Below are 113,479 nucleotides of genomic sequence, written 5' to 3'. Positions count from 1 at the left end.
GTCGAGCGGTTCCTGGCCGCTGCCGACCCGGATCAGTTCGATGTGGTGCAGGACTTCTCCGGGCCGTTCCCGGTGGAGGTCATCACCCGGATGGTCGGGGTCCCCGACGAGTTCCGGCAACAGGTGCGGCACTGGATGAACATCTCGCTGCACCACGAGCCCGGGCAGATCGAAATCAGCGAAGTAAGTATGCAGGCCAACATAGACACCGCCATGTACTACTACGGCTTGGTACAGGAGCGTCGCACCAACCCGCAGGACGACATGCTCAGCAGGCTGATCGCTGCCGAGATCCCCGGCGACGACGGTCAGACGCGCCGCCTCGACGATATTGAAATCACGGGTTTCGCGGCACTATTGGGCGGCGCCGGCGCCGAGACCGTCACCAAGCTCGTCGGCAACGCCGCGGTGCTGTTCGCCCGATACCCGGATCAGTGGCAGAAACTTCTCGACGACCGCAGCAAGATTCCGGCTGCCGTGGAGGAGCTGCTGCGCTACGCGGGGCCGGTGCAGTACAACGTCCGCTACACCCTCAAAGAGGCGCACGTCAGCGGCGGGACCATTCCGGCGGGCAAGCCGGTGTTCTTGCTGAACGCCGCGGCGAACCGGGACTCGGACGCCTTCACCGACGCCGACACCTTCGACATCGACCGGGATCAGGCCGAGGCACAGCATCTCGGCCTCGGCTACGGGATCCACAGCTGCCTCGGAGCGGCGCTGGCCCGGATGGAGAGCACCATCGCGCTGGAGAAATTGTTGGACTTCATGCCTCGCTACGAGGTGAATTGGGATGGCCTGCAACGGGTTCACATGCAGAACGTCGCCGGCTGGCAGAACGTTCCGGTCCGGGTCTTGCGATAGGGGCATCGATGGCCAAACGACGGCAAGTGGTAGTCGATTACGGACTCTGCGAAGCGAACGCGATCTGCATGGGGATCAACCCGGACGTCTTTCACCTTGATGACGACGACACCCTGCACATCCTCAAGCCCGACATCACGCCGGAGACCGAACGTGATGTCCTCGAAGCGATCCGCAGGTGCCCGCGGCAGGCGCTGTCGATCGTCGAGGAAGACGACGACTAGGCGATGCGCTTTAGCGCGCCGGGAACCCCGAGAGGATGACCGCGTTGCAGTCGGCTGCGGCCTGCCGCAGTTTCGCGGCCTGCTGGTAACCCTCGGACTGATACCAGGCCCGAGCGGCTTCCACCGATTCGAACTCCAGGACCACGGTCTGGTTACCGTGCCAGTCGCCCTCCAGCACCTCGGCCTGGGTCTCCACGGCCAAGATCTTCGCGCCACCGGCGGCCATGGTCGGTTGGGCGGCCTTCCCGTAGGCCATCATGCCCTCCGGGTCGTTGATGGCCTCGGTCAGAATCACGTATCCCTTGGGCCCGTTGGCCATTAGTTCTCCTCTGAATTGTCGGTGACATCGTCGATGGCACGTTCGGGGCATTGCTTGATGGCGTCGCGAACCGCGTTCTCGAACTGGGGCGGCACCTCGTCGACGGTGACCTCCGAATAGCCGTCGTCGTTGATGGTGAACACCTCGGGGCAGATCGTGGTGCAGATGCCATGTCCGGCACAGCGGTCCGGGTCGACCCACGCCTTCATCGCGCTGCCTCCCCGGCCGGGGTGAACTCCAGATTGAGGTCGATCAGACCACGCAGGATATAGGTCGGAATGTAGGCGAACCGCCGTTCGCCGGGCGGACCGTGCAACTCTTCGGAAATCCTGATCTCGGCCGTGCGATCCAGCAGGCGCTCGATCGCGATCCGGGTTTCGGCCCGCGCCAGCGGCGAGCCGGGACAGCTGTGGATACCGCGCCCGAACGTAATGTGCTGGCGTGCGTTGGTGCGAGCGAGATCGAAGGTGTCCGGATCGGTGAAACGGCGCGGATCCCGATTCGCGGCGGCGCTGAGCACCATCAGCGTTGTGCCGGCAGGGATCTCGACCCCGCCGACCTCGGTGTCGACCCGGGAGAGCCGGAAGTCGCCCTTGACCGGACTCTCGAAACGCAGCACCTCTTCGATGAAGTTCGGGATCAGGCTGCGGTCGTCACGAAGACGCTGCTGAACGTCGGGCTGGTCTCCGATGATCTTCAGCGCGGAGCCGAGCAAGCGCACCGTGGTTTCCTGGCCGGCCGAATACACGTTCGCGGCCACCCGGGCCACGTCCATCGGATCCGGGATGGAGCCATCCGGGAACGTCGCCTCGGCCATGCCGGTGAGTACGTCGTCGCGTGGTGCGCTGCGGCGATCGGCGACGTAGTCGGCGAAGGTGCCGTAGAGAAACTCCAGTGGACTGTGTGCCAGCGCCTTGGCCTTGGTGCTTCCGATTCCGCCGCCCACGTTGTGGTACATCTTTTTGACGAACTCGTCGCGATCCTCGTCCGGGACACCCAGCAGGTCGGCGATGACCAGCAGGGTGAACGGCGCCGCGAAGCCGTTGATGAATTCGCCGGAGCCGGGCGCGAGGAATCCGTCGATCACCTGATCGGCGAGGTCCCACATCGCGTCCTCGTTCTCTTTGAGGCGCTTTGGGGTGAGCAGCCGCATCAGCAGCGCCCGGTGGTTGGTGTGGGTCGGCGGGTCGAGTGTCGGCAGCTGGTCGCTGAACGGCAGTTCGTCGCGGTGCTGGTCGATCAGACCGGCCACGGTCTCCCCGCCCAGGTCGCCGTCGAGTGGCACCGGGAAACCCGGGAACGGCCCGGTCACCGCGATGCACGAGGAGAACACCTCGGCATTGCCGGCCACTGCTGTCGCCTCATCCCAACCGGTCACCATCATCACGTTGTGGTGCGGCTCCCGGGTGATCGGCGAACGCTCCCACAGGGCGCGCAGATACGGGTATGGGTCGGCCACCACTGTGGAGTCCTGAAAGAAGTCAATCGTGTCTGGATCCATCACGAGCCGGCTCACTCCTCCAAAGAACAAAGAACCCTGACGCAACAATCTCACATCCGAGAATGTCATTCTCGTTAGAGATCAACAGACTTTCACACCGGTGGGTGCCCGTCAACGTCGTTGAGGCCGCCCACACCCGACTCAGCTGTTGGACCGCGCGGCGTCCATCAATGCATTCGCCTGGCGATCACCGTGCTTGTGCTGGCTGAGCGCGCGAATCTCAACGTCGTGACCCTCGGCTGCCTTCCGCAGCGCCCCCACGGTGGCCTGGTCGCGAGCGATGTGGGCGAACGGATCGAACGAGTACCAGCGCATGGCGTTCTCGTGCGTCATCTTGTTGATCTCGACATCGGAAGCGTGATTGGCGGACAACACCTCCCACAGTTCCTCGGGCGCCCCCGGCCACATCGAGTCGCTGTGCGGGTAGTCGGCCTCCCAGGCGATGTTGTCGATACCGATCTCCTGGCGGAGCTTGACCCCGACCGGGTCGGAGATGAAGCAGGTCAGGAAGTGCTCCCGGAACACTTCGGACGGGACCTTGCCGCCGAAGTCCTGGCCGGTCCAGGTCGAGTGCATCTCGTAGGTGCGGTCCACCCTCTCCAGGAAGTACGGGATCCACCCGGTGCCGCCCTCGCTCAACGCGATCTTCAGGTCCGGGTACTCCTTGACCGGCTTGGACCACAGCAGATCCGCTGCCGCCTGGACGATGTTCATCGGCTGCAGGGTGATCATCACGTCCATCGGCGCGTCGGGCGCGGTGATGGCCAGCTTTCCCGACGACCCGATGTGCACGTTCATCACGGTATTGGTGTCGCACAACGCTTTCCACAACGGATTCCAGTAGGGGTCATGGAAACTCGGGTACCCCATCGCCGCCGGGTTCTCGCTGAACGTCAGGGCGTGTACGCCCTTCTTCGACACCCGCCGCACCTCCTCGGCGCACTTCTCGGCGTCCCAGATCACCGGAAGCGCCATCGGGATGAAGCGCGCGGGATACGCCCCGCACCATTCGTCGATGTGCCAGTCGTTGTAGGCCTGGACCAGCGCCACCGAGAAGTCCGGGTCGTCGGTGGCGAACAGTCGGCCGGCGAAGCCGGGGAACGACGGGAAGCAGATCGAGCCGAGAACGCCGCCGGCGTTCATGTCCTTGACCCGCTCATCGACGTTGTAGCAACCGGGCCGGATCTCGTCCAGGCCCTGGGGTTCCAGGCCGTATTCCTCCTTGGGACGCCCGGCGACCGCATTGAGTGCGACATTGGGGATCACCACGTCGCGGAACTGCCAGGTGTCGGAGCCGTCGGGATTGTGTACCAGTCGTGGCGCGTCGTCGAGGTACTTGCGCGGCAGGTGGTTGGCGAACATATCCGGCGGCTCAACAATGTGGTCATCGACGCTGACCAGAATCATGTCGTCTTTGTTCACGGTCATCCTCCGATCCGGGTTCGGCCCAGCGGGCCGACCCAACGACGTGTTCAATGAAAACTAGCTTCCCTTTTTCGGAGAATCAACCTTCTGCGGATCCGACCGCCCGGAACGGGCGGGCACCTCCCGCCGCACCGGCGGAAGTTTCGACCCGGCCGTCCTACCTGCGTAGACGTCCCGGTATTGACCAATCGCGGGAAACATGGAAATCTGTTGGTCAAATATGAGAATGTGATTCTCGTAAACGAGGAGGAGCAGATGCAGCTGACCGCGCTGTCGGAGTCCCAGTGGGACGATGAGGCGGTCCAGCGTGCTCTCGCCCAGGTGCTTACCGCAGACCGGCGCAACTCTCGCGACGCCGGCAGCGCCATGACCATGCTCGTTCACCACCCGAAGCTGGCCCGGATGTTTCTCAAATTCAACGTCGAGCTGCTGTACCGCTCGAGCCTGCCGGGACCGCTGCGCGAGCTCGCGATCCTGCGAAGCGCCTACCGCCGCGGCTGCGAATACGAGTGGGTGCACCACATCACGATCGGCAAGGAAGCCGGCCTCACCGACTCCGACATCGAAGACCTCCAGCACGGCGCGGGCCGCAACGAGCTGTACCAGGCGGTGCTCAACGCGGCCGACGAACTCGATGAGACCTCCCGGCTGTCCCCCGCCACCGAGGCGGTCCTGTCCAAACATCTGGACGAGCACCAACTGATGGAACTCGTCTTCACGGTCGGCTGTTATTGCATGTTGGCCATGGCCTTCAACACTTTTGGCGTTGAACTCGATGAAGAACCCGCATCAGGAAGGTAACACCGTGCCACATTTCCCTAAGCCGGCAGCAGGAAGCTGGACGCACAGCTATCCCGAGCTCGGCACCGAACCGGTCGATTACAGCGACTCGACCGACCCGGAGCACTACGCCGACGAGCAGGAGGCGATCTTCAAGCGCACCTGGCTCAACGTCGGGCGCGTCGAGCGGCTCCCCAAGGTCGGCAGCTACTTCACCCGGGAACTGCCGTCGGTGTGCGTGGGCACCTCGCTGATCATCGTCAAAGGCAAGGACCAGGTGGTCCGGGCGTTCCACAACATCTGCCGGCACCGCGGAAACAAGCTGGTGTGGAACGACTTTCCGAATGAGGAAACCGAAGGCACCTGCCGTCAGTTCACCTGCAAGTACCACGCCTGGCGCTACAGCCTCGACGGCGACCTCACCTTCATCCAGCAGGAGGGCGAGTTCTTCGACGTCGACAAGAGCCAGTACGGCTTGGTTCCGGTGCGCTGCGAGGTGTGGGAAGGCTTCATCTTCGTCAACTTCGACGACAACGCCGGACCCCTTAACGAGTACCTCGGATCGCTGGGCAAGGGCATCGAGGGCTACCCGTTCGGTGCGATGACCGAGGTCTACTCCTACAAGGCTGAGATCGGCAGCAACTGGAAGTTGTTCATCGACGCATTCGCCGAGTTTTACCACGCGCCGATCCTGCACCAGGGGCAGTACACCAAGGAGGAAGCCGCCAAAATTCAGGAGCACGGCTTCGAGGCGCTGCACTACGAGCTCGCCGGGCCGCACTCGGTGATCTCCACCTGGGGTGGGCAGTCCCCGCCGGCCGACCTGAACATGGTGAAGCCGATCGACCGAGCGTTGCGCAGTGGGTTGTTCGGCCCGTGGGACAAGCCCGACATCGAAGGCCTGGATTCGCTTCCGCCCGGGGTGAACCCGTCGCGGGCCCCGAAATGGGGGATCGACTCCTTCGTGTTCTTCCCGAACTTCATGATTTTGCTCTGGGAGCCGGGCTGGTATCTGACCTACCAGTACTGGCCGACTGCGGTGAACAAGCACATCTTCGAAGCCAGTCTCTACTTCGTGCCGCCGCGCAATGCACGGGAAAGGCTGGCCCAGGAACTGGCCGCGGTGACCTTCAAGGAGTACGCGTTGCAGGACGCCAACACACTGGAGGCCACCCAGACGATGATCGGCACAAGGGTCGTCGACGACTTCTTGCTGTGCGACCAGGAAATCCTGCTGCGCCACCTGCACAAGTCCGCCCGCGACTACGTGGACGAATACCGGAAGACCAAGACTGCGAACAAGACCGAGACCAAGACCAAGACCAAGGAGCACGCCAATGGCGCTACCTGCTGACTTCGCCGACCTGCAGCCTTTCGCCGGCTGGGCCCTGGCCACCGAACCGGAGCGCTATGCCAAACGGCTGGCCTCCACCATGCCCGAGATGCAGGAGTTCTACGACGCCGCAATCCCCCGCCTCGACGACGCGATCACCCACCTCGACAAGTTCGACCTGCAAGACCTGCCCGAGGAGGCCCGCTCGCTGATGCACATCATGCAGTCGCTGGTGATGGTCTCCTTCCCGATCGAGGCATGGAAGCAACCGCGGGTGCCCGACAGCGGTGCGGCCTGGATCGACTGCATCAAGGAACCGGTCGTCTAAGAGTGTTGACGCTCAAGGCCGCCGGGCTGCTCGACGTCGACTCCGGGGAGATCATCCGGCCCGGTGTCATCCGGGTCGACGGCGAGAAGATCGTCGGCGTCGGCGGCCCGGTCGCGGCCGACGACGAGGTGCTGGATCTCGGCGACCTGATCCTGCTGCCCGGGCTGATGGACATGGAGGTCAACCTGCTGATGGGCGGCCGGGGTGAGAACCCCGGCCTCTCGCAGGTTCAGGATGACCCGCCCACCCGGGTGCTGCGTGCGGTGGGCAACGCGCGGCGCACACTGCGGGCCGGCTTCACCACCGTGCGAAACCTCGGGCTGTTCGTGAAAACCGGCGGCTATCTGCTCGACGTCGCACTGGGCAAGGCGATCGACGCCGGCTGGATCGAGGGCCCGCGGGTGGTGCCGGCCGGGCATGCGATCACACCCACCGGCGGGCACCTGGATCCGACCATGTTCGCGGGATTCATGCCGGGCGTGCTGGAACTGACGCTCGAGGAGGGCATCGCCAACGGGGTCGACGAGATCCGCAAAGCGGTCCGCTACCAGATCAAGCACGGCGCACAGCTGATCAAGGTGTGCTGTTCGGGCGGCGTCATGTCGTTGACCGGGGAAGCGGGCGCCCAACACTATTCGGATGAAGAGCTACGCGTCATCGTCGACGAGGCACACCGGCGCGGGCTGCGCGTGGCCGCGCACACCCACGGCGCCGAGGCCGTCAAACACGCGGTGGCGTGCGGGATCGACTGCATAGAGCACGGGTTCCTGATGGACGACGAGGCGATCGCGATGCTCGTCGAGCACGACCGTTTCCTGGTCACCACCCGGCGACTGGCCGAGGCGATGGACGTGTCCAAGGCCCCGCCCGAACTACAGGCCAAGGCCGCCGAGATGTTCCCCAAGGCCCGCACCTCGCTCAAAGCCGCCTACGAGGCGGGAGTGAAGATCGCCGTCGGCACCGACGCACCCGCGATCCCGCACGGCCGCAACGCCGACGAGCTGGTCACCCTGGTCGACTGGGGCATGCCGCCTGCCGCCGTGCTCAAGGCGGCAACGGTGACCGCAGCCGAGCTGATCAACGCGGCCGATCGGGGCCGGCTGGCCGAGGGCCTACTCGCAGACATCATCGGGGTGCCGGGGGATCCGTTGTCCGACATCACCGTTACCCGCAACGTACAGTTCGTCATGAAAGGCGGTCAGGTGTATGTCAACAAGAACTGACGACCTCGTCGAGATCCAGCAGACGCTGGCCCGCTACGCGGTGACGATCACCCAGGGCGACATCGACGGGTTGGTGGCGGTGTTCACCCCGGACGGCACCTACAGTGCGTTCGGCGAAACCTATTCGCTGGACCGGTTTCCGGTGTTGGTGGACGCCGCCCCGAAGGGCTTGTTCATGACCGGCACCCCGGCGATCGAGCTGGACGGTGACACCGCGACCGGCACCCAGCCGTTGTGCTTCATCGACCACGCCAGCCACGACATGCGGATCGGTTACTACAACGACACCTATGTGCGCACCGCGGACGGCTGGCGGCTGCGGACTCGGGCGATGACGTTCATCCGGCGCAGCGGCGTACATGATTCGGGCCGTCCGCACGCCGTGGGGCGCCCGTCGGCCTGATGAATGTCGCGGAATTCCAGGCGGATCTGCGCGCCTGGCTCGACACCCACGACCTGACCCCCGGCCCGGATCACTCCCTGGAAGGTCACGTCAAGCAGTTCGCGCGGGTTTCCGCCGCGCTGTATGAGGCCGACTGGATGCGTTACGGCTGGCCGGTCGAGGCCGGCGGACTGGGTGGTCCGGCAATGCTGCGCGCGGTCGTCGGGGAAGAGGTCGTCGGCCGCGGGCTGGCCGAACCCGGCCCGTACTCGATGCTGGAAGTGCTGGCGCCGACCATGATCGACTACGCGCCGCCCGAACTCGCCGCGGAAATGGTGCCGCGGTTGCTGTCCGGGCGCGAACAGTGGTGCCAGGGCTTCTCCGAGCCGGGCTCCGGTAGTGACCTTGCGTCGTTGTCCACGCGTGCCACGCCCGATGGCGACACCTGGATCGTCAACGGCCAGAAGGTCTGGACCAGCTTCGCCCAGTATTCGACGCGCTGCGTCCTGCTGACCCGTACTGCCCCGGGACATGACGGCATCACCGCGTTCTTCGTCGATATGGACGCCCCCGGCATCACCGTGCGCCCACTGCGGACGATGCACGGAGTGGACGAGTTCTGCGAGGTCTACTTCGACGACGTGGTGGTCCCCGCCGACCGGATGCTCGGCCAGCCCGGAGACGGCTGGCGGCTGGCCATGGACCTGCTGCCGTTCGAGCGCTCCACCTGCTTCTGGCAGCGCATCGCGTACCTGTACTCACGTCTGGACCGACTCATCGCCGAGACGACCGAGGTCGATGACGCCGAGCTGGGCGAGGCCTATCTCGCCCTGCACACGCTGCGCTGCCGGTCCCGCGCCACCCAGCACCGGTTGGCCGGCGGCACCCGGCTGGGTCCGGACACCTCGATCGACAAGGTGCTGCTGGCCACTGCCGAGCAGAAGCTCTTCGATACGGTGCGCGACCTGCTGCCGGGAACCATAGAGCTCGACGAGTCACCCTGGCGCACCGAGTTTCTCTACTCCCGCGCGGCGACCATCTACGGCGGCACCTCCGAGATCCAGCGCAACATCATCGCGCGCAGACTTTTGGACCTGGGTAAGGAATGAGCATGGGCGTCACCATGGACACCGAGTCCCTACAACTGCTCCAGAATGCCCTGCGGACCTCGATGGCGGCGGCATCGGGCAGCCAGCTCGACGCTACGCTGTCTGAGTTGGGCTGGCTGGACATGCTCGACGAAATGCCGGAGACGGCAATCCGTTTGGTGTTCGGCTCGCTCGGCGAGACCGGGTCGCACGCGTCGGTGCTCAACGATGTGGTGCTATGGGAGTCGGGGCGGCCCGGCGCCGACGCGGTGCCACTGCCCTTCGCGGGCGGTTCCTGGGTCCTCTGGCAGCGTGCCGACCAGCCGAGCGCGGTGATCGATGACGATCTGCCGATCCAGCGCGTCGCCTCCGGGGAACCGGTTCCACTGGCGGCCGGACGGCGGGCGCTGGGCTGGTGGCTTACCGGCGCCGGCCGGGCGATGCTGGCGCTGGCCCGCCAACACGCACGGGACCGGGTGCAGTTCGGTAAGCCCATCGCCTCGTTCCAGGCGATCCGCCACAAGCTGGCCGAGACCCTGGTCGCGGTCGAAGGTGCGGAGGCGACCCTGGTGGCCGCCGCCGAGAACCCCGATGATCTCGGCTCGCTGCTGGCCAAGGCTGCCGCCGGCCGCGCCGCTCTGACCGCCGCACGGCACTGCCAGCAGGTGCTCGGCGGCATCGGTTTCACCGCCGAACACGATCTGCACCGACACGTCAAGCGGGCGCTGCTGCTGGACGGAATGCTCGGCAGCGCACGCGAACTCACCCGGGAGGCCGGAGCTGCGGCGCGGGAGAAGGGTTTCGCCCCGCGGCTGCTCGACCTTTAGCCGTCGCCGAGTGGGAACTACCCGAGAAGGACACGCGTTGCGGCGCCCCCTCGCGTGCGGTAGCGCCGTCTAGCGCGGCAGCCCCAGCACCCGTTGCGCGATGATGTTGCGCTGGATCTCCGACGTGCCGCCGGCGATGGTCCCCGCAAAGCTGCGCAGGTAGCGATCGAACCAGCTCGCAGACGCGTAGTCCCCGTTCATCGGCATATAGGTCCCCGAGCTGCCCGGGTGGATAAGGCCGGCCGCGCCCGCGCTATCCAGGGCGTGCTCGGTCGCGGTCTGCACCGCTTCGGAGCCGAGCAGCTTGAGCACCGAGAGCGCGGGGACGTCCTGTTCGCCGCGGGCCGCTTGGGCCAGCGCCACCGACCCGAGCAGTTGCAGCGCCTGGTTGTCCATCAACAAGGTGGCGAAGCGGTCGCGGTTCAGCGCTCCGACCGGCCGGAAGTCGTGGATCAGATCGCGCAGTCGGTCGGCGAAGCTCATCCACAGCAGGGTGCGTTCATGACCGAGCGAGCCGTTTGCCACCCCCCAGCCGCCGTTGAGCGGACCCACCAGGTTCTCGGCGGGAACCACCACGTCGGTGAAGAACACCTCGTTGAAATCGACATCGTCGTGACCGCATGCCGACGCGAAGGGCCGCCGCACCACTCCGGCCGTGTCGGTCGGGATCAGCAACACGCTGATGCCCTTGTGCTTACGCGCATCCGGGTCGGTCCGCACGAAGGTCAACAGCACGTCCGCATCGTGGGCGCCCGAGGTCCACACCTTCTGTCCGTTGACCACGAAGTGGTCGCCGGTCAGCACCGCGCGGGTCTGCAATCCGGCCAGATCCGAACCGGCTCCGGGCTCACTCATGCCCAACGAGGCGGTGATCTCCGCGCGCAGGATCGGGACGGCCCACCGACGTTTCTGCTCGTCGGTGCCGAACGACAGCAGCGACGCCGCGATGATGCCGACCCCTTGCGGGTTGAAGCTGGGGTAGATCCGCCGGCGGGACAGCTCCTCGGAGTGCACGTACTGCTGCAGGATTGTGGCGTTGCGGCCGCCGAATTCAGGAGGATTCCCGGGCAGCAGCCAGCCGTTGTCGAACAGCAGGCGCTGCCAGCTCCGCGCCCAGTCCGGGATGTGGGAACACGACCGTGACCGCTCCAGCGCCTCGGCCTCGGTGGGAAGATGCTCGTCGAGGAACGCCGAGAACTCGGCCCGGAAACTCTCGACGTCGGAATCAAAGGCGAGTTGCACCGACACTCCTGGGCTCAGGCGTCCCGGGGTCTCCCGATCCGGACCGGCTCGGATCTTGCGAGTCCGCTTCCATAGACGCAACGATGAGAATATCATTCTCGAATGGAGAAGTTGCGATCTCTGAATGGTCGTCCCGTTGCCGGTGTCGCGCGGTCCCGAGACGTTACCGTCCAGTACAGTTGCGCTGTGCCTCGCCTACCGCACACCTGCCCGGAGTGCCGGTGACCAGCCCGAGCGAAGAACCCGCCTGGAAGCAGCGCGCGGTCGAACGCTCCATCAAAACCGCGAAAATACGTGCGGCGCAACGCGTTCAGCGCTTTCTGGATGCCGCACAATCGATCATCATCGAAAAGGGCAGCACCGACTTCACCGTCCAGGAGGTCGTCGACCGCTCTCGCCAGTCGCTGCGCAGCTTCTACCTGCAGTTCGACGGCAAGCACGAGCTGCTGCTGGCCCTGTTCGAGGATGCCCTGAGTCGCGCGGCGGAACAGATCCGCGCCGCGACGGCCAACTACCCCGACCCGTTGGAACGCCTCAAGATCGCGGTGGAGTTGCTGTTCGAGTCCTCGCGCCCAGACCCGACCGCCAAACGGCCGCTGTTCACCGATTTCGCTCCCAGCCTGCTGCTGACCCATCCCGCCGAGGTCAAGGTCGCCCACACCCCGCTGTTGACGCTGCTCTCCGAGCTGACCGAACAGGCGGCCGAGGCCGGTCGGTTGCGCGTCGGCCCAAACCCCAGGCGGGTGGCGGCGATGATCATGCAGACGGTCATGTTCAACGCTCAATCCAGCCCGGCCTCAACCGATCCGGCGGTCAACCCGCTGACCGCCGACGAGGTGTGGGACTTCTGCGCCCACGGCTTCGCGCGCACCTGACCGGCCGCGCGTCGAGCGCCCACCAGCTCCGCATCTGATGGCCGTCCGGCGACCCGGACGCGATCTTCCGCCGTCGCCGATCCTCGCCACCGCCATGGGAACGATCCGGGCGACGGGCGACAGTGGCGCTCGGCCCGCGTTCGCCGATGCGCTGATAGCTCCAGTGCCGACCGAACCGTGCATCTGCGGCCGGCCTCGAACCCTGGACTTCCCACCGCGAAACGCATAACCTCATGCTGCGAATGTAGTTATCGAAATGCGAGAAGGGGATTATCCATGTCGGTGCAGACGGTGTTGGACGACATTCGGAAGGTCCCCGGCACCGGTGATGTGATTCCTGTCATCGACCCTGCCACCGAAGAGCAGCTCACCGAGTTCACCGACTGCGGGCCCGAAGCCGTCAACGACGCCGTAGCCCGGGCGAAGGCGACCGCCGAGTCCGGTGTGTGGTCGCAGATGGCCGACTACGACCGGGCCCGGGTGCTGTGGCGGATCGCCGACCTGATCGACGAGAACGCCGGGATCCTGGCCGAACTCGAGTCGGTCAATGCCGGCATCCCCGCCTCCCAGGCCGCGATCATCACCAAGGTCGGCTCGGAGTGGTTCCGCTACTACGCCGGCTGGTGCACCAAGATCGACGGCATCGCGCGCGACGTCAACACCGGCGGCCTGACCGGAATCGAATCGCACCAGCACGTCTACACGCTGCGCGAGCCCTATGGCGTGGTGGGCCTGATCTTCCCGTGGAACGGTCCGGTCTTCAACTTCTGCGCCAAGCTGGCGCCGTCGCTGGCCGCCGGCTGCAGCAGTGTCGTCAAGCCCGCCGAGGAGACGCCGCTCTCGGCGCTGGTCCTGGATCGCCTCCTGTCCGAAGCCGGGGTGCCCGACGGTGTGGTGAACATGGTGCTCGGCTACGGCCACACCGCCGGCGCGGCGATCACCGCGCACCCCGACGTCGAGAAGGTCGCGTTCACCGGATCGACCGACGTCGGCCGGGAGATCGTGCGCGCCTCGGCGGCAAGCAATCTCAACAAGGTGACCCTGGAGCTCGGCGGCAAGTCGCCGGTGCTGATCTACGACGACGCCGACCTCGACATGGCCATCACCATGGCAGCGTTCGGCACCTTCGTGCACTCCGGGCAGGCGTGCGTCTGCGGATCGCGGATCTTCGCCCAGCGCGGCGTCTACGAGCGGGTCGTGGAGGGCGTCGCCAACATGGCCAACAGCATGCAGCTGGGCGGCCCCAACGACGACGGCGTCATGGTCGGTCCGCTGATCAGCCAGAAGCAGCTCACCCGGGTGCTCGGCTACCTGGAGCAGGGCCGCTCGGACGGCAACGAGCTCGTCACCGGCGGCCACCGACTGGACCGCAAGGGCTACTTCGTGCACCCGACCGTGGTCACCGGTGTCGACCCCGATTCCAGCCGGCTCTTCCAGGAGGAGATCTTCGGGCCGGTGGTCACGATCCTGCCGTTCGACGACGACGACGAGGCGATCGCGCTGGCCAACAACAGCAGCTACGGCCTGGCCGCCACCGCGTGGACTTCCAACCTGGGCCGGGCGCACCGGCTGGCCAAGCGACTCAAGGCCGGAACGGTGGGGCTGAACTGCCAGATGCAGTTCGACCACTCGATGCCGTTCGGCGGGTACAAGCAATCCGGTTGGGGCTACGAGTCCGGCAAGGCCGGGATCGAAGCCTATCTGCAGACGAAGGTCGTCTGGGCACAGATGTAACCGGCCCGACAAACACGAGGTGGTGCGCATGCCGACCGTCCCTTACCGGGTCGTCCAGTGGACGACGGGCAACGTCGGGAAGAGTTCCGTCCGGGCGATGACCGCCAATCCGGATTACGAACTCGTCGGACTCTTCGCATGGTCGGACGACAAGGTCGGCCGCGATGTCGGCGAGTTGGTCGGCATCGACCCGCTCGGCGTCTCTGCCACCAACGACAAGGCGGCGCTGCTGGCGCTGAAACCCGACTGCGTCGTCTACAACCCGATGTGGATCGATGTCGACGAACTCGTGGCGATATTGTCCGCCGGCGTCAACGTCGTGACCTCGGCGTCCTTCATCACCGGCGGTAACCTCGGCGACGATCGGGCCCGGCTCGACGAGGCTTGCCACAAAGGCGGATCCACCCTGTTCGGTTCCGGGGTCAGTCCGGGCTTCGCCGAGCTGCTGGCCATCGTGGCGGCGACCGCATGCGACCGCATCGACAAGATCACCATCACCGAGACGGCCGACACCACGCTCTACGACTCCCCCGACACCGAGCGGCCGGTGGGTTTCGGCGCCGCGATCGATGACCCGGGCCTGGCGCCGATGGCCGCCAAGGGCACCGCGGTGTTCGCCGAGGCGGTGCAATTGGTCGCCGACGCGATCGGCGTTGAGCTCGACGAGATCACCTGCGTGTCCGAATACGCCCAGACCACAGCGGATCTGGCGATGGCGTCGTGGACCATTCCGGCGGGCCACGTGGCGGGCGTGTTCGCCAGCTGGCAAGGAATCGTCAACGGCGAGACCGTGATCGACATCAACGTGCGGTGGCGCAAAGGACAGACGCTGGAGCCCGACTGGCAGCTGGACGGCGACGGCTGGAAGATCACCATCGACGGACGGCCGACGGTCAACATGCAGGTCGGCTTCACGCCGCCGCCGGACCTGATCGCCTCCGCGAAATCCATCGACGACTTCTTCGAGCTCGGCCACATCATGACCGCGATGCCGCCGATCAACGCCATCCCGGCCGTGGTGGCCGCCGAACCCGGCATCGCCACCTACAACAATCTGCCCCTGCACCTTCCCCGCTGGTCGGCCCAGAACAGGTCGGCTCAGAACAAGTCCTAGAACTTCACCTGTCCTCCGGCGACAACAGCTGCTCCGCCGCCGAATACGGGTCATCACTGCCGTCGACGACCAGCTCGGCGAGTCGGTTCAGCTCCGGGTGAGTTCGCAGCCGGGTCTGGGCCAGCGACAGGATCTGGGCCCGCGCCCGCGCCACCCGGCGCTCCCGACTGTCGGTGCGGTGGTGCGCCTCGATGGTCTCCACCAACTCGCCCAAGCCGTCGCCCCGCGCGGCGATCATGGTCAAAATCGGTGCGCCGGTGTGCTTCAGCTCGACCCGGAGGTCCCGCACGGTCTGGTCGGCGCCCTCACGGTCGGCTTTGTTGACCACCACCACGTCGGCCACTTCCAGCAATCCGGCCTTGGCGGCCTGGACTGCGTCGCCGGCACCGGGATTGAGCACGACGATCGTCGGGTCGGCGATCGCGGCGATCTCGATCTCGGATTGGCCGACCCCGACCGTCTCCAGGAGCAGCACGTCGTAGTCGAGGCCCGCGAGCAGTTGGATGGCCGCGGGTACAACTTCGGCCAGTCCCCCGAGGTGACCGCGGGCGGCCACCGACCGGATCAGCACCGCCGGGTCGTTGATGTGCGCGGCCATTCGGATGCGATCGCCGAGCAGGGCGCCGCCGCTGAACGGCGAGGACGGGTCGACGGCGAGCACCGCCACCCGCATGCCTCGCTCCCGGTATGCCCCGACCAGGGCCGCGATCGTGGTGGACTTGCCCGCACCCGGCGGCCCGGTCACCCCGATGACCCGGGTGGAGGCCGGCCCGACGGCCGCCAGTACCTCGACCCGCCGGCCGCTTTCGACCAGCGTCAGCAGCCGCCCGGTGGCGCGCACCGAGCCGGCCCGGGCCGCGGCGAGCAACTCCGCGATCTGCATTGCAGGGGTCAATTCTTGTTCGCGGTGAGCCGATCGATGATGGCGTTGAAGTCGTCGGTTCCAAACGACTGGTCCTCGGCCATGTTCGCGAAGTCCATCGTAGCCAGCACCGCCCGCTCCAGATGGATGTTGAGCAACCGTTTGGTGCTCTCCACCGCCTGGCGCGGCAGTTCGATGATGCGTTGGGCGCACGAGATCGCCTCGGCCAGCGGGTCTTCCACCACATGGTTGGCCAGGCCCAGCTCGACGGCGCGCGCCGCCGGAATCCGTGCTCCGGTCAGCGCGTATTCCTTTGCCTGCAGCAGGCTCATCTGCAATGGCCAGGTCAGCGGGCCACCGTCGGCGGCGACCAAGCCCACCTGCACGTGCGGATCGGCCAGATAGGCGGCTTCGGCCATGTAGACGATGTCGCTGAGCGCCACCAGGCTGCAGCCCAGGCCGACGGCGGGCCCGTTGACCGCGGCGATCACCGGGGTCCGGCAGCGCGCCATCCCCAGCACGATCTCCCGGCCGTGCGCAATCGTCTTGGCGCGCAGCCGTTCGTCGCGTCGAATCTCGTCGAGGTAGGCGAAGTCACCACCGGCGGAGAACGCCCGTCCGCTACCGGTCAGCACTGCGGCTCGCGCGTCGTAATCCTCGTCCAGCTGTGTCCAGAGCTTCGCCAGGCCGCTGTGTAGCGCGTCGTTGACGGCGTTCAGCGCGTCGGGGCGGTTGAGCGTGATGATCCGCAGCGGACCATCGGCGCGCACGTCGATCTCAGCAGGCATGTCGTACATGTCAGACTCCTTCAATGGTCGTGACCCGCTTCACCCGGGCTTCGCCCGCGTTCGCGATCACTCCTTACAATCCCAGGATTCGGCCGGCAATGATGTTCTTCTGAATCTGCGAGGTCCCGCCCATCACACTCTGGGCGCGACTGTAAAGGTAGGCGCTGAGCAGGTCTGGATCGTCGACACCGCCGACCGCCAGCGCGGCATGGCCGACGGACTGCTCCACCCAGGTCATCAGCAACTTGTCCAGCGAGCCCTCCGGACCGTGCGACAGCCCGTCGAGCTGTTCAGAGAGCCGCCGGCGTACGTGCAGCCGCAGCATCTCGGTTTCCACTGCCGCCCAGGCCAATTCCTCCGGTACATCGGCGCCGGCGCGGTCGACACGAGCTGCCATCTGGCGGACCAGCTTGCCGTAGCGGGCGGAGTAGCCCAGCGTCGATGGCTCGCGCTCATGACCGACGACCGTCATCGCCAGTTTCCACCCCTCGCCCGGCTCGCCCACCATCTGACTCGCCGGAACCGTAGCGCCGTCGAACAGCACCTGCCCGAATTCGGTGGTGACGCCGTTGATCATCTGCAGCGGGCGCTGCTCGATACCGGGCTGGTGCATGGAGATGATGAACGCCGAGATGCCGCGGTGCCGCGGCGCGTCCTTGTCGGTGCGGGCCAGCAGCAGACACCAGTCGGCGACGTCGGAGTAGCTGGTCCAGATCTTGTGGCCGTGGATGACGTAGTTGTCACCGTCGCGGGTCGCGGTGGTGGTCAGTGATGCCAGGTCGGAACCGGCCCCGGGTTCGGAGAAGCCTTGGCACCAGCGTTGCGTGCCGTCGATCATCCCGGGCAGGAATCGTTGCTGCAGTTCGGTACTGGCGTGGCGGCCCAGACCGACGACCAGATAGCCGAGGCTCGGGCGCGGCGGGGCACCGGCTGCTGCCAGCTCCTCGTCGACGATCACGTCATAGACGGGCGGCAGCTCCTGTCCCCCGTATTCGCGCGGCCAGGACACCCCGAAGAAGCCGGCGCCGTACAGGGCTTGGTGCCATTCGCCTTGCCGCGCCCAGTACTCGTCTCCGGCGGCGGGAAAGGTCCCGGCCTGCTCGGTCAGCCAAGCCCGAAGGCGGCTGCGGAAGTCGGCTTCGGCGGGCGAGTCACGAAAGTCCATCAGCGATCTCCCTCATCGTCACGGGCCACAGGCCGGTCGAGGCCAGTGCACGCCGCAGGTACACGTGTGCAAGGCATTCCCAGGTGTTGCCGATACCGCCGTGCACCTGGATTGCGGTCTCGCAGACCGTCCGGGCGGTGCGGGCGCAATAGATTTTCGCGATGCGGGCCGCGCGCACCGCGTCGGCCGCGTCCGTTTCGTCGACCGCCCAGGCGGCATGCCGCAGCACACTCACCGAGCCTTCGATCAGCGCCAGCCCTTCGGCGAGCAGGTGGGCGATGGCCTGATGGCTCCCGATGGGTTTTCCGTACTGCTCCCGGATCTTGGCGTAGTCGCACGCCAGCGCGTGCGCGCCACGCGCGGCGCCGACCAGATCGGCGCTGGTTGTCACCAGCGCCAGCGCCTGCCACGCCGCGGCGGCCTCGGCGCTCAGCTCGCCGACCCGCTGCAGCTCACCGGCCAGTTCGGCGCCCGGCCTGGTCAGGTCGGCTCCGGTTCGCACCGCACCGAGCGGGGCGGTCAGCACCGCGTGCTCGCGCACCGTCGCGGCCTGCGTGGCGCCGCCGGCGTCGATGGCGGTCTCTTTGAATGCGACCGTGGTCGGTCCCGCGCCCAGTGCAACGTGCCGGTCCAGATCATCGGCGAGCACCGGGCCGAGGAACGGCACGTCGACGAGCCCGCGACCGAACTCCTCGGCAACGATGGCCACCTCCACCCCCGACGCCCCGTCGGAGCGCAGCTCGCGCCAACCGGTCTGGGCGACAGCCTTTTCCAGGCGGGTCACCCGACCGGTGTCGTCGAGTTCGGCGACCGAGCCGGGACCCAGATCGTCGGCCAGTTTCGCTGCGGCATCCCGCAGTTGTCGTTGCTCAGCATTCAGCCGGACATCCATAGGCGCTCCTTCAGTAATCGACGCAACAGCTTTCCGGACGGCAGCCGGGGAATCTCGGGAACGACCACGATCCGGCTGAGGCGTTTGTAGGACGCGAGGCGGTCGGCCACCAGTGCCGCCAGCTCGGCGTCGCTCACCGGCTCGCGCAGTGCCACGGCCGCGACGACGGCCTCCCCGTCACACGCGTCGGGGACCCCGAACACTCCGCAGTCCGCGACGGCCGGATGCTCGTGCAGCACCGCCTCGATCTCGGCGGGGGCGACCTGGAAGCCGCGTACCTTGATCATCTCCTTGCAACGGTCGGTGATCCGCAGCCAGCCGTCGGCGTCGAGATAGCCGATGTCGCCGGTGTGAAACCACCCGTCGCGCAGCACTTCTGACGTCGCCGCGTCCGGAAGGTAGCCGGACATCACCGACTCGGACCGGACCCGGATTTCGCCGGGAACGCCGGACGGCAGCGGCTCGCCACTGTCGACATCCACCACCTGCAACTGCACCCCGGGCACCGGCCGCCCGACGGTGTCCAGAACCGAGTCGTTCAAAGCCGTGCCGCCCGGGCGGGCTTTGTCGATCGGGCTGCATGCGATCACCGGGAGCTCGCTGGTGCCGTAGGCCGGCACCCATGCAACCCCGGTGCGCCGAGTGACCACCTCGGCGACGGCGGCGGTGACCGGCGTGGCGCCCCACATGATGAAACGCAGCGATGACAGGTCGAACGACTCCAGGTCCGGATGCCCGGCGATGGCCAGCGCGATCGGCGCCACCGCCATCTCCACGGTGATCCGGTCTTCGCCGATCGATCGCAGCATCGTGTCGATGTCGAACCGGCGATGCAGCCGCACCCGCGCCCCGACGCTCAGCGCGGTCAGGATGTTGAGCAGGCCGAGGATGTGCGACGGCGGGGTCACGACCTGGATCCGGTCGTCGGCGGTCAGCCCCAGCGCATCCCGCCAGTGCCGCACCCCCGCGGCCAATGAGCCGTGGCTGTGCCGGACCGCTTTGGGCAGGCCGGTGGTGCCGGAGCTGAACACCAGCAGTGCGTCGGAGCCGGGGTCGACCGCGTGCGGGGAACCGACCGGCAGGCCGGCCGGTATCGGGGCGATCTCGTGGTCGAGGTGCCGCATCGGCATCAGCTCGGCCAGCACCGGGTGGTCTCCGAGCGCGTATCGGGGTTCGGCCAGCGCCAGCGCGTGCGCCACCTCATCGCGCTTCCAGGCGGGGCTGATCAGGGCGACGACGGCCCCGAGCCGCCAGATGGCGCGGATGGCGACGACGAACTCCGGCCGGTTCGACACCATCAGCGCCACCCGATCACCGGCGGTCACGCCGTCGGCGGCCAGGGCGGCTGCCAGCTCACCGGCCCGTGCGTCGAGCTCCGGCAGGGGCAACTGCCGGTCCTCGAACGCGAGCACCGCGGTGGGTGACCCAGACAACCCAGAAAGCATTTGAGAAGATCCTATCGGTTTGAGAGAATAGTATTCTCTGTAACGAAGAACGCAAACCGGAAGAGGTGGTCATGGCGGTCACTCATGTTTTCCAGCGGGCGACCGTGACCCGCATCGTCAAGGAGACCGCCGACGCGTACACGCTCGTCCTGGCGCCGCACGAGACTCCGTTCCCCTACCGCGCCGGTCAGTACTCGACGTTCCAGGTGAAGGTGGACGGCGAGGAGCTGTACCGGTCCTACTCCATGTCGAGCGCTCCGGAAACCGACACCGAGCTGACCACCACGATCAAGCGCGTTCCCGGCGGGAAGGTGTCGAATTGGTTGCTGGACAACGTCGCCGAAGGTGACGAGTTGATCATGACCCGCGCGGCGGGGACCTTCTGCCTGGATTCCTCGGACGCTCCGCTGCTGGGATTCTCCGGTGGCAGCGGGATCACGCCGATCCTGTCGCTGGCCAAGGCCGCACTGGCCACCACCGAGCGTCCGGTGCGGCTGCTGTGCGCAGACCGGGACTCCTCGTCGGCGATCTTCGAGGATGCGCTGGGCGAGCTCGCCGCGCGCTACCCGGGCCGGTTCTCGGTGCAGCGGCACCGGGACGCCGAGAACGGACTGTTGGATGCGGCCGCCGTCACCGCGTTCGTCGGCGCGGACACCGGCGCGGACTGCTACCTGTGCGGCCCGGAAGGATTCATGGCGGTCGTGCGCACGGCCTGGCCGGGCCCGGGCCGGCTTTTCGTCGAAGACTTCGACACCGGCGGCGCCGCCGAGATACCGACGTCGGCGCCGGCCGCTTCCGACACCGCGACCGAGGTGAGCGGGACCGTGACGATTCACCTCGGCCGCAAGAAGGCGTCGGTGCCCCGGGCCGCCGGCGAGACCCTGTTGGAAAGCGCCCGGCGGGCCGGGCTGACGCCGCCGTTCTCCTGCGAAGCCGGGAACTGCGGAACCTGCATCGCCCACGTCAGCGAGGGCAGCGCGAAGATGATCGTCAACAAGGCGCTCGAGGACGACGAGGTCGCCGACGGCTACATCCTGACCTGTCAGGCTGTGCCGGAAGGCGGCTCGATCACGGTGCACTACGAATAGTCGGGCGTAACTACCCCACCCTCAGCCGGCGGCCCCGTAACCCAACGCGCTCTTGGTCTCCAGATACTCGTGGAATCCGGCGTCACTCCACTCGCGACCGTTGCCGCTGCGCTTGTAACCGCCGAATGGCGCATTCATGTCGAAGGCGTGGTTGATCGCCACCCAGCCGGCCCGGATGCGGCGGGCGACTTTCCGCGCGACGTCGAGGTCGGCGCCCGAGACATAACCGGCCAGACCGTAATCGGTGTCGTTGGCGATCTCGACGGCCTCGTCGAGGTCGTCGTAGCCCAGGATGCACAGCACCGGGCCGAAGATCTCCTCCCTCGCGATCGTCATCTTGTTGTCGACATGGGCGAAGACCGTCGGTTTGACGTAGAAACCGGTGTCCAGCCCGTCCGGCCGGCCGGCGCCGCCGGCCGCGACCGTCGCACCTTCGGCGATACCCTGCTCGATCAGGCCCTGCACCTTGGTGAACTGCGCCCCCGACGCCACCGGGCCGATGGCTTTCGCATCGGCGGTGTCACCCACGTTGACCTGTTCGGCTACCGCATGCGCGATAGCAATGGCCTCGTCCATCCGCGAGTTCGGCACCAGCATCCGTGACGGCGCATTGCAGCTCTGCCCGGAGTTGACCATCATGGTCGCCACCCCGGCGGTGACGCTGCCGACGAAGGCGTCGTCGTCGAGCACGATGTTGGCGCTCTTGCCGCCCAGTTCCTGGGTCACCCGCTTCACGGTCGGGGCGGCGTTCTCGGCCACCGCGACGCCGGCGCGGGTGGAACCGGTGAACGACACCATGTCGACGTCGCGATGCTGGGACAGTGCCACCCCCACTCCGGGGCCGTCGCCGTTGACCATGTTGAACACGCCGGCCGGAACGCCTGCGGCGGCCATGATCTCGGTGAAGATGTAGGCCGAGAACGGCGCGACCTCGGACGGTTTCAAGACCATGGTGCAGCCGGTCGCCAACGCCGGGTAGACCTTCACCGCGATCTGGTTCAGCGGCCAGTTCCATGGTGTGATCAGGCCGCAGACCCCGATCGGCTCGCGCACCACCAGGGTGTCGCCGCGTTGTTCTTCGAACTGGAAGTTCTTCAGCGCCTCGATCGCCGTGAGCATGTGACCGATCCCGAGCTGCACCTGCGCGCCGGCAGCCAGCGCCGGCGGAGCTCCGATCTCCTCGCTGACCGCGTCAGCCAGATCACCACTGCGCCGCTGGTATTCGGCGAGGATCGCCTGCAATAGATCCAGCCGTTCGGCCCGGCTGCTCTGCGACCAGCCGGTGAATGCCCGCCGAGCCGCGGCCACGGCCTGATCGACGTCGGCCGCCGAGCCGAGCGCGATTTTCCCGGCGACCTGCTCGGTGGCCGGGTTCTCGACGTCGAGCACCCTGAGCTCAACGGGATCCACCCATTGGCCATCGATGTAGAACTGGGTGTATTCGCGCATCACAACACTCCTTGAACTAGGGGGACTACTGGGTTCTGTCTGCCTGGGCCATCCCGAAGCTGTACCGGATGTGATCGGCGTGGCCGTCGGGCACCACCGGGAAGATCACCGGCGCCCCGAGATCCCGGATCTCATCGATTCGTTCGCCGACTTCGTCGATGGTCCACGACGGCTGATACACACCCGGGCTTTCGGCCACCACCGCGCGCGCCACCCGGCCCGCCAGCGCGATCAGCACTTCGCCGGTGACCGAACAGGATTCGTGCGCAAGCCACCCCACCACGGGCGCGACCAGTTCCGGATCCATCGGCGGGTAGCCGGACGTGTCGATGCCCTCGGCCATCCGGGTCACCGCCGCCGGCACCACGACATTGCACCGCACACCGGCGGGTCCGCCCTCCAGCGCCGCGACATTGCTCAGCCCGATCACACCCGCCTTCGCGGCCGCATAGTTGGCCACACAGGAGTTGCCGTAGAGGCCACCGATCGACGAGGTCAGCACTATGCGACCGTAGCCCGCATCACACATGATGCCGAAGGCCGCCCGCACCACGTGGAACGCACCGCGCAGGTGTACGTCCAGGACGGCGTCGAAATCCGCCGGAGTCATGTCCCGCAGCGAGGCAGGCCGAACGTTTCCGGCGTTGTGGATCACGATGTCCACCCGGCCATAGCCGGCCAGCGCGCAGTCGATGATGTCTTGGCCGCCCTGCGGTGTCGCCACCGACGCGGTGCACGCGACCGCGTCGCCGCCGGCGTCCCGGATCTCCGCGGCCACCCGCTCAGACGGGTCGTCGCGCACACCGTCTCCGGTGAGATCGGCCCCCGTGTCGTTCACGACGACGCGGGCCCCCCGTGCCGCCAGCAGTTGCGCGTAGGCGCGCCCCAGTCCCCGCCCGGCGCCGGTCACGACGGCCACCCGGCCGTCGAACCTGAGCTCGTGCGGATCAGGTCTGCTCAAGCGAAGGGTTCCTCACCGGCGAGTTTGGTCCGTTGCAGCATCCGACCGGAGGCGGGATCGTACGGGCGCGCCCGGTGCATCGTCCCGGTGTTGTCCCACATGACCAGGTCACCGACCGACCACCGGTGCCGGTAGACGAACTGCGGCCGGGTGGCCCAGTCGCGCAGACGCACCAGGGTTTCGGTGCTGGCGGAGTAGTCCATACCGACGATGTGGCTGGCGGTGCAGCCCAGGATCAGCGATCTGCGCCCCGACCGGTGCGTCCAGACCACGGGCAGCTCGCACTCCCCGATCGCCATCATCTGGCGCAGTGTCGCGGCTTCCGGTTCGGGGTCGTAGTAGAGCAGTGAGTTCCATGCCGAGTGCATCGCCCGCAGCGAACCCAGCTGCTGCTTGTCCTCTTCGGGCAGGTCGTCATAGGCGGCATAGGTGTTGCAGAACTCAGTGTCACCACCGCCGTCGGCCGGCAGCACCTTGCTGGACAGCAGCGACGCGAGAATCGGCACCTGGTTCATGGTGCCGTCCAGGTGCCAATAGAAGGACCCTTTGAGGTAGTCGGCCTGCTTGTTGACGTTCGTGTCCAGCGTGACGTCGTAGACGGCCTCGCCGTCGCGCTCGGGCGCCAGCGTGCCCAGCGTCTCGGTGAAGGCGACCTGCTCCTCCTTGGTGAACCCGATCTGCGGGAACACCAGTACGCCGCGCCGCTCGAGCAGTTCCCTGACGGCGCCGGCGTGGGCACCGGACAGCAACGCGTCCTTGTCGGCAAGGACCTCGGTTCCGATGCGCTCGGTGAGGTCGCGTGTCGGCAACGTGATCGTGGTCTTCAATGTCACTGCAGATCCATACCTTTCAGTTCGCCCGCCTCGCGCCACTGCTTCAACAGATCATCGAAGGCGTAGAAGCCCGGCGAGTACACCTCGCCGAGGAACGAGCGGCTGGCATCGCCGAATCCACGGCCCTCGTTGTTGTAATAGCCGGGCGTGCACGTCAAGTCGAATGCCGAGTTGTCGAATGCCAACTCCCGGATGGTGTTCACCCAGTCCTCCTGACCCTCCTGACTGGGCTCGACGACCGTCGCTCCCCGGTTGAGAGCCTCAGCGATGACGTAGGCGATGTGCTCGGCCTGCTGCTCGAACATCGCGGTGGTGTTGGCCGACACGCCGCCTTGGATGAAACCGGTGTGGAACTGGTTGGGGAACCCGCGGCTGGTCATCCCGTGCAGGGTCTGGAAGCCATCGCGCCAGTGGTCGAACAGCGACACCCCGTCGCGGCCCTCGATGACGTCCACCGCGTACCGACGGCTGATCTCCGTGGAGATCTCGAAGCCACTGGCGAAGATGACGCAGTCGACCTCGTACTCGACGCCGCCGGCGACAATGCCCTTCTCCGTGAGCTTTTCGACACCCTTGGATTCGGCCACGTCGACCAGCGTGACATTGGGCCGATTGAACGCGGTCAGGTAGGTGTCGCTGGAGGTCGGACGCTTGCACATGAACCGGTAGTACGGCTTGAGCGCCTCAGCGGTCTGCGGATCCTCGACGATGTCGGCGATCCGGCGGCGCAGCCGCTCCATGATCTTGTAGTCCTCCTCCTCCCGCATCGCCATGATCTCCTCGACTCCCAGCGCCGTCGGGTCGGGACTGGCGCCGATGCGAGCGGTCAGGTTGCGACCCAACTCGGTCCAGAAGTCACACACCATGTCGGGGGCGTCGAACACCACGCCCTCGAACGGCGACCAGCGATGAAAGTTGCGTTTGCGTTCGGCCTGCCAACCCGGCTGCAGCGACGCGGCCCACTGCGGGTCGGTGGGCTCGTTGCCGCGGAAGTCCACCGACGACGGTGTGCGCTGAAAAACATAGAGCTGCTCGGCATCCCGGCCCAGGTGCGGGACCAGCTGCACACCAGTCGCGCCGGTGCCGACCAGAGCCACACGCTTGTCGGCCAGCTTGTCCAAGCCACCGTTCGCGTCACCGCCGGTGTAGTCGTAATCCCAGCGGGCCGAGTGGAAGACGTGGCCGCCCGCGTCCATGAAGTCCTTGATGCCCGCGATGCCGGGCAACTTGGGCCGGTTGTAGGAGCCCTGCGCCATCACCACGAAACGCGCCCGCAGGTCGTCGCCCCGATTCGTCGTCAGCCGCCAGCGCTTGATCCCCTCGTCCCATCGGGCGGTGCGTACCTGAGTCGAGAAGATCGCCCCGTCATAGAGGCCGAAGTGCTTCCCGATGTTCTGGCAATGCTGGAATATCTCGGCGCCGTCGGCGAACTTCTTGGACGGAATGAAGTCGAGCTCTTCGAGCATCGGGACATAGCAGTAGGCGTCGTTGTCGCACTGGATTCCGGGGAAGCGGTTCCAGTACCAGACGCCGCCGAAGTCGCCGGCCATCTCGATGACCCGCACGTCGCGCACGCCGGCCTTCTTGAGGTAGGCGCCGGACAGCAGTCCGGCGATGCCACCGCCGAGGACCACGACTTCGATGTCGGCGTCGATGGGTTCACGCGGAGTCACCGCGGTGTGCGGATCGACCTCGGCGAACTCCACGAAGTCATCCTTGAGTTCAAGGTACTGATTCGAGCCGTCGGAGCGAACGCGTCTGGCCCGCTCGGCGGCGTATTTGTCCCGGAGTGCGTCGAGATCGAAGTCGTCGGGCGTCTGGGTGGGTGCGCAGTCCGTCATTGATCGCTTCCAGTCGGGATTTCCCGGGGCGCGCCGGCAGCCATGTACTTCGACAGCTGGTGATGCAGGTTGACGATGGCGCGTTCCCGGTACGGGTTGGGCTTGGCACCTTGGTAGCCAAGGGATTTCATCCCCTGCTGAACCGCTGCCATGTTGGAGAAGTCCTGCGGCAGAACCGAGCGCCAATTCGGGTCACCGACCGGGGTGTACTCCCACCGGGTCTGCGGCTCTTCGCCTTTCGGAAAGAGCTCCAACACCGAGACCTCGAAGATGCATTTGTCCGGGTTGTAGCTGGGATGCGGCCGGGCGCTGTAACACAGCGCGCTGGTGAGGCCCTGGCCGATCTGGAAGTTCGGGAAGATCTGCCACGCGGTGCCGGCCTGCCCGAGCACGTCGGCCGGAATCGTCGGCCAGATGACCCCGCGGGCTTCGTCGTCGCGACGCGCCGAGGCCAGCCAGTGTTCGAGAACCTTGTCGGCCGGGGTGCCCTCGGGAAGCTCGTCGACCAGTCGCTTGGCGGCGTTGACCAGGGTCGGCGTGGTGGTGGCGTTGGTCTCCTCCATCGTGTAGATCTGCATCTGGGCGGTCGACACCCGCGGGTCGGCGCCGGTGCCCAGCCGGATCTTGGACTTGGTCGTCTCCAGATCGTCGGGTGCGTCGTAGCCGATGTTGCTGTGCTTGCCCTGCACCTTGGCCCAGCCCTTGAACTCGCCGAACTGGTTGAACTCCGGATGGGTCGTATAGACGTGGTAGGTCTCGTTGAAGGCCTCCATGGCGACCTTCCAGTTGCAGTCGAATTCCAGCCATTTGCGCCACTTGTAGCGCATGTTCTCCAGGCCGAAGGGTTCGAGGATCTTGGCTGCGGGGAACAGGTAGTCGGCCAGCGATTCGCAGTCCGGATCCATGTTGATCCAGACCCAGCCACCCCAGGTGTCCACCCGCACCGGTCGCAGGTGGGTGTTCTCCGGCGTCAAGGTGCCCTGCCAGTCGTCCTGCTCACGAATGTGGGTGCACGTCCCGTCCAGGGCGTAGGTCCAGCCGTGGAAGCCGCAGACGAACGACTTGCGGGTGCGCGCGCAGGCGTTCTTCTCCCCGGCGGGGGTGTCGATCAGCCGGCGGCCGCGGTGCATGCAGACGTTGTGGTGAGCGTGAAATGCGTCCGGCCCGGTGCGCACCACGATGATCGAATCGTCGAGGATGTCGTAGGTCAGGTAGCTGCCCACCTCCGGCAGGTCCTCGACCCGGCCGGCCTGCTGCCACACCTTGCGCCACAGCTTGTCCCGTTCGTCGCGGGCGTAGCGTCCGCAGGTGTAAGCCTCGACGCCGATCGTGACCGGACTTGCGAGTTCTTCATCCGAGCCCTGGACCGGATCGGTCATCACATCCTCCTTATCGCCGCGCGGAAGGTGTCGTCCTTGAGGAACAGCGAGGTGTTGTCGGCGGCCAGGTGGCTCCACTTGAGGTCGAGCCCGCCGTCGACCAACAGGGTTTGTCCGGTGATGTAGCTGGACAGATCCGACAGCAGGAACAAGATCGGCCCGGCCTGCTCCTCGGGGCGGCCGCGGCGTCCCATCGCGATCGCCTGCAGGTCGCGGTCGGGATCGTCATCGGTGTAGGTGGCAGAGGCGGCGGTGTTGGTGACGCCCGGGGCCACCGCGTTCACCCGAATCCCGGCTGCCGCCAATTCGACGGCCATGGTGCGGGTCATCGCGACGACGGCGGCCTTCGCGGTGCCGTAGGCGATGTGAAACGGCGCGGTGTTCATCCCGCTGATCGAGGAGATCGACACGATCGAACCCGGCCACTGCTGCGCCACCAGTTCGGCGGCGACCGCACGGCTCATGAAGAACGCGGTCTCCAGGTTGTGCGCGAAGATCTCCCGCCAATCGGAGCGGGCCACCCGGGTCGCGGGCATCCAGGTCGACGGCGCTGCGCCTCCGGCGACGTTGACCAGGCCGTAGAGCTGCCCGTCGGCGTTCCGGGCCGCGTCGAGAACCGCAGCCACCCCCTCGTCGGTGGAGGCGTCGGCAGCCACCGGTAACACCGACAGGCCTTGGGCGGCCAGCGGCGCGATGTGCTCGTCGAGGTTCTGCCGCGAGCGGCTCACCGCGATCACCGTGGCTCCGGCGCGTGCCGCCATCGCGGTGACCGTGGTACCGATGCCGCCCCCGCCGGCTCCCGACACCACGACGATCCGACCCGCAAGGCTGAGCTGACTCAGGAGGCTGGAGTGATCCGCCATGACCCGCTTTCTCCTGGCACAGGCAGCAGCTCCGCACTCCTCCCGGGGAAACCTGGGAAACCCTCAAGACCGGGCGTGCGGAATTGTCCGGACAACATACGTCATTCTTCGTTCTGAAGAACACTATTCCGCAGCACGATGGGGCAGTCAAGGGCAGGCCCGGGCAGCCTGGCGGTTTTATTGTCTGGACTAACGGGTTGCGGCGTAACCGCTCATGGGCGGCGCAGCGCTACCGCATGCCGGGTCGGCCGACGGCGCATATCGCCCAATCGCCGATATGCGGACCCGTCTCGGACATGTCTTGAGTCATGATGGATCCAGTCAAGCGCAGGCAACTTTGACTACGAGTGTTGTCAAGCGACCCTAGGAGATTGAAGTGCCGTCCGGTCAACGCCGGGGCCGCTGGTCCGGGGTCCCACTGGAAGATCGCCCGACGCTGCGCCGAGACGAATTCATCACGGCCGGCGTCCAACTGCTCGGCGACGAACACGGACCAACGCTGACCGTCCGGTCGGTCTGCCGGGCGGCCGCGCTGACCGAACGCTACTTCTACGAAAGCTTCACCGACCGTGACGAATTCGTGCGCGCCGTATACGACGACGTGTGTACGCGCGCAATGGCGGCACTGCTGTCGGCCCAGACGCCGCGAGAAGCCGTGGAAGCCTTCGTCGCCTTGATGGTCGACGACCCGGTGCGCGGCCGGGTGCTGCTGCTGGCCCCGGAGAGTGAACCGGTCCTGACCCACTCCGGAGCACAATGGATGCCCAACTTCATCGGGATGCTGCAGCGCAAACTCACCCGACTCGGCGATCCAGCGCTCCAGCACATGGTGGCAACCGGCTTGATCGGCGCCCTGACCGCGTTGTTCACCGCCTACCTGAACGGGCGGCTCGCGGCCAGCCGTACGCAGTTCATCGACTATTGCGTCGACTTGCTGCTCAATACGGGCAAGACCGAAGACGGATAGCACAACACGCCTACATAAAACTTGCTGATACCGACGTACACAGATATATTGCCTGCAACTAGCGGACACAGATATTCAGGAGCTGCCATGGAGCGGGAATGGACTGACCTGGAGTTGCTGCACGAACTCGAACCGGTCGTCGAGAACGCCATCAACCGGCACTTCTCGATGACCAAGGACTGGAATCCCCACGACTACGTCCCCTGGGCCGACGGCAAGAACTACTACGCCCTCGGCGGGCAGGACTGGGACATCGAGCAGTCGAAGCTGTCCGAGGTCGCCCGGACTGCGATGGTGCAGAACTTGCTGACCGAGGACAACCTGCCCTCGTACCACCGCGAGATCGCGATGAACTTCACCATGGACGCCCCGTGGGGCACCTGGGTGAACCGGTGGACCGCCGAGGAGAACCGGCACGGCATCGCGCTGCGCGACTACCTCGTCGTCACCCGCAACTGCGACCCGATCGAGCTGGAAACCCTGCGGATGGAGACCGTCAACCGCGGCTTCAGCCCCGGCCAGAACCAGCAGGTCTCCGGCGACCTGTTCGCCAAGAGCCTGTTCGACTCGGTCGTCTACGTGACCTTTCAGGAATTGGCCACCCGGATCTCGCACCGCAACACCGGCCGGGCCTGCAACGACCCCGTCGCCGACCAGTTGCTGGCCCGGATCTCGCACGACGAGAACCTGCACATGATCTTCTACCGCGACATCAGCGCGGCCGGTTTCGACATCGCACCGCAGCAGGCGATGTACTCGCTGCACCGGGTGCTGGCCAACTTCCAGATGCCCGGGTACGTGGTCCCGGAGTTCCGCCGCAAGGCGGTGATCATCGCGGTCGGCGGCGTCTACGACCCGCGTATCCACCTGGATGACGTGGTGATGCCGGTACTGAAGAAATGGCGCATCCTCGAGCGGGACTTCAGCGGCGAAGCGGCGCGCTACCAGGAGGAGATCGGCAAGATCGTCGCCGATCTGGAAGAGACGTGCGACAAGTTCGAGGTGGCCAAGCAGCGCCGGCTCGAGCGGGAGGCCAAAGTGGCCGAGAAGCGCGCTGCCAAGAAGGTGCTGGAGCCATCGGCACGGTAGCTCATGGCGGGGGCGTGGCGACCGCACAGCGACGCGGGCTACGGATCGGTTCGCTCGAACTCGCCAGCCCGGTGGTGCTCGCTCCGATGGCCGGTGTGACCAACGTCGCATTCCGCACGCTCTGCCGCGAACTGGAAGAGTCCCGGGCCGGAACGGTCAGCGGGCTGTACGTGTGCGAAATGGTGACCGCCCGCGCGCTCGTCGAGCGCCACCCGGCCACCCTGCACATGACGACGTTCGGCCCAGCCGAGTCGCCGCGCTCGCTGCAGCTCTACACCGTCGACCCGGACACCACCTACGCCGCGGCGAAGATGATCGCCGACGAAGGCCTGGCCGACCACATCGACATGAACTTCGGCTGCCCGGTGCCCAAGGTGACCCGGCACGGCGGCGGGTCGGCGCTGCCCTACAAGCGCCGACTGTTCGGCAACATCGTCGCTGCGGCGGTACGCGGCACAGCCGGCACCGATATCCCGGTGACCGTGAAATTCCGGATCGGCCTCGACGAGGCCACCCACACCCACCTGGACGCCGGGCGGATCGCTGAGGCCGAGGGCGCTGCGGCGGTGGCTCTGCATGCCCGAACCGCGGCACAGCGCTACTCCGGCACGGCCGACTGGGAACAGATCGCCCAGCTCAAGGCACATGTGCGCTCGATTCCGGTGCTCGGCAACGGCGATATCTTCGAGGCCGGTGACGCACTGGCCATGATGGCGGGCACTGGTTGCGACGGCGTCGTCATCGGGCGGGGCTGTCTGGGGCGCCCGTGGCTGTTCGGCGAGCTGTCCGCGGCCTTCGCCGGCCGGCCGGCCCCCACACCGCCGACTCTGGGCGAGGTCGCCGACATCATCCGCCGCCACGGCGAGCTGCTGGCGGCCCATTTCGGCGAGGACAAAGGTATGCGGGAGATCCGCAAGCACGTCGCCTGGTACCTGCACGGCTTCCCGGCCGGGTCGGAGTTGCGGCGCGGCCTGGCAATGGTCACGACGCTGAACGAACTCGACGCGCTGCTGAAGCAACTCGACGGGGCGATCCCGTTCCCGGCCGCCGCGACCGGCCCGCGCGGCCGACAGGGCTCACCGGCCAAGGTCGCCCTTCCCGAGGGCTGGCTGGCCGACCCGGACGATTGTGCGGTGCCGACCGGAGCCGACATTATGCACTCGGGTGGCTGAAATGAGACGTTCTCGACATCGCGTGTCTGGAAACTTCTCAGTAGAATAAGTAACTTGTTGTCCCAGGCGGGGGTGGTCCCTGCGGGGGCGAAAACAGGTACGGAGAATCAATGGCGATCATCCGTGCCAGGCTGACGCGGGATCGACGCCCGTCGGTCCCGACGACTCGGAGGCCCTTGAGGACATGAGTGACGGCGATAACGCCACTCCTGGCCGCAGGCCTGGACAGGGCCGGGACGACGGTGACCATCAGCTGATGACGATGACGCCGCCCGGCCCCGCACCATGGGAGCGCTGGCAGACTCCGGCTCCGCAGCCCGGCCCGGCCCCCCGCCGGCCGGCCCCGTCGCGGCGCCGCAACGGCGGCAACGGCTCGGTGAGCGTCGCCGACTTGATCGCCAAGGTCAACGGCGGTGTTCCCCCGTCCGGCGGTCGCAGCCAGCGCCGAGCCGCCACCGAGACGTCAGAGCCCTCAGAGCTCGTAGAACCCCTGGTAGAACCCGTAGACGCCGCAGAACCCGCATTCACCCCCGAGCCGGAACCCGAACCCCAGGCGACCTTCGAGATCGGGGATGCACCGGGCTTCACCGCCGACATCGCGGAGGTGGCCTACCCGTCGGAGTTGCCCGATCTCGACCGGATTCACGGCACCCAGCGCACCGACGCCGGAGAAACCGACTGGGTCGACTGGGACGGGTTCGAGCCCACCACCGAACTGCTGGGATCATTCGGCGGTCCCAGCTTCACCTCTCCTCCGTCGAGCCTCGCTGAACCGCCGGGATCATTCGGCGGTCCCAGCTTCACCTCTCCTCCGTCGAGCCTCGCTGAACCGCCGGACGTGGCGCGTGAGATACCGCCGGTGCGAATCGACCCACCGGGCCGCGCCGATCCCGAATCCGACGAGCCGCACCCGCACAAGGCCCACCACGGGGCGATGCTGGCCGGTCGGCTGGTGGCGGCCATCATGGCGGTTCTCGCCCTGGTACTGACCGGTTCGGCCTGGCAGTGGAGTACGTCGAAGAACCGAAGCCTCAACCACGTCAGCGCGCTGGACCCCGACTCGCACGACATCCTGGACGCGGCCGGACAGTACGGCGACGAGAACTTCCTGATCGTGGGCGCCGATACCCGGGCCGGCGCCAACAGCAACGTCGGCGCCGGCAGCACCGACGACGCCGAGGGCGCCCGATCGGACACGATCATGTTGGTCAACATCCCGGCGAACCGTAAACGCGTGGTGGTGGTGTCGTTCCCGCGTGACCTGGCCATCACGCCGATCCAGTGTGAGACCTGGAATGCCGCAACCGGCGCGTACGGCCCGATCTACGACGACGAGACCGGCAGCTACAGCGACGACACGGTCTACACCGGGACCAAGCTGAACTCGACCTATGCCTTCGGCGGACCGAAGTGTCTGGTCAAGGAGATCCAGAAGCTGTCCGGGCTGGCGGTCAACCGGTTCATGGCGGTCGACTTCGTCGGCTTCGGCAAGATGGTCGACGCCCTCGGTGGCGTCGAGGTGTGCACCACCAGCCCGCTCTACGACCTCGAGTTGGGCAGCGTTCTGGAGAACTCCGGACGGCAGCGGGTCAACGGTGCGACGGCGCTGGACTACGTGCGGGCCCGCAATGTCACCACCGAGGACAACGGCGACTACGGCCGCATCAAACGCCAGCAGCTGTTCCTGTCGTCATTGCTGCGCTCGCTGATCTCTACGAACACCTTCTTCTCGCCGACCAAGCTGAACAACGTGGTCAACATGTTCATCGGCGACAGCTACGTGGACAACATCAAGACCAAAGACCTGGTGAACCTCGGGCAGTCGCTGCAGAAGGTGGCCGCCGGCCACATCACCTTCGTGACCGTACCGACCAGCCAGACCGACGAGAACGGCGACGAGGTCCCGCGGATGGATGACATGCGGGCGCTGTTCGACGCCATCATCAGCGACGACCTGCTGCCCGGCGAGAACGATCACAACGCCACATCGGTCCCGACCACCGCGGCCAGCCCCACCACGCAGTCCAGCCAGACCAGTCAGGCGTCGGCGGCGCCGGCCGGCACCGCCAAACCGCAGAGCGAGCAGGTCCGGGCGGTCACCACCTCCCCCGGCGACGTCACCGTGCGGGTGTCGAACGCCACCGAGCAGTCCGGTCTGGCCGCCGCGACCGCCGACGGCCTCCAGCAGTGGGGCTTCGACGTCGACAGCGCCGACGACTACCCGGGCATCGTCAAGACCACCAAAGTGCTGTTCTCCCCCGGCAACGAGCAGGCCGCCGCCACGGTGTCCTCGGCGTTGACAGGCGCGCCGATCGAGCGGATCAGCGGGTTGGGCAGCATCGTGCGAGTGGTACTGGGCTCGGATTTCCATTCCGTCACCAAGCCGGCGGCGGGTGGCTCGCAGATCAGCGTGCAGCTCAACCGGGGCGCCAGCGTCCAACCGACCGAGCTGCCCGACGACCTGACGGTCACCAACGCGGCGGACACCACCTGCGAATAGCGGCCCGCCGCCTCGCGGCCTGCGACCGCCGTCCAGGCTAGTCTTGGGGGCATGCGTACCGCCTATCACGAGCAACTCTCGGACTTGGCCGAACAGCTCGGCACGATGTGCGGCCTGGCTGGAATCGCCATGGAACGTGCCACTCAGGCCCTGCTGCAGGCCGACCTGGTGGTCGCTGAGCAGGTGATCACCGGTCACGAGCAGATCGCCTCGATGAGTGCCCGCGCCGAGGAGAGCGCCTTTGTGCTGCTGGCGTTGCAGGCACCGGTCGCCGGGGATCTGCGGGCCATCGTCAGCTCCATCCAGATGGTCGCCGACATCGACCGGATGGGCGCACTGGCGCTCCACGTCGCCAAGATCGCCCGCCGTCGGCATCCACAACACGCACTACCCGAAGAGGTCAACGGCTATTTTGCCGAAATGGGCAGGGTAGCAGTTGATTTGGGTAACAGCGCGCAGGAGGTGCTGCTGTCGCGCGACCCGGAGAAGGCTGCTCGGATTCGCGAGGAGGACGACGCGATGGACGACCTGCACCGGCATCTTTTCTCGGTGATGATGGACAAGGAGTGGCGGCACGGAGTCGCGGCAGCCGTGGACGTGACACTGCTCGGCCGGTTCTACGAACGCTTCGCCGACCACGCCGTGGAGGTGGCCCGACGGGTGATCTTCCAGGCCACCGGAAAATTCCCGGACGAGAACACCCTGCCCTCGCCGGACTAGATCTCAGGGCCGAAGCACGATCTTGCCCCTGCTGTGTCGCCGTTCCAGGACACGGAACGCGTGCCGAACGTCGTCCAACGGAAATGTTTCCGCGATCGGAACCTCCAGGTCCCCGGCAGCGATGAGGTCGGCGAGTTCGGCCAGCACCCGCGCGTCGGCGGCATCCATACTGCCCGCGGATTTGACCCCGAATCGTTCCGCTGCGGCGAAATCGATGATGGTGTCGACGCGCTCCGGCGCCACACCCAGGTCCGCTACGGCCAGTTCCACGTAGCCGCCGCCGAAGAAGTCCAGAAACGCGTCGATCCGACCGGCCGGCGCCGCCGCTTTGAGTCGCTCGCCAAGGGTAGTGCCGTAGTTGACCGGGATGACGCCGTGCGCAGTCAGCCAGTCGTCGTTGGCGGGCCCGGCGACACCGATGACGGTGGCACCGGCCCGCCTGGCCAGTTGCACCGCGATGGTGCCCACTCCCCCGGCGGCGCCGGCCACCGCAACGGTGTCGGCGGGCGTCAAGGCGACCGAACGGACCGCGGCGTAGGCGGTGGTGCCGGCCACGAACAGCGACCCGGCGACATCCCACGACAGCGCCGCCGGTTTGGTGACGAGCTGATCGGCGGGCACCGTGACGAACTCGGCCTGGCTGGCCCGCGCGTCGGTGAAGCCCAGGACTTCGTCGCCGACGCTGAACGCATCGACGCCGGACCCGAGTTCGGCGACCACACCGGCCAGGTCGCTGCCCTGTCCGGACGGGAAGGTGGCCGGCCACCGGTCATGCAGCGCGCCCTGGCGGATCATCGCCTCGCCGGGGTTGATTCCCGCCGCCTTGACCTGTACCAACACCTCGCCGGCCGCCGGAGTAGGGCGGGGGACATCGCGCACCTCGAGTACGTCGACGTCGCCGTAACGATCGAACCTCACTGCTTGGGCCATGGAAGGTAGTACGGCGGCGGCCGGCACGTTATTCCCACCGGTGAAGGAATGCCATCCGGTTTATTACCCTCGCCCTGTTAGTCTTCTGACAGCCCCTGCCGCACTGGATTGTCGTCGTTCGCGGTCGGGTCGAACCGGTGGTACAGCTGGTTGTTCATCAACGCTGACTAGTCCGAAAGGCCCCTAGATGAAACTGAACGGTTACGGTGCGGCACTGGGAATTCTGGCCACCGGAACGCTCGCATTGTCCGGCTGCGGCAGCGACACCAACAACTCCTCCCACGGCTCCGCTTCGTCCGGGGGTGCGTCTGCCAGCAGCGACTGCGGCGGCGCCGAAACGTTGAAGGCAAGCGGATCGACGGCCCAGCAGAATGCGATGGCCCGATTCGTCAAGGCATTCATCGCAGAGTGCGCCAATCAGACGGTGAACTACACCGCCAACGGGTCCGGCGCTGGCATCCGGGAGTTCATCGGCGGCCAGACCGACTTCGCCGGCTCCGACGTGCCGCTCAGCGCCGATGAGGCCACACAGGCGCAGCAGCGTTGTGAGTCCCCGGCGTGGAACCTGCCGGTGGTATTCGGTCCGATCGCGATCACCTACAACGTCGCCGGTGTCGACAATCTGATACTCGACGGCCCGACGGCCGCGAAGATCTTCAACGGCGCCGTCACCAGCTGGGACGACCCTGCGGTCAAAGCCCTCAACCCAGACGCCGCGCTGCCCGCCGCGCCCATCCACGTGGTGTTCCGCAGCGATGAATCCGGTACGACCGACAATTTCCAGCAGTACCTGGACGGCGCGTCGGACGGCGCGTGGGGCAAGGGCGCCGGAAAGTCGTTCAACGGCGGCGTCGGCGAGGGCGCCAAGGGCAACGACGGCACCGCGGGCGCGATCAGCACCACCGATGGCGCGATCACCTACAACGAGTGGTCGTTCGCGCAGGCGAAGAATCTGCACACTGCGCAGATCGTCACTTCGGCCGGGCCGGATCCCGTGACGATCAGCACCGAATCGGTCGGCAAGACGATCGCCGGGGCCACCATCGCGGGCCAGGGCAACGATCTGGTGCTGGACACCGCTTCGTTCTACAAGCCGAGCCAGGCCGGCTCGTACCCGATCGTGCTCGCGACCTACGAGGTGGTCTGCTCGAAGTACCCCGATGCCGAGGTGGGCACCGCCGTGCGGTTGTTCCTGAAGTCCACCATCTCCTCCGGGCAATTCGGTTTGGATGAGAACGGCTACGTGCCGATCCCAGACGCTTTCAAGCCGCGCTTGTCGACCGCAGTCGACGCCATCGAGTGACCTCCCCGCGCCACCGGTCACCGCGGTTTCGAGGCTGTTGCCGCCATGCTCGGTAACACCTCGAAGCCGTCGGTGCCCACTGCACTGCGCCGGCAGAGCGGGTCCGGCGGGGAACGGATATTCCGGGCAATCGCAGTGGCGGCCGGTACGACGGTCGTCGTCACGATCGCGCTGATCGCCGTCTTCCTGCTGATCCGCGCCGTACCCTCACTGCGCGCCAACACCGCGAATTTCTTCACCACCGCTACATTCAGCACCGGCGGCGCCAACGGTCTGGCGTTCGGAATCCGGGACCTGCTGCTGGTGACGGTATTGACGTCGCTGTTCGCATTGGCACTGGCTGTGCCGATTGCGATCAGCATCGCGGTATTTCTCACCCGCTATGCACCGCGGCAGCTGTCCCGGCCGTTCGGCATCATCATCGACCTGTTGGCGGCGGTCCCGTCCATCATCTTCGGGCTGTGGGGGATCTTCGTGCTGGCACCGATGCTCTATCCGGTGGCGAAATTTCTCAATCGTCACCTGGGCTGGTTGTTTCTGTTCGCCAAGGGCAACGTGTCCCTGGCCGGCGGCGGAACGATTTTCACCGGTGGAATCGTGCTGGCAGTGATGATCCTGCCGATCATCACCTCGGTAGCCAGAGAGGTCTTCCGGCAGACCCCGACCGCCCACATCGAGGCGGCACAGGCGCTGGGCGCCACCAGATGGGAAGTGGTGCGGATGGCCGTGCTGCCCTACGGCCGCAGCGGCATCATCGCCGCGTCGATGTTGGGGCTGGGCCGTGCACTGGGCGAGACGATAGCCATGCTGATCATCCTGCGGGCGGCTACCCGCCCCGGGAACTGGTCGCTGTTCGACGGCGGATACACATTTGCATCCAAGATCGCGTCCGCCGCCTCCGAGTTCAGCGCCCCGCTGCCGACCGGCGCCTACATCGCCGCGGGTTTCGCACTGTTCGTCCTGACATTCGTCGTCAACGCCGCCGCGCGCGCGGTGGCCGGCGGCAAGGTCAACGGATGAGCACCACCGCACTGAACACCCCGACCAAGGTCCGGGAGAGCAGCCACATCAGCCTGCGGCGCCGGGTCAAAGACCGTTTCGCCGCACTGATGTTCCTGGTCTCCTTCGGAATCGCGACGGTTCCGCTGATCTGGCTGTTGTGGGTGGTCATCGCGCGCGGCTGGCGGGCAGTCATCCACACGTCCTGGTGGACCAACTCGCTGCGCGGCGTATTGCCCGATGAATTGGCCGGCGGGGTGTATCACGCGTTGTACGGAACCCTGGTGCAGGCCGGGGTGGCCGCCGTCCTGGCGGTACCGCTCGGCCTGATGACCGCGGTATACCTGGTCGAATACGGGTCCGGCTGGTGGGCCCGGTTGACGACGTTCATGGTCGATGTGCTCGCCGGAGTGCCGTCGATTGTCGCGTCGCTGTTCGTCTTCAGTTTGTGGATCGCCACTCTGGGCTTCGAACAGAGCGCACTCGCAGTGTCTTTGGCACTGGTGCTGCTGATGCTTCCCATTGTGGTGAGATCCGCCGAGGAGATGCTCCGCCTGGTTCCCGACGAGCTGCGGGAAGCCAGCTATGCGTTGGGCGTGCCGAAGTGGAAGACGATCATCCGGATCGTGATTCCCACCGCATTGTCAGGGATTCTGTCCGGAACATTCCTCGCGCTGGCCCGAATCATCGGTGAAACCGCGCCGGTGCTGGTCCTGGTCGGCTACAGCCGCTCGATCAACTACGACATCCTGCACGACAACATGGCCTCGTTACCGCTGCTGATCTACAGCGAGCTCGGCAATCCCGAAGCCGCCGGCTACACCCGGGTGTGGGGCGCGGCATTGACCTTGATCATCGTGGTCGCGTTCAGCGCCGTCATGGCCGCGGTGGCAACCCGGCTCACATCGATACGAGGACGCTGACCCACCAGGGGCCGACGGATCGCGCTATGCGCCGGCGGCCAGCTTGACCACCCGATTGTTGCCGCGGTCAGCCACGTACAACCCGCCGTCCGCGTCGACCACCACCTGCAACGGAGTGTTGAGACCGGCGAACGGCAACTTGGTCTGGTTGCTGGTTCCGGCGTCCAGCTTCATCACCTTGTGGCTCTCGTGGTTGGTGACGTAGACGTTGTCGGCGCGGTCGACCGATACGCCCCACGGTGAGGACAGATCGGTGAACGGAACGTCTGTCTGGGTATCCGACCCGGCGCTCAGGCGCACCACCCGATCATTGTCGGTGTCGGTGACGTAGACGTTCCCGGTGCTGTCGACGGCTACGTCATCAGGATTACGCAACCCGGTGAACGGCAGCACGACCTGCGCGTCGGCCCCTGCCGGTAACTTGACCACCCGGTTATTGCCCCGGTCGGCGACATAGACGCTGCCCTGAGCATCCACCGTCAGCCCCTCCGGGTAGTTGAGCCCGGAGAACGGCAGCTCGGTCTGCTCGCCGGTGTCCGGCACCAACTTCACCACCCTGTTGTTGAAGTCGCTGACATAGATCGAGCCGTCAGTGGCTACGCCCACCCCCTGCGGCTCGTAGAGGCCGGTGAACGGCAGCACTTCCGGGCTGGATGATCCCGGTGCCAATTTCAGCACCCGGCCGTACATGCTCTGGTTGGTGATGTACAGGTTGTCGTCACGATCCAGCGCCAGGCCGCCCGGGGAGAGCCGAAAGTTCAGCCCATCCAATGGCAGGACGCTCTGCCCGCTCGCCGAGGCCGCACCGGTCGAACTCGTCCCACGGGTGAGCGCATATCCGGCGGCCACGCCCACAACGGCGAGCACCAGTGCCGCCGCGGCGGCCGGCAGCAGCCACTTGCGCCGCCGCCCGGGCGATGCCGCCGGGGCGAACGGCCGGCTATCGAAACGTTCGGGCGCCGCCCGACGTTCGGGGGCCGGTCGCTCCCGCCACGAACCGTCGATCGCCGGGCGGGCCATTGTCGCGTCGAATCCGCCCGTCTGCCCGGGCTGACCGGGATAGCCACCGGTGGGCCGGTCGGTTGTGCCGCCGACCGCGATTCCCGCAACGCTGACCGGGCGGTCGGCTTCCTCACCCCGCCGTACGATCATGGCGGCCCGATGCTGCTCGGCCACCGTCAGCGCATCATGAGCGGCGTGGGCCAGATCCCCGGCGCTGCTGTATCGGTCCCAGGGGCTTTTCGCCATTCCCCGGGCGATCACCTGGTCGAGGGCGATCGGTACGACGCCCGGTCGCAGCTGACTGGGCCGCGGCGGGGGCTCCATCAGGTGCGCGGTGATCAGCCGCTCGACGCTGTCGGCCCGGTAGGGCGGCACGCCGGTCAGGCACTCGCTGAGCACGCAGGCCAGTGAATAGATGTCGGACCGATAGGTGACTTCGTCGGCGCCGAAGCGTTCCGGCGCCATGTAGTTGTAGGTCCCCAGCGCGGTGCCGGTCTGGGTCAATCCCGGATCGGTCGCGGCGCGCGCGATACCGAAGTCGACCAGGTAGGCGAAGTCACGGTGGGTGATCAGAATGTTCTCCGGTTTGACGTCGCGGTGCGTCACCCCATTGCCATGGGCGGCGTCGAGCGCGGCGGCTACCTGATCGATGATGGCCACTGCTCGTGCCGGATTCATCGGACCGGACCGCCGCAGCACCGCGGCCAGGTCGTCGCCGTCCACCAGCTGCATCGCGACGAACATCTGCCCGTCGATCTCGCCGTAGTCGTGGATGGGCACCACGTGCGGTTCCCTGAGCTGGCCCGCCGCGTCGGCTTCCCGTTGCATGCGCGCCCGGAACATCGGGTCATTCGTCAGAGGCGCCGAGATCAGCTTCAGTGCGACCGACCGATGTTTGCGGACGTCTTCGGCTTCGTAGACCTCACCCATCCCGCCACGGCCCAGTAGCCGCAGCAGCCGGTAGGGCCCGAACTGCGTACCCACCAGCGAATTCGCCTCACGACTGTCCACTAAAACTCCCTCCGACCCAGCCGCACCGGTGGCACCGATGTGACTTGTTCTGCAGCACGACTGCAGCCACCGTCCCAGTTGAAGGACAGGTTAACGAAAGGTTACAGACTGACCTTAAGAAATGGCTGCATTCCTGGTCAGAATGAAACTCAGATGAACCAACGAATTCATTTCGGAAACGGCCAACAGCTTGCCGTCGGTTGCAGCGCGGGCCGGCCGACTACTATTGGATCGCGTCGATCGCCGTCCGCAATTTCGATTGGAAAGTATCCGGCAGCGGTATGTAGCCGTACTGATCCAAATCTTCCTGGCCCGCGCCGATCGCTGCGTTCATGAATGCCTTCACCGCCAGCCCACTCGAGGCGTTGGGGTATTTGGAGCAGACGATCTCGTAGGTCACCAGCACAATCGGATAGGCCTCGGCGTCAGTCGGCTTGTAGAACGATGACGTGTCGACCACCAAATCGTTGCCCTCGCCGATGAACTTGGCGCCGGCAATGGTTTTCTCCACCGAGTCGGTGGAGATCATCACGGGTTTCGGGCTCGCCGAGGTGACGATCCGGGCCATTTTCAACTGCCGTCCCACCGCAAAAGACCATTCGTTATAAGTAATCGCACCCTCGGTGCTGCGCAGCAGGGCGGAAGTGCCGTCGTTACCGGTGGCGCCGACACCGACGCCACCGTTGAAAGTTTTGCCTGTGCCCTTGCCCCAGGCGCCGTCGGAGGCAGCGTCGAGATATTTCTGGAAATTGTCGGTGGTGCCGGATGAGTCACCGCGGTACAACACCCGGATCGGCTCGGCCGGCAATTGAACACCCTTATTGAGAGCGGTCAACGCGGGGTCGTCCCAGCTGGTGATGGTGCCGTTGAAGATCTTCGCCAACGCCGGTCCGTCCAAGTCGAGATCGCTGACACCACTGACGTGATAGGTGACCGCGATCGGACCGAAGACCGTGGGCAGATGCCATGCCGGCGATCCGCAGCGGGCCGCCGCCCGTTGCGGCTCGCCCGTCGACGGGTCCAGGGGCGAGTCGGATCCGGCCAGCTGGGTGTGGCCACTGGCGAACTGCGCCACCCCCGTACCGGACCCGTTCGCGTGGTAGTCCAACGTGTAGTCCGGACACGCCCGAATGTAGGCATAGACGAACTGCTCGATCGCGTGGGCCTGTGCGGTGGACCCGCTGGCGAGCAGCTTCTTCTTCCCGCCGCACTGCACCGGTATCGCCGAGGCGGAGTCCGAGGACCCTGAGCTGCCACAGCCGGCAACCAGCAGCAAGACCGTCGCAATCAAGCTGAACGCGACGCCGAAGCGATTGGACTTCACGGCGCTCCTCCCGGCGGTGCTGTTCACCACACCGTAGTCGATCTCAGTGTCAGAATTACCGCCAATCTACGCAGCGGTCCGGTCCGGGTCAGCCGAAACGACCCGAGATGTAGTCCTCGGTCTCCCGGCGGCTCGGATTGGAGAATATCTTCTCGGTCCCGTCGATCTCGATCAGCCTGCCCGGTTTACCCACGGCCTCGAGATTGAAAAACGCGGTCTGGTCACTGACCCGGGCGGCCTGCTGCATGTTGTGGGTGACGATGACGATCGTGTAATCCTGCTTCAGCTTGGAGATCAACTCCTCGATCGCCATCGTGGAGATGGGGTCCAATGCCGAGCAGGGTTCGTCCATCAACAGCACATCGGGCTGCACCGCGATGGCCCGCGCGATGCACAATCGCTGCTGCTGCCCACCAGAGAGCCCACCGCCGGGCTTGTCCAGCCGGTCTTTCACCTCATTCCACAGGTTGGCGCCGCGCAGCGAATGCTCCACGGTCTCGTCGAGCAACCGACGGTTGCGAACACCCTGCAATTTCAGCCCGGCTACGACGTTGTCGCGGATCGACATGGTGGGGAACGGGTTCGGGCGCTGGAACACCATGCCGATGGCCTTACGCACACCGACCGGGTCGATCGCCGAGCCGTAGATGTCCTCACCGTCGAGCAGCACCGCCCCCTCGACCCGGGCGCCGGAGATGACCTCGTGCATCCGGTTCAGGGTGCGCAACACCGTCGACTTGCCGCATCCGGACGGGCCGATGAACGCGGTCACGCTGCGCGGTGCAACCGACAGTGTCACATCGGCAACGGCGTGGAAGGCCCCGTAATAGATGTTGAGATCGGTCAGGTCCAACCTTTTAGCCACCGTGCAGCACTCCTAATATTCTCGAACTTCTTGGGCCCACCGCTTCGCGTTGGATCGCCGACAGACTAGAACTTCTTGGGCGCGAACACCCGCGCCCCGAACCTGGCCGCGATGTTCAGTATCGCTATCAACACAATCAGCGTCAGCGCGGCACCCCAGAGCCGATCGGTGGGAACCCCGCTGGTACCCGCGCCCGCTGAGGTCTGGTCGTACATCATGCCTGGCAACGACCCCATGAAGCCATGGAACATGTCGAAATTCATCGCCTGCGAATAGCCGACCAGGATCAGCAGCGGCGCCGTCTCGCCCATCACCCGCGCCAGCGCCAGCAGAATCCCGGTGACGATCCCCGACAGCGCGGTCGGGATCACGATGCTGGTGATGGTCTTCCACTTCGGAGCCCCCAGCGCGTAGCTGGCCTCCCGCAGGTCCATCGGAATGATCCGGAGCATCTCCTCGGTCGCCCGCACGATCACCGGGACCATCAACAGCACCAACGACAACGACACCGCGAAGCCGGAGCGGTGGAATCCCAGGGTGGCCACCCACAGCGCGTAGATGAACAACGCTGCCACGATCGACGGCACGCCGGTCAGGATGTCCACCATGAAGGTCGCCAGCTTGCCGAGCCTGGTGCCGGCGCCGTACTCGACGAGATAGATCGCCACGAAGATCCCGATCGGGATCGACAGCGCCGCGCACACCAGTCCCTGCAGCAGTGTCCCGACGATCGCGTGGTAGGCGCCGCCCCCGGCCGCGAACGCCGTCATGCCGGCCTGCGAATGCGTCCACCAGGCGCTGGAACTGACCGCGCCGAACCCGTGCTCGATCACCGAATACATCACCCACACCAGCGGCACCAACGCGACTCCCATCGCGAGGGTGACCAGCACCGTCGCGATCGCGTTGGCCACCCGGCGACGCAGGCTGACCGTCGCAAACGTGCGCTCCTTGACCGGTCGGTCCAGCAGGGCGGTCATCAGTGCACCTTCTTCGTGATGGCCGCCCGCGCCAACGCGTTGACCACCAGCGTCAGTAGGAACAGCACCAGCCCGGCCGCGATATAGGCGCCGGCCTTGTACTGATCGTTGAACTCCGACGCGGTGGCGGCGATCTTGGTGGCGAAGGTGGAGCCGCCGTCGAACAGCGACCAGTTGAACGCCTTCTGGGTGGCCCGCAGAATGATCAGCAGGGCCACCGTCTCACCGAGTGCCCGTCCCAGGCCCAGCATCGCGGCGCTGATGTATCCGGACCGACCGAACGGCAGCACCACCGTCTTGACCACTTCCCAGCGCGTCGCCCCCAGCGCCAGCGCCGCCTCGACCTGGCCGCGGGGTGTCTGGGCCAGCACCTCCCGGGTGACCGCGGTGATGATCGGCAGGATCATCACCGCCAGCACGATTCCGCCGGTGAAGATGGTGCCCCCGCCGGCCACCGATGCGTTGCCGGTGGCGAACAGGAAGAACCCCCCGAGATTCTCGTTGAGCCATTGCGCGCCGTCCCGCAGCTGCGGCGCCAGCACGTACAAGCCCCACGCCCCGTAGATGATCGACGGCACGGCGGCCAACAGTTCGACCATGTAGGCGAGCGGTCCCACGAGTCGCCGAGGTGCGTATTCGGCGAGGTAGACCGCGACTCCCAGGGCCACCGGCATGGCCAGCGCCAGGGCGAACATCGAGACGAACACCGTCACCTGCAGCAGCTCCGCGATGCCGAAATGCATGGCAGAGGTGTCGGTGGTGACCCAGCTACCGGCGAAGGTGAAAAAGTTCTCCTGGTTGCGCCGCAACGCCGGAATCGCCCGCAGCAGCAGAAAGCCCCCGACAGCTGTGATCAAGATGATCACCAGCACACCCGAGGCTTCGGCCACCCAGAGGAATGCCCGGTCCTGAAGATGGCTTCCGGCCGAACGCGTCCTCGTCGGGGTCACCGACGAGGACGACGACGTGGTAGGAGATGATCCGGCGACGCTAGCCACCCCCCATCGCATGCGGCACGCCGGCTACTGAATCGCGTCGATCGCGGTGCTCAGCCGCCGCTGGAACTGATCCGGCAGCCGAACATATCCCGCACCCGACAACTCGTCCTGGCCGCTGGTCGAGGCCGACTTCAGAAACGATTTCACGGCCGCCGACGTGTCCGGGTCGTAGCCCTTGGAGCAGACGATCTCATAGGTCACCAAGACTAGCGGGTAGGCGGCCGGCTGCTTGGTGCTGTAGAGCGACCTCAGATCCAGCCGCATGTCGTTGCTGTCCGGGGTCACGAACCCGGCCGATTGGATCGCGACCCCGGCCGCGTCGTCGGTGGCGGCGACCACACCGGCGCCGGAATCGATCATCGCGGATCGAAGATTCGCCTGGTCGGCGAAGCCCTTCTCGACGTAGCCGACGGCGCCGGGCGTGCTCTGCACCGCCTGCACCACCCCGGCCGACTTCTGCGCGCCTTCACCGACGCCGCCCTGGAATTCGCTGCCCTCGCCCTTGTCCCAACTGTGCGGCGCGGCGGCGCTGAGGTACTTCTGGAAGTTGTCGGTGGTTCCCGAGGAGTCCGATCGGTAGATCGGCGTGATGGCGATCGCGGGCAGCTCCACACCCGGGTTCAGGGCGACCAACGCGGGGTCGTCCCAGCTGGTGATCGCTCCGCTGAAGATCCGGGCCAGCACGTCCGCGTTGAGCACCAGGTGCTCGACCCCATCGAGGTGGTAGGCCATGCTGACCGGGCCGAACACCAGCGGCAGGTGCCACGCCGGGTTGCCCCCGCCGCAGCGGGCGGCGGCCTGCCCGACCTGCGCCTCGCTCAGCGGCGAATCGGATCCCGCGAAATCGACGTGGCCGGCGATGAACTGTTCACGGCCCGCGCCCGATCCGGTCGGGTTGTAGGACAGGTTCTTGCCCGAGCACTCTTTGCCCCACACCTGATTGAACACGGCGATCGCGTTCTGTTGGGCGGTCGAACCCTCGGCAGTAAGCGTGTTCTTCCCGGCGCACTCGGCGGAACCCGACGCACGGGCGCCGGTCGAATCGCCGGAGTTGTTGTCGCTGCCGCACCCGCTCAGCGCCAGCCCTAAGGCCGCCGCCAATAGGGCAACACCCGCCGTCGTGGCTTTCATTGCTCCTCGTTTCCTCGCTCGGCGTTCAAATCCCCCCGGAACGTATGCGGCACTTATGGATGGCAACCGCATGGCAGGTGAACGCCTGGTGAACAGATCGACGTCCCGTCAACCACCCGTCGCCCCGGCCAAATCTCCAAAGGCGGTGTCGACGTTGTGCACGGTGAAGCCCAGCTGCTGATAGGTCCGCAACGCCGCGGTGTTGTCCGCCTCGACGTAGAGCAGCACGGTCGGCGGGTCGGCATCGGCGAGCCGGTCGGCCAGATAGGACAGGCCCACCTCGGTGAGCGTGCGGCCCAGGCCGCGGCCCTGAGCGGCCGGATCGACGCCGACGACGTACACCTCGCCGACGGGTGCGGTGCCGGGGTGGATCTTGGTCCAGTGGAATCCCAGCAGGGTTCGATCGGCGGTCTCTTGAATGTCTGGGAACGCCAGGAAGAGCCCGTGCGGATCGAACCACGCCTCGGCCCGCCGTTCGGCCACGTCCGCCGGCGTCCAGCCGCCTTGTTCGGGATGCCAGCTGAAGGCGGCATTGTTGACCCGCAACAACTCGGCGTCGTCCACCTCGCCCGCATAGCTGCGGATCATCACCCCGGCCGGGATCGCCGGTTCCGGTAACCCGCGCAGTGACCGGCGCATCTGCAGCAGCTCACGCACCGTGACCAGGTTCAGCGCGGCGGCGGTGGCCCGGGCTTCCGGCAGCGTGCCGTGCGCCCAAAACCGGTTTCGCCCTTCGGTCTTCGCCAGCGCGGCACGAACCATCGCGGACCCGATACCGCGTCGCCGGGCCTGCGGAGCCACCACCAGTTCGGCCGTCGGCGCGGTGTCGTCCGACGGCGCACTCAGGTTCAGGTAGCCCAGCAACGTACCGGCATCGGCCGCGACGAGATGCCCGGTACGGGTCCCGGCAAGCTCGCGCAGTACCTGCTCACCGACCGGCGCGACGCCGTCATGGCGTTCCGCAGCGACGATCAACTCCCGGACCTGCTGCTGCTCGTCGTCGGTGAGTGCGGCACGCCACCCGGGGACGGTCACTGACTGGCCAACGACTCAGGCGCACCATCATCGGCGGGGTCGGCCGGGTCGGCACCGTCGCCGACATCGAGATCTTCGATCGCCCCGTCCTCGTCGTCCGACACGCCCACGGGTTTGCCCCGAACCGGCCGTACCGCCTTGTAGCCGACGTTGCGAACCGTGCCGATCAGCGACTCGTATTCGGGCCCGAGCTTGGCGCGCAGCCGCCGGACGTGCACGTCGACGGTGCGGGTGCCGCCGAAGAAGTCGTACCCCCACACCTCCTGCAGCAGTTGCGCCCGGGTGAACACCCGGCCGACGTGCTGGGTGAGATATTTGAGCAGCTCGAATTCCTTGTAGGTCAGGTCCAGCGGCCGGCCGCGCAGTCGCGCGGTGTAGGTGCCCTCGTCGATCACCAACTCGCCGAGCTTGGTCTGGCCGGAGGCCTGATCGGCGGCCGGTGCGGCGCGCCGCCCGGTCAACAGCCGCAGCCGGGCGTCGGTCTCGGCGGGCCCGGTGTCCGGCAGCAGGATTTCGTCGATCCCCCACTCGGCGTTGACGGCCACCAACCCGCCCTCGGTCACCACCGCCACCACCGGCACCGACCCGGCAGTGGTGCTCAGCAACCGACACAGCCCGCGGGCCCCCGCCAGATCGGTGCGCGCGTCGACGATCACCACCTCCGCAGAACCGGCCTCGAGCAGCGCGGAAACCTCCGGCGGCGCTGTCCGCACAGGATGTGCCAGCAGCGACAGCGACGGCAGCACCGCTTCGGGGTGCAGGTCAGCGGTCAACAGCAGTAGCTCCAACGAGGCCCTCCAGCGTCCCAGGTGATCTAACGATAGCGTGCGACCTGCCAGAATGGCCGGGTGCGCAGGGTGCTTATCGGGATGTCGGCCGTGATCGCGGCTTTGGCGGTCGCAGCCGCCGGGGTCGATTTCGGGACCAGCGTCTACGCCGAATACCAACTGTCCCAGGCGGTGCGCCGGGCAACCGACCTCGGATCGGACCCCTTCGTGGCGATCCTGGGGTTCCCGTTCATCCCACAGGCGCGCCGCGATCACTACGACGAAGTGGAGATCAAGGCCCCCGCCGTCGAGCAGCCACTGATCGGCAAGGCGATGCTGGAGGCCACCATGCACTCGGTCGACCTGAGCGAGGCGTCCTGGCGGTTCCGGCCGGGCGCCAAGATCCCGGTCGCCAAACTGGAGAGCCGGATCATCATCGGCTCGGTGCATCTGGGCCGCTATCTCGGGATCCGTGACCTGATGGTGGAGGCGCCACCGAGTGAGACCAACGACGCCACCGGCGGCACCACCGAGTCGGGGATCTCCAGCGGTCACGGGCTGGTGTTCACCGGAACGCCGGCCGGCTTCGGCAAGCGGGTCAGCGTGGCGGTGGACCTGTCGGTCAGCGGCACCGACCGCAGCACGCTGGTGATCACCCCGACCGGGGTGCTGACCGGCCCGGACACCGCCAACCAGCACGTTCCCGACGACCAGCGGGCCCAGGTGCTGGCGGCCTTCGGTGGCAGCCTGCCCCAGCAGCGGCTGCCGTTCGGGCTGGTCCCGACCAGCCAGGGCGCCCGCGGCTCCGATGTGATCATCGAGGGCATCGCCGCCGACAGGACCGTCACCCTGCCGGAGTTCCGCCGGCCATGAGCGTGATCGCGATCGTCGCCGGGTGTGCGCTCGCGAGCGTGATCGGGTGGTGGGTGAACCGCCGGGCCGGGGTGCTCAGGACGGTGGCGGCCAGCGGTTCCGGGGCCGGCACCGACGATGAGTCCGCGGCCGCATTCCTCGGGTTGGAGCCCGGCGGCCCGGCGGTGGTGCACTTCTCCGCTCCGTGGTGCGGACCGTGCGCTGGGGTTCGCCGGGTGGTCGAGAAGGTCTGCGACGATCTCGGCGGCCCGGAGAAGGTCGCGCACCGCGAGATCGATATCGACGCAAATCCCGCTGCAGCGCGGATGTTTTCGGTGCTGTCGCTGCCTACCACGCTGATCTTCGATGCCGACGGCCGACAGCGCTACCGGGCTGCCGGCGTCCCGACGGCCACCGCCCTGCGGTCCGCGCTGGAGCCTCTGTTGGCTTGATCGCCCCCACATTGGGTAAGCTGACATCGTGTTCGCCCGCCTTGAGCTTGTGCTCACCAAGCGCCGCACAGTCGACCTGTGCCGCACCGCGGGCTGCTGCTGTTGTCGCTGTCGCTGAGTCGCCGCGTTTTCGCGTCGCTCTCGGAGCCGCCCGGAAATCCGTGGCATGCCTCCACCAGCCATTCGCCACGACAGCTTTAGGGAGCCCTCCATGCGGGACACCAACACCCACACCGCGCAGGTAGACGTCCGGGGTCCCCGGTTCGCCGCCTGGGTCACCACCGCGGTTCTGGTGGTCGTCCTGCTCACTTTCGAGTTCAGCCCGGTCGTCGCGACGGTCTTGCTGGCCGGCCAGGCGCTCGTGTTCGCGGTCGGCGCGGTGCTGGGCCCTCGCCGCCACCCCTACGGCATGCTGTTCGCCCAGCTGGTGGCGCCGCGGCTGGGCCCGGTGACCGAGCGGGAGCCGGTGGCGCCGCTGAAATTCGCCCAGCTCGTCGGGCTGGTTTTCGCGCTGGCCGGAGTCGCCGGTTTCGCCGCCGCCCCGGTGGTCGGGCTGACTGCCACGGCGTTCGCACTGGCGGCGGCCTTCCTCAACGCGGCCTTCGGCATCTGTCTGGGCTGTCAGCTCTACCCGCTCGTCGTGCGCCTGCGCCCGACACCGGCATGACCACTGTGTTGCCCAATAAGTCGTTCCCCACGCTTTAGGAAAGGATCCCACTATGGCTCGCTCCGACGTCCTGGTCTCCACCGACTGGGCTGAGAGCAATCTCGACGCACCCAACACCGTCTTCGTCGAAGTCGACGAAGACACCAGCGTCTACGACACCAACCACATTCCCGGCGCAATCCGGCTGGACTGGCGTAAGGACCTGCAGGATCCGGTCCGCCGCGACGTCGTCGATGCCGCCGCGTTCTCCAAGCTGCTCTCCGAGCGCGGCATCGCCAACGACGACACCGTGATCCTCTACGGCGGCAACAACAACTGGTTCGCCGCGTTCGCCTACTGGTACTTCAAGCTCTACGGACACGACAACGTCAAGCTGCTCGACGGTGGCCGTAAGAAGTGGGAGCTCGACGGGCGGCCGCTGTCCGGCGATAAGGTCAGCCGGCCGGCCACGTCATACACGGCCAAGCCGCTGGACGAGTCGCTGCGGGCACGGCGGGACGAGGTGGTCGCCGCGATCAACACCAAGAACCTCGTCGATGTGCGCTCCCCCGAGGAGTTCTCCGGCAAGATCTTGGCGCCGGCGCACCTGCCGCAGGAGCAGAGCCAGCAGCGCGGCCACATCCCCAGCGCGATCAATGTGCCGTGGAGCCGCGCCGCCAATGAGGACGGCACCTTCAGGTCCGACGGGGAGCTGGCCAAGCTGTACGCCGACGCCGGTCTGGACGGCGAGAAGGAGACCATCGCGTACTGCCGGATCGGTGAGCGCTCCTCGCACACCTGGTTCGTGCTGCGCGAACTGCTCGGACACCGCAACGTCAAGAACTACGACGGCAGTTGGATGGAATACGGCTCCCTGGTGGGCGCCCCGATCGAATTGGGAAGCTGATATGTGCTCTGGACCGAAACAAGGACTCGCCTTGCCGGCCAACGTCGACCTGGAGAAGGAGACGGTGATCACCGGCCGCGTGGTGGACAGCTCCGGTGCGACCGTCGGCGGCGCCTTCGTGCGACTGCTGGACGGCTCCGAGGAGTTCACCGCGGAGGTCGTTGCCTCGGCCACCGGTGACTTCCGGTTCTTCGCCGCGCCGGGCTCGTGGACAGTGCGGGCACTGTCCTCGGCGGGCAACGGTGACGCCGTGGTGACGCCCTCGGGGGCGGGCATCCACGAGGTCGACATCAAAGTCGCCTGACGAGTCGAGATAGACTGCCTCTCGTGGTTTTGTTCTTCGAGTTGATGCTGGTGGCGGCGACTGGCCTGATCACCTGGTTCGCGCTGTACACGCTGTACCGGCTGATCACCGACGAGATGTGAGCGCACCCGACGGTGACGCGCAGGGCGGTGGCGACCGCCCGGTCGTCCCGGGTTCGGGCGACCGCGCGGTAGCCGCCGCTGCGGAACGCGCCAAAGAGACCGCGGCGCGCAACATCCCGGTGTTTGTCGACCTCCCGGTGGCCGACACAGCGAACCTGCGTGAAGGCGCCAACCTGCACGACGCCCTGTTGGCGCTGCTGCCGTTGGTGGGGGTATGGCGCGGCGAAGGTGTGGGCCACCGTGCGCACGGCGACTACCGGTTCGGCCAGCAGATCGTGGTCTCCCACGACGGTGGCGACTATCTGAACTGGGAAGCGCGGTCCTGGCCGCTCGACGATGCCGACGAGCTGGCCGGGCCGGCCCTGCGGGAGACCGGTTTCTGGCGGTTCGTCTGTGATCCTGGCGAACCGGGACGACCTCCGGACGAGTCACAGGCCATCGAGCTGTTGCTGGCGCATTCGGTCGGCTACGTGGAGTTGTTCTACGGACGCCCACACGGTCCGGCGTCCTGGGAGTTGGTCACCGATGCCCTGGCGCGCAGTAAGTCGGTGGGCTCGTTAGGCCTGATGGGCGCAGCCAAGCGGCTCTACGGGATTGTCGAGGACGGCGACCTGGCCTACGTGGAGGAACGGGTGGACGCCGACGGCGAACTGGTGCCGCATCTTTCGGCACGGCTGGCCCGCTTCGCCGGCTGACTTCCTCGTTGACTCTGCGCCCAGGGCGTGGCCCACTAGCACTTCTGCGCCGTGCCCGCAGTGTCAACGCCCGATGGCTGCGTCGACCAGCTGAGTGAACTCGGCGTCCGGAACCCGTGGTTTCAGTACCCGGCCGTCCAAGGTATGCACCCGAGCGGCCAAGGTGATGCTGGAGATCAGCCAGATATCCTGCGCGGCAACAAGATCCGCAGTCCGCAACGGCGCGTACTCGCAACGGTAGCCCGCACCGCGAGCCACCTCGAACAGCGCCTCGGCGGTGGTGCCGCGCAGGATCGGCTGCGACGCCGGCGGCGTGACCATCCGCCCTGGCTCCACCACGACCACGGTGGAACGCGGACCCTCCAGAACGTAGCCATCGGAGCTGATGAAGATCACGTCGTCGGCGCCCTGCTTGGCGGCGTGGCGCAGCGCCGCCATGTTGACCGCATAGGACAACGTCTTGGCGCCGGCCAGCAGCCACGGCAGCGGCTGCCCTTCCGCCGGCAGGCCACGGTCCAGGGTCAGCGCCGTCACGCCCTGTCGGCGGGCCGCGGTGATGCGAGCCGGCAGCGGGGTGATCATCACGTATGCCGTTGGCTGCGGGCTATTTTGGGAACCACTTTCCCGGCCACGGCTGTAGATCAGCCGCAAGGCCCCCTCACCGACTGCCGCCCATTGCCGCACCGCCGTATCGACGGCGCGCCGCCAGTCGGCAAGATCCGGGGCGGGAAGTTCCATCAGCTCGGCGGAACGGGCCAACCGCTGCAGGTGCGCGTCGAGCAGACAGGCTGCACCGTCGCGCACCAGCAGGGTTTCGAAGACGCCGTCGCCGCGCAGCACGGCCAGGTCGTCGGCGTACAACAGCGGGGAATCGGCGACCGCTCCGCCGCCGACGGTGACGATCGTCACGGCGTGATGATCGGCGGGCATGGCCCCTGAGCGTAGCGGCTCCGTAGAGTTGACGTGTGCCCGCCGTCCCCGCCCCCGATCCCGGCCCCGACGCGGGCGCAGTCTGGCACTACGGCGATCCGTTCGGCGAACAGCGAAGCGCCCAAACCGAAGCCGTGCTGGTGGATCGATCCCATCGGGCGGTGCTCACCGTGAGCGGCTCGGAGCGTAAGACGTGGCTGCACACGCTGTGCACCCAGCACGTCGCCGATCTGCCCGACGGCGCCAGCACCGAGAACCTGACCCTGGACGGTAAAGGCCACATCACCAATCACTGGGTTCAGACCGAACTGCGCGAGCGCAGCTATCTCGACACCGAGCCGTGGCTGGGTGATCCGCTGGCCGAGCACCTTCGCAAGATGGTGTTCTGGGCGGACGTGGCGATCCAGCCGGCCGATCTCGCGGTGCTGTCACTGCTGGGCCCCCGCCTCGCCGACCCGGCGGTGCTCGACGCACTGGGCGTGGCCGCGCTGCCCGGGGCGGAGGCGGTGGCGATCGGAGACTCGGACGGGTTCGTGCGCCGGGGGCCCGGCGAGCACGCGCTGGAGCTGCTGGTTCCGCGCGCCGAGAAGGGCGACTGGCAGCACCGGCTGGCCCGGGCGGGGGTGAAGCCGGCCGGGGTGTGGACCTACGAGGCGCAGCGGGTGGCCGCGCGACGGCCGCGGCTGGGCGTGGACACCGACGAGCGCAGCATCCCGCATGAGATGAACTGGATCGGCGAGCCCGGCAACGGCGCGGTGCACCTGGACAAGGGGTGCTACAGCGGCCAGGAGACCGTGGCCCGGGTGCACAATCTGGGCAAGCCACCGCGGATGCTGGTGCTGCTACACCTGGACGGATCGGCGGACCGACCGTCCACGGGCGACCCGATCACCTCCGGTGGCCGCCCGGTGGGCCGGCTGGGCACCGTGGTGGATCACTTCGAACTGGGCCCGATCGCGCTGGCACTGCTCAAGCGCGCACTGCCGGCCGACACTCCCCTGTCGACCGGCCCCGACGGGGAGGTCAGCGCGGTGATCGACGCCGAATCGATGCCGCCGCCGGATGTGCGGGGCGCGGGGCGGGTCGCCGTCGACCGGCTGCGGGGCCGAGCTTGATGGTCGTCACACCGGCGCAGGCCAGCTCGGCAGGCGCGGGCACGGCACGGTAAGCTGTCGGCAGGACAATAAACACACTCAGATCGGAGCCGCCTGCTCGTTGGGCCGCTCCGTTATTGCGCGAGGGGGTCCCCCCATGGGCCGCGGCCGGGCTAAGGCGAAGCAGACCAAGGTTGCTCGGGAGCTGAAGTACAGCTCACCGACAACTGATTTCACTCAGCTCCAACGTGAGCTGGCTGGGTCTGAGGAATCCAACCACGACGGCGACGACTCGTGGAACGGTGACGACGACTGGCGTCGCTGAGCACTGAGGCGTAACGCCGAGCCAGGAAGAAAAAGCCCCTAGAACCTCGGGTGCTGTCCGACCAGCTTGGCGCCGGCACCTTTCTTGGCGTTCTTTCCGGCCTTGGCCACCGTGCCGAGCGGCCAGCAGTTGACGTGGCGAGCGGTCAGGATCGCCAGCGCGCGATCGGTGTCCTCCGGTCCGACGACCGCGACCATGCCGACGCCCAGGTTGAACGTCTTCTCCATCTCGACCCGAGTGACCCGGCCGCGCTGCGCGATCATCGCGAACACCGGAGCGGGGGTCCAGGTGCCGCGGTCCACCTCGGCGATCAACCCATCCGGGATGACCCGGGCCAGGTTGCCGGCCAGGCCGCCACCGGTGACGTGGCAGAAGGTCCGCACCTGGGTCTCGGCGGCCAGCGCCAGACAATCTTTGGCGTAGATGCGGGTCGGCTCCAGCAGCTCCTCCCCCAAGGTGCGGCCGAACTCCTCGACATGACCGGCCAGGTTCATCCGGTCGATGTCGAGTAGCACCGCGCGGGCCAGCGAGTAGCCGTTGGAGTGCAATCCCGACGACCCCATCGCGATCAGCACGTCGCCGGGGCGCACCCGATCCGGCCCGAGCACGTCGTCGGCTTCCACCACGCCGACGCCGGTCGCGGAGATGTCGTAGTGGTCCGGTTCCATCAGGCCCGGGTGCTCGGCGGTCTCGCCGCCGAGCAGTGCACAACCGGCCTGCACGCACCCTTCGGCGATGCCGGACACGATCGCACCGACCCGTTCCGGAACCGTGCGACCGACGGCGATGTAGTCCTGCAGGAACAGCGGCTCGGCACCGCACACCACCAGGTCGTCGACCACCATCGCGACCAGGTCGATGCCCACGGTGTCGTGCTTGTCCATCGCCTGGGCGATCGCCAGTTTGGTGCCCACCCCGTCGGTGGAGGACGCCAGCAGCGGCTCACGGTAGTCGTTGCGCAGCGCGAACAGCCCGGCGAATCCACCGAGCCCGCCGCGCACCTCCGGCCGGGTGGCCCTGGCGGCCAGCGGTTTGAACAGTTCGACGGCCCGGTCACCGGCGTCGATGTCCACACCCGCCGAAGCGTAGGTGACGCCCTGGGTGTTCGATTGTGCTGCGGGATCCGTCATCGCGGTAAAGGTTACCGTGCTCACGCCTGCCGCGGTCAGGCCCTGTTGTGTCGGACCTGGTTGAACGGGACACCCCGGTCGGCGGCGTATTCGCGGGGCAGGCCCAGCATCCGTTCGGCGATGACGTTGCGCGCCATCTCGTTGCTGCCGCCGCCGAGTGCCACCGTCTGGCGGGACAGGTACCGTTTGCCGACCTTGAGCAGGTGCGCCTCGTCCTCGACCACCCCGAGCGGGCCGGCGACCTGCATGGCGGTGTCGACCTCCAGGAAGGTCACGTCGGAATGGAACAGCCGGATGAGCGAGCCCGCGGCCGGCGGCAGCGCCCCGGTGCGCATGGCGCGTCCGACATGGTCGACGAGGCAATCGCGGACCATCCGGCGGGCCAGCACCCGGCCGATCCTGTCCTGGGTCAACGGGTCATCGGCGGTTCCGGCTTCGGCGGCCAGCGTGAGGAAGTCACCGGCAGCCATCTCGGTGCGTTCGGCGCCGCGGCCGCTGGCGAACTCCGAACCCTGGCCGACGGCGCGACGCTCGTGGAACAGCAGTCGGGAGGCGACGTCCCAGCCCTTGTTGACCTCACCGACGACCGCGTCGTCGCCGAGGCGCAGACCGTCGAAGAACTCCTCGCAGAATTCATTGGATCCGTCGACCTGCTGGATGCGCCGCAGCGTCACGCCGGGTGCGGTGATCGGCATCAGGAACATGGTCAGGCCGTCGTGCTTGGGCACCGTCGCGTCGGTGCGGGCCAGCAGCAGCCCGTAGTCGGCGGCGAAGGCACTGGTGCTCCAGGTCTTGGCGCCACTGATAACCCAGCCGTCGCCGTCGCGGTCGGCCCGGGTGATCAGCCCGGCCAGGTCGGATCCGCCGCTGGGCTCGGAGAGCAGTTGGACGAGCACCTCGTCACCGCGTAGCGCGGCGCTGATGTGCTCGCGCTTCTGCTCCTCGCTGCCGGTGTCGAGCAGGGTCGCGCAGCAGATGGTGAAGGTCGGAACGTTGAGGATCAACGGCATCTCGTAGCCGTCGGATTCGACGTCGAAGGCCTTCTGGTAGCTGATGTCCAGGCCGAGGCCACCGTATTCGGGGGGGAAGCAGATCCCGGCGAATCCGCCCTCGTACAGGCGTCGCTGAAGGTCGCGGGCGCGCTGCCAGGCACCCTCGTCGTCCCGCCCGTTGCGGGGCGGGGTCTGCGGGTCCAGCCGCGGCATGTTGTCGGCCAACCAGGCACGCGCCCCGGAGGCGAACTCCTCAACGCTGAGCTCTGTTGCGGCGGTCTGACTCATGCTGCGGGCTCCGTGGTGTTCGCGGCGGCGAAGATGGCCTGGTGGTGCTCGCCGGGGGTGCCGAGCAGATTGCTGTACAGGGTGATCCTCCGCAGGTAGACGTGCAGGTCATGCTCCCAGGTGACGCCGATACCGCCGTGCAGCTGAATGCACTCCTGGACCAGCAGGCCGGCGTGCTCCCCCAGGTAGGACTTGGCGGCGCTGGCCCACATCCCGGCGTCCGGGGTTCGCGCGGCAATCTTGTCGACGGCGCCGGCGGCGACGGCGCGGCCGGCGTGCAGCCACATGGTCATGTCGGCGAGCCGGTGTTTGAGCGCCTGATAGGACGCCAGCGGCCGGCCGAAGCTGTACCGATCCCGGCTCCACTCCAGCGTCATGGCCAGCACGGCGTCCAGGATTCCCACGGTTTCAGCGCACGTCAGCGCGATCGCGACCTGGGTCTGCCGGTCGATGAGTTCCGCTGTCTGTGCGGCAGTGCCGACGACTGCCGCCGAATCGATCTCGACGTCATTGAGCTCGATTCGCGTGTACTGCTTCACCAGGTCGATGCAGGCCTGCGGGCGCACCGTCACGCCGGGGGCGTCGGCGCGGATCAGGAACTGGCGCAGCGCACCGTCGTCGGTGCGGGCGCCGATCAGAATCAGGTCTGCCTGCGCGCCGGCCTCGACCCGGTCCTTGACGCCGTTGAGCCGGTAGCCCGCATCGGTGGTGGTCGCTGTGACGCTCGACTGGTGCGGCGTAAAAGCCCGGCCCGGTTCATCCGCCGCCCAGGTGGCCACCTGCTCGCCGCCCACCAGTGCCGCGACGCTCGCGGCGTGGTCATCGGCGTTGTCCGCGTCGATCAGACCGGCCAGCACGGTGCTCACCGGGTAGAGCGGCCCGGGCGCAACGGTGCGCCCGACCGCTTCGGCGATCGCCGCCAGGTCGTGCAGACCGCTGCCCGAGACGCTGCCCCCACCGAGATCCTCGGGCACCAGCAGGCCGGCCCAACCGAGTTCAGCTGCCTGCTGCCACCACCTCGGGTCATACGACCTGCCCTGGGTGTGCAGGTCACGTTGCCCGCTCAGCGTCGCGGTCTTGTCGAGAAACGCGCGAGCCGTGGCGACGAACAGTTCACTCTCCGTGGACAAGTCGGTCACATGGCCTCCTTCTGGGCGCCAAACGCGTTGACCGTCACGGCCAGTGGGCGGATCACCGGATGGGCTCGTCACCGAGCACCGTGGTGCGCAGCATTTCCCGGGGGGAGTCGGGGTCGTACGGGGCGGCGCGGTGCAGCACGCCGCGGTTGTCCCAGATGACGGTGTCGCCCACCGACCAGTTGTGGCGATAGACCTTGTCGGCCACCGTGGCGCGCTCGAGCAGTTCGGCCAGCAGCGCGCGGCCCTCGCCGAGATCCATGTCGACCACGTAGTCGGCGGAGGCGCCCAGCACCAATGACTTTCGGCCGGTGCGGTGCGTCCACACCAAGGGATGTTCGTGGGTGGGTCGAGCCCGCCACTTCGCCAGTTCCTCCGGCGCCGGGTCGGGCGTGACCCGACGTTGGGAGGCTTCCAGCGAGTGCACCACCCGCAGCGAGCCGAAGCGCCGCCTCTCGTCGTCGGTGAGCAAGTCATAAGCGACATAGGAGCTGGCGAACTCTGTCTCGCCACCACGCTCGGCCACTTGCACCGCCGAGAGCACGGTGGCCTTCTGCGGGCACTCGTCACCCATCGGCGTGCAGCCGTCGATATGCCAGTCGAAGGTGGCGCGCAGGTAGCTCGCGGCGGAGTTCTTCGCGGAGTTCAACGTGATCGGGTAGATGCCGGCAACCTCGTGGTGGCCGTCCGAGGAATAGTCGACGCTGCCCAGTCGCTTGCAGAACGCAACCTGATCCGGGGGTTTGAGCCGTAGATCGCGGAAGACCAGGACCCCGTTGTCCTCCAGCGCCTCGAGCACCGCAGCACCGAGTTGATCGTCGTCGACCAGCCGTTCCGGCTCGACGTCGACGACCTCGGCGCCAACCGAGGAGGTGAGTTTGTTGATGGTGAGCAGACTCATCGGCTGCGTCCTTTCGGCAAGGGATTTCCGGCGGTCACGGAACGGGCCAGCCGGTACGGATCATGACGGCGTCGGCAGCGTCGACGGGGGCGGGCTGGCCCATCACCTCCACCGCCATCGCGACCATGATCAGCGAATAGATCAGATGCAGCAGGTTGAGCGCGTCCTCGGGCAGTTCGTCCAGCGCGAACTTGTCGCAGTAGTCGATCGCCTCCTCCAGTCGCGGGAAGAACGCCTCGTAAAAGACCCGCAACTCCGGGATGGTGCTGGCCAGCCGCTGGTTGAAGCGTTCGGTTTCTGTTGGCAAGCACCAGGTTTCGGCGAACTTCTCCAGTTCGGCGAAGGCGCTCGGCAGCCGCGCGGCGGTCATCGCAGGGCTCCAGCCTGGTCGCGCCGGTAATCGTCCACCCAGTCGACGGCCACCTTGTGCAGGTGCCGGACCAGGATCTCCTGATCGTTGAGGGGAAAGTCGTCGACGACGCCGTACTCCAGCGCGGCCTGGGTGCCGCCGAGCATTCCGGCGTCCTGCAGCGCGAACTCCTTGAGCACCACCGCGGCGACTTCGTGCTCGATGCGCTCACGCACGCTGCGGGCCGGATGAAAGTAGGTGTGGGCCTCGAACCGGTGGGTGTTGTGCGAGGTGGGCCAGTACCGGTACAGCAGGTACCAGCCGCCGTAGATGAGGATCTCGGTATTGGGAAAGATCTGGAAGTTGCTGATCCCCCATGGCTCGATGTTCCCCGGGTTCAACCCGGCCGGCAGCTCGCCGATGTCCGGGGTCCGCCAGGGACCGACCAGCCCGCTGTGGGTCGCCCGCTCGATCGGATACATGTACTCCGGGGGCAGCAGCCATCGGCGCCGGCCGGCGGTGGACACCAACCGGTGCGGCCCGTCGAGCTGAAAATGACCACAGGTGAAGCCGGCGTCGGGAACCCGCACCGCCGCGGGAACCTGCTGCGAATGCAGCGACGGCACATGGTAGTACTCCTGGAACGCGTCGGCGAAGATCTTCCAGTTGCTGTTGTTGTGCGCCACCCAGTCGTAGCGTTCGGTGAGTTTTCCGAACGGATAGTCGTCGAGAGCGGTGATCATCGGGCCGAGGAATTCGCGCAGACCCTGGCGCGGTTCGACTGCGAAGTTGATGAAGATGAAGCCGTTCCAGACGTCGCAATGCACTCCGATCAGATCCGGGTCGGCGCCGTCGAATCCGTGGCTGCGACGGCAGCGTTTGCAGGCGAGCTCCTGAGAATGCCCGGCGGTCTCCCGATCCGGGAAGTCGTGCCAGACCAGCTTCGTCCCGCACCGGGGGCAGACGTTGTGGAAGGCGCGAATCCCCCGGTCCGCGTTCACCAGAATGACCGACGCCGACGCCGCTTCGATCTCCTTGGTGGCGTAACTGCCGTGGTCGGGCACTTCCTCGACTCGGCCCACGTTGAGCCAGGCGCGCTTGAACACCGCCTCGCGCTCGTCGGCGTAGAACTCCCGTGACGTGGAATCGGCGAACGAGACCGGGCCGGTGCCGAGCTCCGGGTAGTGCTCGGTCCACGAACCCTCCGCGGGTCTACCGGATCGCTGCATCTGAACCTCCCTGTTTGCCGAATTCCGACGAAATATGCTGTGTCACATCACTGATCCGCCGTTGACGCCGAGCACCTGACCGGTGATGAACCCGGCCTCCTCCGAACACAGGAACCCGACCGCCGCGGCGATGTCGACTCCGGTGCCCAGTCGGCCCAGCGGGATGTTGGCGGCGATCTGTTCATTGGGCGGCAGGTATCCGGCCGCTTGGCCCTGGTGCTGCATGGGCGTCTCGATACCCGAGGGCGGGATGTTGTTGACCGTGATGCCGTGCACGGCATACTCGCGGGCCAACGACTTGGTCAAGGTGATGACCGCGCCCTTGGATGCCGCGTAGTGGGCGGCGAACGGCGATCCGCGCTGGGCGCTGGACGACGAGATCATCACGATGCGACCCCAGCCGGCGTCGACCATGTCCGGTAGCGCGGCCTGACAGCAGTGGAAGGTACCGGTGAGGTTGACGTCGATGATCCGCGCCCACTCCTGCGGGGTGATCTCGGCGAAGGCGGAGTAGCCGAAGATGCCCGCGCTGGTGACCAGGGCGGCGACCGGCCCCATCTCACTGCGCACTTTGGCGAAGGCGTCGTCGACGGTGGCCCGATCGGTGACGTCGACGCCGATACCCAGCGCGGTCGCGCCCTGGCCGCGCAGGTCATCGGCAACCCGCTGTGCGGCTTGGTCATTGACGTCGAGGACGGCGACCTGATAGCCCCGCCGGCCCAGTTCGTGACAGGTGGCCTCCCCCATCCCGGAGGCGCCACCGGTCACCACGGCAACCCGGCTCATGACGTCGACTCCGTCACGCTCATCACGTTTCACCCTCACTCGTCGACTGCTCGCAGTGCGCTGCTGGCGGGTAGCGATGAACGATCCAGCTCTCCGCCGTCTTGCCGTCTGCAGCACCGCGCCGCCGTAACGCCGTTGGGCGAAGCCGGGGCGTGGGCTGCATCACGAGAACAATATCAAGTACTTGTCATTACCTCAAGTAGTCGATACCGCCAGACGTGGCTGTGGCGGGTGGCCGCCCGGCCGCACGGTCGGAGTCAGGGCAGCTTGATGGCCGAAACGTACATCTCCACGACCGGCCGGTAGAGGTCGACATCGTCGAGTTGACTGCCCAGCACGACGGAGTCGCTGGTGGCGATGAGCACCTGGGCAAGCGTCAGTGGCGGGATCAGCAGTGTTGCGCCGAGTCGGTCGATACCTTCGACGATGAACCCGGCCAGCGCTTCGACAACCTCGGACCTCTTGGCGGCCACCCGCTCTCGCGCTTCCGGGTTTCTCAACAGATAGAGGGCGAACTCATGCCCCAGCGCGGCATGCTCGGCGCCGCGGTCATGACTGAGTTGGCGCCACCGCTCGGCGATCTCGTCGAGTTCGCGGGCGCCGACCTGCGGTGCGGTCGACATTATCTCGGCGAAATTGTCGAAATAACGTCGCCAGTACCGGTCGCTCACCTCCAGAAACAGGTCTTCCTTGGTGGCGAAATGCTTGTAGATGGCGCCCTTGGTGTATCCGGCAGCATAGGCGATGTCGTCGAGAGTCGCTGTGGTGAAACCTTTTTCGGCGAACACGTCCTCGGCGGCGTCCAGCAGAAGCGACCGGGTGCGCGCCAGGCGTCGCTCTCGTGTCCACCGCTCCGCCATGCCGAGGATTGTGCCACAAGGATCTGAGAATCCTCTTGGTTACTCAGATACTAGCTGGTATGTTCGCCAAGTCTCACGGGTTGAGTGCTGCACTCCGACGATTGAGAAGGGGACAACGTCATGAGCGGACCGCCGGGCAACAAGAACGCGCCCTCTGCCACACAGTCGCTGGCCGGTACGGCCGCCCTCGGCTCCCAGGTTCAGCCCACGTCCAAGCCCGTCCGGGTCTGGGCCACCGTGGGCGGTGCGATCCTGGCCTTTCAGCTGTACGTGTGGATCCGGTGGATCACCGGGCCCAATTTCGAGCGGGTGCCGGCGGGGCCCAGCGATCCGCCGCTGGCGATGAAGGCGGTCCTGATCACCTGGACCGTCGTGATCATGGCAGGCTTTCCAATCGGCGTTTATTACTTCATCATTCGGCCCTGGCGCCGCGAGCGGCGCATCACGCTGGACGGCATGATGCTGGTGGGCTGCGGTCTGATCTTCTTCCAGGACCCGCTGCTGAACTACTTCAACACCTGGTGCACCTACAACACCTGGATGTGGAACCGCGGCTCGTGGGTGCAGGACGTTCCCGGTTGGGTGGCGTTCGGCGAACCGGGCCGGACGATGGCCGAGCCGCTCCTGATGAACGCGCCGGGCTATGCGACCGGGGTGCTGATGTGCACCATCCTCGGCTGCTGGGTGATGCGTAAGGCCAAGGCGCGCTGGCCGGGCATCAGCAACCGCGGGCTGATCGGCGTGTTGATCGTCTGGACCTTCATCTTCGACTTCTTCATCGAAGGCATGTTCCTGATGCCGATGGGGCTGTTCACCTACCCCGGTGCGATCAAGTCCTGGTCGATCAATGCCGGCACGTACTACCAGTGGCCGCTCTACGAGGGAATCATGTGGGGAGGTGTGCAGGCCGGGTTGTGCGCGCTGCGCTACTTCACCGACGACCGGGGCCGGTCATTCGTCGAGCGCGGACTGGACCAGATCAAGGGCGGCTTCGCCAAGCAGCAGTTCATCCGGTTCCTGGCGATCTTCGCGGCACTCAGTGCGTCCTTCTTCGTGTTCTACACCATTCCCTCGCAGTGGTTCGCCCTGCACACCGAGTCCTGGCCGGACGACGTCCTGAAGCGTTCGTACTTCATGATGGGCGGCATCTGCGGGTACGGGACCGACCGGCCGTGCCCGGATCCCGCTCTGCCGATGCCGGGCAAGTACTCCGGCTACATCAACACCGACGGCGTACTCGTCCTGCCGCCCGGCGTCGAATTCCCGAAGACGGTCCCCTACGAGCAAGGTAACTGAATTGTTGACCCACCAGGTTAGGAGGCGGACACCATGAGTGATCTGTCTAGCAAGAAGAAGGATCCCGTCGTCACCGAATCACTGGGCGGCGCGGCTGAACTCGGCAAGCAGGCCCAGCTGGCGGTGAAGCCGATCCAGATCTGGGCCGCCATCGGCGGCGTCATCTTGGCTGTCCAGCTGTACGTGTGGTTCCGGTGGATCACCGGGCCCTATTTCGAGCGGGTGCCCGTGGGGCCGAACGATCCGCCGATGTACATGAAGATCCCCCTCATCGCGAACGCGGCGATTCTGTGGGTCGCCCTGCCATTGGCCGTGTGGTGGTTCTTCATCAGGCCGTGGCGCCGCGAGCGGCGAATCACGCTGGACGGCATGCTCGTGCTGGCGATGGGCCTGATGTTCTTCCAGGATCCGCTGCTGAACTACCTCAACACCTGGTGCACCTACAACACCTGGCTGTGGAACCGGGGTTCTTGGACGCCGTACATTCCGGGCTGGGTGTCGCCCGAGGAGCCAGGCCGCCAGGTCGCCGAGCCGCTGCTGACGAACGCGCCGGGGTACGCCTACGGCGTGCTGGCGATCACCATCGTCGGATGTTGGATCATGCGAAAGATCAAGGCGCGCTGGCCCAACATCACCAATCTCCGGTTGATCCTGGTGACGTATGCGATCTCCTTCGTCTTCGACTTCGTGATGGAAGGCCTGGTCCTGTTGCCGACCGGGTTGTACACCTACCCCGGTGCCATCCAGTCGGTGTCGATCAATGCCGGCACGTACTACCAATGGCCCATCTACGAAGGGATCATGTGGGGAGCTGTGCAGGCAGCACTGTGCTGTCTGCGCTACTTCACCGACGACCGCGGGCGCACGATCGTCGAGCGTGGACTGGACCAGGTTCGAGGCGGGTTCGCCCGGCAGCAGTTCACCCGGTTCCTGGCCATCTTCGCCGGGGTCAGCGGCTGCTTCTTCTTCTTCTACATGGGCCCCGCGCAATGGCTCGGTATGCACGCCGACCCGTGGCCCGAGGATGTCCAGAAGCGCTCCTACTTCAACGGCGGAATATGCGGGCACGGCACCGACAAGCCATGCCCGAATCCGGTGCTGCCGATGCCGACCAAGCACTCCGGCTATATCAACACCGACGGTGTGCTTGTCCTGCCACCGGGCGCCGAACTGCCCAAGACCATCCCGTTCGAGGGAGAGGAACCAAGTGCTGGCGAATAGTCACCCCACCACTGCCCCAACCAAGCCGGAATCGCCGTTCTACCGAGGCGTCCGCGATGAAGTGGAGGTCTTCTCCGCAGCGGCCGGTCGCGGACTGCCGGTGTTGCTGAAGGGCCCCACCGGATGTGGAAAGACCCGCTTCGTCGAAGCGATGGCCCACGCGCTCGGCCGCGATCTGATCACCGTCGCGGGCCACGAGGACATGACATCGGCGGATCTGGTGGGCCGATTCCTGCTCAAAGGTGGCGAAACGGTCTGGGTGGACGGGCCGTTGACTCGCGCCGTACGCGAGGGGGCGATCTTCTATCTCGACGAGGTGGTCGAGGCGCGGCAGGACACCACCGTTGTCATCCATCCGCTCGCTGACCACCGCCGTGAGCTTCCGGTCGATCGACTCGGCATGACATTGCCTGCGGCGCCTGGGTTTCAGCTGGTTATTTCCTACAATCCCGGCTACCAGAGCGTGCTGAAGAATCTCAAGGAGTCGACCCGTCAGCGATTCGTGGCCATCGAACTCGGCTTCCCGCCCGCCGACATCGAAACGGAGGTGGTGGCCCACGAGGCCGGCATCGATGCGCAGACGGCGGGTGTTCTGGTCAGGCTCGGCAACACCATCCGGAACATCGACAACTCGCCGCTGCGCGAAGTGTCCTCGACTCGGATGTTGATCCTGGCCGGCGGCCTGGTCGCCGAAGGGCTCAACCTGCGCAGTGCCGTCCAGTCCGCCATCGTCCAGGCCCTCTCCGACGACGCCGACGTCATCCGCGCACTCGGTGAGCTCGTCGACGCGGTGCTGCCCCGGACGTGACCGCTTCGGATCCCGAGACCCCCGACCGGTTCCGGTACCTCGCCAGCTACCTCGCCGGCAGGTCGGTCGACGTTTTCCAGGCGCCGGCGGGCGAGGCCGCGCATACGAACGGTCACGCCATCTTCGTGTCGGCGGGCGCTGATCTCGACGAGCAGCGCCGCGAGACCCTGGTCCAAAGCGCTCTGCTCGGTGCGGGAAGCCTGGATCCGCGACTGGTGAAGGCGTTACGGGCACGTCCGTCGCTGGCGCGCCGCTACCTGGCCCTGGAGGGGCGGCGGGTCCTTGCCGAACTCGCCGATCAGATTTCGCTCGCCGCCACGCTGCCCCTCGATGGGACTCCAAGCACCGCCACCGCCGAGGAGTCACTCGAGATAGCCAGGAGCCGAAGAGAAGTCGCCGATTCCCCGGCGTGGTTCGGTGTCATCAGGCCCTCCCGGCTGCTTGGGTCACCGGCCGGGCCAGGCACCCCGGCCACAGACAAAGACCTGCGGCTGGAATTCGACGTCATCGATCTGCCCGAGGCCGACGAGGACGACGACGACGAAGACATCGGCAGCCGGTCCGAGGAAAGCAAGATTCTCAAGCTGTTCGAGAACCCGCTGTTCAACTCGCGGGCGCTCTCGGACTTCCTGCGCAAGATGCTCGGCAATTCACGGTCGCAGAGCGACGACGCCGCCGGCGGAGAGTTGCAGGTCCGGTCCATCCGGCGGGCATCGGCGGTCGGCCCGAACGCCCGGCCGCTTCCGACACCGATCCGTTTCACCGGTGACGACAAGCCCGGCGCTGCTCTGGGCGTAGGCGGCTCGCTGCATCCGGAGTGGGACGCCTTCAACAATCGCTATCGGCCCGACTGGTGCCGGGTCATCGATTTTCCGCTGACGGCTGCTGCCGACGTCGCCGAGGCCGGTGTTGTGCACGACGACGTGCTTCGGCGACGCCTGTCGCGTGTCGGCTTGGGACCCAAGGTTTTACGCGGTCGCGCCGATGGCGATGAGCTGGACATCGAGGCGCTCATCGACTTGTTCGTCGACTTGCGGTCCGGCTACTCGCCACCGGAACACGTCTACACCGAACGCCGCAAATTGGCGCGCAATCTCGGCGTTCTCATCTTGCTGGATGCCTCCGGCTCCGCCACCGATGCCGATCCCGATGGCCTGGCCGTACACGACCATCAGCGACGGGCGGCGGCCACGCTGGCGGTCACGCTCGAAGAGCTCGGTGACCGGGTGGCCGTCTATGCATTCCGCTCGCAGGGCCGGCACTCGGTTCAGCTGCCGGCGATCAAAACGTTCGGACAACGTTTCAGCGCCGTCGGGCGAGCCCGGCTCAACGGGCTCGCGCCGTCGAGCTACACGCGGCTGGGCGCCGGCATCCGTGGCGCGGGCGAGATTCTCAAGACCGAGGCGGGCACACCGAATCGGTTGCTGATCGTCCTTTCCGACGGCTTCCCCTACGACGAAGGCTACGAAGGCCGTTACGCCGAAGCCGACGCCGCCAAGGCCCTCGAGGAACTGCGGGCAGACGGCGTCGCGTGTCTGTGCCTTTCCATCGGTGCCAACGCTGAGCCCGAACGGCTCGGACGCGTCTTCGGCTCCGCCAGCCATGCCGGCGCCAAGACACTGGCCGAGTTGAGCCCGCAGATGGATGAGTTGTTCTTGGCGGCGCTGGCCGAGCTGGCCGCACCGAAACCGGCCCGCGGCTGAGCCCCTGCCCGTCAGGGATCGACGTGGTCGGCGAACAGGGTGTGGCCGGTGCCCTGCTCGACCACCCGGGTCAGCAGGGCGCGCAGCGTCTCCTGCTCGTCGGCGGTCAGCACGCCGAACACGTTGTCGTGCGCGGCGATCGCGTCGGCGATAACCGCCGAGGCCACCGAGCGCCCCTCGTCGGTGAGATACCCCCGCAGGATTCGCCCGTGCCGCGGATCCGGCTTACGCTCCACCAGGCCGCGGCCCTCGAGTGCACTCAGCGCCAGCTGCACCCCCTGCGGGGTGATCAGCAGCCGGCGGGCCAACTCGGCGCCGGACAGCCCCGGTTCGCCGGCGAGCTGACGTAGCAACCCGATCTGAGCGGTGCTCACCCCGTAATCGCTGATTGCCTCGTTCACGGTCGTCAGCGAATAGTAGAAGGCCTGCTTGAGCAGCCACAGGGTGTTGCGGGTGGGATCCATGTCCTCACTTCCCGGTCAGCTGCGCTTGTAGACTCGGCCGTCCTTCATGACAAACCGCACGTCGCCGGTGACACCGATGTCCCGGGTCGGGTCGCCCGGCACCGCGATGATATCCGCACAGTAGCCCGGTGCCAGCCGGCCGAGTTCGTGCTCGGCGTCGATGAGCTCGGCGCTGGTGACGGTGGCCGCACGCAGTGCCTGCACCGGAGTCATGCCGCGCTGCACCAGCGCGGCCAGTTCCTTGGCGTTCTGGCCGTGCGGGATGGCCGGTGCGTCGGTGCCGCAGGCGATGCGTACGCCGGCCTCGATCGCCCGGGGCAACATGGCTTTGGCGCGCGGGAACACCTCGGCGGCTTTCTTGCGCAGTTCGGGAGCGATCCGGTCGATCGCCATGGCATCGGTCAAGTAGGTGGTGGAGACCAGGAACGTGCCGTGCTCCACCATCATCGCCAAAGTGGCGTCGGTGGCCAGGAAGCCGTGTTCGATGCAGTCGATGCCGGCCCGAATACACGCCCGGATCGCGTTGTCGCCGATGGCGTGCGCGGCTACCCGCACCCCGGCACGGTGCGCCTCGTCGGCGATCGCCGCGAGTTCGGCATCGGAGTACTGCTGGGCTCCCGGGGAGGTGCTGTGTGACATGACTCCGCCGGACGCCGACACCTTGATCAGCTTGGCGCCGTGGCGGATCTGGTAGCGCACGCAGGCTGTCACGTCGGGCACGCCGTTGGCGATGCCCTCGGCGACCGACAGCGGCATGACGCCCGGCGCGAGCCGTTGGAAGACCGTCGGATCCAGATGGCCACCGTAGGGCGTGACGGCATGGCCGGCGGCGTAGATGCGGGGACCGACATGCCAGCCCTGGTCGATGGCGCGCTGCAGGGCGACGTCGAGGAGATAGCCGCCGGTCTTGACCATCAACCCGAGGTTGCGCACCGTGGTGAACCCGGCTTCCAAGGTGGTCCGCGCATTGACCGCGCCTCGCAGGGTGCGGTAGGCCGGATCGTCCTGCACTCCGTGCAGCGGCGTGGGAAGCCCTTCCGGGCTGCCCGGCCCGCCGATGAGCAGGTTGAGCTCCATGTCCATCAGGCCCGGCAGCAACGTGACGTCACCGAGGTCGATCTCGTCAATTTCGGAGGCGGAATCCGCAACCGGCGCTTCGGGATTGATCGCGGTGATGCGGCCGTCCTCGATCACCACGACCGCCGGAGTACGCACCACCCCGGCATCGATGTCGAGCCACCGGGCGGCTCGCAGCACTGTGGTCCCGGTCATCGGCTGGCTCACGGGAAAGGCTCGAATACGCACTCGATGACTGCGGCGCCCGAGTCGGGAACTCGCGGCTGCTTCCAGGATTCGGCCGGGAACGCCACCGTGATCATGGAATACAGCAGGTGCATCAGGTTGAGCACGTCTTCGGGCAGGTCATCGAGGCCGAACTTGTCGCAGTAGGCCAGCGCCTCCTCGGCGCGCGCCGTAATGGCGTCGTAGAACGCCTGCATGTCCGCCATGGAACTGTCCATACGCTTGGCGTAGCGCTCGGGTTCGGAGCCCAGGCACCAATCGTTGAACGACTCGAGGTCGGCGAACTCCGTCGGCAGCATAGTGGTCATTCCCCGCTCACACCTTCGCGCTCGAGTGCTCGAATTCGGCGATCCACTTGGCGGTTTCGTGGTGGAAGTGCCGGATCAGCACCTCCTGGTCATTGAGCAGAAAGCGGTCCACCGCGCCGGTGCCGATCATCGTGTGCGTCGCCTCCAAGGTGCTGGCGTCCTGCAATCCGTACTCCTTGAACGACACCGCCGCGAGTTCCTGGGCGACCCGCTCGCGGGGTGTGCGCGGCTGCGGAAAGTACAGCGTGCCTTCGAAGATGTGCGAGTCGTGCGACGTCGGCCAGTAGTGGTAGGTCAGGTACCAGCCCTGGCCCCAGAACAGGATGCTGAAGTTGGGGAAGATCTGGAACGAATCCAGGCCCCAGGGATCGCATTTCGCCGGGTTGAGGCCCTCGGGTACCGGGCCGATGTCCGGCGAGTCCCACGGGCCGAACAGCCCGCTCTGGAGGATCTCCTCGATGGGCTTGCGCATCTCTGCGGCCATCTCCCAGGCCCGCACACCCGAGGTGCTCACCAACCGGTGCGGCCCCTCGAGACGGTAGTGGGGTGCTTCGAAGCCGGCTTCTTCGGCCGCCACCCGGAAGGCCGTGGGCGTCTGGTTCCCGTGCAGCACCGGCGCGTGATAGAACTCCTGGAATGCATCCAGGAACAGCTTCCAGTTGGCATTGACCGACGAACGGTACTGCCAGCGCGACGTCATCTTCCCGAATGGGTAACCTTCCAACGCCGTGACCATCGGTCCGAGGAATTCGCGCAACGATTGCTCGGGCTCCGGCGCGAAGTTGACGAAGATGAAGCCTTCCCAGACTTCGCAGTGCACGCCGACCAGCCCGTAGTTGCTCTTGTCCAGGTCGAAGAACTCCTCTTCCTGCTGCACATGGGTCAGGTTGCCGTCGAGGTCGTAGCGCCAACCGTGGTACTTGCAGGTGAACTGGCGGCAGTTACCGCTGGTCTCCTCCAACGGCATGGTGTCCCACACCAGCTTGTTGCCGCGATGCCGGCAGACGTTGTGGTAGGCCTTGACCTCGTCAGATGTCGTGCGCACCAAGATGATCGAGGTGTTGACGACCTTGAGCTCCTTGGTGTAATAGCTTCCTTTTCGCGGAAGCTGTTCCACCCGACCGACATTCAGCCAGGCACGCTTGAAGATCGCCGCCCGCTCCTTCTCATAGACCTCGGGCGTTATCGAATCCCGGTACGACACCGGTTCGGTACCGAGTTCGGGATAGTGCTGGGTCCAACTGCCCTCGGGCGGCTTGGGAAAACGCGCCACAACCACTCCTGTCCTAGCCGATGATGTCAGGTCACGAGCTCTCGATGGCGCCGACGCTATCGACTGACCGATCCAATGTCAAGTAGTTGATACTAATGGCAGACGCCGACTCGAGGGACTGCGGGAGACCGGATTTGGCTAGGGCTGGCTCAGCGCAGGGTCGATGTCGCTCTCGGCCTGCAACGCCGTGTTGGCCAACATCTGCTCGATGACGTTCTTGCCCAGGGCACTGTCACCGGGCAACTCGATCGGATAGTTGCCGTCGAAGCAGGCGGTGCACAGCCGCGAGCGGGGCTGCTCGGTGGCGGCGATCATGTCGTCCAGCCCGGCGTAACCCAGGCTGTCGGCGCCGATGGTGCGCCGCACCGCCTCGAGCATCTCGGCCTCGTCCTCGACGACGTTGGCGATCAACTCGGCCGGCGAGGCGAAGTCGATGCCGTAGAAGCAGGGCCACTTCACCGGTGGGGAGCCGATCCGCACGTGCACCTCGACGGCGCCCGCCTCGCGGAGCATCCGCACCAGCGCGCGCTGGGTGTTGCCGCGCACGATCGAGTCATCGACGACGATGAGCCGCTTGCCGCGGATGATCTCCTTGAGCGGGTTGAGTTTGAGCCGGATACCCAACTGCCGGATGGTCTGCGACGGCTGGATGAACGTCCGTCCGACATAGGCATTCTTGGTCAGTCCCTGCCCGTAGTCGATGCCGGACTCCTGGGCGTAGCCGACGGCGGCCGGGATGCCGGACTCCGGCACCCCGATGACCAGGTCGGCGTCCACGGGATGTGCACGGGCCAGCCGGCGGCCGACCTCCACCCGGGTGGCGTGCACCGACCGGCCGGCAATGGTGCTGTCGGGCCGGGCCAGGTAGACGTACTCGAACACACAACCCTTCGGGGTGGGGTTGGCGAACCGGGTGGAACGCACCCCGTCGGCGTCGATCGCCAGCAGCTCACCCGGTTCGATGTCCCGGACGAACGAGGCGCCGACGATGTCCAGCGCGGCGGTTTCAGAGGCCACCACCCAGCCGCGGTCGAGCCGCCCCAGCGACAACGGCCGCACCCCCCACGGATCACGAGCGGCGTACAGGGTGTTCTCGTCCATGAAGGTCAGGCAGAACGCGCCGCGCGCCGTCGGCAGCAACTCCAGCGCCGCCTGCTCCAGGGTGGTGTCCGCGGCCCCGTGCGCCAGCAGCGCCCCCAGGATGTCGGAGTCGGTGGTGGCGACGCCGGGGCGGCGGGTGTCGATCAGGCCCAGTTCGCGGGCGCGGCGGGCCAGTTCGGTGGTGTTGACCAGATTGCCGTTGTGGCCCAGCGCCAGTCCGGTGCCGGCCGCGGTGTTGCGGAACACCGGCTGCGCGTTCTCCCAGGTGGTGTCACCGGTGGTGGAGTAGCGACAGTGCCCGATGGCCACGTGCCCCGGCATCGCTATCAACGTCTGCTCTTCGAATACCTGGCTGACCAAGCCGAGATCCTTGAACACCAGCACCTGCGAGCCGTCGCCCACCGCGATCCCGGCGGCCTCCTGACCGCGATGCTGCAACGCATACAGGCCGTAATACGTGAGCTTGGCTACTTCTTCGCCGGGAGCCCATACGCCGAATACGCCGCACTCCTCACGGGGCGCGTTCTCAAGGTCTTCCACTTGCTGGTCAGGCACGTTTTGGCTGCTCCAGGGGGCGGGCGTGAGTGACGGCGTCCAGTCTACGGTCAATCGGCGCCGAGTTTGACCAACGGCAGCCATTCGGCGATCTCGGCGGCCCGCGAGCCGGACAACCGCAGTTTCGCGGTGGCCGTGGCCTCGGGTGTGGAGAGCAGCCCGGCGGCCAGCAACAGCCAGCTGCGCGGGTCGGTCTCGACGACGTTGGGCGGGGTGCCGCGGGTATGTCGCGGCCCGGCGATGCACTGCACGGCGACAAAGGGCGGAACGCGCAACTCGACGCTGGCGCCCGGGGCCAGCTCGGCCAGGGTGCGGGCGGTCAGGCGGACCGCGGCGGCCAGTTCCGTCCGGTCCGGGGCGGGCCGGCTCTCGTCGCGCAGCCAGTCGGCGAGCGCCAGCACGGCCGCGCGGGTCTTCGCCGGGTCCGATTTCGAACGTGCGGGATCGACTGCCATCGCCTCAGTCGTCTCGGTCGGTGGCGAACCAATCGAGCAGCAGGTCGGCGAGCCGGTCCGGCTCGGTATCGGGGATCCAGTGCGAGACGCCCGGGAGCACCTCGAATCGGTAATCCGCGTCGACGTATCGGACGGTGTTGCGAGCCGCCTTGGGTTTCAGGGCGATGTCGCGGTCGCTCCACACGTACATGGTGGGCACCGAAACGCGCCGGGTACTGGCCCGGACGTCCGACAGGGGCATGCCCCGGTACCAGTTGAGCCCGCCGGTCAGCGCACCTCGTTCGGTCATGGCCCGGGCATCCCGTTCGGCCACGGCTGCGGTCTGCCCGCTGCGCAACAGGGCTTTGACGGCGACGCGTCTCATCAGCAATTCCGGCAGCCACGGCAGCTGGAAGAAACCCATGTACCAGGACGCCAGGCCCTGTCGACTGGTGACAAGCGACTTCAGGAACGCGGCAGGATGCGGCACCGACACCGGCGACACGGTGGCGAGCCGTTCGGGCATTTCGGCCGCGACGGCCCACGCCACCGCCGCACCCCAGTCGTGTCCCACCAGGTGCACCCGCTGCGCACCACTGGCGTCGATCAGGGCGCCGACGTCGGCGACGAGTTCGGACAGCCGATAGTCACGGCGCCGGGGCGGCCGCGCACCGGGTGAATAGCCGCGCTGGTTGGGTGCCAGGCACCGGTAGCCTGCGGCGGTGAGCCGGTCGATCACGGCGTTCCAGCTGTCGTTGCGTTGCGGGAAGCCGTGCAGCAACACCACGACCGGCCCGTCGGGTGGACCGGCGTCGCGGACATCGAATACCAGGCCGTCACGGGTGTAGCGCTCCATGGGTGAAGCATCCCGCATTCTGCTGGGTGCGACTACCCAGCCCCGGCGGTTCAGCAAGACTCAACGAAGGAGAGGCGAAGCTGGAACCGCCCTATCGGCCCCGCAGTGCCGCCCGGATCCGCTCGGTGTCGTCCGGCTTCCACCCGTCCGGAGGCAGCACCGCCACCCAGCCGTCCAGGATCGTGTCGGCGTAGTTGTGGCCGTGCCCGGACGGCATCGATTCACCGTGCGCCAGATCGGCGCTGACCTGCCAGAACGTCACCACCGGATACCACCGCATCGACGCGGTGCGGTCCGGGCCGGGCGCCTCGGTCAGCCAGTCGGGCCGGGCGAACAGCAGATCCGGGGACCACCAGACCACCGGATCGGAGGCGTGCTGCAAGAACAGCACCCGCGAGCCGGGCCACGGCGGCGCGGCAATCCCGGCGATCTCGGCCGGCAAGGTGGCCTGGGAGAACCGCACGGTGCGCCCGTTGTCGTAGCGCGGCAGCGTCGCGGTGCTGCCCGGGTCGCGTCGCACCAGCAGCGCGTGCCACAGCGGGCTGGCCTGCGGGGGGCCCACCCACAGCACCGCGTCGAAACCCATCTCGGCGATGTCGGGCAGCCAGTCGAACGCGGCCTGACCGGCCATCGCACCCAGGCTTTCGCCGTAGAGCACCAGCTTGGGCCGGTGATCGGCGGGCAGGCGTTGCCAGCGCTGCGCGATGGTCTGCACCAGCAGCCGGCCGGAGTCCATCGACTTGCGCTGGTCGGCCAGAAACGAGATCCAGCTCGGCAGGTACGAGTACTGCACGGCGACCATCGCGGTGTCACCGTTGTAGAGCGTCTCCAACGAATTCGCTGCGGCCGGATTGACCCACCCGGTGCCGGTGGTCGGTACCACGACCAGCACCCGGCGGTCGAAGGCGTGGGTGCGTTCCAGTTCGTCGACCAGCAGCTCCATCCGGGCCTGATCGTCTTCTGCGCTGTGCAGCCCGGCGTACACCCGGATGGGTTCGCGGGCGGGCCGCCCGTTGATCCGGCTCAGTTCGTCCGCGTGCGCGCCCCCGGCCACGAAGCTGCGGCCCTGGCTGCCCAGGGTGTCCCACGGCGCCAACGACGCCGGGCTGCCGGACCGCTCCGGCTGCTGCGGCTGGATCGCCCAGGGTTGGGTGCCGCTGTCCTCGGGCTGGAACACCGCGCTGGCGCCGGCGAAGAACCCGCGGATGAGCACCCCGTTGATCAAGCTGACCAACACCACGACGACGATCGCGGTGCCGATGAACAGGGCGACCTCGTTGTGCAGATGCCAGCGCCGGATCAACGCCCGGGCCAGCAGCCGGCTGATGTCGATCAGCGTCCGCACCGTCGCGACCAGGGCGGCCGCGACGCCGATCGCAACGCCCAGGGTGCGCAGGTAACCCAGCGTTCCCGGGCCTTCGATGCCGAGCAGCTCCGAAACCTCCCGCTGCCAGCCGGCGGCCGGGATCAGCATCAGCACGCACGCGGTCGGCGCCGCCACCACGACGGCCGACTTCAGCAAGAGCAGCACCCGTTTCGACGGCGGCCACCACCGGGCGCCGCGCAGCACGAACCGGTCGACCGCCGCACCGATCACCACTCCCAGGCCGTAGCCGAAGGCGGCGTTGATGCCACCGATCAGACCCTGGAACAGCCAGTCGCGCGGCAACAGCGACGGGGTCAGCGAAAGACAGAAGAACAGCGCACCGAAGCCCACCCCGACGAACTTCAGCCGCAACAGCCCCCATGCCCACACCAACAGCGGGTGTCTGCTCCGGGGTGCGGCCGTGGTCCCCATGCCAGTGCGGTTATCCGAAGATCCCCGGCAGCACCGCCTCCGATGTGCTGCGCAGCTCCGCCAGCGGCACACTGAACTGACCTTGGACCTCCACCTCGCTCGAGGCCTGGTCCACCACACCGATGCGCACGGCCGGCAGCCCGCGTGCCTCGCACATGGAACGGAATCGGGTCTCCTCGGTGCGCGGCACCGCGACCAGCGCCCGCCCCGCCGACTCGGAGAACAGGAATACGAACGGGTCAGCCCCTTCGGGAAGCAGAATGCGGCAACCGGTTTCACCGGCGATCGCCGATTCGACCACGGCCTGGATCAGGCCGCCCTCGCTCAAGTCGTGCGCCCCTGACACCAGGCCGTCGCGCGATGCCGCGCACAGCACCTCGGCGAGCAGCCTCTCGCGCTCCAGGTCGACTTCCGGTGGCAGCCCGCCCAAATGGTCGCCGGTCACCTGCGCCCAGATGGAGCCGTCGAACTCATCGCGGGTGTCACCGAGCAACAGCAACGTCTCGCCGGGCTCGACGCCGAACGCCGACGGCAGCCGGCGGTCCACATCGTCGATGACGCCGAGCACACCGACCACCGGGGTGGGGTGGATCGGTGTTGCGCCGGTCTGGTTGTAGAAGCTCACGTTGCCGCCGGTGACCGGAATCCCCAGTGCCGCACAACCATCCGCCAGACCGCGTACCGCCTCGGCGAACTGCCACATCACTCCGGGGTCTTCCGGGGACCCGAAGTTCAGGCAGTTGGTGACGGCGATCGGCGTGGCGCCGGTGACCGCCACGTTGCGGTACGCCTCGGCCAGCGCCAACTGGGCACCGGCGTAGGGGTCCAGCTTGGTGTAGCGGCCCGAGGCGTCGGTGGAGATGGCGATCCCGCGCCCGGAGGCCTCATCGATGCGCAGCATCCCGCCGTCGGCGTGCTCGGCCAGCACGGTGTTGCCGCGCACGTAGCGGTCGTACTGTTCGGTGATGAACGCCCGGCTGCACAGGTGTGGACTGCCCAGCAGCGCAAGCAGAGTCGCGCGCAGCTGCTCGCCGGTTACCGGTCGCGGAAGGTGTCCGGAGCGGTCGGCGTTGAGTGCGTCCTGGGTGTCCGGGCGCTGCACCGGGCGGTGGTAGATCGGGCCCTCGTGGGCCACCGTGCGCGGCGGGACGTCGACGACGGTCTGGCCATGCCAGGTGATCTGCAGCCGGTCGCCGGCGGTGACCTCACCGATCACCGTTGCCAGCACATCCCATTTCTCGCACACCGCCATGAAGGCGTCCACGTTCTCCGGTGTCACAACGGCGCACATCCGCTCCTGCGACTCGCTGGAGAGCACCTCGGCCGGGTTCATGTTCGCCGCGCGCAGCGGCACCTTCTCCAGTTCGATCGCCATGCCGCCGTCACCTGCGGATGCCAACTCCGAAGTGGCGCAGGACAATCCGGCACCACCGAGGTCCTGGATGCCGACCACCAGCTTGGCGGCGTACAGCTCCAGGCAGCACTCGATGAGCACCTTCTCGGTGAACGGGTCGCCGACCTGAACCGACGGCAGCTTCTTGCGCCCGGCACCGGACTCGTCCCCGCCGAAGGTGTCCGACGCCAGCACCGACACGCCGCCGATACCGTCCAGGCCGGTGCGCGCCCCGAACAGGATGATCTTGTTGCCGGTACCCGACGCGAAGGCCAGGTGCAGGTCTTCTTTCTTGAGCACCCCGACACAGAGTGCGTTGACCAGGGGATTGCCGGCGTAGCAGGCGTCGAAGACGGTTTCGCCACCGATGTTGGGCAGCCCCAGCGAGTTGCCGTAGCCGCCGATGCCGCGCACCACCCCGTCGAGCACCCGGCGGGTGTCGGGGGCGTCGGCGGCACCGAAGCGCAGCTGGTCCATCACCGCGACCGGACGCGCGCCCATCGCCATGATGTCGCGAACGATGCCACCCACCCCGGTGGCCGCGCCCTGATACGGCTCGACGTAGGACGGGTGGTTGTGCGACTCCACCTTGAACGTGACCGCCCAGCCGTCACCGATGTCGACCACACCGGCGTTCTCGCCGATGCCGGCCAGCATGGCCTTGCGCATCTCGTCGGTGGTGGTCTCACCGAAGTAGCGCAGGTGCACCTTGGAGGACTTGTAGGAGCAGTGCTCGCTCCACATCACCGAGTACATGGCCAGCTCGGCGTCGGTGGGACGACGGCCCAGGATGTCGCGGATGCGCTGGTACTCGTCGTCCTTGAGGCCCAGTTCGGCGAAGGGTTGCGGATGGTCGGGAGTAGCGGCGGCGTGTTCGACGGTATCGATGGCAGGCCCGGGCGTCACGGCCACAGTGTAGGGCACCGATTTAGCTCAGTCCGGCGCCAGGAACGCCGCCAGCGCGGCCGCGTAGGAGGCGACGTCGCGCGCGCCCATCAGCTCCCGCGCCGAATGCATGGCCAGTTGCGGTGCGCCCACGTCCACGGTGGGGATGCCGGTGCGGGCCGCACTCATCGGACCGATGGTCGACCCGCACGGCAGGTCGGCGCGATGTTCGTAGCGCTGCAGCGGAACCCCCGCCTGATCACAGGCCAGGGCGAACGTCGCAGCGGTGCGGCCGTCGGTGGCGTAGCGCAGATTGGGCTGCACCTTGAGCACCGGGCCGGCGTTGACTGCGATCTGATGACCCGGCTCGTGGCGGTCCGGGTAGTTGGGGTGGGTGGCATGCGCCATGTCCGCCGACGCCAGCGTCGAGGCGGCCAGCCGGCGCAGCAAGTCCTCCCGATCCCCGCCGGCGGCCAGCGTGATCCGCTCCAGGACGCCTCGCAGCAGGTCCGACTGAGCGCCGTGATCCGACGTCGACCCGACCTCCTCATGGTCGAACAGCACCAACACCGGCAGGTAGCGGCCCGGCTGTCGGGCGGAGCCCGCGGATAGCAGCGCCTCCAGCCCGGCGTAGCAGCTGGCCTGGTTGTCCAGCCGCGGCGCACTGACGAACTCCTCGCCCACCCCGGTCGGTGCGGACGGCGCCAGGTCGTGGGTCATCAGGTCGAAGCCCAGCACCTCGCGGGGTGCCACCCCGGCGCGTTCGGCGACGTAGCCCAAGAAGTCCGGGGCCGCCCCATCCCCCCAGACCGCGTTGAGGTGCCGCTGGGGGTCCAGCGTGACCGCCTTGCGATCGTCGGCCAGGTGGATGGCCAGTTGCGGCACCCGCAGGATCGGCTCGTCGATACGGACCAGATAGTGGGCGCCACTGCGCACCGAGAGGCGCCCGCTGACACCCAGGTCGCGGTCCAGCCAGGAGTTCAGCCAGGCGCCGCCGTAGGGCGCCAACGCCACCAGCTGCCAGCCGGCCACCTCGCGGACGGGATGCTGCTTGACCCGCAGGTTCGGGCTGTCGGTGTGGGCACCGACGATGCGGAACCCGGCGCCCGGGCTGGTGGCGCCCGCTCCGTCCCACGCCACCAGCGACCCGGCCCGCACCGTGAAGTAGCGCCCGGGCGCCCCCGGCCAGCGGTCAGTCTCCGCGAGCTCGGTGTAGCCGGCGGCCCGCAGCCGCTGCGCGACGGTCACGCAGGCGTGAAACGGCGATGGTGAGGCGTCGATGAACTCGCATAATCCGGTTGCGGTGGCCGCCATGGCCTCAAGTCTTTCGCATCCGGGCCGCGGTGGGGACGTTAGGGTCGATACCGTGCCGTCCGTTCAGCCCGTCACCGCTCCTTTGACATGTGCCGCCATTTTCCTGGTCACCACCATCGATGAGGGCGGTGCGACGACAGTGCACGACGCATTGCCGGAGCTGGCGGGTTTCGCCCGGGCGATCGGCTTCCGTGACCCGACAAAACGGCTGTCGCTGGTGACCTCGATCGGCTCGGATGCCTGGGACCGGCTGTTCGACGGGCCCCGACCCGCACAGCTGCATCCGTTCGTCGAGCTGACCGGTCCGCGTCACACCGCTCCGGCCACCCCGGGCGATCTGCTGTTCCACATCAAGGCCGAGAGGATGGACGTCTGCTTCGAGCTGGCGGGACGAATCGTCAAGGCGATGGCGGGCGCGGTCACCGTGGTCGACGAGGTGCATGGTTTCCGGTTCTTCGACAATCGCGACCTGCTGGGCTTCGTCGACGGCACCGAGAACCCGGTCGGTGACGAGGCGCGCGACGCCACCGCGGTCGGTGACGAGGACCCCGAATTCGCCGGCGGGTCTTATGTGCACATCCAGAAATACCTGCACGATATGGCCGCCTGGGACGCACTGCCGGTCACCGAGCAGGAGCGGGTGATCGGCCGCACCAAGGCCGACGACATCGAGTTCGACGACGCGGTGAAGCCGGCCGACTCGCACGTCGCGCTGAACGTGATCACCGACGACGACGGCAATGAATTGGACATCGTGCGGCACAACATGCCGTTCGGCGCGGTGGGCGCCGGCGAGTCCGGCACCTACTACATCGCCTACGCGCGCAGCCCGGAGATCACCGAGCAGATGCTGCGCAACATGTTCCTCGGCGACCCGCCGGGCAACACCGACCGCATCCTGGATTTCTCCACGGCGGTCACCGGCGGATTGTTCTTCACCCCCACCGCCGACTTCCTCGACGATCCGCCGCCGCTCCCCGGCTCGGCGGCACCGACCCGGGCTGCGCCCGTCGAGACCGCCGGCCCCGGCGTTGAAAGCTCACTGAATATCGGCAGTCTGAAAGGAACCTCGCAATGAACAACCTGTATCGCGATCTGGCCCCGGTCACCGAAGCGGCCTGGGCCGACATCGAGCAGGAGGCGAGCCGGACGTTCAAGCGGCACATCGCCGGCCGCCGGGTCGTCGACGTGAGCGAGCCGGCCGGGCCGACTGCCGCCTCGGTGGGCACCGGTCGACTGACCGATGTCGGCGCCCCGGCCGACGGTGTCCAGGCGCACCTGCGCTCCAGCAAACCGCTGGTTCGCCTGCGGGTACCGTTCACCCTGTCGCGTGCGGAGATCGACGACGTCGAGCGCGGCTCGCAGGACGCCGACTGGGACCCGGTCAAGGACGCGGCCAAGAAGCTGGCATTCGCCGAGGACCGGCTGATCTTCGAGGGCTACCCCGCCGCCTCGGTGCAGGGTATCCGCAGCGCGAGCTCGAACGCCGCGCTGACGCTGCCGGAAGACCCGCGCGAGATCCCCGACGTCATCGCCCAGGCGCTGTCCGCCCTGCGCCTCGCCGGGGTCGACGGCCCGTACTCGGTACTGCTGTCAGCCGACACCTACACCAAGGTCAGCGAAACCACCCAACACGGATACCCGATCCGCGAGCACCTGCATCGCCTGGTCGACGGCGACATCATCTGGGCGCCGGCGATCGACGGCGCATTCGTGCTCACCACCCGGGGTGGGGATTTCGACCTGCAGTTGGGCACCGACGTGTCGATCGGCTACCTGTCACATGACGCCGAGAACGTAGCGCTTTACCTGCAGGAGACGTGTACGTTCCTGTGCCACACCGCCGAGGCCGCCGTCGCGCTGACCTGTTAGACAGTGCTGAGTTCTTCGGATCAGCCGTTCGTAGCAAGTGCGTCGGGAGTTCGTTGTCATGCACGGAACCCCGGATAAGTGGACAATCTCCTACGCGAAAAGCCAACTGGCGGAAGCATTCCTGAGAGTCTGAGTCTCAGGTTGCTGCGCCTCCCGGTCCGCGTTAGCTTAAGAAAGTCCTTGCCCGCATAAGGCTTTCACACGGGTTAGTCCACACCTGGGAGGTAGGTAGATGACTATCAGCAAGCGCACCACGGAGCATGATCAGGCACTCGGCGCGAAGGCACGCCGTCGCAATCGTTTGGCCGGGGCGGGGAGCGCGGCGGCCGCGTTCTTGGCGTTCGGGATGGCCCCGCTGGCCACCGCGCCGAACGCACAGGCCGATGATGGACTATTCGACTGGCTGACGGACATGTTCGACCCCAGCCTGGTCGCAGGATCGGCTTTGGAGACCGGCCCCGGAGTCGACGGTGTCTTCGGCGATTCACCGTTCTGGGACCAGCTGCTGACGGCCAACCCTGATCTGGACCCCGCGAGCGTGGTCGAGTCGTGGATGTATGACCCGTGGCACACCGCGCTGGAGAGCTGGATCAACAGTGATCTGGGCCAGCAGATCGACAACAGCATCAATGCCGCCTACATCCAGATGAACGGCGTGGAGAGCCTCGATGGCGCCTGTGGCCTGATCTGCAACGGTATCGACGGCACCCAGACCGATCCCGAAGGCGGCGCCGGCGGATTGTGGTTCGGCGACGGCGGCGACGGCTGGGACTCCACCGTCCAGGGCCTGGCCGGTGGTGATGGTGGTTCCGCCGGATTCTTCGGCAACGGCGGCGACGGCGGCGACGGCTGGGACTCCACCGTGGCCGGAGTGGACGGTGGTGCCGGCGGCAACGGTGGCACCGGCGGCACGGTGATGGGTGACGGCGGCGTCGGCGGCACCGGTGGCGACGGGTATGCCGACACGGGTAACGGCGCCGGCAGCACCGCGCTCGGCTCCAACGGTGGCACCGGTGGCAACGGCGGCGACACCAGCGATGCCAGCACCTTGATCTTCGGCAACGGTGGTGCCGGTGGTGCGGGCGGTGCCGGTGGCGCCGGTACCGCCAACGGTGCCGGCGGCACAGTCACCGGCGGCAGCGGCGGTGCCGGTGGCATCGGCGGTGACTCCTTTGCACCCATCGGCAACGGCGGTGAAGGCGGCACCGGTGGTGCGGGCGGTAGCGGCGGCGAAGGCACCTCCAACGGCCACGACGGCAACTCCACCGGCGGTGACGGCGGGATGGGCGGCACCGGTGGTACCGCCGAGAACGGGCACGGCGGCACCGGCGGGGTCGGCGGCGACGGCGGCGACGCCCGGTCCAACGGTTCCAGCGGCGTGGCCGCCGCTGGTGACGGCGGGACCGGCGGCACCGGCGGCCAGGGCCTGATCGCCGGCACCGGCGGTGACGGCGGTGCCGGCGGCGAAGCCAGGGCCAACGGCGCCGGGGGCACCGCCATCGGTGGCGTCGGCGGCGACGGCGGCGTGGGCGCCATCGGCGGTACCGGCGCCGACGGTGTTGTCGGCTCGCCCGGCGGCGCGGGTGGCAACGGCGGCGTGGGTGGCAACGCGACCACCCACGGCTCGGGTGGCGCCTCTACGGCCGGCAACGGCGGCAACGGCGGCGCGGGTGGCAACGGTGGTACCGGCGGCACCGGTGCGGCCGGTGGCGAGGGCGGTCCGGGCGGTCAGCCCGGTGCCGGCGGCACCGCTACGGCGACCGGCAACGACACCATCGAGACCAATGGGACGGCCGGCGCGCCCGGGGACGACGGCCAGACGGGTGCGGCCGGGCCGACCACCGCTCCCACTGCTCCCTGACACGCGTTGGCGTAAAAGTGCCCGCACGCCCTCGGCGTGCGGGCACTTTTATTGCGGTCTAGGTGTCCGTGCGGTAGAAGAACCAGGAGACCTCAGGCCGCCAGCACCGCGTCCAGCGCGGAGTAGAACAGCCCCAGCCCATCGTCGCTGGGCCCGGTCAGTGCCTCGATCGCGTGCTCGGGGTGCGGCATCAGCCCTACCACCCGGCCGTTGGCCGAGCTGACCCCGGCGATGTCGCGCATCGAGCCGTTGATGTTGTCGAGGTAGCGGAACACCACCCGGCCCTCGGCCTCCAGCTCGTCGAGCACCTGCGGGGAGGCCACGTAGCGACCCTCGCCGGACTTCAGCGGCACCAGCAGGTCGGCGTCGGCGTCGAACCGGGACGTCCAGGCCGTCTCGGTGGAAGCCACCCGCAGCCAGACGTCGCGGCAGACGAAGTGCAGGCCGGCGTTGCGGGTCAGCGCGCCCGGCAACAGCCCGGCCTCGCACAGCACCTGGAATCCGTTGCAGATCCCCAGCACCGGCATGCCGCGGCCAGCCGCCTCCACTACCTCGCCCATCACCGGAGCGAACCGGGCGATGGCGCCGGCGCGCAGGTAGTCGCCGTAGGAGAACCCGCCGGGGACGACGACGGCGTCGACGCCCTTGAGGTCGGCGTCGGCATGCCACAGGTTGACCGGCTCGGCACCGACGAACCGGACCGCGCGTATAGCGTCGACGTCGTCGAGGGTGCCGGGAAAGGTGATGACACCCACCCGGACGCTCACGGCGTCTCCCGGCTCACGGTCCAGTCCTCGATCACCGTGTTTGCCAGCAGTGATTCGGCGATCGCGGCGAGCGCGGCATCGTCGATCGAATCGTCGACCTCGAGTTCGAAGCGCTTGCCCTGTCGCACCTCCGACACTCCGGTGTGTCCGAGTCGGGAAAGCGCGCCGGCGATCGCTTGACCCTGCGGGTCGAGAATCTCGGCTTTGGGCATCACGTGCACAACCACCCGGGCCACGCGCGCTCCCTACTGTCGACGGAGATCGGTCGGGTCAACAATACCGATGCCTGTCCGCGGCGCCGGAGCGCACAATCGAAGGCATGCGACTGACCCACTTCGGCCATTCCTGTCTGCTCGCCGATTTCGTCGACACCACGGTGCTGTTCGACCCGGGAAACTTCTCCCACGGCTTCGAGGGCATCACCGGGCTGACGGCCATCCTCGTCACCCACCAGCACCCCGACCACGTCGACACCGCCCGGTTACCGGCCCTGATCGAGGCCAATCCGGACGCCGCGCTCTACGCCGACCCGCAGACCGCCGCCCAGCTGGGCCCACCATGGCGACCGGTGCACGTCGGGGATTCCTTCGAGCTCGGCTCGCTGCGGGTGCGCGGGGTGGGCGGGCAGCACGCGGTGATACATCCGGAGATCCCGATGATCGACAACATCTCCTACCTGGTCGGCGACGCCGGTCATCCGGCGCGCTTGATGCATCCCGGCGACGCGCTGTTCGTGCCCGGCGAGCCGGTGGATGTGCTCGCCACCCCGGCCGCGGCGCCGTGGATGAAGATCTCCGAGGCGGTCGACTATCTGCGCGCCGTGGCGCCGCGGGCCGCCGTGCCGATCCACCAGGGCATCATCGCGACCGAGGCCCGTGGCATCTACCACGGCCGGCTCGCCGAGATGGGACGCACCGATTTCCAGGTGCTGCCCGCCGAGAGCGCCGTGGCGTTCTAGTTCTAGGCGATATCCCCGGCGGCGCCCCGGCCGGCGGCGCGGCCGGAGAAGATGCACCCGCCCAGGAACGTGCCCTCCAGCGCCCGATAGCCGTGCACCCCGCCGCCCCCGAATCCAGCGACCTCCCCGGCCGCATACAGGCCGTCGATCGGCTTGCCATCGCCGCCCAGCACCCGGGAATCCAAGTCGGTCTCCAAGCCGCCCAACGTCTTCCGGGTGAGGATGTGCAGCTTGACCGCGATCAGCGGGCCGGCGGCCGGGTCGGTCAACCGGTGCGGGGCGACCACCCGGCCCAGCCGGTCGCCCAGGTAGGCGCGGGCCCCACGGATCGCGGTGATCTGGCCGTCCTTGCTGAACCGGTTGGCCACCTCGCGGTCGCGCGCGGTGACTTCGGCCGCCACCGTCGCGTAGTCCAGCGGCACCACGTCGGGCAGGTCGTTCATGCGCTCGACCAGATTCCGCAGCGAATCGGCGTGCACGAAGTCCACCCCGCGGTCGATGAACGCCTGCACCGGCGGCGGTGGCCCGGACCGGGCGCGCGACGCGACCAACTGACGCAGGCTGCGCCCGGTCAGGTCCGGGTTCTGCTCCTGACCGGACAGCGCGAATTCCTTCTCGATGATCTTCGCGTTGAGCACGAACCAGGTGTAGTCCTGCCCGGAGCGGGCGATGTGTTCCAAGGTGCCCAGGGTGTCGAAGCCGGGGTACAGCGGTCCGGGCAGCCGGGCGCCGGCCGCGTCCAGCCACAGCGGGGACGGGCCGGGGATGATCCGGATGCCGTGGCCGGGCCAGATCGGGTCGTAGTTGGTGATGCCCTCGGTGTAGTGCCACATCCGGTCGCGGTTGATCACCCGGCCGCCGGCAGCCTCGGTGATGCCGATCATCCGCCCGTCGACGTGGGCGGGTACCCCGGCCAGCAGTTGCGACGGGACGCGGCCCATCCGGTCGGGCCAGTTCTGGCGCACCAGATCGAGGTTCCCGCCGATGCCACCGCTGGTCACCAGCACCGCGGGAGCACGGAACTCGAACTGCCCCACCGTGTTCCGTGACGAAGCCACACCTCGCGGCGCGGACGACGGTTCCAGCACACTGCCCCGCACGCCGGTCACCCGGCCGCCTTCGACGATCAGCTCGTCGACCTGGTGCCGATGCGCGAAGCGGACTCTGGAACGGCCCCGCAGCCGGCCCGCGAAGATCTCGACCAGGGCGGGCCCGGTCCCCCAGGTGATGTGGAACCGGGGCACCGAATTGCCGGGCCCGATCGCGCCGTAGCCGCCACGCTCAGCCCAGCCGACCAGCGGGAAGACCTTCAGCCCGCGAGCGGTCAGCCAGCTGCGTTTCTCACCGGAGGCGAAGTCGACGTAGGCGTGGGCCCATTGGCGCGGCCAATGGTCGCACGCGCGGTCGAAGCGCGCGGTGCCCAGCCAATCCTGCAGTGCCAGTTCGTGGCTGTCGCGCACGCCCAGTCGCCGCTGCTCGGGGCTGTCGACGAAGAACAGGCCGCCGAAGGACCAGAACGCCTGCCCGCCCAGGTTCGCGCCGTTCTCCTGGTCGGCGATCAACACCCGCTGCCCGCGTTCCACCAGTTCGCAGGCCGCCACCAGGCCGGCCAGACCCGCCCCGACGATGATCGCGTCGGCGTCCGCCCTATCGCTCATGGCGTTCCAGGGTAACGACTCAGGCGCTGAGCCCGGAGGGCACATCGACCGCGACGGGCCACCGGTAGCTCTCCGGCAGACAGCCGTGGCCCAGGGCCGTGTCCACCGCGTCTAGCATTGCCGTCACCACGCCGGGTTGGCTCAGCTGTCGAGCGCCCACCGACAGCCGAACCAGACCGCCGCGGCGTGCGATGCGCTCACTGGTCGCCACCACCATCCGGCACCACCAGGGCGTAGTCAGAAATCCGGCTCCGACGCCGACCACCCGGGCCCGCACCGCGCGGTCCAGTACCAGATCGGTCACGGCGTGCAAACCGGCAAGAAGACGGAACCCGTTGCGCGGCAACGCCACCACGGTTCCCGGTGATACCGTCCAGCCGGGCGCGGCGAACAGCCGGGTGCGCAATCCCAGGTGCTCCAGCACCCGGTCGGCACCCAGTAGTCGCAGGTTGGCCTCGTGGGCGGGCAGCGTGGCGAACTCGCCGCGACGCTTCTTGGTGGCGGCTTCATCGAACCCGTGCAGGACGATGGCTGCACCGTCGGCCCGCCGGTGCGCCAGCCAGTCCACCGTGCGCGGGTCGCGGTCCAGTCGGTAGTCCGCACCGAGCCGCGGCGCCACCAGCAGCGACACCGGTATCGCGCGGTTGTCCAGATGCGCGCAGAACGCCTCGGCGTCGGCGCAGGTCCGTTCACCGATCCCCGAGACGGAGACGATCAGCTGTCCGGTCACCCCACCAGTGTGGCCAGCGCAGATGTCCGGCTGGTGACATCGAGGAAGACGCCGGCTGGCGTTACGGGATCATCCGGCGGCGACGGCTGTGGTTGGCCGGGTCGGTGCTGTTGGCGGCGATCGCCCGCAGTCGGGCCAGGTCGCGGGGATGCAGGCCCGGCGCCTTGGCAAGAGATTCCAGCAGCAGGTCGGCCTGCTCGCGCAGCGCGGGAACGTGTTCGGGCCGGCCCTCTTCTTCGACGTGAACGACCAGCATCCGCACCACCCGCAGGATCGTCGCCGCCACCAGGGGCTGACCCGGCGCGACCTGACGGAGCTGATCGAAGCCGTGGGCGATGTACTCGTTGGCGTCAAGGCCCCAGGGTCGCAGCAGTATCCGCCCGTCCGGGCCGGCCACCGCCACCAGCGGCGACGGCACCACCAGCAGGCGGCGCAGCAGGCTGCCGACGCGCAGCGTCGCCTCCACCGCGGTGGTGGGGTCGTTGATCGCCGAGCTCAGGGCACGCAAGCCGATGTCGACGAGCTGGCGGAAGGCGAAGTCGACGTCCTCCTGCATGGTGCGGCTGTCGCTGACCGCGATCGCCCGGGTCAGCTTGTGCCGCACCCGTTCCGGGTGAGTCGGCGCCGGCCAGATGGTGACCAGCGGCTGGCCCAGGTGGATGTAGGCGCCGACGCGGGTGTCCAACCGGATCTTGGTGTTCGGCGGGATGGCGGCCAACAGCCGCCGGGTGTCGACCCGGCTGATCCAGCCGTTGCCGGGCGATCTCAGCCGCAGCGCATCCGGCGGAGCGTCCATGTCGGTCTCGGGGGCCGGCTGCTCATCGGCCGCGGCGGCCACGACGGTGTCGATCACCATCGAGCCCTCCGCCGCGATTTCCCGCACCACCTGACCTACCTCGAGCCGATGAGCCAAGTGGTCGACGTGGGCGATGATCGTGATCACCGTGACGATCGTCAGCACGACTGCGGCCGTCACCGTCACCGGAGGCGCGGGGACCGGAGACGACCCGTCCAGATCCGGCAGGCTCAGCACGCAGTACACGAACGTCGCGACCAGCAGGCCGATCACAACCTGGCTGAGCCGGTCCCGGATGAACCAGCGCATCACCCGCGGCGACAGCTGCGAACTCGCCAGCTGCAGGCTCACGATGGTCAGCGAGAAGATGACCCCCGCCGTGGTGATCGTCGCCCCGGCGATGGTGGACAGCAGCGTGGTGGCCACCCCTGAGTCCATCTTCAAAAGGAAGCGGGGCGACGGCCCGATGCGCCGGTCCACCGCACGGCAGACGACGGCCAACACCATGCCGCCGAACACGATCAGCAGCGGCAGCAGAAACAGGCTCTCGCGGAACCGGTAAGCCAGCGCCAACGCCCTTACACTCGGGAAGCGCTCCGAGCGGGGGCGCATCAGCTCGGCAGTACGGCCTCGATGGCGGCGATCACCTCGGGCGCGTCCGGCACCGTGGTGGGCCGGAACCGATTGACCACCGTCGACCCCGGGGCGAGCAGAAACTTCTCGAAGTTCCACTGCACGTCCCCGGCGGACCCATCGGCATCGGCGGTCTTGGTCAACTCCGCGTAGAGCGGATGCCGGTCATCGCCGTTGACGTCGGTCTTGGCCAGCAGCGGAAAGGTCACGCCATAGGTGGTGGAGCAGAAGGTCGCGATCTCCTCGGGGGTTCCGGGTTCCTGGCCCATGAACTGGTTGCACGGTACGCCGAGCACGGTCAGGCCCCGGTCGGCATAGTCCTGGGCGAGCTTCTCCAGGGCGCCGTATTGGGGGGTGAGTCCACATTTGGACGCGACGTTGACGACCAGGACCGCGCGGTCGGCGTAGTCGGCCAGCGCGGTGGACTGGCCGTCGAGGGTGGTCAGGGGGATATCTGCGAGGCTCATGGCCGCGAGGTTACCCGCTGACCGTGGTGGTCGGGATCGGCTCGGACCGATCAGTGTTTTCCGGGAACGTCGCAGCCGGCCGTCGCCAGCAGCCATGCGTAGGAGAACGCGATCTCCTTCCAGCGTTCGTAACGCCCGGAGATGCCGCCGTGGCCGGCGTTCATCTCGGTTTTCAGCAGCACCTGGTTGCCGTCGGTCTTGGTATGTCGCAGCGCCGCAACCCACTTCGCCGGCTCGACGTAGTACACCCTGGTGTCGTGCAGCGACGTCATCGCCAGAATCGGCGGGTACTCCCGGCGGGTGACGTTCTCATACGGCGAATAGGACTTCATGTAGAAGTAGACGTCCTTGTCGCCCAGCGGGTTTCCCCACTCGTCCCACTCGGTGACGGTCAGCGGAAGGGACGGGTCCAGGATGGTGGTCAGCGGGTCGACGAAGGGAACCTGAGCCACCACGCCGGCGAACAGCTCCGGCGCCAGGTTGGTCACCGCGCCCATCAACAGCCCGCCCGCGCTGCCACCCATCGCCACCAGATGCGCCGGCCCGCAGACGCCGGCTGCGATCAGGTGGCGCCCTACGGCGACGAAGTCGGTGAAGCTGTTCTTCTTCTGCAGCAACTTGCCGTGCTCGTACCACAGCCGACCCAGCTCACCGCCGCCACGGACGTGCGCGACGGCGAACACCATGCCCCGGTCCAGCAGGGACAGTCGAGCGATCGAGAACTGCGGGTCTTCGCACATCTCATAGGCGCCATAACCGTAAAGCACTGTGGGAGCGGGCAGATCGATACCGGCGCGGTGCACGACCGACACCGGGACACGGGTGCCGTCCTGCGCGTAGGCCCAGTCGCGGTACTCGACGTAGTCTTCGCGACGGTACTCGCCGAGCACCGGCTGTTCTCGCAGCAGGGTGCGTTCGCCGGTCGCGAGATCGATGTCGTAGATGCGCACCGGGGTGATGAACGACGTCGCACCCACTCGCAGTTTCGGTCCATCCCAATTCGGGTTGGCCGCCAGGCCTGCGGAAGCCAACTCGGTGTCGAACGTGATCTCCTGCGGCGGTAGGTAATCGCTATCACTGCTGATCGGCCATAGCTGAAGACGTGGCAGTCCCTCAGCTCGGTAGCCGACGACCAGATGGTGCGCGAAGGCATCTACCGCATCCAGTCGCACGTCATCACGTCCGGCGATCAGGGTCTGTTGCGCGGTCGGGTCCTCCACCGGAGCCTGCACCAGCGCGAAGTTGACCGCACCGTCGTTGTGCAACATGAGGAACCGGTCCCGGCCATCGAGGATCGCGTGCTCCACCGAGTACTCGATGCCGTCGCGGCGGGGCAGCACCACGGTGAACTGAGCCTGTGGGTCGGCCGCGTCGGCGTAGCGCACCTCCGAGGTGATCGACGACCCGGCCGCGATCAGCACGTAGGCGTCGCTGCGGGTACGGCCGACCGACAGCCAGAACCGCTCATCTTCCTCGTGGTAGACCTGCTCGGCGGGCTGTCCGGCGCCGATCCGGTAGCGCCACACCGTATCCGGGCGCCAGGCCGCGTCGACAGTGATGTAGTAGACGGTGCGGCTATCAGTTGCCCAGGTCACCCCGGCACCGATTCCGGCGATCTCGTCGGGGAACAGTTCGCCGGTGGACAAGTCCTTGAACCGCAGCGTGTACCGCTCGTCACCGACGACGTCGACGGAGTAGGCCAAGATGTTGCCGTCCGGGCTGACGCCGGCGGCGCCGAGGGCGAAGAAGTCGTGGCCCTCGGCTTCGGTGTTCTGGTCCAGCAGCACCTGCTCGCCGGGGATCTCGGTGGCCTCATCGAGTCGAGGCGGATCCCAATCGTCGGGAGAGCTGACGGGACAGCGACATTGGACGCCGTACTGCTTGCCCTCGAAGGTGCGCGCGTAATACCACCATTCTCCGCGCCGGGAGGGCACCGACAGGTCGGTCTCTTTCGTGCGAGCCTTGATCTCGCCGAAGATATTCTGCCGCAACGACTCCAGGTGTGCGGTCGCGGCGTCGGTGTAGGCGTTCTCGGCATCCAGGTGAGCGATCACCGCGGGGTCGGCCTTGTCCCGCAGCCATTCATAGGGGTCGACGAACACGTCCCCGTGGTGGGTGCGGGTGCTGTCCACCCGCTTGGCCGAAGGAGGATCCGGCAGCGGCTGCGAGACGTCGGTCATGCCTCGGGGCCGACCCAATCATCGAAGGACAGGCCTGAAATTCGTTCGTAGGCCTCGACGTAACGGGCGCGGGTCGCGGCGATGATGTCATCCGGCAGCGCCGGCGGCGGCTGGCTACCGGCCCGGTCCCAGCCGGATTCCGGTCCGGTGAGCCAGTTGCGCACGAACTGCTTGTCGAAGCTTTCCTGCACCACCCCGGCCCGATAGTGATCGGCCGGCCAGTACCGCGACGAGTCGGGAGTGAACACCTCGTCGGCCAGCACCAGATTGCCGTTGTCGTCGGCACCGAACTCGAACTTGGTGTCGGCGATGATGATTCCCTTCGTCAGCGCGTGGTCGGCCGCCTGCACATAGGTCGCCATGGTGCGGTCGCGCAGTTGACTGGCCCGCACCGGCCCCACCAGGTCGATCACCTGCGCGAACGAGATGTTCTCGTCGTGTTCGCCGATCTCGGCCTTGGTGGCCGGGGTGAACAACGGAGTGGCGAACTTGCTGGCCTCCACCAGCCCCGGCGGCAGCGCGATGCCACAGACCGACCCGCTGCGCTGGTAGTCGAGCAGGCCCGAGCCGGTCAGGTAGCCGCGCGCCACGCACTCGATCGGCATCATCTGCAGTTCGCGCACCACCAGCGCCCGGCCCAGCACCTCGTCGGGGATGCGCGGGTCGTCTGGTGGACCGGCCAGATGGTTGGGCGCTTCGACGATGTCGAAGAAGAAGACGCTCATCGCGGTGAGGATGCGGCCCTTGTCCGGGATCTGGCTGTCCAGAATGAAGTCGAACGCCGAGATCCGGTCGGTAGCGACGAACAGGAGATGCTGATCGTCGATTCGGTACAGTTCGCGGACTTTGCCGCTGGCCAGGTGCTGGTAGTCGGAGAGCGCGGGACGCGGCATTGCGCCAGCCTAATGGGTCTGGCCAGACCGGCGAAGCCGGACGCAGCGGTCCCGCGTGTGTTGGGATCGGATCCATGACGTCCCGGTTGCTGCCCTACGCCACCTCCCCCGGCCGCCTGTTGGCCCAACTGTTCAGCGACGCCGTCGTCGCGGTCTGGACCTTCCTGTGGGTGTTGGTCGGCCTGGCCGTGCACGGGGCGGTCGCCACCATCGCCGGGGTCGGGCGGCAGTTCGAGCGGGGCGCCAACGGGGTGGCCGACAGCCTGGCCTCGGCCGGGGAGAGCGCGGATCGCATCCCGCTGGTGGGCGGCGCGGTGAGCAAGCCGCTCACCGCCGCGGGTGAGGCGGCCGTCGACATCGCCGGCGCCGGCCACAACCTGGACACCACCGCCGGCTGGCTGGCCTACCTGCTGGCCATCGCGGTCGCGTCGCCGCCGATCCTGGCGGTGGCGATGCCGTGGCTGGCGTTGCGATTGCGGTTCTTTCTGCGCAAGCGGGCGGTGCTGGCGCTGGCCGCCACCCCGGCCGGCCTGCAGTTGCTGGCATTGCGCGCGCTGGCGACCCGACCGCACCGCGCGCTGACCGCGGTCAGCCCCGATCCGGTCGGCGCGTGGCGGCATCAAGACCTCGCCGTCATCGCCGAACTCGCCGGTGTTGAGCTGCGGTCTGCCGGGCTCGCGCGACATCCCCGATCGGCGACTCCGCCGAGTTAGGCTGCCGTTGTGAACCTCGAGAAGGTGGTTTTCGGTTTCTTTGTGCTGTTGGCGGCAACATTGAATTTCGGGTTCTTCATCGGTGACATCGGCGATCCGATCATCCACAACCCCTGGGAGCTCTTTCTCGCCCTCATCGTCGCCTTCATCACCTCGATCCTGAAGTTCGGTGACCGTACCCAGCTCGGTGCCGTGCACCTGGCGACCAGCCTGGTCGCACTGCTCCAGCTCGCTGCCGCAGCGACGATGTGGGTCTACTACACCCAGGTGTCCAGCTACGGGCTGGACATGCATGCCACCGCCAGCGTGGTGTCGCTGTCCGGCGGGGCGCTGCTGGCCAACATCGTGTCGGTCAGTCTGCTGGTGGTCGAAACGGCGTCGTTCAGACGCCGATAGCCGTCGATAACCGATGCCCAACTCCGTGCACCTGTTCTCGTTCTGGACCCGGCGGCCGAACAAGCTGCGGCCCAAGCCGGTCCGAGTTCCGACCACAGTGCAGACCACCGAGGTCATCTTCTTGTTCATGCGGCGAATGCGCGCGCCGTTCATCGTCGTCATCACCACATTCAGCATCTGCACCACCGGTTTGATGCTGATGCCCGGTGTCGATGCGCAGGGCAACCCCTACCGGCTGACCGTCTTCGATGCGTTTTACCAGATGACGATCACCTTGACGACAGTCGGCTACAGCGAGGTGCCGCACGCCTTCAGCTACCCGCAGCGAATGTGGCTGTCGATGTCGATCTACCTGGTCGTGATCAGCTGGGCGTTCGCCATCGGGGTCTTCTTCTCCGTCCTCAACGACACCGCCTTTCAGGAAGCCATCGCCGCGCAGCGGTTCCGCCGGCAAGTCCGCCGGATGGTCGAGCCCTTCGTCATCATCGCCGGCTACGGCCAGGCCGGCCGGGCCGTCGGCGCCGAACTCGACGAACACGGGCGGCGGTTCGTCGTCATCGACAAACAAGAGTCCCGGGTCGCCTCGGTGGTATCCGAGCAACTCAGCTCCGACGTCCCGGCGATCGAGGGGGACTGCGCCGTCCCGCCCGTGCTGGGTGTGGCCGGCCTTGCGCACCGCGACTGCGAGAGCGTCCTGGCCCTGACGAACGACGATGACGCAAACCTCGCGGTGGTGATGACCGTGGCGCTGCTGCGGCCCGAAGTTCCGGTGTTCGCCCGCTGCAGCGACCCGACGATCCAGGCCCGTATCGAGCGCTTCTCCCCGGCGGGGATCATCAACCCCAATGACCGTTTCGGCGACTACCTCGCGCTGTCCATCCACCGTCCGGTCAATCACCAACTGCTGCGCTGGCTGATGGACAACGAGGAGGACCAGCTGCCAACGTTACGACGGGGCCTGGCCGCCGGACGCTGGGTGGTCTGCGCCGACACCGAGTTCGGCGACGAACTGGTACGTGATCTCATCGCCAGCGGACTGACCGTAGACCTCGCCGACCCCGCCGACGGCGAACTCGACGTCTCCGGTGCGGTCGGGTTCATCGCCGGAACCAGTAACGACACCACCAATATCGCGTTGGCCGAGCAGGCGCGATTGGCCAATGCGGACGTCTACCTGGTGGTCCGCCAGCAGACGAACACCAAGAAGGCATTACTCGACGCACTGCAGATCGACTCGGTGTACATCGCCACCGAGCTCGTTGCCCGCGAGGTACTGGCCCGGACACTCACGCCGGTGTTCTGGAGTTTCGTCGAGCACGCCTTCGGGCGCGATGAGGCGTGGGCCACCAGGGTGCGCGACCAGCTACAGGAGTCCTGCGGGCGACGCACCCCGAGCCGTGATGTCATCGTGCTGTCGCCCGAACGTGCTCCCGCCATCGCGGAGTGGTTGCAACGTGGCGAAACCCTGACGGTGGCAGACCTCATCCGCCGGCCCGACGACCGCGAAGTGCGGTTGCCGCTGGCCGCACTGGTCGTGCTGCGAGACGGCGCTCCGGTATTCATGCCGGACCCGGACACCACACTGACGCTCGGTGACCAGGTGCTACTCGTGGGCAAGCCCGATGGACTGGCCCAGGTACGGGAGATCCGCCACTACCCGACCACGGTGGAGTACCTGGCTACCGGCCGCGACGTGCCCTTGACGTGGGTATGGGCCAGGCTGACCGCGCTGACTCGCCGCCGCGCCGGTGCAGCGCGGTCGCACTGAGTGTGCGCGCACGTAGCAGCCCGGCGACCACCACGATCAGCCAGGCCGTCAACGCATTCCAGAAGAACACCAGCGACACCGTCTGCAGCGCGGGCGTCCGCAGTTCGGTGGCCATCGCCCCGGTGGCCACCGAGTACATCCCCAGCGGGAACACCAGCGCCCACCACGCACCGGTGAGGTGCAGGACCGCCGGCCGCCGGTTGACCCGGTGCAGCACGAAATAGACCAGCGGCGGTATCCATACCGTGGCCACCGCCCACGTCACGACGGTGACCGCACGCACCGGCCCGGCCAGCCACTGCACCGCCACGACATAGATGGTGTGCCCGGCCAAAGTGGCGATCGCAAACGCCCCCATCAGGATCCAATCGTCGGGTGCGAAGCCCTCCCGGTCCTTGCGTTCGCTGACCGTGCGCCACAGGATCAGCCAGGTCATACCGACGCAGATCGCGATCGCCACCAGCCAGACCACCACGGCCACCGTCGCCCAGCCGCGGTCACCGGTGTGCTGGGCGACCTGCGCGGCGATGATCGCCAACCCAGAGGTGCCGACGCTGGCCAGCTCCCAAGCGCCGTGGGCCCGAGCGCGCAGCGCCACCAGGCCGGGCGTAGCCATGTTGCGGCAGGTCAGGACCATCAGCACCAGCCATGTCGACAGCGCCACCACACCCAGCACACGCGCCACCGCCGGGTGGCTGACCAGCCGGGAGTCGAGCACCGCGCATGCGGCGACGAACGTGAACAGTCGCAGGGTGACGTCGGGGTCGCGAAGATCCCAGTGGGCCACCGCACGGGCGGCGGCCATCGTCAGCGCCACCAGCACCACGGCCGCCAGCACACCCAAAGCGTCGGAGAGCCAACCGTACTGGTGGTCGCGGGCGGCGATCGACAGGATGCCGGTGGCCATCACCATCGCGAAGGCATCGGGGGCCGGCCGCCGGGCGCTCATTGGCGTTACAGGATCGCGCCCGGGCTGTAGGCGGCCGCCTCCGGATACTTCTCGGCCAGTTCGGCCACCGCGACCGCCACCTGGTCGACCTGGTCGGCGGCCGCACCGGTGAAGGCCTGCCGGTCGGCGATGGCCGCGTCCAGCGCGGCACGATCCAGCGGCAATCGCTCGTCGGCGGCCAGCCGGTCCAGCAGGTCGGGTTCGGCGCCGCGTTCGCGCATCGCCAGCGCGACGGCCACCGCGTGATCCTTGATCACCTCGTGGGCGGCTTCGCGGCCCATCCCGGCGCGCACCGCGGCGATCAGCACCTTGGTGGTGGCCAAAAACGGCAGGTAGCGGTCCAGTTCCCGGGTGATCACCGCCGGGTAGGCGCCGAACTCGTCGAGCACGGTGAGAAACGTCTCGGTCTGCCCGTCGACGGCGAAGAACGCGTCGGGCAGCGCGACGCGGCGCACCACCGAGCAGAACACGTCGCCCTCGTTCCACTGCGCGCCGGCCAGTTCGGCGGCCATCGCGCCGTAGCCGCGCAGCACCACCTGCAGGCCGTTGACCCGCTCACAGCTGCGGGTGTTCATCTTGTGCGGCATCGCCGAGGAGCCCACCTGGCCCGGCGCGAAGCCTTCGGTCACCAGCTCATTACCGGCCATCAGGCGGATGGTGTGGGCCAGCGAGGACGGTCCGGCGCCCAACTGCACCAGCGCGGAGACCACGTCGTGGTCCAGTGACCGGGGATAGACCTGCCCGACGCTGGTCAGCACCTTGGAAAAGCCGAGGAACCCTGCGACTCGGCGTTCCAGCTCGGTGAGCTTGGCGGTGTCCCCGTCGAACAGATCCAGCATGTCCTGGGCGGTCCCCATCGGACCCTTGATGCCGCGCAGCGGGTAGCGGTCGATCAGCTCACGCACCCGGGTCAGGCCGATCAACGTTTCCTCGGCGGCCGAGGCGAATCGCTTACCCAGCGTGGTGGCCTGCGCGGCGACGTTGTGACTGCGGCCGGCCATCACCAGCTCGCGATAGGCCACCGCGTGGTTGACCAGCCGGGTGGCCACCGCCACCCCGTGGCGCAGCACCAGCTCCAGCGACTGCCGGATCTGCAGCTGTTCGACGTTCTCGGTCAGGTCGCGGCTGGTCATCCCCTTGTGCACATGCTCGTGGCCGGCCAGCGCGTTGAACTCCTCGATGCGCGCCTTCACGTCGTGGCGGGTCACCCGCTCGCGGGCGGCGATCGAGGCCAGGTCGACGTCATCGAGGACGGCCTCGTAGTCGGCGATCGCCTGTTCGGGTACCGGCACACCCAGTTCGGACTGGGCGCGCAGCACCGCCAGCCACAGCCGGCGTTCGGCGACGATCTTGGCCCGCGGCGACCAGATGTCGGTCATCGCAGCGCTGGCGTAGCGGGTGGCCAGCACATTGGGGATGCTCACGAGCAGCTAGCTTACGGGCCGGGTGCCGGCGGCCAGCGGGGCCTACAGCGCGTGCAGGATGTCCTCGACCCGGTCTTTGGCGTCACCGAACAGCATGGCGGAGTTCTGCCGGAAGAACAGCGGGTTCTGCACGCCGGCGTAGCCGGATGCCATGGAGCGCTTGAAGACGATCACGTTGTCGGCGTCCCAGACGGTCAGCACCGGCATGCCCGCAATCGGGCTGGACGGGTCTTCGGCGGCGGCCGGGTTGACGGTGTCGTTGGCGCCGATCACCAGGACGACGGAGGTGTCGTCGAAGTCCTCGTTGATCTCGTCCATCTCCAGCACGATGTCGTAGGGCACTTTGGCCTCGGCCAGTAGCACGTTCATGTGGCCGGGCAACCGGCCGGCGACCGGGTGGATGCCGAAGCGCACCTTGACGCCGCGGTCCCGCAGTTTGCGGGTGAGTTCGGCGACGCCGTACTGGGCCTGCGCCACAGCCATGCCATAGCCCGGGGTGATGATCACCGAATCGGCGCCGCCCAGCAGTTCGGCCACGCCTTCGGCGGTGATCTCCCGGTGCTCGCCGTAGTCCTTGGAGTCGGAGCCGGCCGCTGAGCTTTCCATGCCGAAGCCGCCGGCGATCACGGAGATGAACGACCGGTTCATCGCCTTGCACATGATGTAGGACAGGTAGGCACCCGAGGAGCCGACCAGCGCGCCGGTGATGATCAGCAGGTCATTGGAGAGCAGGAAGCCCGATGCCGCCGCGGCCCAACCGGAGTAGCTGTTGAGCATCGAGACCACGACCGGCATGTCCCCACCGCCGATGGAGGCCACCAGGTGCCAGCCCAGCGCCAGCGCCAGCACGGTGACCGCGACCAGCAGCCACAGATTCGGCTCTTGCACGAACCACACGGTCAGCGCGAAGAACGCCACCAGGGCGCCGACGTTGATGAAATTCTTGCCGGGCAGCATCAGCGGGTTGGACTTCATCCGCGCCGAGAGCTTGAGGTTGGCCACGATCGAGCCGGTGAAGGTGACCGCACCGATGAACACTCCGATGAACACCTCCGCGGAGTGAATACCCAACAGCCCCGACGCCGCCAACTCCTGGGCTTGTGCCCCCGCCACGTCGGCTTCGACGTGCAGATAGCCATTCCAGCCGACCAGCACAGCGGCCAACCCGACGAAGGAGTGCAGCAGCGCGATCAGCTCGGGCATGCCGGTCATCTCGACCACCTTGGCCCGCCACAGCCCGATCGCCGCGCCCACCACGGTGGCCCCGATCAGCAATCCCAGGCCGACCGGTGTGATGCCGTGATGCACGGCCAGCGTGATCGTCGCGACCAACGCCACCGCCATGCCGACGATGCCGAAGCTGTTGCCGGCCCTGGACGTCTCGTGCTTACTCAGCCCGGCCAGAGCCAGGATGAACAACAGCGCCGCGACGATGTATGCCGCCGAGGCGGCGGTGTCGATCGAGAACATAGGGGTCTACTCCAGGCTATTTGGGACGGCGTGTGCAGCGCAGGCTCTAACTGCGGGAGAACATGGCCAGCATGCGGCGGGTCACCGCGAAGCCGCCGAAGACGTTGATGCTGGCCAGCAGGATCGCCGCGGTCGCCAGCCCCGTGATCGCCGGATCATCGTGGCCGATCTGCAGCAGCGCACCGACCACGATGATCCCCGAGATGGCATTGGTCACCGACATCAGCGGCGTGTGCAGCGCGTGGTGCACATGCCCGATCACGTAGTAACCGATCACGATCGCCAGAGCGAACACGGTCAGGTGCACCTGTAGCGCCGCCGGTGCCAGCGCGACCAGCGCGAACAACACCGCCGCCGCGGAGACCACCAGGCCCAGCCGCCGTCCGGCCGTCATCGGCGCCTTCGACACCTTCGCGACCGCCGGGGCTGCTTCAGTGACCTTGGCCGGGGCGGCCGACACCTGCACCGGCGGTGGCGGCCACGTCGACTCACCCTCGCGCACCACGGTCATCGACCGCTGCACCACGTCGTCGAAGTCCAGCACCAGCTGGCCGTCCTTGCCCGGCGTCATCAACTTCATCAGGTTGACCAGGTTGGTGCCGTAGAGCTGAGAGGCCTGGGCGGGCAACCGGCCGGCGAGGTCGGTGTAGCCGATGATCGTCACGCCGTTGTCGGTGACGACGGCCTGGTCCTTCACAGCGCCCTCGACGTTGCCGCCGTTGGCCGCTGCCATGTCCACGATCACGCTGCCCGGTTTCATCGAGGCCACCATTTCGGCGGTGATGATCCGCGGCGCGGGCTTACCCGGGATGAGCGCGGTGGTGACGATGATGTCGACGTCGGCGCACTGGTCGGCGTAGAGCTGGGCCTCGCGGGCCTTGTAGTCGTCGCTCATCTCCTTCGCGTAGCCGGTGGCCGACACCTCAGCCTCCGCCGACTCGATCGACACGTACTCCCCGCCGAGCGAGCGGACCTGATCGGCCACTTCCGGCCGCGGGTCGGTGGCCCGCACGATGGCCCCCAGGCTGCCGGCTGCGCCGATCGCGGCCAGGCCGGCCACCCCGGCGCCCACCACCAGAACCTTGGCCGGCGGCACCTTGCCGGCGGCGGTCACCTGGCCGGTGAAGAAGCGGCCGAACACGTGAGCGGCCTCGATCACCGCGCGGTAGCCGGCGATGTTGGCCATCGAGCTCAGTACGTCCAGCGACTGCGCCCGCGAGATCCGGGGCACCGCGTCCATCGACATCGCCGTGATGGGCCGGCGGGCCAGATCCTCCACCCGCTCCGGGTTCAGTGCCGGCGCCAGCAGGCTGACCAGCGTCGCGCCCGGCTTCATCGCATCCAGCTGCTCGGACGACGGGGCGTTGACCCCGAAGACGATGTCGGCGGCGCGCGCGTCACCGATCGTCGCGCCGGCTTCGGCGTAGGCCTCGTCGGAGAAGTCCGATGCAGCGCCGGCGCCCGCGTCGACCACAACGTCGTAACCGAGCTTGGTCAACGCAGCAACAGTCGCAGGCGTCGCCGACACACGCGTCTCACCGGGCTGAGCCTCGGATAGGACACCGATATTCATGACGTAGCTCTCCGCATTCGCTTCTCGTGGGCGTTTTCTAGGCGTGTTGGCTCCCCCGGTTACCCGCCGGTAGCAAACTAGCGACAAAGGAGTCGCCGCAGCATACCGTGTGAGCTTCTCAGGCTGACACTGCGCGCTGGTCCAGCGGCGCGAGCAGGTCGATGACGTCGATCACCGCCGCCCGGGCGACCACCCACGGCCCCTGCCGGTCGTCGACCAGGGCCGCCATCACCGCCCCGTCGACCATGCAGACCAGGACATATGCCATCTCGACCCGTGCGATCCGCCCGGAACGTTCGATGGCTTCGGCGACGGCGTCCGACCGCTGGTGCAGGATGCGACGCTGGATTTCCCGCAGTGCGGGCTGCCGGGCGCAGACGATGGACCGCTCGTACCGGGAAATCAGCTGCTCGGCGACCTGGGGGCCGTTGTCCTCCCCCACCAGCAGGTCGACCAGCATGTCGGCGGTGGTCTCGGCGCTACGTCGGCGGCGGGACAGGCCGGCGATGCGGGCGCGCAACTGGGCGACCTCCAACATTCCGATGTGTTCCACCGCGCTGGCGATCAGGTCGTCAAGGGAGGAGAAGTAGTAGGTGGTCGACGCCAGCGGCAGGCCGGCCCGCTGCGCCACCGCGCGATGCCGCACCGCTTCGAACCCGCCCTCGCGCAGCAGTTCGGCGGCAGCGCTGATCAGCGCATACCGCCGGCGCTCGCCCTTGGGCGTGACCGCTGTCATCACGCCTAGAGATGCTGCCAGCACAGCTATCGCCGCATCATGCGTTTCGGTCTTTTAAAGCATGTCGAACAGTTCTGGTGGGTGTTCGGCACCGCCCTTCTCGGGCGTTCCGTGGTTCAGGCCGCGGGTGGGCTGTGAACGTCGGTTCCCACGTCTTTCGGGCTGGTTTCGCCGACGCGTAGGCGTCGGTCAGAGCCGTCCCGTCTGGGGGCATTGGTGGCCCGGCCCCGTGCTTGGGGGTCCGGGGATCGAGGATTGTCGTGGTGGGTTTGGCCCCAACGCGCCAGGTTGATCGCTGCGTTGAGGTCGCGGTCGACGATGTGACCGTTAGTACAGGTGAACACCCGCTCAACCAAGCGCAAATCGGTGCGGCGATCGCCGCAGACCGAGCAGAGCTGACTTGAGGGGTACCACCGGTCAGCGACCGTAACCTGACCGCCGCGCCAAGCCTGCTTGTAGTTCAGTTGTCGGGCCAACTCGCTCCATCCGGCATCAGAAATGGCACGGGAGAGACAGTGGTTGGCCAGCATTCCGGCCACATTCAGGTCTTCGATGACGAGCCGGTCGTGAGTCTTGACCAGTTTGTTCGATACCTGATGGGTGAAATGTCGACGCACATTGGCGACGCGACGGTGATGCCGGGCCAGCCGAGCGGCGGCATCATGGCGATTGCGTGATCCCTTCTGTTTGCGGGCTAATGCTTTCGCCAGCCGGCGCTGCTCAGCGATTCCGGCAGCGAGTGGCTTGGGGGCCTCGACAAACCGGGCCATCTCGATCCCGTCGGCGTCGGCGGCGACCGCGAACGCAGCCAAGCCGCGATCAACACCAACCCAGCCGCTGCTGTCGTGACCGGAACGGGGCCCGTGCTGAACGGCCGGGTGCAGCTGCGCTGCCTCGACATTCAGCGACACCCACCACCGTCCCGCATGCTGACTCACGGTGGCAAACAAAATTCTTGCCCGCCCGCTTGCGAGCATGCGCCGAAGGCGGCGTGTGTCGTCATGCACCCCGAGCTGGCCGATGCCCGGCAGGCTAACCGAGCGCGGCCGACCGCTGTCGCCGACGCGGATCGCCGGCCGCCCACCTTTGGGGTGCTTGTTGCGCAGCCGAAACGCCGGTGTTGCGGCGGCCTTCTTCTTGAACCGGACAAACCCGACCCGGCGACCGCGTCGCCTGCCCGACCGCGATTCGGACCAGCTTTTCAAGCCCCTGCCCAGGTCGACGGCCGCTTCCTCGAAGACCTGCTGGTAGACCTCGGCACGCCACGCCAATCCCGTCGCGCTTAACTCGGCCACTCCTGAGCTGTCGACGGTGAACACCCGCCCGGCATCCTCGGTCTTTTTCCACGCATTGAAGGCGTTGACCAGGTCGATCCCCGTCCACGGCACGTCAACGTCGGGATCGGACTTGCGAGCGCTCAGTGCCGTTTTCACCATCCCCAAGCACTGGTTGAACGCGAACCGCGCCGCCCCCGCATGCCGGATCAGCACCTCGCACTGCTCGACACTGGGATCGAGACAAAACCTGAACGTCGTGTGCCGGGCCATCAACGACGAGGGTGGCACAGGACACCGACAAGTGGTTTACACGCTTTTCGGGCAATCCGCGCGTGCTGGCATGATGACCGCCATGCCGGAGTTGAGCCGACGGGCGGTGCTGCGCCTGGGGGCTGCCACGGGTGCGCTGGGAGCGGGTTCGTTGCTCGGCGCTCGAGTGGCGCGGGCCACCCCGGCTCTGCCCACCATGACCACGGGCTCGTTCACCTCGGCGGCGCGCGGCGGCATCGCCACCAACTGGGCGATCGCCCGGCCGCCGGGACAGACCGGGCTCTGCCCGCTGATCGCGCTGCACGGCAAGGGCAGTGACGCCTCGACGGTGATGGCCGGCGGCGTGGAGCAGGGCCTGGCCGAAGCGGTCGCCGCCGGGTTGCCCCCGTTCGCGGTGGTGGCCGTCGACGGCGGCGGCAGCTACTGGCACCGGCGCGCCTCCGGGGAGGACTCCGGTGCGATGGTGACCGACGAATTGCTGCCACTGCTGGCCGACCAGGGATTGGACACTTCCCGGGTGGGGTTCATCGGCTGGTCGATGGGCGGTTACGGCGCGCTGTTGCTGGGGGGCCGGCTCGGTCCGCGCCGGACGGCGGCGATCTGCGCGGTGAGCCCCGCACTGTGGCTGTCGCCCGGGGCGACGGCGCCGGGGGCGTTCGACGGGGCCGACGATTTCGCTGCCAACTCGGTGTTCGGGATGCCGGCTCTTGCGTCGATACCGATCCGGGTGGACTGCGGAAACTCCGATCCCTTCTACTCGGCGACCCAGGCCTTCATCGGCCAACTGCCCAATCCGCCGGCGGGCGGATTCTCCCCCGGCGGACACGACGGGACGTACTGGAGCTCCCAACTTCCGGCCGAGTTGACTTGGATCGCACCACTGTTGACCGCTTAGCAAATTCCTCAGGCAATCGAACGCTCGTCGTACCGCGGGCCGACTGTTTCGTCGCGTAATTGCGGCAAAAGGTCTCCGAAATCGGCCTATTTGCCAGCATATGACCCAAGAAAAGCCTTGTGTGACGAACAACACCGGAGGTAATTTTCTAAACGTACTCACGGGTAACTCAACCGTTTCCTGAGCCCGACCGAACAGATTGGAAGGCCTGATGACGAACCGACGTTTCCAGGTAGCCGCTGTTGCCGCCACAGCGGGCGGCGGGATACTCACCGCAGCGTTTCTGCAGGTCGCGGTCGCCACGGCCGCTCCCGGAACAGACGCCTTCACCATCGACGGCACCGTCTTCGACCCCATCACGGCGGCCGGCACGCCGGGGTTCGACCCGGTCGGCCCGCTCAACATGGCTCCGCCGCTGTTGGATCTCGGCGGTGGGAAGGCTCTCGGCATCCTGAACCTCGCCCCGCAGAGCTTCGACCTGTACAACGGCAGCACCGAGCTCGGCAGCATCAACACCAACGAAACCGTCTCGACCCTGCTGGGCCTGCACAACACCGCGTTCACCGTCCTGAGCAGCACCCCCGCCGACGGTGTCGATGCGTCGCAGCTGCCGGTGACCGGAACGGTCTATGACGTGTTCAACCTGGGCGGCGGCATCTACAACGTCTACGTCGCCACCCCGGGCGAAGACGGCACAGTCACCGACACCCTGGTGACGCCGTTCGGCAACACCGACCTGAGCTCGCTGTTCGCCGCCATGAACGCTGCCAACCCGCTGCTGCCCGGCGACGCCTTCGCCGCGCTGCAGGCCGGCGACAGCAGCATCGGTGCCGACGCCTTCAGCATCGGCGGCTTCACCTTCAACCCGTTCAGCACCGCGACTGACGGCACCGTGACCGAGGGCTTCACCCCGGTGGACTCGCTGGCCAGCATTCCACCGCTGCTGAACCTCGGCGGTGGTCAACTGACCCTGAGCACATCCTTCCCGGAATCCCAACCCCAAGCGTTCGCCCCCCAGAGCTTCGACGTCTACAGCGGCACCGGATCCAGCGCCACCGAACTCGGCAGCGTCAATACCGCTGTGGATGTGACGAACCTGTTGGGTATGACCAACACGCAGTTCATCGTCCAAGCTGTCACCCCTGCCGACGGCGTGGAGGCCTCGCAGCTGCCGGTGCTGGGATCGGTCTACGACGCCTTCAACCTCGGCGGCGGTTGGGCCAACGTCTACACCGCCACCCCGGACGTCACCGCCACCGACGGCACCGTTACCAGTGGCACCGTTCACGACACCCTGGTGACCCCGTTCGGCAACATGAGCCTGGATTCACTGTTCGGCGGCATCAATTTGGCCAACCCGCTCGACCCGGGCGACGCCTTCACCGGTCTGCTGGTCGGCGACACCACCATGCCCGACGCCTTCAGCCTCGGCGGCTACGTCTTCGACCCGTTCACCGGTTCCGGCGACGACATGACCGAGGGCTTCCATGTCGTCCCCTCGTTGCTCGGTGCCGCGCCGCTGCTGAGCCTCGGCGGCGCCACCGTCGGTATCGGTACCAGTGATGCGCCGATCAACTTTTCGCCGCAGGACTTCGATGTCTACGGCGGGTCCGGCGACGCCGACCTCGGAACCATCAGGACCAGCGTGAATGTTTCGGAGCTGTTGGGCTTTGCGAACACCGAGTTCACCGTCCAAAATGTCACCGCCGCCGACGGTGTGGACGCCTCGCTGTTGCCGGCGCAGGGGACGGTCTACGACGTTTTCAACCTCGGCGGCGGTTGGCAGAACATCTACATCGCCACCCCCGGTGACGACGGCACCATCACCGACACCCTGGTGACCCCGTTCGGCAACGTCGACCTGAGTTCAGTGTTCGAGATGTTCAACGCCGCCAACCCGCTTGACCCGGGTGCCGCCTTCACCGGCCTCGACGACGCCGGGGCGGCGCTCGCGTCCTCCTGGGATCCGTTCGCTTTCATGGGCTTCTGAGCTATCCCCTGAACCACACTGAAAGACTGAAGGGCTTGTTGTGACGAATCGACGGATCCAGGTGGCCGCTGTTGCCGCCACGGCGGGTAGCGGTTTACTCACCGCAGCATTTCTGCAGACCGCAGTCGCTGCCGCCGCTCCCGGTGAGGACGCCTTCACCATCAACGGCACCACCTTTGACCCCATCGATCTGTCTGGCGCCGCGGGTTTCAACCCCGTCCTTCCGATCAGCCTGGCTCCGCCGCTGTTGAGCCTCGGCGGCGGCACGGTGAGCTTCTTCGGTAGCACGCTGGACCTGTCACCGCAAACCTTCGACGTGTACACCGGTTCCGGGTCGAGCGCGACCGCCCTCGGCAGCATCGACACCAACGAAACCGTCACGAACCTGCTCGGTCTGCCCAACACCGAGTTCACCGTGACCGGCGTCACCGGCGATGCAGCCGGCCTGCCGGCGCTGGGGACGGTCTATGACGTGTTCAACCTGGGCGGCGGTTTCTACAACGTCTATATCGCCACCCCGGGCGAGGACGGCACCGTCACCGACACCCTGGTGACACCGTTCGGCAACACCGACCTGAGCGCGCTGTTCGCCGACGTGAACGCCGCCAATGCACTGCAACCCGGCGACGCTTTCAGCGGTCTGGAAGCGGCCACCAGCGCCGGCGGTAATGACGCCTTCGCCATCGGCAGCACCACCTTCGACCCGATGACGACGGACGGATCAGAAGGCTTCAACCCCGTCAGCGCCCTCGGCGGCACACCGCCGCTGTTGAACCTCGGCGGCGGAATACTGCTGGGATCAGTCGCCCTCGCTCCGCAAGACTTCGACGTCTACAGCGGCACCGGATCGGGCGCCACCGATCTCGGCAGCATCAGCACCGGTGTGTCCGCGACGAATCTGCTGGGCATGGCCAACACCCAGTTCACCGTTCTCAGCGCCACCCCTACCGATGCGGATCCGTCGGGCCTGCCGGCAACCGGAACGGTCTATGACGTGCTCAATCTCGGCAACGGCTGGCAGAACGTCTACACCGCCACTCCGGATGTCATCGCCGCCGACGGCACCGTCACCACCGGCACCGTCACCGACACCCTGGTGACGCCATTCGGCAACATGGATCTGGACTCGCTGTTCGGCGGTATCAACGCCGCCAACCCGCTGCACCCTGGCGACGCCTTCACCGGTCTCCTCGTCGGCGACAGCACCATGCCCGACGCCTTCACCCTCGGCGGCTTCACTTTCGACCCGATAATGGCGGACGGCACCGAGGGTTTCAAGGACGCCCCCGCCCTGCTCGGCATTGCGCCACTGCTGAGCCTCGCATCCGGTCAGATCCAGAAGTACGACACCGAACCGCTCAATCTGAATCTTCAGAACTTCGACGTCTACAGCGGCAGCGGCTCAAGCAGCACCGACCTCGGCACCATCACCACCGCCACGGGTGTGACGAACCTGCTGGGCCTTACCAACACCGAGTTCACCATCCAGACTGTCACCGCCACCGACGGTGTGGACGCCTCGACGCTGCCGGCGGTGGGCACCGTCTACGACGTCTTCAACTTGGGCGGCGGCTGGGAGAACATCTACATCGCCACCCCGGGTGAAGACGGCACCGTCATCGACATGTTGGTGACGCCGTTCGGCAACGTCGACCTGAGCTCGCTGTTCGGCGACATCAATGCCGCCGACCCGCTCGATGCGGGCGCCGCGTTCACCGGTCTCGACGACGTGGGGTCCGCGCTCGCCTCCGCGTGGGATCCGCTGGCGTTCTTGGGCTTCTGAGCCAAATCCCTGAAACTCAACTGAACAGATTGGGGGACCTGTGATGACGAATCGACGTATCCAGGCGGCCGCTGTTGCTGCCACAGCGGGTGGCGGGTTATTGACCGCAGCGTTTCTGCAGGCCGCGGTGGCAACCGCCGACAGCGGATCCGACGCCGGTTTCACGATCGGGGGCCTCACCTTCAACGACCCGGTGGCGATCGACAACCTGACGGGTGTATCGACCGCGGGCTATGAGGCCATCACCCCGACGTTCGCCAATGCCCCGCTGCTGTCTCTCGGAAGCGACAGCCTGCTCGGCCTCGCCAGTCTGGGAGCTCAGCAATTCACGCTCGAGGACAGCAGCGGCGCCACGCTTGGAACGGTCTTGACCTCCACCAACGTTCAGAATTTGTTGGGCATCGTGACTGCGCAGTTCACCGTCAGCAGCACCGATGCGGCCGACGGCCTGACCGCCAGTCAAGCCGCCGAGCTGCCGGCGGACGGCACGGTCTACAGCATCACCAACCTCGGCGGCGGCTTCGCGAACATCTACGAAGCCGTCCCGAACGCCGACGGCACCGCCGCGTCGACCATCACCGACACGTTCGTGACCCCGTTCGGCAACTTCGACCTACCGATGACCTATGACGCCATCGCGCCGTTGAACCCGGCCACTGCCCTGGAATCCCTCGGAAACACGTCCGGCGTCACCGGCCTCAGCGACAACGCGTTCACCATCGGCGCCACCACCTTCGACCCCGGCAGCGCCGGAATCACCGTCGAGTCGCCGCTGTCGTTGTCCAGCTTCGCCCCGCTGCTCAATTTCGAGGCCAGCGCAATCAATATCAGCGGTACCGGCCCCAGCAACACCCAGGCATTCCAGGATTTCCAGGTGTACACCAACGGCACTGACGCCGGCAGCATCGGGAGCTTCCTTTGGTACTCCGACCTGTTGGGGATCGACAGCACACAGTTCACCGTCGGCAGCATCGCCCCGGCGATCGACTCGATCCAAAGCGCCCTGAGCACCGGCCTCGACTTCAGTGGGGCGAGCTTCACCGCACAAGACCTGGCCGATGCGCTGGCCGCCAGAAGTGCGGTCCTCCCCTACGGCACCGGCGACATCAACGACACCACCGTCAGCGCTGCTCTTAGTGGCAGCGGCATAGACCTCACCGGCAGCGGCATCACCACCACGGACATCGCCGGCGTGCTCAACGACATGAGCCTTGCCGACCTGCCCGCCCTCGGGACGGTCTACAGCGTCACCGACTTGGGGTCGGGCTTCCAGAACGTCTACCAGGCCGTCCCGGGAGCCGACGGCGGGTCGGCCACCATCACCGACACCTTGGTGACCCCGTTCGGCAACATCAACCTGCCGACGACGTTTGACGCGACGGCGCCGCTGGACCCGGCTGCGCCGCTGGGTGCGCTCGCTGCGGCGTCCGGTAATGCCGATCTCAGCGCCAACGCGTTCACCATCGGCGGTACCACCTTCGACCCCGGCAGCGCCGGGTTCAGCACCGATGCCACTTATCCGCTGTTCGGTATCGCGCCGCTGCTGGAGATTTCCGGCGTCAACGCGTTCGGAACATTCCTGCCCACTCAAACCGGTGTCGCGGTGTTTGACAGCGCCGGTGCCGACCTGGGCACGGTCAGTCTCGGTGAGAACATGTCGAACATCCTCGGTTTCATCGAGACGTCTCAGTTCACCGTCACCGCAGTCGATGCGGCCTCCGGTCTCACCGACGCGCAAATCGCGGATTTGCCGACACTGGGCACGGTCTACAGCGTCACCGACCTCGGACTCTTCACCGATGTCTACGAGGCCATCCCGAACTCCGACGGCACGGCGGCATCGAGTATCACCGACACGTTGATCACCCCGTTCGGCAACATCGACTTGTCGAGCATGTTCAGCATGTTCGACGCCATCGCACCGCTTGACGCGGGCGATGCCGTGTCGGGCATCGACGCGGCGACCGGTGCCGCCGCGGCCGGCTTCGACCTCTTCGACCCGGGCACCTGGTTCTGAGGGGCAACATCGTCATCAACCAGGACGATGAGCTTCGGGGCGCTTACTGGCAGAGTTTGCCCAGTTCCGCGATACGTCCATCGAGGTCACGCCCCAGCTGCTCACGGTCTGAATTCGGTTGCCCGACAAGATAGCTCAGATTCAGGTGCTCGAGCTCGCCGGCCATCGCCTGGGCCGCGTTCACGAGATCGTGTGAAGTGGCCGGGTTTGCTTCGAGGCGACCCCGCACGTAGGCGGCACCGGCCGTCAGTGACAGCCTCGCGTTGGCGGCCACCGCAAGCTGTGCAATCGGGTTTTCGGGATCCGGGTTTTTCAGGTGCATGTTGTTGGCCACCGCCTGACGCGCGAGCGCTGCTGAGGCGCACACGTCCTTTTTCGCGTCGGTGACCTCCTGGCCAGAGAACTTGGCCGACGCACCGGACGCCGGGCGCCATAAGCCGGCCACGGCCGCACCACCGATGAGCCCGGCGACCAGCCCGACCGCCGCGGCAATCAGCAGGGGTCCGCGACTCGACGGCACGGCAACTGGAACGGGAGCTGACCGCCGTTTCTCAGTGCCAGCGCTTTTCGCCGGGCGATCCTGCTTTGCGGACTCTGTCTTTGCGGACTCTGTGGACTCCGGTTCAGTTTGGTCAGACATGCAACCCAGGATAGCGGTAGGTGGTTCCGGTTAGATCCGGATCTTGTCCTCGGCGGCAGCCAATCCGATGTCGGTACGAAAGTGGCTGCCCGGCAAGCGAATGGATCCGAGAGTCCGATAGGCGGCCGCGCGGGCCGCGGCCAAGTCGTCGCCGATTCCCACTACCGACAGCACCCGGCCGCCGGTGGACACCACCGACCCGTCATCCCGGTGCGCAGTACCGGCATGCAACACGTCGTCACCCTCGGCACCAACGATCACGTCCCCGACCCGGGGCCGGCCGGGATAGTTCTCCGCGGCCAGTACGACCGTCACCGCCGAGCCGTCCCGCCAGCGCAGCGCACCGAACTCGCTGAGTCCACCGGTGGCGGCGGCGTGCAGCAGTTGCCCCAGCGGCGTCTCCAGCAGAGCCAGCACCGCCTGGGTCTCCGGATCCCCGAAGCGGCAGTTGAATTCGACCACCGCCGGCCCGGTCGATGTCATCGCCAGTCCGGCGTAGAGCAGCCCGGCGAACCGGCTGCCACGGCGCAGTAGTTCGGTAGCGACCGGTTTGACGATATCGGTGAGGATGCCCGCCGTAGCCTCCCGAGACAGCCACGGCAGCGGAGCATAAGCACCCATACCGCCGGTGTTGGGGCCGGTGTCGCCGTCGCCGACCCGCTTGAAGTCCTGCGCCGGCAGCAACGGCACCACGGTGTCGCCGTCGACGATGCAGAACAGCGATAGCTCGGGGCCGTCCAGAAACGATTCCAACAGCACCGGGTGCCCGGCATCGAGCAGTCCGGCGGCGTGGGCTCGCGCCGCAGCGCGGTCCTGGGTCACCACCACCCCCTTGCCGGCGGCCAGGCCGTCGTCCTTGACCACCCAGGCCGCCTCGCCGGCATCCGGGCCGAACCGGCTCAGGGCGGCGTCCAGGTCGGCTGGGCTGTCCACGATCTCCGAGCGGGCGGTGCGCACACCGGCGGCGGCCATCACGTCCTTGGCGAACGCCTTGGAGCCTTCGATGCGGGCGGCGTCCCGGGACGGCCCGAAGCAGGCGATGCCGGCGGCCCGCACCGCGTCGGCTACGCCCAGCACCAACGGCACCTCCGGCCCGATCACCACCAGGTCGGCCGCGACCTCGCGGGCCAGGTCGCTGACTGCCGTCCCCGAGGTGATGTCGACGTCACGCTGCTCGGCGATCGCCGTGGTGCCGGCGTTGCCGGGCGCGATAACCAGGTGATCGACCTTGGGGTCGTTGCGAAGGGCCAGCAGCAGAGCATGCTCGCGGGCACCGGAACCAATCACCAAGATGCGCACGGCTCCCCACCTTATCCGGCGTCGGTACGCAACTGCGTACCCGATCTGGTCCGACTCGATTGCTGCGGTAAGCAGCAGCCCGCGGGCCGGGGTAGCGCCGGAATCCCCGACGAATCGTTCGCTTGGCGTGAGCATCCACTCCCGACCGGCCGCCCGCGACGGGCGGAGCCCACCAACACCTTGTGTTGGTGGGCTCCGCGCCGGTCGACATGGCTGCTGACGATCAGAACCCGACCGGGGCTTGGGCCAGCCGACGCTCACTCAATTATTTGGAGCCGTCGCCACCGACCCCACCGGCCCCACCGATAGTGCCGACGTTTGGTTGACCGGGCGTCCCTGCGGCGCCGGGGCCCGCGTTGGACGCGCCGCCGTGCCCTCCATCGGCGCCGTCGCCACCGGCCAGTGGGCCGTCGCCTCCGTCGCCTCCGTCGCCTCCGTCGCCTCCGGCCACGCCGCCGAAAGCGCCCTGGCCGCCGATGCCCCCGTCACCGCCGGTAGAAAGACCGCCGCCATCACTGGGCCCGCCGCCATTGCCGCCATTGCCGCCATTGCCGCCAGTACCCGTTGAACCGCCTGTGCCTCCGTTGCCGCCCTCACCACCATGGCCGGCTACCTTGCCGCCGGCGTTCAGATGGGTGTCGCCGCCGTTGCCGCCGTTGCCGCCGTCACCCCCGTTACCACCGATCACATTGGCGGCGGATCCGCCGTCGCCTCCATTACCGCCATTCCCCCCGTCCTCCGAGTTGCCGCCTTTAGCGCCCTCGCCGCCGTCACCTCCATTGCCGCCATGGCCGTCGCCACCCGCAGTGTTGATGGCGTCACCGCCGTTGCCGCCGTCACCGCCGTCGCCGGCCAGCGCCGCCGCCCCCGTCGAGCCCTTGGCTCCCGCGCCGCCAGTGCCCCCGTCGCCCGCGTGTGCACCGGTGCCGCCGTCACCACCGATGCCGCCGGTGCCGCCCTGACCTTGTGCACCACCCGCGTCGGTCGCGTCGCCGCCGATGCCGCCAGCGCCCCCGTCGCCGCCATCGCCCGTGTTGGCCACAGACCCGTCACCATTGGCGCCGCCTGCAGCACCGTTACCGCCGAGACCACCACTGCCGCCGAGGCCTCCGGTCAAACCATTGCCGTCGGCGTCCACACCGGACTGACCGCCTTCGCCGCCGACGCCGCCGACGCCGCCATTGCCGCCGACGCCGCCGACACCGCTGGAAGCCTGCGCATCGCCACCGGCCCCACCGACACCGGCCTGTCCGCCGGCACCGCCTTGGGCGCCATTGGTGCCATCGCCGGCAGCGCCGAGGCCGCCATCACCGCCAGTGCCACCTATGCCGCCGACACCTCCGTCGCCCAACTCGGTGCCGCCCCGGCCGCCGATGCCACCCTTGCCGCCGTCGCCACCAGCGCCGGCATTGGTAACAGAGCCGCCTGCAGATGCTCCGGCGCCGCCGTCTTGGCCCTGGCCGCCGTTGCCGCCGGCGCCACCGCTGCCGTAAGCGCTCCCGTCGCCGCCGTTGCCGCCGGCACCGCCGGTGACTCCATTGACGCCGACGCCGCCGGCTGAGCCGGCCAGGCTGACGCCGTCTCCGCCGTCACCACCGTTGCCCTGGGGGCCGGTCGGGCCGTTTCCGGCCACGCCGTCGGAGCCTTGGATTGAACCGCTCCCGCCGTTTCCAGCCGCGCCACCGGCGCCGAGTTGCCCCCCGTTGCCGCCGTTACCGCCGTCACCGGAGCCCAAGACGCCGTCGGCACCCCGACCGCCGTCACCGGCCTTGCCCGCGTCGCCACCGGAACCGGCGTCACCGCCCGCACCCTGGCTGCCCGCACTGCCATTCGTCGCCGTCCCGGCTGCACCACCGGTACCGCCGTTACCGCCGGCGCCACCGCTACCGCCCGCACCGCCTTGCCCGCCGGCGCCGCTGGCGTTCACGCCGTAGTCGCCGGCCGCACCGGTATTTCCATTCCCGCCGTTACCGCCGTCGGCGCCCATACCGGCGTCACCGCCGCTGCCGCCATTGCCGGCGCTGGTGCCGCCGGCGCCACCGGCGCCCCCATCTCCACCGGAACCACCGGCCTGGCCGGTTTGACCGGCACCTCCGAGCGCGAGGGGGCTACCGCCGTCGCCGCCAGCCTTGCCGGCGCCACCGGCACCACCATTACCACCGTTGCCGTAGCTGCCACCGTTACCGGCCGCCCCACCATTGCCACCGTTCTGCCCGG

At 67.4% G+C, this 113,479-nt stretch carries 104 protein-coding genes and 2 pseudogenes (1 of these 106 cut by a window edge); 45 read left to right on the top strand and 61 right to left on the bottom strand.

The window, feature by feature from the left end:
- On the top strand, positions 1-861 hold the 3' portion of the coding sequence (locus ACZYY4_RS01330) for a cytochrome P450 (protein WP_463807614.1). The gene continues 342 nt to the left of window position 1, outside the view; only the last 861 of its 1,203 coding nucleotides appear in the window; the start codon falls outside the window, past its left edge; it ends in the stop codon at positions 859-861.
- Between the two features lie 8 nt (positions 862-869).
- A complete protein-coding gene (locus ACZYY4_RS01325) occupies positions 870-1,085 on the top strand; it encodes a ferredoxin (protein ID WP_463807613.1) in 216 nt (71 codons plus the stop codon).
- A 10-nt stretch (positions 1,086-1,095) separates the two neighbouring features.
- Here ACZYY4_RS01325 and ACZYY4_RS01320 read toward each other — a convergent pair whose 3' ends face one another.
- The 4 genes from ACZYY4_RS01320 to ACZYY4_RS01305 all read right to left on the bottom strand — a co-directional run bounded on the left by ACZYY4_RS01320 (position 1,096) and on the right by ACZYY4_RS01305 (position 4,327).
- Entirely contained in the window at positions 1,096-1,404 is a 309-nt protein-coding gene (locus ACZYY4_RS01320) for a DUF1330 domain-containing protein (RefSeq protein ID WP_463807612.1), read from the bottom strand.
- Positions 1,404-1,613 (bottom strand): ferredoxin, encoded by a 210-nt coding sequence (locus tag ACZYY4_RS01315; RefSeq protein WP_463807610.1) that lies wholly within the window; start codon positions 1,611-1,613, stop codon positions 1,404-1,406. The genes ACZYY4_RS01320 and ACZYY4_RS01315 overlap by 1 nt, the downstream gene beginning before the upstream one ends.
- On the bottom strand, positions 1,610-2,905 hold the full coding sequence (locus ACZYY4_RS01310; protein ID WP_463807949.1) for a cytochrome P450: 1,296 nt from the start codon (positions 2,903-2,905) through the stop codon (positions 1,610-1,612). Before ACZYY4_RS01310 ends, ACZYY4_RS01315 begins: the two co-directional genes overlap by 4 nt.
- A gap of 141 nt (positions 2,906-3,046) precedes the next feature.
- Positions 3,047-4,327, bottom strand: coding sequence for an amidohydrolase family protein (locus tag ACZYY4_RS01305; RefSeq protein ID WP_463807948.1), 1,281 nt, complete (start codon positions 4,325-4,327; stop codon positions 3,047-3,049).
- Between the two features lie 258 nt (positions 4,328-4,585).
- On the opposite strand from ACZYY4_RS01305, the gene ACZYY4_RS01300 reads away from it, so the two are divergent.
- Genes ACZYY4_RS01300 through ACZYY4_RS01270 form a run of 7 tightly spaced genes read left to right on the top strand, consistent with a single transcriptional unit; the run spans position 4,586 to position 10,291 of the window.
- Positions 4,586-5,131 (top strand): carboxymuconolactone decarboxylase family protein, encoded by a 546-nt coding sequence (locus tag ACZYY4_RS01300; protein ID WP_463807609.1) that lies wholly within the window; start codon positions 4,586-4,588, stop codon positions 5,129-5,131.
- Between the two features lie 4 nt (positions 5,132-5,135).
- Entirely contained in the window at positions 5,136-6,464 is a 1,329-nt protein-coding gene (locus ACZYY4_RS01295; RefSeq protein ID WP_463807608.1) for an aromatic ring-hydroxylating oxygenase subunit alpha, read from the top strand.
- Complete coding sequence (locus tag ACZYY4_RS01290) at positions 6,448-6,771, top strand: hypothetical protein (protein ID WP_463807607.1); 324 nt, start codon at positions 6,448-6,450, stop codon at positions 6,769-6,771. The genes ACZYY4_RS01295 and ACZYY4_RS01290 overlap by 17 nt, the downstream gene beginning before the upstream one ends.
- 2 nt (positions 6,772-6,773) lie before the next feature.
- Positions 6,774-7,994: a metal-dependent hydrolase family protein gene (locus ACZYY4_RS01285; RefSeq protein WP_463807606.1), complete on the top strand. Its 1,221-nt coding sequence runs from the start codon at positions 6,774-6,776 to the stop codon at positions 7,992-7,994.
- Positions 7,978-8,397, top strand: a complete 420-nt coding sequence (locus tag ACZYY4_RS01280; protein WP_463807605.1) for a nuclear transport factor 2 family protein — start codon at positions 7,978-7,980, stop codon at positions 8,395-8,397. Before ACZYY4_RS01285 ends, ACZYY4_RS01280 begins: the two co-directional genes overlap by 17 nt.
- Complete coding sequence (locus ACZYY4_RS01275) at positions 8,397-9,485, top strand: acyl-CoA dehydrogenase family protein (RefSeq protein ID WP_463807604.1); 1,089 nt, start codon at positions 8,397-8,399, stop codon at positions 9,483-9,485. Before ACZYY4_RS01280 ends, ACZYY4_RS01275 begins: the two co-directional genes overlap by 1 nt.
- A gap of 2 nt (positions 9,486-9,487) precedes the next feature.
- A complete protein-coding gene (locus ACZYY4_RS01270; protein WP_463807603.1) occupies positions 9,488-10,291 on the top strand; it encodes an acyl-CoA dehydrogenase family protein in 804 nt (267 codons plus the stop codon).
- A gap of 69 nt (positions 10,292-10,360) precedes the next feature.
- On the opposite strand, the gene ACZYY4_RS01265 is transcribed toward ACZYY4_RS01270, so the two are convergent.
- The gene (locus tag ACZYY4_RS01265; RefSeq protein WP_463807602.1) at positions 10,361-11,533 is read right to left on the bottom strand and encodes an acyl-CoA dehydrogenase family protein; all 1,173 of its coding nucleotides are present in this window, start codon (positions 11,531-11,533) and stop codon (positions 10,361-10,363) included.
- Positions 11,534-11,754: 221 nt separating this feature from the next.
- On the opposite strand from ACZYY4_RS01265, the gene ACZYY4_RS01260 reads away from it, so the two are divergent.
- From ACZYY4_RS01260 to ACZYY4_RS01250, 3 genes are all read left to right on the top strand, one after another.
- On the top strand, positions 11,755-12,408 hold the full coding sequence (locus ACZYY4_RS01260) for a TetR/AcrR family transcriptional regulator (protein WP_463807601.1): 654 nt from the start codon (positions 11,755-11,757) through the stop codon (positions 12,406-12,408).
- A gap of 276 nt (positions 12,409-12,684) precedes the next feature.
- Entirely contained in the window at positions 12,685-14,142 is a 1,458-nt protein-coding gene (locus ACZYY4_RS01255) for an aldehyde dehydrogenase family protein (RefSeq protein WP_463807600.1), read from the top strand.
- Between the two features lie 28 nt (positions 14,143-14,170).
- On the top strand, positions 14,171-15,256 hold the full coding sequence (locus ACZYY4_RS01250; RefSeq protein WP_463807599.1) for an NAD(P)H-dependent amine dehydrogenase family protein: 1,086 nt from the start codon (positions 14,171-14,173) through the stop codon (positions 15,254-15,256).
- Between the two features lie 4 nt (positions 15,257-15,260).
- Here the strand turns inward: ACZYY4_RS01250 and meaB are convergent, their stop codons facing one another.
- The 5 genes and pseudogenes from meaB to ACZYY4_RS01225 form a co-directional block, all read right to left on the bottom strand.
- Positions 15,261-16,139, bottom strand: a complete 879-nt coding sequence (meaB, locus tag ACZYY4_RS01245) for a methylmalonyl Co-A mutase-associated GTPase MeaB (protein WP_463807598.1) — start codon at positions 16,137-16,139, stop codon at positions 15,261-15,263.
- Between the two features lie 8 nt (positions 16,140-16,147).
- Positions 16,148-16,915, bottom strand: coding sequence for an enoyl-CoA hydratase/isomerase family protein (locus ACZYY4_RS01240; protein WP_463807597.1), 768 nt, complete (start codon positions 16,913-16,915; stop codon positions 16,148-16,150).
- Between the two features lie 64 nt (positions 16,916-16,979).
- On the bottom strand, positions 16,980-18,071 hold the full coding sequence (locus tag ACZYY4_RS01235) for an acyl-CoA dehydrogenase family protein (protein ID WP_463807596.1): 1,092 nt from the start codon (positions 18,069-18,071) through the stop codon (positions 16,980-16,982).
- Positions 18,058-18,930 (bottom strand): acyl-CoA dehydrogenase family protein, encoded by an 873-nt coding sequence (locus tag ACZYY4_RS01230; protein ID WP_463807947.1) that lies wholly within the window; start codon positions 18,928-18,930, stop codon positions 18,058-18,060. The genes ACZYY4_RS01235 and ACZYY4_RS01230 overlap by 14 nt, the downstream gene beginning before the upstream one ends.
- Positions 18,931-18,946: 16 nt before the next feature.
- Positions 18,947-20,408: pseudogene (locus ACZYY4_RS01225) on the bottom strand (class I adenylate-forming enzyme family protein); the annotation flags it as partial.
- Between the two features lie 71 nt (positions 20,409-20,479).
- Between ACZYY4_RS01225 and ACZYY4_RS01220 the strand changes: the two are divergent.
- A complete protein-coding gene (locus ACZYY4_RS01220; protein WP_463807595.1) occupies positions 20,480-21,496 on the top strand; it encodes a 2Fe-2S iron-sulfur cluster-binding protein in 1,017 nt (338 codons plus the stop codon).
- Between the two features lie 21 nt (positions 21,497-21,517).
- Here ACZYY4_RS01220 and ACZYY4_RS01215 read toward each other — a convergent pair whose 3' ends face one another.
- The 6 genes from ACZYY4_RS01215 to ACZYY4_RS01190 are packed head-to-tail and all read right to left on the bottom strand — an operon-like array spanning position 21,518 to position 28,822.
- Complete coding sequence (locus tag ACZYY4_RS01215; RefSeq protein WP_463807594.1) at positions 21,518-22,945, bottom strand: aldehyde dehydrogenase family protein; 1,428 nt, start codon at positions 22,943-22,945, stop codon at positions 21,518-21,520.
- A gap of 25 nt (positions 22,946-22,970) precedes the next feature.
- Positions 22,971-23,906, bottom strand: a complete 936-nt coding sequence (locus tag ACZYY4_RS01210) for an SDR family NAD(P)-dependent oxidoreductase (RefSeq protein WP_463807593.1) — start codon at positions 23,904-23,906, stop codon at positions 22,971-22,973.
- Positions 23,903-24,739, bottom strand: a complete 837-nt coding sequence (locus ACZYY4_RS01205; RefSeq protein WP_463807592.1) for a TauD/TfdA dioxygenase family protein — start codon at positions 24,737-24,739, stop codon at positions 23,903-23,905. The genes ACZYY4_RS01210 and ACZYY4_RS01205 overlap by 4 nt, the downstream gene beginning before the upstream one ends.
- Positions 24,736-26,580 carry a flavin-containing monooxygenase gene (locus ACZYY4_RS01200; RefSeq protein WP_463807591.1) on the bottom strand — a complete coding sequence of 615 codons (1,845 nt, stop codon included), beginning with the start codon at positions 26,578-26,580 and terminating at the stop codon, positions 24,736-24,738. Before ACZYY4_RS01200 ends, ACZYY4_RS01205 begins: the two co-directional genes overlap by 4 nt.
- On the bottom strand, positions 26,577-27,959 hold the full coding sequence (locus ACZYY4_RS01195) for an aromatic ring-hydroxylating oxygenase subunit alpha (protein WP_463807590.1): 1,383 nt from the start codon (positions 27,957-27,959) through the stop codon (positions 26,577-26,579). The genes ACZYY4_RS01200 and ACZYY4_RS01195 overlap by 4 nt, the downstream gene beginning before the upstream one ends.
- Positions 27,959-28,822 (bottom strand): SDR family NAD(P)-dependent oxidoreductase, encoded by an 864-nt coding sequence (locus ACZYY4_RS01190; RefSeq protein ID WP_463807589.1) that lies wholly within the window; start codon positions 28,820-28,822, stop codon positions 27,959-27,961. Before ACZYY4_RS01190 ends, ACZYY4_RS01195 begins: the two co-directional genes overlap by 1 nt.
- Before the next feature lie 376 nt (positions 28,823-29,198).
- Here ACZYY4_RS01190 and ACZYY4_RS01185 point away from each other — a divergent pair, with 376 nt between their 5' ends.
- The 5 genes from ACZYY4_RS01185 to phoU all read left to right on the top strand — a co-directional run bounded on the left by ACZYY4_RS01185 (position 29,199) and on the right by phoU (position 35,270).
- Positions 29,199-29,789 (top strand): TetR/AcrR family transcriptional regulator, encoded by a 591-nt coding sequence (locus tag ACZYY4_RS01185; protein WP_463807588.1) that lies wholly within the window; start codon positions 29,199-29,201, stop codon positions 29,787-29,789.
- Between the two features lie 87 nt (positions 29,790-29,876).
- A complete protein-coding gene (locus ACZYY4_RS01180) occupies positions 29,877-30,878 on the top strand; it encodes an acyl-ACP desaturase (RefSeq protein WP_463807587.1) in 1,002 nt (333 codons plus the stop codon).
- Positions 30,879-30,892: 14 nt separating this feature from the next.
- Positions 30,893-32,050, top strand: a complete 1,158-nt coding sequence (gene dusB / locus ACZYY4_RS01175) for a tRNA dihydrouridine synthase DusB (protein ID WP_463807586.1) — start codon at positions 30,893-30,895, stop codon at positions 32,048-32,050.
- Between the two features lie 256 nt (positions 32,051-32,306).
- The gene (locus ACZYY4_RS01170) at positions 32,307-34,550 is read left to right on the top strand and encodes an LCP family protein (protein WP_463807585.1); all 2,244 of its coding nucleotides are present in this window, start codon (positions 32,307-32,309) and stop codon (positions 34,548-34,550) included.
- Between the two features lie 51 nt (positions 34,551-34,601).
- The gene (gene phoU / locus ACZYY4_RS01165; protein WP_463807584.1) at positions 34,602-35,270 is read left to right on the top strand and encodes a phosphate signaling complex protein PhoU; all 669 of its coding nucleotides are present in this window, start codon (positions 34,602-34,604) and stop codon (positions 35,268-35,270) included.
- Positions 35,271-35,273: 3 nt separating this feature from the next.
- Here the strand turns inward: phoU and ACZYY4_RS01160 are convergent, their stop codons facing one another.
- Positions 35,274-36,200 carry an NADP-dependent oxidoreductase gene (locus ACZYY4_RS01160; RefSeq protein ID WP_463807583.1) on the bottom strand — a complete coding sequence of 309 codons (927 nt, stop codon included), beginning with the start codon at positions 36,198-36,200 and terminating at the stop codon, positions 35,274-35,276.
- Between the two features lie 187 nt (positions 36,201-36,387).
- Between ACZYY4_RS01160 and pstS (ACZYY4_RS01155) the strand changes: the two genes are divergently transcribed.
- From pstS (ACZYY4_RS01155) to pstA (ACZYY4_RS01145), 3 genes are read left to right on the top strand one after another with little or no spacing between them, the layout of a single operon-like run.
- Positions 36,388-37,503 (top strand): phosphate ABC transporter substrate-binding protein PstS, encoded by a 1,116-nt coding sequence (pstS, locus tag ACZYY4_RS01155; RefSeq protein WP_463807582.1) that lies wholly within the window; start codon positions 36,388-36,390, stop codon positions 37,501-37,503.
- A 45-nt stretch (positions 37,504-37,548) separates the two neighbouring features.
- A complete protein-coding gene (gene pstC, locus ACZYY4_RS01150; protein ID WP_463807581.1) occupies positions 37,549-38,523 on the top strand; it encodes a phosphate ABC transporter permease subunit PstC in 975 nt (324 codons plus the stop codon).
- Positions 38,520-39,425: a phosphate ABC transporter permease PstA gene (pstA, locus tag ACZYY4_RS01145; protein WP_463807580.1), complete on the top strand. Its 906-nt coding sequence runs from the start codon at positions 38,520-38,522 to the stop codon at positions 39,423-39,425. The genes pstC (ACZYY4_RS01150) and pstA (ACZYY4_RS01145) overlap by 4 nt, the downstream gene beginning before the upstream one ends.
- A 24-nt stretch (positions 39,426-39,449) precedes the next feature.
- Here pstA (ACZYY4_RS01145) and ACZYY4_RS01140 read toward each other — a convergent pair whose 3' ends face one another.
- From ACZYY4_RS01140 to ACZYY4_RS01105, 8 genes are all read right to left on the bottom strand, one after another.
- Positions 39,450-41,438 carry a serine/threonine-protein kinase PknD gene (locus tag ACZYY4_RS01140; RefSeq protein ID WP_463807579.1) on the bottom strand — a complete coding sequence of 663 codons (1,989 nt, stop codon included), beginning with the start codon at positions 41,436-41,438 and terminating at the stop codon, positions 39,450-39,452.
- A gap of 223 nt (positions 41,439-41,661) precedes the next feature.
- The gene (gene pstS, locus ACZYY4_RS01135; protein ID WP_463807578.1) at positions 41,662-42,762 is read right to left on the bottom strand and encodes a phosphate ABC transporter substrate-binding protein PstS; all 1,101 of its coding nucleotides are present in this window, start codon (positions 42,760-42,762) and stop codon (positions 41,662-41,664) included.
- Positions 42,763-42,850: 88 nt separating this feature from the next.
- Complete coding sequence (gene pstB / locus ACZYY4_RS01130; RefSeq protein ID WP_463807577.1) at positions 42,851-43,627, bottom strand: phosphate ABC transporter ATP-binding protein PstB; 777 nt, start codon at positions 43,625-43,627, stop codon at positions 42,851-42,853.
- 65 nt (positions 43,628-43,692) lie between these two features.
- On the bottom strand, positions 43,693-44,607 hold the full coding sequence (gene pstA, locus ACZYY4_RS01125; RefSeq protein ID WP_463807576.1) for a phosphate ABC transporter permease PstA: 915 nt from the start codon (positions 44,605-44,607) through the stop codon (positions 43,693-43,695).
- Positions 44,607-45,617, bottom strand: a complete 1,011-nt coding sequence (gene pstC / locus ACZYY4_RS01120) for a phosphate ABC transporter permease subunit PstC (protein WP_463807575.1) — start codon at positions 45,615-45,617, stop codon at positions 44,607-44,609. The genes pstA (ACZYY4_RS01125) and pstC (ACZYY4_RS01120) overlap by 1 nt, the downstream gene beginning before the upstream one ends.
- Positions 45,618-45,629: 12 nt before the next feature.
- Entirely contained in the window at positions 45,630-46,736 is a 1,107-nt protein-coding gene (gene pstS / locus ACZYY4_RS01115) for a phosphate ABC transporter substrate-binding protein PstS (RefSeq protein WP_463807574.1), read from the bottom strand.
- 108 nt (positions 46,737-46,844) lie between these two features.
- Positions 46,845-47,771 carry a mycothiol synthase gene (mshD, locus tag ACZYY4_RS01110; protein ID WP_463807573.1) on the bottom strand — a complete coding sequence of 309 codons (927 nt, stop codon included), beginning with the start codon at positions 47,769-47,771 and terminating at the stop codon, positions 46,845-46,847.
- Positions 47,768-48,559: a winged helix-turn-helix transcriptional regulator gene (locus ACZYY4_RS01105; protein WP_463807572.1), complete on the bottom strand. Its 792-nt coding sequence runs from the start codon at positions 48,557-48,559 to the stop codon at positions 47,768-47,770. Before ACZYY4_RS01105 ends, mshD begins: the two co-directional genes overlap by 4 nt.
- Positions 48,560-48,640: 81 nt before the next feature.
- On the opposite strand from ACZYY4_RS01105, the gene lmeA reads away from it, so the two are divergent.
- The 7 genes from lmeA (at position 48,641) to ACZYY4_RS01070 (ending at position 52,516) form a co-directional block, all read left to right on the top strand.
- Entirely contained in the window at positions 48,641-49,411 is a 771-nt protein-coding gene (lmeA, locus tag ACZYY4_RS01100; RefSeq protein ID WP_463807946.1) for a mannan chain length control protein LmeA, read from the top strand.
- Complete coding sequence (locus ACZYY4_RS01095) at positions 49,408-49,842, top strand: thioredoxin family protein (RefSeq protein ID WP_463807571.1); 435 nt, start codon at positions 49,408-49,410, stop codon at positions 49,840-49,842. The genes lmeA and ACZYY4_RS01095 overlap by 4 nt, the downstream gene beginning before the upstream one ends.
- A gap of 28 nt (positions 49,843-49,870) precedes the next feature.
- Positions 49,871-49,960, top strand: coding sequence for a putative leader peptide (locus tag ACZYY4_RS01090; RefSeq protein WP_369127102.1), 90 nt, complete (start codon positions 49,871-49,873; stop codon positions 49,958-49,960).
- A 93-nt stretch (positions 49,961-50,053) separates the two neighbouring features.
- A complete protein-coding gene (locus tag ACZYY4_RS01085; RefSeq protein WP_463807570.1) occupies positions 50,054-50,509 on the top strand; it encodes a DUF4395 domain-containing protein in 456 nt (151 codons plus the stop codon).
- A gap of 52 nt (positions 50,510-50,561) precedes the next feature.
- Positions 50,562-51,395, top strand: coding sequence for a sulfurtransferase (locus ACZYY4_RS01080; RefSeq protein WP_463807569.1), 834 nt, complete (start codon positions 50,562-50,564; stop codon positions 51,393-51,395).
- Position 51,396: 1 nt separating this feature from the next.
- Positions 51,397-51,699, top strand: a complete 303-nt coding sequence (locus ACZYY4_RS01075; protein ID WP_463807568.1) for a DUF1416 domain-containing protein — start codon at positions 51,397-51,399, stop codon at positions 51,697-51,699.
- Positions 51,700-51,817: 118 nt separating this feature from the next.
- Positions 51,818-52,516 (top strand): heme-binding beta-barrel domain-containing protein, encoded by a 699-nt coding sequence (locus ACZYY4_RS01070; RefSeq protein WP_463807567.1) that lies wholly within the window; start codon positions 51,818-51,820, stop codon positions 52,514-52,516.
- Between the two features lie 63 nt (positions 52,517-52,579).
- Here ACZYY4_RS01070 and ACZYY4_RS01065 read toward each other — a convergent pair whose 3' ends face one another.
- Positions 52,580-53,446, bottom strand: coding sequence for an aminodeoxychorismate lyase (locus ACZYY4_RS01065; RefSeq protein WP_463807566.1), 867 nt, complete (start codon positions 53,444-53,446; stop codon positions 52,580-52,582).
- Between the two features lie 35 nt (positions 53,447-53,481).
- Between ACZYY4_RS01065 and ygfZ the strand changes: the two genes are divergently transcribed.
- Positions 53,482-54,561 carry a CAF17-like 4Fe-4S cluster assembly/insertion protein YgfZ gene (ygfZ, locus tag ACZYY4_RS01060; protein ID WP_463807565.1) on the top strand — a complete coding sequence of 360 codons (1,080 nt, stop codon included), beginning with the start codon at positions 53,482-53,484 and terminating at the stop codon, positions 54,559-54,561.
- A 136-nt stretch (positions 54,562-54,697) separates the two neighbouring features.
- Positions 54,698-54,865 (top strand): DUF3073 domain-containing protein, encoded by a 168-nt coding sequence (locus ACZYY4_RS01055; protein WP_463807564.1) that lies wholly within the window; start codon positions 54,698-54,700, stop codon positions 54,863-54,865.
- Between the two features lie 38 nt (positions 54,866-54,903).
- On the opposite strand, the gene purM is transcribed toward ACZYY4_RS01055, so the two are convergent.
- From purM to ACZYY4_RS01015, 8 genes are all read right to left on the bottom strand, one after another.
- On the bottom strand, positions 54,904-55,995 hold the full coding sequence (gene purM, locus ACZYY4_RS01050) for a phosphoribosylformylglycinamidine cyclo-ligase (protein WP_463807563.1): 1,092 nt from the start codon (positions 55,993-55,995) through the stop codon (positions 54,904-54,906).
- 35 nt (positions 55,996-56,030) lie between these two features.
- Positions 56,031-57,275 (bottom strand): acyl-CoA dehydrogenase family protein, encoded by a 1,245-nt coding sequence (locus ACZYY4_RS01045; protein WP_463807561.1) that lies wholly within the window; start codon positions 57,273-57,275, stop codon positions 56,031-56,033.
- Positions 57,272-58,414, bottom strand: a complete 1,143-nt coding sequence (locus ACZYY4_RS01040) for an acyl-CoA dehydrogenase family protein (protein WP_463807560.1) — start codon at positions 58,412-58,414, stop codon at positions 57,272-57,274. Before ACZYY4_RS01040 ends, ACZYY4_RS01045 begins: the two co-directional genes overlap by 4 nt.
- 52 nt (positions 58,415-58,466) lie before the next feature.
- Complete coding sequence (locus tag ACZYY4_RS01035) at positions 58,467-59,312, bottom strand: TauD/TfdA dioxygenase family protein (RefSeq protein ID WP_463807558.1); 846 nt, start codon at positions 59,310-59,312, stop codon at positions 58,467-58,469.
- A 34-nt stretch (positions 59,313-59,346) separates the two neighbouring features.
- A complete protein-coding gene (locus ACZYY4_RS01030) occupies positions 59,347-59,682 on the bottom strand; it encodes a hypothetical protein (RefSeq protein ID WP_463807556.1) in 336 nt (111 codons plus the stop codon).
- Positions 59,679-60,890: an SRPBCC family protein gene (locus ACZYY4_RS01025; protein WP_463807555.1), complete on the bottom strand. Its 1,212-nt coding sequence runs from the start codon at positions 60,888-60,890 to the stop codon at positions 59,679-59,681. Before ACZYY4_RS01025 ends, ACZYY4_RS01030 begins: the two co-directional genes overlap by 4 nt.
- Positions 60,891-60,932: 42 nt before the next feature.
- Positions 60,933-61,676 carry an SDR family NAD(P)-dependent oxidoreductase gene (locus tag ACZYY4_RS01020; RefSeq protein WP_463807945.1) on the bottom strand — a complete coding sequence of 248 codons (744 nt, stop codon included), beginning with the start codon at positions 61,674-61,676 and terminating at the stop codon, positions 60,933-60,935.
- A gap of 257 nt (positions 61,677-61,933) precedes the next feature.
- Complete coding sequence (locus tag ACZYY4_RS01015) at positions 61,934-62,536, bottom strand: TetR/AcrR family transcriptional regulator (protein WP_463807554.1); 603 nt, start codon at positions 62,534-62,536, stop codon at positions 61,934-61,936.
- A 120-nt stretch (positions 62,537-62,656) separates the two neighbouring features.
- Here ACZYY4_RS01015 and ACZYY4_RS01010 point away from each other — a divergent pair, with 120 nt between their 5' ends.
- The 4 genes from ACZYY4_RS01010 to ACZYY4_RS00995 are packed head-to-tail and all read left to right on the top strand — an operon-like array spanning position 62,657 to position 67,564.
- Positions 62,657-63,832, top strand: a complete 1,176-nt coding sequence (locus ACZYY4_RS01010; RefSeq protein ID WP_463807553.1) for a spirocyclase AveC family protein — start codon at positions 62,657-62,659, stop codon at positions 63,830-63,832.
- 33 nt (positions 63,833-63,865) lie between these two features.
- Positions 63,866-65,053, top strand: a complete 1,188-nt coding sequence (locus ACZYY4_RS01005; RefSeq protein ID WP_463807552.1) for a spirocyclase AveC family protein — start codon at positions 63,866-63,868, stop codon at positions 65,051-65,053.
- Positions 65,043-65,861, top strand: a complete 819-nt coding sequence (locus tag ACZYY4_RS01000) for an AAA family ATPase (RefSeq protein ID WP_463807944.1) — start codon at positions 65,043-65,045, stop codon at positions 65,859-65,861. Before ACZYY4_RS01005 ends, ACZYY4_RS01000 begins: the two co-directional genes overlap by 11 nt.
- A complete protein-coding gene (locus ACZYY4_RS00995) occupies positions 65,858-67,564 on the top strand; it encodes a nitric oxide reductase activation protein NorD (protein ID WP_463807551.1) in 1,707 nt (568 codons plus the stop codon). The genes ACZYY4_RS01000 and ACZYY4_RS00995 overlap by 4 nt, the downstream gene beginning before the upstream one ends.
- A gap of 11 nt (positions 67,565-67,575) precedes the next feature.
- Here the strand turns inward: ACZYY4_RS00995 and ACZYY4_RS00990 are convergent, their stop codons facing one another.
- The 10 genes from ACZYY4_RS00990 to ACZYY4_RS00945 form a co-directional block, all read right to left on the bottom strand.
- Positions 67,576-68,028, bottom strand: a complete 453-nt coding sequence (locus ACZYY4_RS00990; RefSeq protein WP_463807550.1) for a MarR family winged helix-turn-helix transcriptional regulator — start codon at positions 68,026-68,028, stop codon at positions 67,576-67,578.
- Positions 68,029-68,043: 15 nt separating this feature from the next.
- Entirely contained in the window at positions 68,044-69,300 is a 1,257-nt protein-coding gene (locus tag ACZYY4_RS00985) for a metal-dependent hydrolase family protein (protein WP_463807549.1), read from the bottom strand.
- A gap of 8 nt (positions 69,301-69,308) precedes the next feature.
- Positions 69,309-69,638 (bottom strand): hypothetical protein, encoded by a 330-nt coding sequence (locus ACZYY4_RS00980; protein ID WP_463807548.1) that lies wholly within the window; start codon positions 69,636-69,638, stop codon positions 69,309-69,311.
- Between the two features lie 7 nt (positions 69,639-69,645).
- Positions 69,646-70,911, bottom strand: a complete 1,266-nt coding sequence (locus ACZYY4_RS00975) for an aromatic ring-hydroxylating oxygenase subunit alpha (RefSeq protein WP_463807547.1) — start codon at positions 70,909-70,911, stop codon at positions 69,646-69,648.
- Between the two features lie 138 nt (positions 70,912-71,049).
- Positions 71,050-72,567 carry an amidophosphoribosyltransferase gene (gene purF / locus ACZYY4_RS00970; protein WP_463807546.1) on the bottom strand — a complete coding sequence of 506 codons (1,518 nt, stop codon included), beginning with the start codon at positions 72,565-72,567 and terminating at the stop codon, positions 71,050-71,052.
- Positions 72,568-72,617: 50 nt separating this feature from the next.
- A complete protein-coding gene (locus ACZYY4_RS00965; protein ID WP_463807545.1) occupies positions 72,618-73,022 on the bottom strand; it encodes a sterol carrier family protein in 405 nt (134 codons plus the stop codon).
- A 4-nt stretch (positions 73,023-73,026) separates the two neighbouring features.
- Positions 73,027-73,857, bottom strand: coding sequence for an alpha/beta fold hydrolase (locus tag ACZYY4_RS00960; protein WP_463807544.1), 831 nt, complete (start codon positions 73,855-73,857; stop codon positions 73,027-73,029).
- Between the two features lie 91 nt (positions 73,858-73,948).
- Positions 73,949-75,655 (bottom strand): alpha/beta hydrolase, encoded by a 1,707-nt coding sequence (locus ACZYY4_RS00955; RefSeq protein ID WP_463807543.1) that lies wholly within the window; start codon positions 75,653-75,655, stop codon positions 73,949-73,951.
- A 10-nt stretch (positions 75,656-75,665) separates the two neighbouring features.
- Positions 75,666-77,936: a phosphoribosylformylglycinamidine synthase subunit PurL gene (gene purL, locus ACZYY4_RS00950; RefSeq protein WP_463807943.1), complete on the bottom strand. Its 2,271-nt coding sequence runs from the start codon at positions 77,934-77,936 to the stop codon at positions 75,666-75,668.
- 45 nt (positions 77,937-77,981) lie between these two features.
- Positions 77,982-79,247: a M18 family aminopeptidase gene (locus ACZYY4_RS00945; protein ID WP_463807542.1), complete on the bottom strand. Its 1,266-nt coding sequence runs from the start codon at positions 79,245-79,247 to the stop codon at positions 77,982-77,984.
- On the opposite strand from ACZYY4_RS00945, the gene ACZYY4_RS00940 reads away from it, so the two are divergent.
- The 3 genes from ACZYY4_RS00940 to ACZYY4_RS00930 all read left to right on the top strand — a co-directional run bounded on the left by ACZYY4_RS00940 (position 79,246) and on the right by ACZYY4_RS00930 (position 82,980).
- Positions 79,246-80,325 (top strand): Dyp-type peroxidase, encoded by a 1,080-nt coding sequence (locus tag ACZYY4_RS00940; RefSeq protein ID WP_463807942.1) that lies wholly within the window; start codon positions 79,246-79,248, stop codon positions 80,323-80,325. The two genes, ACZYY4_RS00945 and ACZYY4_RS00940, sit on opposite strands and share 2 nt — an antisense overlap.
- A complete protein-coding gene (locus ACZYY4_RS00935; protein WP_463807541.1) occupies positions 80,322-81,119 on the top strand; it encodes a family 1 encapsulin nanocompartment shell protein in 798 nt (265 codons plus the stop codon). The genes ACZYY4_RS00940 and ACZYY4_RS00935 overlap by 4 nt, the downstream gene beginning before the upstream one ends.
- 232 nt (positions 81,120-81,351) lie before the next feature.
- A complete protein-coding gene (locus tag ACZYY4_RS00930; protein WP_463807540.1) occupies positions 81,352-82,980 on the top strand; it encodes a PGRS repeat-containing protein in 1,629 nt (542 codons plus the stop codon).
- 92 nt (positions 82,981-83,072) lie between these two features.
- Here ACZYY4_RS00930 and purQ read toward each other — a convergent pair whose 3' ends face one another.
- Both purQ and purS read right to left on the bottom strand, forming a co-directional pair.
- The gene (gene purQ / locus ACZYY4_RS00925) at positions 83,073-83,747 is read right to left on the bottom strand and encodes a phosphoribosylformylglycinamidine synthase subunit PurQ (RefSeq protein WP_463807538.1); all 675 of its coding nucleotides are present in this window, start codon (positions 83,745-83,747) and stop codon (positions 83,073-83,075) included.
- Entirely contained in the window at positions 83,744-83,983 is a 240-nt protein-coding gene (purS, locus tag ACZYY4_RS00920; RefSeq protein ID WP_463807537.1) for a phosphoribosylformylglycinamidine synthase subunit PurS, read from the bottom strand. The genes purQ and purS overlap by 4 nt, the downstream gene beginning before the upstream one ends.
- Positions 83,984-84,066: 83 nt before the next feature.
- On the opposite strand from purS, the gene ACZYY4_RS00915 reads away from it, so the two are divergent.
- Positions 84,067-84,705, top strand: a complete 639-nt coding sequence (locus ACZYY4_RS00915; protein WP_463807536.1) for an MBL fold metallo-hydrolase — start codon at positions 84,067-84,069, stop codon at positions 84,703-84,705.
- A 2-nt stretch (positions 84,706-84,707) separates the two neighbouring features.
- Here the strand turns inward: ACZYY4_RS00915 and ACZYY4_RS00910 are convergent, their stop codons facing one another.
- From ACZYY4_RS00910 to ACZYY4_RS00885, 6 genes are all read right to left on the bottom strand, one after another.
- Entirely contained in the window at positions 84,708-86,363 is a 1,656-nt protein-coding gene (locus ACZYY4_RS00910; RefSeq protein ID WP_463807535.1) for an FAD-binding dehydrogenase, read from the bottom strand.
- Between the two features lie 19 nt (positions 86,364-86,382).
- A complete protein-coding gene (locus tag ACZYY4_RS00905) occupies positions 86,383-87,093 on the bottom strand; it encodes a DUF2334 domain-containing protein (RefSeq protein ID WP_463807534.1) in 711 nt (236 codons plus the stop codon).
- Positions 87,094-87,154: 61 nt separating this feature from the next.
- Positions 87,155-88,501: a DUF2254 domain-containing protein gene (locus tag ACZYY4_RS00900; protein WP_463807533.1), complete on the bottom strand. Its 1,347-nt coding sequence runs from the start codon at positions 88,499-88,501 to the stop codon at positions 87,155-87,157.
- Complete coding sequence (locus ACZYY4_RS00895) at positions 88,501-88,989, bottom strand: glutathione peroxidase (RefSeq protein WP_463807532.1); 489 nt, start codon at positions 88,987-88,989, stop codon at positions 88,501-88,503. Before ACZYY4_RS00895 ends, ACZYY4_RS00900 begins: the two co-directional genes overlap by 1 nt.
- 50 nt (positions 88,990-89,039) lie before the next feature.
- Positions 89,040-91,169, bottom strand: a complete 2,130-nt coding sequence (locus ACZYY4_RS00890; protein WP_463807531.1) for a S9 family peptidase — start codon at positions 91,167-91,169, stop codon at positions 89,040-89,042.
- Complete coding sequence (locus tag ACZYY4_RS00885; RefSeq protein ID WP_463807530.1) at positions 91,166-92,062, bottom strand: phosphoribosylaminoimidazolesuccinocarboxamide synthase; 897 nt, start codon at positions 92,060-92,062, stop codon at positions 91,166-91,168. The genes ACZYY4_RS00890 and ACZYY4_RS00885 overlap by 4 nt, the downstream gene beginning before the upstream one ends.
- A gap of 74 nt (positions 92,063-92,136) precedes the next feature.
- Between ACZYY4_RS00885 and ACZYY4_RS00880 the strand changes: the two genes are divergently transcribed.
- Genes ACZYY4_RS00880 through ACZYY4_RS00870 form a run of 3 tightly spaced genes read left to right on the top strand, consistent with a single transcriptional unit; the run spans position 92,137 to position 94,939 of the window.
- Positions 92,137-92,775 (top strand): hypothetical protein, encoded by a 639-nt coding sequence (locus ACZYY4_RS00880; protein WP_463807529.1) that lies wholly within the window; start codon positions 92,137-92,139, stop codon positions 92,773-92,775.
- A gap of 9 nt (positions 92,776-92,784) precedes the next feature.
- Positions 92,785-93,171: a DUF6394 family protein gene (locus ACZYY4_RS00875; RefSeq protein ID WP_463807528.1), complete on the top strand. Its 387-nt coding sequence runs from the start codon at positions 92,785-92,787 to the stop codon at positions 93,169-93,171.
- A gap of 13 nt (positions 93,172-93,184) precedes the next feature.
- Complete coding sequence (locus ACZYY4_RS00870) at positions 93,185-94,939, top strand: NAD-binding protein (RefSeq protein WP_463807526.1); 1,755 nt, start codon at positions 93,185-93,187, stop codon at positions 94,937-94,939.
- Here the strand turns inward: ACZYY4_RS00870 and ACZYY4_RS00865 are convergent.
- From ACZYY4_RS00865 to ACZYY4_RS00840, 6 genes are all read right to left on the bottom strand, one after another.
- Positions 94,851-95,888 (bottom strand): tellurite resistance/C4-dicarboxylate transporter family protein, encoded by a 1,038-nt coding sequence (locus ACZYY4_RS00865; RefSeq protein WP_463807524.1) that lies wholly within the window; start codon positions 95,886-95,888, stop codon positions 94,851-94,853. The two genes, ACZYY4_RS00870 and ACZYY4_RS00865, sit on opposite strands and share 89 nt — an antisense overlap.
- A 5-nt stretch (positions 95,889-95,893) precedes the next feature.
- Complete coding sequence (gene purB, locus ACZYY4_RS00860) at positions 95,894-97,312, bottom strand: adenylosuccinate lyase (RefSeq protein WP_463807523.1); 1,419 nt, start codon at positions 97,310-97,312, stop codon at positions 95,894-95,896.
- A gap of 42 nt (positions 97,313-97,354) precedes the next feature.
- Positions 97,355-98,782, bottom strand: coding sequence for a Re/Si-specific NAD(P)(+) transhydrogenase subunit beta (gene pntB / locus ACZYY4_RS00855; RefSeq protein ID WP_463807522.1), 1,428 nt, complete (start codon positions 98,780-98,782; stop codon positions 97,355-97,357).
- A gap of 46 nt (positions 98,783-98,828) precedes the next feature.
- A complete protein-coding gene (locus ACZYY4_RS00850; protein WP_463807521.1) occupies positions 98,829-100,355 on the bottom strand; it encodes a Re/Si-specific NAD(P)(+) transhydrogenase subunit alpha in 1,527 nt (508 codons plus the stop codon).
- Positions 100,356-100,473: 118 nt separating this feature from the next.
- Complete coding sequence (locus tag ACZYY4_RS00845) at positions 100,474-101,091, bottom strand: TetR/AcrR family transcriptional regulator (RefSeq protein ID WP_463807941.1); 618 nt, start codon at positions 101,089-101,091, stop codon at positions 100,474-100,476.
- A 116-nt stretch (positions 101,092-101,207) separates the two neighbouring features.
- Positions 101,208-102,638: an RNA-guided endonuclease InsQ/TnpB family protein gene (locus ACZYY4_RS00840; protein WP_463807520.1), complete on the bottom strand. Its 1,431-nt coding sequence runs from the start codon at positions 102,636-102,638 to the stop codon at positions 101,208-101,210.
- 70 nt (positions 102,639-102,708) lie between these two features.
- Between ACZYY4_RS00840 and ACZYY4_RS00835 the strand changes: the two genes are divergently transcribed.
- The 4 genes from ACZYY4_RS00835 (at position 102,709) to ACZYY4_RS00820 (ending at position 109,323) form a co-directional block, all read left to right on the top strand.
- Positions 102,709-103,533, top strand: a complete 825-nt coding sequence (locus tag ACZYY4_RS00835; protein ID WP_463807518.1) for an alpha/beta hydrolase-fold protein — start codon at positions 102,709-102,711, stop codon at positions 103,531-103,533.
- A gap of 211 nt (positions 103,534-103,744) precedes the next feature.
- A complete protein-coding gene (locus tag ACZYY4_RS00830; RefSeq protein WP_463807517.1) occupies positions 103,745-105,523 on the top strand; it encodes a hypothetical protein in 1,779 nt (592 codons plus the stop codon).
- Between the two features lie 40 nt (positions 105,524-105,563).
- Positions 105,564-107,306: a hypothetical protein gene (locus tag ACZYY4_RS00825; RefSeq protein ID WP_463807516.1), complete on the top strand. Its 1,743-nt coding sequence runs from the start codon at positions 105,564-105,566 to the stop codon at positions 107,304-107,306.
- Between the two features lie 43 nt (positions 107,307-107,349).
- On the top strand, positions 107,350-109,323 hold the full coding sequence (locus tag ACZYY4_RS00820) for a hypothetical protein (protein WP_463807515.1): 1,974 nt from the start codon (positions 107,350-107,352) through the stop codon (positions 109,321-109,323).
- Between the two features lie 43 nt (positions 109,324-109,366).
- On the opposite strand, the gene ACZYY4_RS00815 is transcribed toward ACZYY4_RS00820, so the two are convergent.
- From ACZYY4_RS00815 to ACZYY4_RS00805, 3 genes and pseudogenes are all read right to left on the bottom strand, one after another.
- On the bottom strand, positions 109,367-109,963 hold the full coding sequence (locus ACZYY4_RS00815) for a hypothetical protein (protein ID WP_463807514.1): 597 nt from the start codon (positions 109,961-109,963) through the stop codon (positions 109,367-109,369).
- A 30-nt stretch (positions 109,964-109,993) separates the two neighbouring features.
- Complete coding sequence (gene purD, locus ACZYY4_RS00810; protein ID WP_463807513.1) at positions 109,994-111,262, bottom strand: phosphoribosylamine--glycine ligase; 1,269 nt, start codon at positions 111,260-111,262, stop codon at positions 109,994-109,996.
- A 265-nt stretch (positions 111,263-111,527) separates the two neighbouring features.
- Positions 111,528-113,479 (bottom strand): annotated as a pseudogene (locus tag ACZYY4_RS00805) (hypothetical protein); the annotation flags it as partial.

The organism is Mycobacterium sp. IDUB_21, from assembly GCF_055419425.1.
The sequence above is the reverse complement of the archived record's forward strand: the minus strand, read 5'-3'. Positions and strand labels throughout refer to the sequence as shown.

What these genes read in the sequence shown, in the direction of transcription:
- ACZYY4_RS01325 (WP_463807613.1), top strand. Translation starts at nt 870, where the DNA reads ATGGCCAAACGACGGCAAGTGGTAGTCGATTACGGACTCTGCGAAGCG.
- ACZYY4_RS01320 (WP_463807612.1), bottom strand. Translation starts at nt 1,404, where the DNA reads ATGGCCAACGGGCCCAAGGGATACGTGATTCTGACCGAGGCCATCAAC.
- ACZYY4_RS01315 (WP_463807610.1), bottom strand. Translation starts at nt 1,613, where the DNA reads ATGAAGGCGTGGGTCGACCCGGACCGCTGTGCCGGACATGGCATCTGC.
- ACZYY4_RS01310 (WP_463807949.1), bottom strand. Translation starts at nt 2,905, where the DNA reads ATGGATCCAGACACGATTGACTTCTTTCAGGACTCCACAGTGGTGGCC.
- ACZYY4_RS01300 (WP_463807609.1), top strand. Translation starts at nt 4,586, where the DNA reads ATGCAGCTGACCGCGCTGTCGGAGTCCCAGTGGGACGATGAGGCGGTC.
- ACZYY4_RS01290 (WP_463807607.1), top strand. Translation starts at nt 6,448, where the DNA reads ATGGCGCTACCTGCTGACTTCGCCGACCTGCAGCCTTTCGCCGGCTGG.
- ACZYY4_RS01280 (WP_463807605.1), top strand. Translation starts at nt 7,978, where the DNA reads ATGTCAACAAGAACTGACGACCTCGTCGAGATCCAGCAGACGCTGGCC.
- ACZYY4_RS01275 (WP_463807604.1), top strand. Translation starts at nt 8,397, where the DNA reads ATGAATGTCGCGGAATTCCAGGCGGATCTGCGCGCCTGGCTCGACACC.
- ACZYY4_RS01270 (WP_463807603.1), top strand. Translation starts at nt 9,488, where the DNA reads ATGGGCGTCACCATGGACACCGAGTCCCTACAACTGCTCCAGAATGCC.
- ACZYY4_RS01255 (WP_463807600.1), top strand. Translation starts at nt 12,685, where the DNA reads ATGTCGGTGCAGACGGTGTTGGACGACATTCGGAAGGTCCCCGGCACC.
- ACZYY4_RS01250 (WP_463807599.1), top strand. Translation starts at nt 14,171, where the DNA reads ATGCCGACCGTCCCTTACCGGGTCGTCCAGTGGACGACGGGCAACGTC.
- meaB (WP_463807598.1), bottom strand. Translation starts at nt 16,139, where the DNA reads ATGCAGATCGCGGAGTTGCTCGCCGCGGCCCGGGCCGGCTCGGTGCGC.
- ACZYY4_RS01240 (WP_463807597.1), bottom strand. Translation starts at nt 16,915, where the DNA reads ATGTACGACATGCCTGCTGAGATCGACGTGCGCGCCGATGGTCCGCTG.
- ACZYY4_RS01235 (WP_463807596.1), bottom strand. Translation starts at nt 18,071, where the DNA reads ATGGACTTTCGTGACTCGCCCGCCGAAGCCGACTTCCGCAGCCGCCTT.
- ACZYY4_RS01220 (WP_463807595.1), top strand. Translation starts at nt 20,480, where the DNA reads ATGGCGGTCACTCATGTTTTCCAGCGGGCGACCGTGACCCGCATCGTC.
- ACZYY4_RS01215 (WP_463807594.1), bottom strand. Translation starts at nt 22,945, where the DNA reads ATGCGCGAATACACCCAGTTCTACATCGATGGCCAATGGGTGGATCCC.
- ACZYY4_RS01200 (WP_463807591.1), bottom strand. Translation starts at nt 26,580, where the DNA reads ATGACGGACTGCGCACCCACCCAGACGCCCGACGACTTCGATCTCGAC.
- ACZYY4_RS01195 (WP_463807590.1), bottom strand. Translation starts at nt 27,959, where the DNA reads ATGACCGATCCGGTCCAGGGCTCGGATGAAGAACTCGCAAGTCCGGTC.
- ACZYY4_RS01190 (WP_463807589.1), bottom strand. Translation starts at nt 28,822, where the DNA reads ATGGCGGATCACTCCAGCCTCCTGAGTCAGCTCAGCCTTGCGGGTCGG.
- ACZYY4_RS01180 (WP_463807587.1), top strand. Translation starts at nt 29,877, where the DNA reads ATGGAGCGGGAATGGACTGACCTGGAGTTGCTGCACGAACTCGAACCG.
- ACZYY4_RS01170 (WP_463807585.1), top strand. Translation starts at nt 32,307, where the DNA reads ATGACGATGACGCCGCCCGGCCCCGCACCATGGGAGCGCTGGCAGACT.
- phoU (WP_463807584.1), top strand. Translation starts at nt 34,602, where the DNA reads ATGCGTACCGCCTATCACGAGCAACTCTCGGACTTGGCCGAACAGCTC.
- ACZYY4_RS01160 (WP_463807583.1), bottom strand. Translation starts at nt 36,200, where the DNA reads ATGGCCCAAGCAGTGAGGTTCGATCGTTACGGCGACGTCGACGTACTC.
- pstS (WP_463807582.1), top strand. Translation starts at nt 36,388, where the DNA reads ATGAAACTGAACGGTTACGGTGCGGCACTGGGAATTCTGGCCACCGGA.
- pstC (WP_463807581.1), top strand. Translation starts at nt 37,549, where the DNA reads ATGCTCGGTAACACCTCGAAGCCGTCGGTGCCCACTGCACTGCGCCGG.
- pstA (WP_463807580.1), top strand. Translation starts at nt 38,520, where the DNA reads ATGAGCACCACCGCACTGAACACCCCGACCAAGGTCCGGGAGAGCAGC.
- pstA (WP_463807576.1), bottom strand. Translation starts at nt 44,607, where the DNA reads ATGACCGCCCTGCTGGACCGACCGGTCAAGGAGCGCACGTTTGCGACG.
- pstC (WP_463807575.1), bottom strand. Translation starts at nt 45,617, where the DNA reads ATGCGATGGGGGGTGGCTAGCGTCGCCGGATCATCTCCTACCACGTCG.
- pstS (WP_463807574.1), bottom strand. Translation starts at nt 46,736, where the DNA reads ATGAAAGCCACGACGGCGGGTGTTGCCCTATTGGCGGCGGCCTTAGGG.
- lmeA (WP_463807946.1), top strand. Translation starts at nt 48,641, where the DNA reads ATGTCGGCCGTGATCGCGGCTTTGGCGGTCGCAGCCGCCGGGGTCGAT.
- ACZYY4_RS01095 (WP_463807571.1), top strand. Translation starts at nt 49,408, where the DNA reads ATGAGCGTGATCGCGATCGTCGCCGGGTGTGCGCTCGCGAGCGTGATC.
- ACZYY4_RS01085 (WP_463807570.1), top strand. Translation starts at nt 50,054, where the DNA reads ATGCGGGACACCAACACCCACACCGCGCAGGTAGACGTCCGGGGTCCC.
- ACZYY4_RS01080 (WP_463807569.1), top strand. Translation starts at nt 50,562, where the DNA reads ATGGCTCGCTCCGACGTCCTGGTCTCCACCGACTGGGCTGAGAGCAAT.
- ACZYY4_RS01075 (WP_463807568.1), top strand. Translation starts at nt 51,397, where the DNA reads ATGTGCTCTGGACCGAAACAAGGACTCGCCTTGCCGGCCAACGTCGAC.
- ACZYY4_RS01065 (WP_463807566.1), bottom strand. Translation starts at nt 53,446, where the DNA reads ATGCCCGCCGATCATCACGCCGTGACGATCGTCACCGTCGGCGGCGGA.
- ACZYY4_RS01055 (WP_463807564.1), top strand. Translation starts at nt 54,698, where the DNA reads ATGGGCCGCGGCCGGGCTAAGGCGAAGCAGACCAAGGTTGCTCGGGAG.
- purM (WP_463807563.1), bottom strand. Translation starts at nt 55,995, where the DNA reads ATGACGGATCCCGCAGCACAATCGAACACCCAGGGCGTCACCTACGCT.
- ACZYY4_RS01045 (WP_463807561.1), bottom strand. Translation starts at nt 57,275, where the DNA reads ATGAGTCAGACCGCCGCAACAGAGCTCAGCGTTGAGGAGTTCGCCTCC.
- ACZYY4_RS01035 (WP_463807558.1), bottom strand. Translation starts at nt 59,312, where the DNA reads ATGAGTCTGCTCACCATCAACAAACTCACCTCCTCGGTTGGCGCCGAG.
- ACZYY4_RS01030 (WP_463807556.1), bottom strand. Translation starts at nt 59,682, where the DNA reads ATGACCGCCGCGCGGCTGCCGAGCGCCTTCGCCGAACTGGAGAAGTTC.
- ACZYY4_RS01025 (WP_463807555.1), bottom strand. Translation starts at nt 60,890, where the DNA reads ATGCAGCGATCCGGTAGACCCGCGGAGGGTTCGTGGACCGAGCACTAC.
- ACZYY4_RS01020 (WP_463807945.1), bottom strand. Translation starts at nt 61,676, where the DNA reads ATGAGCCGGGTTGCCGTGGTGACCGGTGGCGCCTCCGGGATGGGGGAG.
- ACZYY4_RS01015 (WP_463807554.1), bottom strand. Translation starts at nt 62,536, where the DNA reads ATGGCGGAGCGGTGGACACGAGAGCGACGCCTGGCGCGCACCCGGTCG.
- ACZYY4_RS01010 (WP_463807553.1), top strand. Translation starts at nt 62,657, where the DNA reads ATGAGCGGACCGCCGGGCAACAAGAACGCGCCCTCTGCCACACAGTCG.
- ACZYY4_RS01005 (WP_463807552.1), top strand. Translation starts at nt 63,866, where the DNA reads ATGAGTGATCTGTCTAGCAAGAAGAAGGATCCCGTCGTCACCGAATCA.
- ACZYY4_RS00990 (WP_463807550.1), bottom strand. Translation starts at nt 68,028, where the DNA reads ATGGATCCCACCCGCAACACCCTGTGGCTGCTCAAGCAGGCCTTCTAC.
- ACZYY4_RS00985 (WP_463807549.1), bottom strand. Translation starts at nt 69,300, where the DNA reads ATGACCGGGACCACAGTGCTGCGAGCCGCCCGGTGGCTCGACATCGAT.
- ACZYY4_RS00980 (WP_463807548.1), bottom strand. Translation starts at nt 69,638, where the DNA reads ATGACCACTATGCTGCCGACGGAGTTCGCCGACCTCGAGTCGTTCAAC.
- ACZYY4_RS00965 (WP_463807545.1), bottom strand. Translation starts at nt 73,022, where the DNA reads ATGGCAGTCGATCCCGCACGTTCGAAATCGGACCCGGCGAAGACCCGC.
- ACZYY4_RS00960 (WP_463807544.1), bottom strand. Translation starts at nt 73,857, where the DNA reads ATGGAGCGCTACACCCGTGACGGCCTGGTATTCGATGTCCGCGACGCC.
- ACZYY4_RS00955 (WP_463807543.1), bottom strand. Translation starts at nt 75,655, where the DNA reads ATGGGGACCACGGCCGCACCCCGGAGCAGACACCCGCTGTTGGTGTGG.
- ACZYY4_RS00940 (WP_463807942.1), top strand. Translation starts at nt 79,246, where the DNA reads ATGGCCTCAAGTCTTTCGCATCCGGGCCGCGGTGGGGACGTTAGGGTC.
- ACZYY4_RS00945 (WP_463807542.1), bottom strand. Translation starts at nt 79,247, where the DNA reads ATGGCGGCCACCGCAACCGGATTATGCGAGTTCATCGACGCCTCACCA.
- ACZYY4_RS00935 (WP_463807541.1), top strand. Translation starts at nt 80,322, where the DNA reads ATGAACAACCTGTATCGCGATCTGGCCCCGGTCACCGAAGCGGCCTGG.
- ACZYY4_RS00930 (WP_463807540.1), top strand. Translation starts at nt 81,352, where the DNA reads ATGACTATCAGCAAGCGCACCACGGAGCATGATCAGGCACTCGGCGCG.
- ACZYY4_RS00915 (WP_463807536.1), top strand. Translation starts at nt 84,067, where the DNA reads ATGCGACTGACCCACTTCGGCCATTCCTGTCTGCTCGCCGATTTCGTC.
- ACZYY4_RS00910 (WP_463807535.1), bottom strand. Translation starts at nt 86,363, where the DNA reads ATGAGCGATAGGGCGGACGCCGACGCGATCATCGTCGGGGCGGGTCTG.
- ACZYY4_RS00900 (WP_463807533.1), bottom strand. Translation starts at nt 88,501, where the DNA reads ATGCGCCCCCGCTCGGAGCGCTTCCCGAGTGTAAGGGCGTTGGCGCTG.
- ACZYY4_RS00895 (WP_463807532.1), bottom strand. Translation starts at nt 88,989, where the DNA reads ATGAGCCTCGCAGATATCCCCCTGACCACCCTCGACGGCCAGTCCACC.
- ACZYY4_RS00890 (WP_463807531.1), bottom strand. Translation starts at nt 91,169, where the DNA reads ATGACCGACGTCTCGCAGCCGCTGCCGGATCCTCCTTCGGCCAAGCGG.
- ACZYY4_RS00885 (WP_463807530.1), bottom strand. Translation starts at nt 92,062, where the DNA reads ATGCCGCGTCCCGCGCTCTCCGACTACCAGCACCTGGCCAGCGGCAAA.
- ACZYY4_RS00880 (WP_463807529.1), top strand. Translation starts at nt 92,137, where the DNA reads ATGACGTCCCGGTTGCTGCCCTACGCCACCTCCCCCGGCCGCCTGTTG.
- ACZYY4_RS00870 (WP_463807526.1), top strand. Translation starts at nt 93,185, where the DNA reads ATGCCCAACTCCGTGCACCTGTTCTCGTTCTGGACCCGGCGGCCGAAC.
- ACZYY4_RS00865 (WP_463807524.1), bottom strand. Translation starts at nt 95,888, where the DNA reads ATGAGCGCCCGGCGGCCGGCCCCCGATGCCTTCGCGATGGTGATGGCC.
- pntB (WP_463807522.1), bottom strand. Translation starts at nt 98,782, where the DNA reads ATGTTCTCGATCGACACCGCCGCCTCGGCGGCATACATCGTCGCGGCG.
- ACZYY4_RS00850 (WP_463807521.1), bottom strand. Translation starts at nt 100,355, where the DNA reads ATGAATATCGGTGTCCTATCCGAGGCTCAGCCCGGTGAGACGCGTGTG.
- ACZYY4_RS00845 (WP_463807941.1), bottom strand. Translation starts at nt 101,091, where the DNA reads ATGACAGCGGTCACGCCCAAGGGCGAGCGCCGGCGGTATGCGCTGATC.
- ACZYY4_RS00840 (WP_463807520.1), bottom strand. Translation starts at nt 102,638, where the DNA reads ATGGCCCGGCACACGACGTTCAGGTTTTGTCTCGATCCCAGTGTCGAG.
- ACZYY4_RS00835 (WP_463807518.1), top strand. Translation starts at nt 102,709, where the DNA reads ATGATGACCGCCATGCCGGAGTTGAGCCGACGGGCGGTGCTGCGCCTG.
- ACZYY4_RS00830 (WP_463807517.1), top strand. Translation starts at nt 103,745, where the DNA reads ATGACGAACCGACGTTTCCAGGTAGCCGCTGTTGCCGCCACAGCGGGC.
- ACZYY4_RS00820 (WP_463807515.1), top strand. Translation starts at nt 107,350, where the DNA reads ATGACGAATCGACGTATCCAGGCGGCCGCTGTTGCTGCCACAGCGGGT.
- ACZYY4_RS00815 (WP_463807514.1), bottom strand. Translation starts at nt 109,963, where the DNA reads ATGTCTGACCAAACTGAACCGGAGTCCACAGAGTCCGCAAAGACAGAG.